Consider the following 103411-nt stretch of genomic DNA (forward strand, 5'->3'; position numbering starts at 1 on the left):
ACGGGCCGCTGTCGGCGCTGACGCCGCGCGAACTGGAGGTGCTCGCGCTGATGGCGGAGGGCCGCGTCAACGGCTCGATCGCGGAGCAGTTGGTGGTGAGCGAGGCCGCCGTCCGCAAACACGTCGGGAATATCTTCGCCAAGCTGCGGTTGGACGAAGGGTTGGACCGGCGCGTTTCCGCAGTGCTGACGTATTTGAGGGGCTAGTCATGGACGAGGCGATTCGTAAGATCCTGGCCGAGTGCGACACGTGGGCCGTGGTGGGGTTGTCGAACAACACCGGCCGGGCGGCGTACGGCGTGGCGCGGTTCCTGCAGAGTCATGGGAAGCGGATCGTGCCGGTGCATCCGGCGGCCGAGACGGTGCACGGGGAGCAGGGGTACGCGACGCTTGCGGACATCCCGTTCCCGGTGGACTGCGTGGACGTGTTCGTGCGGTCCGAGCTGGCCGGGGAGATCGCGGACCAGGCGGTGGGAATCAAGGCGAAAGCGGTGTGGTTCCAGCTCGACGTAGTGGATCAGGACGCCTACGCACGGACGACGGCCGCGGGTCTCACGATGGTGATGGACCACTGCCCGGCGATCGAGTGGGGACGTCTCGGACCGATCTCTTCCGAAGGGCTCTGATGTTCACGATCGACACGTCCACCGGCTTCGGCAAGCGGATCGCACGGCAGCTCGCCGACGAGCGGGTGGTTTGGCTGACCACGGTCGCCCCGTCGGGCACGCCGGCGCCGACGCCGGTGTGGTTCCTCTGGCACGACGACGAGATCCTGATCAGCAGCGAGCCGAACAAGGCCAAGCTGCGCAACATCGCCGGCCATCCGCAGGTCACGGTCAACTTCAACGCCACCCACACCGGGGGAGACGTCGGCGTCGTCTCCGGTACGGCGGTGATCGACCCGGACCCGATCAGCGGCGACGCGCTGGCGGCGTACAACACGAAGTACGCCGCCGACATCGCCGGCCTCGGGATGACGCCGGACCAGTTCCACGCTGCTTACTCGGTCCTGATCCGGATCACCCCCAGGAAACTGCGCGGTTTCTAGTCCGGATATCTAGTTGAGGTAGCCCTCGACGGTGTCGCCGGAGCGGGCGGCGGCGTCGTCGGGGTTCTCGCCGAACTCGCGCTTGGCGCGGCGCTGGCGGAGCAGGTCCCAGCACTGGTCCAGCTCGACCTCGAGCGCCCGGAGCCGGGCATGCTCGTCGGTGTCGTTCACCTGTCCCGCCGCGTGCTTGGTCCGCAGCTCATGCTCCTCGGCCACCAGTTCGTCGATCCGGCTGAAGATGCTCTTGTCGTCGCTCATGAGGAAACGGTACGCCCGTCGGGAAGCGTCGAGCGTGACAGGAGCTCCGTCACCACCAGGATCGCGATCGCCTCGGCCGCGACCAGGCCGATCAGTACGACGAGTTGGAGCGCGGCTGCCTGGGTCGGTGAGGCCCCGCCGAGGACCATGCCGACGAACGCGCCGGGGAGCGTGACGAGGCCGACGGTGCGGGTCTGGTCCAGGGCCGGCAGCAGGGCATCACCCGCGACCGGGCCGACCACGAGCTTGAACGCGTCCGGTTGCAGCAGCCCGATCGACAGTCCCGCCTCGAACTCGCCGTACCGGTTGCCGTATTCGCTCAGCACCCGGCGCCCGGCGAGGGTGGTCGCGGTCATCGCGCCGCCGACGATGATGCCGCCCATCGGCAGGATGCTGGCCGGGTTCCGCGGTACGACGCCCGGCAGGATCAGGAGCATCAGTACGGCGAACGCTCCGCTCCCGATCGCTGCCGCGCAGTACATCCACTGCCGCGGGACGACGACGGTGTGCTGGAGCCGTCGCGTGCTCGTCACCGTCGCGACCACGAACATCAGCAGCACGAACGCGATCGCGCCGAGCGTGTGCTGCAGCGCGATCCCGACCACCGCTCCGACCGCGGCGAGCTGCACGACCGCACGCAGCGCAGCGGTGACGATGCCCTTGTCGTGGCGGAGCCCGGCGTACCGCGAGGCTCCCACCCCGATGGCGATCAGCAACGGCAGGACGACAACGGCGGCCCAGCCGAGCCCGGTGTGGAACGACATCGCTTACTTGAAGTCCGCCTCGTCGTACGTCTGCCCGCCGGTCCCGCTCTCGACCTTCGCGGCCTCGTCCGCGCGGAGTTCGACTCTCCGGATCTTCCCGGAGATCGTCTTCGGCAGCTCGGCGAACTCGATCCGCCGGATCCGCTTGTACGGCGCCAGGTGCTCGCGGCAGAACGCGAGGATCTCCCCGGCGAGCTCACGCGACGGTTCGTGGCCCGCGGCGAGAACGACGTACGCCTTCGGTACGGCGAGCCGCACCGGATCCGGCGACGGTACGACGGCCGCCTCGGCGACGGCCGGGTGCTCGATCAGCACCGACTCCAGCTCGAACGGCGAGATGCGGTAGTCGCTGGCCTTGAACACGTCGTCCGAGCGTCCGACGTACGTGATGTAGCCGTCCTCGTCCCGGCTCGCGACGTCGCCGGTGTGGTAGTACCCGTTCCGCATCACCTCTTCGGTGAGCTCCTGCGCGTCCCGGTACCCGCGCATCAGCGGGACCGGCGCGGGCGCCAGCTCGATGCAGATCTCGCCGTCGTCGCCGATCTCGTCGGTGGCCGGGTCGATCAGCGCGATGCTGTACCCGGGCAGCGGGCGACCCATCGACCCGAGCTTGACCGGCTGACCGGGCGGGTTGCCGATCTGGGCGGTCGTCTCGGTCTGGCCGTAGCCGTCCCGGATCGTGATGCCCCACGCGGTGCGGACCTGCTCGATCACCTCGGGGTTCAACGGCTCACCGGCCGAGATGCACTCGCGGATCCGGACCTCGACCGCGGACAGGTCCGCCTGGATCAGCATCCGCCACACCGTCGGCGGCGCGCAGAACGTGGTCACGCCGTACTCCTGCAGCACCTGCAGCATCTTCTCGGCGTTGAACCGCGTGTAGTTGTAGAGGAAGACGGTCGCGCCGGCGTTCCACGGCGCGAACACGTTGCTCCACGAGTGCTTCGCCCAGCCGGGCGAGGAGACGTTGAGGTGTACGTCGCCGGGCTGCAGGCCGATCCAGTACATCGTGGACAGGTGGCCGACCGGGTAGCTCACCTGTGTGTGCTCGACCAGCTTCGGCTGGCTTGTCGTACCGGAGGTGAAATAGAGCAGCAGCGAGTCGTCGGCCGCCGTATCGACGTCAGGCACGGGGCCTTCGTAGATTTCGGAGTCGGCGTAGGCGAGCCAGCCTTCCGTCGGCTCGCCGACGGCGACGCGGATGCAGTGGTCGGCGATCCCGGCGTACCGGCCGGCGTCTGCGCCGCTGGTGACGACGGCGCGGACGTTGCCGCGGGAGATCCGGTCCGCGAGGTCGGCGTCGGTGAGCAGGGTGGTGGCGGGAATCATCACCGCGCCGGCGCGGATGCAGCCGAGCATCGTCTCCCACAGCTCGACCTGGTTGCCGAGGACGATGAGCACGCGATCGCCCGGCTTCAGCCCGGCCTCGGTCAGCCAGCCGGCCACCTGGCGGGATCGCTCGCCCATCTCGGCGTACGTCCGCGAGGTGACCTTGCCGTCCTCCTCGACGATCGTCAGCGCCGCCACCTCGGGCTGCTCGACGGCGAGCGCGTCGAACCAGTCACGCGCCCAGTTGAACCGCTCGAACGCCGGCCAGTTGAAGTCCCGGTACGCCGTCTCGTAGTCGTCCCGATGCGCAACCAGGAAGTCGCGCGCCGTCCGGAACTCCCGGGTGACCTCCGAAGTGCTCTGCTCCGTCGCCATGCAGCGCACATTACCCATTCAGCGCGAGTACGGCTCCGGTCACGACGAGTGGCGTGAGAATCAGTCCGCGCCACAGGAAGGACCACCAGGAGATGTCCACGCGGGCGGCGTCACAGCGCGCCCGCCAGAGCAGCGTGGCCAGCGAGCCCCACAGGGTGAGCAGGCAACCGCAGTTGACGCCGATGAGCAGTGCGAGCATGCGGTGCGGGCTGTCCGCGGCGACCGGCTCCATGGCGAGGTACGCCGGGAGGTTGTCGAACAGGTTCGCTCCGAGTGCAGCGGTCGCGCTCAAGCGCAGCTCCGAGGTAGTGCCGGCGACCCGCCGAAGGAGGTCCTCGAGGCCGTGGGAGCTCAGGAGCCCGACCACGGTGAACAGCACCACGACGGTGCCGACCAGCTTGAACGGGATCAGCGACCACCTGAGCACGCTGCGCCGCCGTACGGCGAACAGGACGACCAGCGCGACCGCACCGATGCTCGCGGGCCAAGCCACCTCGATACCTGAGACGAACGCCGGGCCGAGCAGCAGGCAGACAGCCGCGGAGCCCCAGAACAGGACCTTGTCCTCGACCGCAGGTGTCGGCGGGACGATGTACCGGCGTGGCAGGTCGCGGTGGAAGAGCGCCGCGAGCACGACGACGGTGATGACGATCGCGGCGATCGCAGGGCGCCAGCTCACGGACAGATAGCTGACATCCAGCTTGCGGAACGGGTGCAGGGCGAGCAGGTTCGTGAGGTTGGACACCGGCAGCAGGAGGGACGCCGTACCGGCCAGCCAGACGGTGGTGAACGCGAACAGCTTCGGCGGGATGTCCAGTTGGCGGGCCATCGACAGCACCACAGGCGTCAGCAGGACCGCGCAGGTGTCCAGGGACAGCACGATGGTGAGGACCGTGGCCAGCGCGACGACCAGTAGCCAGAGACGCCAGACCCGGCCGCGGGCGAGGTGCGCGGCCTCCCGCGCCGCGACGTCGAACACCTTGGCCTGGTCGGCCAGCTCGGCGATGACGGTCACTGCGACGAGGAACACCAGCACCGGCGCGATCCGCGCGACCAAATTGGGTCCTCTCCAGTGGCTGTTTGAGTACGCTGTCTGGGTGCCGGACCAGTATGACCACGAGCCTCCGGACGGCTATCCGGCGGAGTACGAGGCCGATGTCGTCCTGCGGGACGGCGCGACCGCGCATCTGCGGCCGATCACGCCGGACGATGCCGCGCTGCTGGTGGCGTTCTACGCGCGGGTGTCCGAGCAGTCGAAGTATTACCGCTTCTTCGCCCCGTACCCGGAGCTGTCCGAGCGTGATGTGGCGAGGTTCACGCAGGTCGACTACCACCAGCGGCTGGCGCTGATCGTCACGGTCGGTGACGAGATGATCGGCGTCGGACGCTACGAGGGCACGGGCCGGCGTACGGCGGAAGTCGCGTTCCTGATCGAGGACGCGCACCAAGGACGCGGGCTCGGGCAGCTCCTGCTGGAGCATCTGGCGCAGGCGGCGCGGGAGAACGGCATCCACCGGTTTATCGCCGAGGTGCTGCCGGACAACCGCAAGATGATCACGGTCTTCACCGAGGCCGGGTACAAGGTCGCCCGGGAGTTCGAGGACGGCGTCATCATGGTCGAGTTCGACATCGCGCCGACCGACACGTCGTTCGGTGTGATGCAGGCCCGCGAGCAGCGCTCCGAGGCGCTGTCGATCGCGCGGTTGCTGACCCCGTCCTCGGTCGCCGTCATCGGCGCGAGCCGCCGCGAGGGCACGATCGGCAACGCGCTGCTGCGCAATCTCCGCGACGGCGGTTTCCCCGGTCGGCTGTACGCCGTGAACACCGATACGAAAGCGTCCGAGATCGAGGGCGTCCCGGCGTACCCGACGATCCGGGAGGTCGAGGACACCGTCGACCTCGCGGTGGTCGCGGTCAAGGCGGACATGGTCGCGGACGTCGTCCTGGACTGCGCGGCGAAGGGTGTGCGCGGGCTGGTCGTGGTCTCGAGCGGGTTCGCGGAGATCGGGGACGAGGGGCGCAAGCGGCAGCGGTACCTGGTGGGTCTCGCGCGGTCCTACGGCATGCGGGTGATCGGGCCGAACGCGCTCGGCCTGATCAACACCGCGAGCGGTGTCTCGCTGAACGCGACCCTGTCACCGCTGATGCCGAGCAAGGGCCGGGTCGCGTTCTTCTGCCAGTCGGGCGCGCTCGGTGTGCCGATCCTCGCCGACATGGTCGGGCGTGGTCTGGGACTGTCGAGCTTCGTCTCGGCCGGCAACCGGGCGGATGTCTCGGGCAACGACCTGATGCAGTACTGGTACTCCGACGAGGCCACCGAGGTCGTCCTGCTGTACCTGGAGTCGCTCGGCAACCCGCGCAAGTTCAGCCGGGTGTCACGCCGGCTCGCGGGGCGGAAACCGGTGATCGCGCTCAAGTCCGGGCGAGCCACCCAGGGCGTGCCGGTCGGACAGCTCGTCCGGCGCAGCCACTTGCCGCCGGAGAGCATCGAGTCGATGTTCCGGCAGAGCGGCCTGATCGGTGTGGACACCACCGGCGAACTGTTCGACGTCGCGCAGTTGCTCGCCCACCAGCCGTTGCCGAAAGGCCGCCGGGTCGCGATCGTCTCGAACTCGGACGCGCTGACGCTGCTCGCGCTCGACACCATGGCGAGCTGCGGCCTCGACGTCGCGGGGGAGCCGCGGAACCTGAGCGCCGACGCGACTCCGTCCGACTTCGGTCTTGCCCTGTCCGAGGTGTTCGCCGACGACAAGGTGCACTCGGTCGTGGTGATCTACACACCGCCGGTGCAGTCGAACGGCGGCGAGGTGGCGCAGGTGCTCGCCGCGGCCGCCGCGGGCTCGGACAAGCCGGTGGTGTCGACCTTCCTCGCGTCCCGGAGCGTGCCCGCCGAGCTGCAGGTGCCGGACGAGGACGGCGGTGCCGCGCGCGGCTCGATCCCCTCGTTCCTCAATCCGCAGTACGCCGTCGGCGCGCTGGCGAAGGCGACGCAGTACGCCGAGTGGCGGCGCCGGTCGGACAGCCGGATCCCGGACCTGCCGGACATCGACACCGCCGGGGGAGAAGACTTCGTCGAGCAGTTCCTGCAGCGGCACCCGACCGGCGCGGACCTCGACGAGACCGACCGGCAGCGGCTGCTGGCCTTCTACGGGATCTCGGTGCTGCCGGCGTTCCCGGTGCTGTCCGCGGACGAGGCCGTCGACCGGGCCGCGGACCTGGGGTTCGAGGTGATCCTGAAGGCGACCGCGGAGCAGTGGCGGATGCGGCCGGACCTCGCCGACATCTGGCGGCACATCCACGACGAGGACGACATGCGCGCGGCCTGGGCGGAGATGACCCACACGTTCGGGGTCGCGTCGGATCCGGGGCGGGCGCAGTTCGTCGTACAGAAGATGGCGCCGCCCGGCGTACCGGTGGTGATCTCGACGATCGAGGACGTGTCGTTCGGGCCGGTGGTGACGTTCGGGCTGTCCGGCGTCGCGACGGATCTGCTCGGCGACCGCTCGTACCGGATGCCGCCGCTCACCACCCGCGACGCGGCGGAGATGGTGCGCGAGGTGAAAGCCGCGCCCCTGCTGTACGGCTACCGCGGCTCGGATCCCGTGGACATCCCGGCGATCGAGGACCTCCTGCACCGGGTGTCCCGCCTGACCCTCGACCTCGAGGAGGTCGTCCGCCTGGACCTCCGCTCAGTCCTCGTCGCCGCCCAGGGCGCCACCGTCCTCGACACCAGAATCCGCATCGCCCCGAACGAGAAGCCCCGGCAAGACACCCCCGCCCGCCGCCTCACGTAAGCCCCGCAACGCCTCTCCCCGAACTGGTTTGGGGAGGGTTACCCACCCGGATCGAGCAGTAGGGCTCCCCGGTCCCGGTTGAGGGCCTCCCCGAACTGGTTTGGGGAGGGTTGTGCCGGGGTTGGCAGTGAGGGCCGGGGTTGTGGGGGACGTGCTGGCGGCGGGAGCTAGGGGCGGGTGTAGATGCTGTTGTCGCGGTTGAGGAGTCTCCCGTCGACCAGGCCTCGGCGGAGGGCGGCGTGGTCGGGGTGCCAGCGGTTGAGGATCTCGTTGACCTCGGACTCGGGGTACGAGCGACCTACCTCGAACGACTGGACGAGGTACTCGAGGACGATCCGGTACTTGTCCGGGAACGTCGGGAAGTGGGTCAGCCGCCCGTCACGGATGAACGACTTCAGCACGTTGTCCCGAGCCGGATCGGGATCCAGCGGAACCCGCTCCGGACGGCTCTCCCGTACGGCGTCCTTGAACGCGGCCTCGTCCGCCGTGAACCCGTCCCGGCTCGCCGCGATCAGTCCGCCCTTGGTCAGCCGCTGCAACGCCTTCACCACGACAGGTGCGGGGAGTCCGGTGCTCCCGGCAACCTGCTCGGGAGTGGAGGCGCCGAGGACGATCGCGGAGTACGTCCGCAACCTCGACGGTTCGGCCAGCAGACCACAGAGCTGATCGGTGTTCATCCCTTCACGCTAACGCTCACCGCAACCGGATTAGGATCTTCGGCATGCAGCCCGGCCCGCAGAACGCGATTACCGATGTGCCTGGAATCTCGGTCGGACAGGTCGAGCGCCTGGACCCGCCGTACTTGACCGGTACGACGGTCGTGCACGTGCCGGGAACGGCTGTCGCCGGGGTCGATGTCCGCGGTGGCGCGCCCGGCACCCGCGAGACGGACCTGCTCGCGCCGGTGAACTCGAACGGCGGCGTGAACGCGATCGTCCTGACCGGCGGCAGCGCGTTCGGGCTCGACACGGCCGGCAGCGTGATGCGCTGGCTGGAGGAGCGCGGCGAGGGTGTCCGCGTCGGTCAGGGCGAGTACGACGTGGTGCCGATCGTCCCGACCGCGGTGATCTTCGACCTCGCCCGCGGCGGCGACTTCAAGGCACGGCCGGAGCCGTCCTGGGGAGCTGACGCGATCGCCGCCGCCACCGACGGTCCGGTTGCCCTGGGCAACCACGGTGCCGGGGCCGGTGCCCGGGCCCGTTCATTGAAGGGCGGCGTCGGCTCGGCGAGCGTCCGGCTGGACGACGGTACGACGGTCGGCGCGCTGGTGATCGTGAACGCGGCCGGCTCCGCGGTCGATGCCGACGGCAACCTGTACGGCGCCCGCCTCGGACTCGGCGACGAGTTCACGCACCTGCGAACGCCGGTCGAGCCGCCGCCACCCGCGGCGCCCGGCCGCAACCTGATCCCGGGCCCGGCAGCGACAACCGGGATGACAACTGGGATGACAACCGGGATGAACACCGTGATCGCGGTCGTCGCCACCGACGTACCGCTGGACAAGGCCGCGACGCAGCGGATGGCGATGGTCGCGCACGACGGGCTGGCGCGGGCGATCGACCCGATCCACACGCTCGTCGACGGCGACAGCATCTTCGCGCTGTCGACCCGGTCGACGGACGAGCCGCGGCTGAGCGTGACCGATCCGCTCGCGCTCGGCCAGTTGGAGACCGTGTACACCGCGGGCGCGCGGACGCTGTCGCGGGCGATCGTGCACGCGATGCTGAACGCGGAGTCGGTGGAGACCCCGGGTGGGACGATCCCGAGCTACCGCGACGCATATCCGTCAGCGTTCCGCACCGACTGACGTACGACTTGGGTCGTACGTCGTACCGGTCTAAAGACGACGACAGGACCGATCCGCGGGCCGACGATCGCGGGCGGTGATCGCGAAAGGCTCTGGGCATGAACTTTCAGAGTCCCCAGTCGCAGGTTGTGTTGAGTGGGCACGGCCTGGTCAAGCACTACGGCAGCGTGGTCGGCCTGGCCGGCGTGGACGTTGCCGTCCGGTCCGGCGAAGCGCTCGCGGTCATGGGCCCGAGTGGCAACGGCAAGACCACCCTGCTGCACGTGCTCGCCGGCATCCTCACGCCGGACCAGGGCGAGGTCTGGCTGGGCGGTGAACGTGTCGACCAGCTGAACGACGCCGCTCGGACCGTACTGCGCCGTCGCCGTCTCGGTTTCGTGTTCCAGGACAACCAGTTGCTCGCCGAGCTTCCCGCCGACGAGAACGTCGCCCTGCCGCTGATGGTCGACGGTCTGAGCCGGCGCGAGGCGATCGGACGCGCGCGGACGATCCTCGCCCAGGTCGGGCTGGCCGCTGAGGTTGGTCGTCGACCGGGTGAGTTGTCCGGCGGTCAGGCGCAGCGGGTAGCTATCGCGCGGGCACTGGTCGGCGAGCCGCAGGTGGTCTTCGCCGACGAACCAACCGGCGCACTGGACGCGGCCACCGGCTCACAGGTCATCGACCTGCTCGTAGGCGCCGCGACCTACCGCGGTGCCGCAGTAGTAGTCGTCACCCATGACAATGCTGTAGCCGCCCGCTGCCACCGGGCCCTCCACATCGTTGACGGCCGAGTCAGCGACGCCATGGGAGCCGTGCGATGAACCCGATGACTGAACTCGGCCTGCGGTTCGTACGACGTCCCGGGCCCGGCGGACGTGCCGCCAACCTGGCCGCCTTCGGTGCGACTGCAGTGGTCGCGCTGCTGGTCACGTTTCTGATTGCCGGTTCGCTCGGGTTGTCGCACCGGTCGGAGCGGATCGGGTGGCGGAGTGCGGACAAGGCTGATCCGACAACCGCGATCGGCTCGCTGAACCTGGACGACGACCAGCGGGCCGACGGTCACCGCCTGAGCGTTCTCGACCTCGCGGTCCTGCGCCCCAACGAGCTCGCACCACCACCGGGCCTCGATCACACCCCCAAGCCCGGTGAGGTCTTCGTCTCGCCGGAGGTCGCGAAACGCTGGTCCAGCCTCAGCAAGCAGTACGGCGCAGATAAGCCGACCGGGGTGATCAGTGACAAGGGTCTGTCGTCGCCAGAAGAGTTCATCATCATCCGCGGCGTCCGGACGATCCCTTCCGACCAGCACCCGCAGTACGTCAGCAGCTGGAACGAGAAGGTGTGGGACAGCCGTATGGCCGGACTGCTCATCGCAGTGGCGTTCGGCATCATCCTGGTGCTGTTCCCGATCCTGAGCCTCGTCGGACAGGCCGCTGGTGTCGCAGCCAAGCGCCGCGAGCACCGACTGGCCGCACTGCGTCTTGCTGGTGCAACCCGGACCCAGGTGCTCTGGCTGAGCGCAGTAGAACAAGCCGTGCTCGCTGCGGCCGGTGCAGTCGTCGGCCTGATCGGCTACACCGCTCTGAGTCCGCTGATCGCGCAGATCCCGCTCGGCGGCGGACGCTGGTACGTCGGTGACATCACGGTCCAGTGGTGGACGGTCCTCGTCGTACTGGTCGCCGTACCCATCCTGTCCGTCATCAGTGCACTCATCGGCCTCGGACGAGTCAGCATCACCCCACTGGGCGTCGTACGCGGCCAAACCCGCAAGGGCTTGAGCGTGCTGCGTATCGGGTTGCTGGTCATCGGTCCGGTGATGCTGGCGTACTACGGGATGCGGGCGGCTGTGCTGCCGTTGCTGATCGCTGTCGGCTTCGCGGCGCTCGCCGTACGCGTGGTCGGACCGTGGGCGGTGCAGCTGGTGGGCAAGGCGATGGCGAAGGCGGCAAACGGACCTGTGACGTTGCTGGCCGGTCGGCGCCTGGTAGACGACCCAAAGGGTGCTTTCCGGCCTGTGGCCGCTCTAGTACTGTCCGGTTTCGTCACTGGGTTCATCTCGGTGTTCATGCCCACTGGCGAAGACGATCCGTCCTTCAACGACCTGCGGATCGGTGTCGCGTTGCTGCTCTCACTGGTCTTCCTGACCGTGGCTGCGTCGACGGCTGCGGGAGCAGTGGGTACGGCGCTGGACCAGGCAGCTCCTGCACGGGCGCTACGGCGGTCCGGCGTTCCGCTGTCGGTGATCGAGCGAGCAGCTCGCGTCGCGGCCGTCCTACCGGTCGTCGGAGTCGGGTTGCCCGTCGTCGGGTTCGGCGCGCTGTGCGGACTGGCGTTGAGTGGCGGAAAGGTGATGACCGAGGGGAGTTCCGGCGTACTGCTGCTGCTCGGGCAGGTCGTCGCAGGGCTCGTTCTGGTCACCGTCGCGGGCGCTGCCGGAGCACCGGTGCTGCGGAAGGCAAGCGCGAACTGATCGCGGTTGTCCACAAGGGTGAAAACGCTCCCGGGCACGATCGTGCGAGGATGAGTGCATGCGTGACCTGAATACACCGGAGCTCGCGGATGCGTCGGCGGACCTGCGCGACGCCATCGATCGGTGCGGCTACTACCCCGATGTGGTGACCGACTCGCTCGAGGTGGCGATCGCCGGCGAACCGATCCGAGCCTACGTGCTCCAGCACGAGCCGACGTTCGACCGCGACGAGGTCCGGCGGCACATCACGATCCTGGCGCTCACCCCGACCCGGCTGATCGTCGGGCACACCGACGAGCACGCCGCGGACGAACTGATCCGCGCGCCGTACGCGTCCACGTCGACCGAGGCGATCCCGCTGCACCGGGTGAACGCCGTCGTCGTGAACCGCGTCGTACCGAACCCGGCGGGCTACGCCACCGGCAAGGCCGACCCGGCGGTCGCGGGCAGCGGTGAGGTGGTGCTGACCATCGGCTGGGGCATGGTGAACCGGATCGACCTGGAGCCGGCCGTCTGCGCGGATCCGAACTGCGAGGCCGACCACGGCTACACCGGTTCGGTCGCGGCCGACGACATCTCGCTGCGGATCAGCGCCGCGGCCGACGGTCCGGCCGGGATCCAGCAGGTGCTCGAGTTCGCGAAGGCACTCTCGTTCGCGACCACCAGCAGGTAACGCCGTGATCCAGCCGATGTCGCCGCAGTACGGCGGCGGCGCGCTCGCCGACGTTCTGCCGTCGGTGGCCGGCGCGCTGTCGGTGCCGGGGGAGACCAACCTCCTCGGCCTGCCGCCCGCCTCCCGGTACGCCGTCCTCCTGCTCGACGGACTCGGCTGGAATCTCCTTCAGCGGTACGGCGACGCCGCGCCGTACCTGTCGTCGCTGACTCCCAGGAGTCTTACCGCTGGCGTGCCCTCGACGACCGCTGTCAGCCTCACGAGCCTCGGCACGGGTCTGCCGCCAGGCGCGCACGGCATCGTCGGCTACACGTCGATCGTCCCGGAGACCGGCGCATTGCTGAACGCGCTGTCCTGGGACGCGCCGGTCGACCCACGACGGTGGCAGCCGCACGGGACCGTGTTCGATCGGGTAGCTGCAGCAGGTGTTGCCACGCGCAACGTGAGCAAGGCGCGCTTCGACACGTCAGGGCTCACGGCGGCCGCGTTCCGGGGGAGTGCACACCGCGGCGCCGACACTGTCGAGGACCGTCTGGACGCGACCCGTTTCGCGAGTCGTGAAGGGCAGTCGTCGCTGGTGTACGTGTACGACTCGCAGCTCGACTACATCGGCCACCAACAGGGCTGCGACTCGTGGCAGTGGCAGAAGGAACTCGCGGCGGCCGACACGTTCGCTCAACAGGTCCGGTCGGCGCTGCCGCGCGACGCCGTACTGCTCGTCGTCGCCGACCACGGCATGATCGACGTCGCCCCTGAGCACCGCGTGGATCTGGACGCCGAGCCTGCACTGACCGAGGCAGTGACCCTCATCGGTGGGGAGTCGCGTTTCCGTCACCTGTACTGCGTTCCCGGCGCGGAGGCCGACGTACTCGCCGTCTACAGGGAACGGCTGGGTGAGAAGGCGCTCGTACTGTCACGCTCTGAGGCGATCGCGCGTGGCTGGTTCGGTCCGGTCGTCGAGGACCGGGTATCACCGCGGCTGGGAGACGTCATCGTCGCAGCCCTCGGACCGGTCGCTCTGGTGGCCAGCCGCCGTCACGCGCACGAGGCCGATCTGATCGGCCTCCACGGTTCGCTGACTCCGGACGAGATGGAGATCCCGCTGCTTGTCGACGCGGGGTACTAGAAGCTCCAGACGTCCCAGAAGAAGCTGGTGGTGGCGGTCTTGGCTTCGCCGTCGCGGGCGGTGACAGTCACCTTGTACCGACCGGCGCCGGGCGTCAGCACGCCGGTGATCCAGCCGCGCTCGGCGTCGATGGTGAGGCCGGGCGGGAGACCGCTCGCCGAGTAGCTGATGTCACCGGTGCCGCCGGTGCCCTTCAGCAGCAACGGGACCGCCGGGATGCCGCCGACGCCGAGCTGCTCGGGCGGCTGGGTGACCGAGATCGCGCCCTGCGGCTGCGCAGCCGCCGCACCGACCGCCTCGGCCGCGTCGACCAGCCCCTCGCCGTAGTACGAGTTGTTCCCGGCGGACCCGGAGCACTCACCGGAGGCCGCGGGCGGGCACGCGAGGTCGTTGGCCTGCTGGGCGAGCCGGGCGCGGACCTGGGACGGGTTCAGCTTCGGATCGACGCTGCGGAGGAGGGCCGCGACACCGGCGACGTGCGGCGACGCCATCGACGTACCCTCGAGAATCTTGTAGCCGCCGCCCGGCACCGTCGAGTACACCGCCTGGCCCGGGGCGGCGAGGTTGATCTTGTTCTCGCCGAAGTTCGAGAACGGCGACTTCGCGCTGGTCGGGTCGACCGCCGCGACCACGACCACGTTCGGCAGCTCGTGCGGAAGGCTGAGGCAATCGTTCGTGACGGGGCGCACGGTCGCGGTCGAGTCGTCGGGGCTGGACTCGTCGGCGGTCTTGTTCGCGAGGTCGTAGTCCTCGTTGCCGGCTGCGGCGACGTTCACGACGCCCTTGCTGTCCGAGTACGCGACGGAGCGGCGTACGGCTTCGAGGATCGCGTCCTGGTCCTTGTCGCTCGGGCAGTTGAACAGCCACGGGTCGACGTAGTAGCTGTTGTTCGTCACCGAGACGCCCTTGTCGGCCGCGAACATGAACGCGCAGACCGTGTTCTCCGGGAAGAACAACTGGCTCCCGGCCTCGGCCACCCGGATCGACGACACCTTCACGCCCGGTGCGACCCCGACCATCCCGATGCCGTTCTTCGCGCCGGCGATCGTGCCCGCGACATGCGTGCCGTGCTCGCCGACCGGCCGCCACGCGCCGGGCCGGGTGTCGAGCTTGCCGTACGCGCAGGACGCCGACTTGGCCGCGTCGAAGTTCGCCTTGAGATCTGGGTGCTGGTCGTCCACACCCGTGTCGAGCACGCCGACGGTGACGCTCTTCGAGCCCGGGTTCTTCGCCCAGGCGCGGTCCGCACCGATCAGGGTCATGTCCGCGCGGTCGGTCTCCGGCTGCGCCGTCGGGGTCTCCGCGACCGCAGGCGGGACCGCTGGGTTGCTGACGTCCGGTGGGAGGTCGGAGGTGCGAGTGGCGCCGGCCTTCTGCACGCCCTCGACGCCGCGCAGCTTGTCCGCGAAGTCGGTCGCCGTCGAGTGCGCCACGATCACCCCGATCGCGTCGTACGTCGCATAGACCGTGCCGCCGTTCTGCGTGATCGCGCCGGTCACCTTGCCGGTTTGGTTCGGCGCGGTGATCACGAAGTACGCCCGGAGTCCCGCCTCGGACCGGGTCGGCGCCGCACCGGCCGGAAGGGTGGCGGTGGCGACCACAAGACAGGCCGCGAGGACGAGGAACAGGGCTTTGCGCACAATCCATTCAAGCTGAACGAAGGCTCAAAACCCAACCCACCCCTCCGACACACCCCGGCGTGCACCCCGACGTGCGGAGGGGACCTTTGACTTGGCAGGATGTTCGCCCGTGGCGGAGCTCCTGTATTTCACCGGGACCATGGACTGCGGCAAGTCGACGCTGGCGCTGCAGATGGATCACAACCACAAGGCACGCGGGAGGGTCGGGAGGATCTTCACCAGCCACGACCGGGCGGGGGAGTCGGTGCTGTCGTCGCGGCTCGGGCTGTCCGCGGACGCGGTCGAGGTACGCACGGACTTCGACTTCTGGGACTACGTCGTGAACGAGCTGACGGCCGGCGGCCGGATCGACTACGTGGTGTGCGACGAGGCGCAGTTCTACAGCCCGCTGCAGATCGAGCAGCTCGCACGGCTGACCGACGAGCTGCAGATCGACGTGTTCTGCTTCGGCATCCTGACCGACTTCCGGGCCACGCTGTTCCCGGGGTCGGCGCGGCTGGTGGAGCTCGCGGACCGGATGGAACTGCTCCAGGTCGAGGCCTTGTGCTGGTGCGGTGAACGGGCCACGCACAACGCCCGTACGATCGGTGGGGAGATGGTGACCGAGGGCGAGCAGCTGGTGGTGGGCGACATCGTGTCGCTGGACCACGAGGTCGCGTACGAGGTGCTCTGCCGCCGGCACCACCGCCGCCGCCTCACCCAGGCCCGCGCCCGCGCCACGTTGTCACCCGAAGTCCTGCCGTTCGGAGGAGCTGCGTCATGAGTCCGTTGATCACCGTTGAGGAGCTGCGCGCGCTGGGCACTGCTCCGGTGCTGGTCGACGTCACCTGGAACCTGGCCGGCCCGCCCGGCAAGGAGGCGTACGACGCCGGCCACCTGCCCAGGGCGTACTTCGTCGACCTCGACACCGAACTCGCCGCCGCCCCCGGCCCCGGCCGCCACCCGTTGCCCACCGCAACGACTGTCACGGAGACCTTCCGCCGGATCGGCATCAGGTCCGCCGACACTCCGGTCGTGGTGTACGACGCCGCGAACTCGATGTCCGCGGCCCGTGCCTGGTGGGTGTTCAGGTACTTCGGGCTGACCGGCGTACGCGTTCTCGACGGTGGGCTGGCCGCGTGGAAGGCCGCCGGGGGAGAGGTCACCGCGGACGCACCGGCTGATGGCGCCGGTACCTTCACCGCGACACCCGGCCACCTGCCCGTGCTCGACGCCGACGGCGCGGCCTCGGTGGCCGCGAAGGGCATCCTGCTGGACGCACGCGCACCGGAGCGGTTCGCGGGCGAGGTAGAGCCGATGGATCCAGTGGCCGGCCACATCCCGGGGGCCGTCAACGCCCCGACGACCGCGAACGTCGACGAGACCGGACGCTTCCTCCCACCCGCCGACCTCCGGGCCCGCTTCACCGCACTCGGCGTCACCCCGTCGACCGAGACCGCGGTCTACTGCGGCTCCGGAGTAACCGCCGCCCACGAAGCCCTCGCCCTGGAATCCGCCGGCCTCCCCGCGACGGTCTACATCGGCAGCTGGTCCGAATGGATCACCGACCCCACCCGGCCAGTGGCCACAGGCAAGGACTGACCGCTCACCAATCCACGGGCCCGAGGCGGTCCTCGAACGTACCGGTGGGGCCGTCCGGGCCGAGCGTGGCCATTCGGACGATCACGTCGGTGCCTTCGGTGACGGTCAGCTGACCCTTGTGGTTGTTCATGTCGGTGGCGGCGAACGTGTGCTTCGCGGTCTCACCGGGCGTGATGGCGTTGAACTTGATGGTCGGCAGCGCCTGCGCGTACCTGACCGTGAGCATGTTCAGCGCCGCCTTGGACGAGCTGTACGCGAGTTCGTGCATCTTGGAGACCGGCTGCTCCGGGTCCTGCACCACGCTGAACGCCCCGCCGCCGCTGGAGACCATCACCACACGTGGGTTGCCCGCCGCTTGCAGCAGCGGCAGGAACGCATGCGTGACCCGCACCGGCCCGTACACGTTGGCGTCGTACACGGCATGCAGCTCGTGAGCTGTCGCCTCGCGCGGGTGGACGGCGTGCCCCGGCGCGCCCGCGTTGTTGATCAGTACGTCGAGCCGTTCGGTGTGGCTGGAGACGACCTGCAGGGCGCCGGCGACGGACTCGTCGGAGGTCACGTCCAGCGGAACCAGCACCGCGTCCACACCGTCGGCCGCCAGCTTCTCGACGGCCACCCGCCCGCGCTCCTCGTCACGCGAACCGAGGAACACCTTCCAGCCCATCTCTCCGAGCCGACGGGCTGCTTCGTAGCCGAGACCCTTGTTCGCCCCGGTGATCAGAACGGTGGTCCGCTCCGCGTTCGTCATCATGTACCTCCTGTGGAAACGACTGTTCGATCACGAGACGCCGCCGTGGTCTCGCACGTGACAGCCGGTCTCCGTGAGGTGAGTCACGTGCACGGGGGACGAAAGGGTTGACTTCGCTCTGGTGCCGCGGGATGGTGTGCGAGCAATCGATTTCCCACCTCACACCGCCCCTGGGAGTCAGTCGATGATGAAGCGATCCACGTTCCTCCGCGCGGCCGTCGGGGCCGGGGTGCTGGCCGCTGTACCGGGCCGTGCCGTCGGGAGTAGCCAAGCTGTGCTCACCAACAAAGTGGCCGATCTGACCGGACCTGGTCTGACCGACCGGTTCCGGATGGCCGCGACCGACCTCGGGATCCCGGCGCGGACGCCGGACGGGCGGCTGCTGTTCATGTTCGGCGACACCTTCGAGGAGGCGCGCGTCGGCGGCGGCTGGTGGCGGTCACCGGTCGCGCTGTGGTCGACGACCACCGACCTGAACGGCGGCGTGACATGGTCGGGCGCGGTCGGAGGCGCCGCGGCGCAGCAGCTGTGGGACTACCCGCACGACAATCCGACGTTCTCGACCGTGCTGCCCTCGGACGTGATCACGATCGGCGGGTCGATGTACCTGCACGCGATGGTGAACAAGGGCCTCGGAAACGTCGTGTGGACAGAGATCTGGCGCTCGGACAACTCCGGTGCGAACTGGTATCACACCGGCGCGAAGTTCGCCCCCGACATCGACGGCGGGATGTTCCAGCTGCTGACCTGGGGACTCGGCAACGACGGGTACGTGTACGTCTACTCGACCGGGTTCCAGCGCAACAAGCCGATCATCCTCAAACGCGTCCGCCAGGAGCAGATCGCGAACCCGGCAGCGTACGAACCGTGGGGCTACCGGGACGGGGGCTGGGCGTGGGGCAATCCCGCGACGCCGATCCTGAACGGGAGCTTCGGCGAGATGAGCCTGCGTCCGCTCGGCGGCAAGTGGGTGCTGACGTGGTTCAACGCCGGCGACTACCGCATCGACGGCATGATCATGGACACGCCGACGTCCAACCTCTACACGGCGTACCGGCAGACCCTGATCTACGGCGGCGCGTGGGGCTCGGAGGACGGCAACCATGTCGCTCAGCTGTACGGCGGGTATGTCATCCCGGGCTCCACACTCTCGGACATGCACCTGTCCGTGAGTCAGTGGAACACCGACAACGGCTGGCCGTACCGCGTCATGCAGTTCCGCGTCCGAGGCTTCGGCTAAAGCTCGAGCACCATCGTGTCGGAGGTGCCGACAACGCCGACCTTCCGGAACCCCAACGACTCGTAGAGCTTTCGCGCCGGGTTGTCCGGATCCACGCTGAGCGAGAGCTGCCCGTACGACGCTGCACGCGCCTGCGCGATCACCTCGGTCAGCACGCCCCGCGCGACCCCGCGCCGCCGGAAGGCGGGGGAGACGCCCAAAGTCAGCTCGGGTACGTCGTCCGCGACGTACCCGTACCCGGGCCGCTCCGCGGTAAGACACCGCGCCCACGCCGCACCGGCGGGGGAGCCGTCGACCTCCGCAACCACCCCGAAGTCACTCGCGCGCGGCCACCCGTGGAGGTATCGCCACGCGTGATCGTCGCCCCGCGCCTTTGCCTCGTCGTACCAGGGAGTCCCGTCCCAGTTGCAGGCCTCGAGCAACATCTCGATCAGGAACGGAAGGTCGGCAGCGGCCGCCGCGCGAAGATGCATGCCTCCATCCTTCCGCACACCGATCACCCGCTCCATCGGTTTACCTCGGCCCTGCGACCCCGATCAGGTTGCCCTCAGGGTCGGTGAACTGACCGACGACGAGCTTCCCCGGTACGCCGTCAGGCCCGAAGACCCGCTGCCCACCGAGTTCCTCGGCCTGCGTGAGAGCGGCCCCGACGTCCTCCACTCCGACGTAGAACAACACCTTCGGCCGGAGCGACGCGCCACCCCCGACGCCTCCGTTGAGCCCCGCAATCTCGGCCCCGACGAACCCGTACTCGCCCGTCTCCGACACGTGCTCGGAGACGGTGTCACCAAGCTCGAACGTCCACCCGAACAGGTCGCCGTAGTACGCGCGCAGCTTGCCGGGATCGGCCCCGATGATCTCGAAGTGCACCAGCTGGTTGGCTGATTCGGCCATGTGTGCCTCCTTCATCTTCTTCTTGTTTTACCGGTACGTCGGAGCGCCCGGCAGCACCTCGACCTGTTGCTCAAGCGTTATCGCACAAGTGCCCGGTGAGCTCTTGAGTTAGTAACACGCTTGGTTTAACTTACTCGGGACCTGGCCGGTGTGTGGCTCAGAGCACATCGGCGGCATCCGGAAACCTGAGGAGTTCCGATGACGAGAGTGAGCAGGTGGAGCCGTTGCGGGGCGGCCCTCGGCGTGATTGGGCTGGTGCTCGCGGCGGGGTGCGCGAAGGGTACGACGCCCTCGTCGTCCACCGGCGCCGCCGGCGAGATCGACGAGAAGGCGCCGGTTACCATCACGATCGGGGACCGCCCGACCCCCGACAAGCCGAACGACATCAAGGCGTTCGAGCAGAAGATCAAGGACTTCACGGCGAAGTACCCGAACATCACGGTGAAATCGACCGAGACCAAGTGGGAGGCGCAGACCTTCCAGGCCCAGGTGGCCGGCGGGACGCTGCCGACGGTGATGAACATCAGCTTCACCGAGCCGGCCAACATGATCCCGAACAAGCAGCTCCCGGACATCACCGACGAGCTGAAGCTGGTCGACCTGACCAAGGACCTGAACCCGAACGTCCTGAAGATCGTCCAGGACGCGAACGGGCGGATCTACGGCGTACCCATCGATGTCTTCTCGGTCGGCCTCGCCTACAACCGTGCTCTGTTCAAGCAGGCCGGCCTGGACCCGGACAAGCCGCCGACGACGTGGGACGAGGTCCGCCAGTACGCCAAGCAGATCGCCGACAAGACCGGCAAGGCCGGGTACGCACAGCTGACCACGAACAACACCGGCGGCTGGATGCTGACCACGATGACGTACAGCATGGGCGGCACGGTCGAGAGCCCGGACGGCAAGAAGAGCACGTTCAACGACGCGCCGACCAAGAAGGCGCTGCAGCTGCTCAAGGACATGCGCTGGACCGACAACTCGATGGGCAGCAGGTTCCTGTACAACCAGGAGGAGGTCCGCCAGGACTTCGCGGCCGGCAAGATCGGCATGGTCCTGCAGGCGCCCGACGCCTACGACATGAGCGTGAAGAACTTCGGCATGAAGCCCGCCGACTACGGTCACGGCGGTCTGCCGCAGGACGGCGGCCCGCACGGCACACTGACCGGTGGCTCGCTGAAGATGATCAGCCCGAAGGCGACCAAGAACGAGGTCGTCGCCGCGCTGAAGTGGATCAAGTTCGACCAGTTCGACAAGTACACGACCGAGTCGGTCGCGGTCCAGGACGCCAAGACCACGATCGCTGACAAGGGCTTCGTCGGCCGGCCGGGGATCACGCCGCTGAGCCAGGAGACCTACGACCAGTTCAACAAGTGGCGTGAGCCGTACGTGAACGTCCCGGTGAAGCAGTTCCAGGGGTACATCGACTCGACGAAGACGCTGAAGCTGCTGCCCGAGCCGTCGAACAAGGGCCAGGAGGTCTACTCGCTGCTCGACCCAGTGGTCCAGCAGGTGCTCACGAAGAAGGACGCGGACATCGACAAGTTACTGAGCGACACGGCCTCGAAGATCGACGCGCGTCTGGCTCGGTAGCCCAATGTTCCAGCAACGAACGGACAAGCCCGGCCGGAACGGTGCTCAATCTTGGGCCACCTGGTACCGCTCCGGCGGGCTGAGCGCGGTCTTCTTCGCCCTGCCCCTGGTGCTGATCTTCCTGTACTTCTCCTGGGGCCCGATCGTCCGCGGCCTGGTGCTCAGCTTCCAGAAGAACAACCTGGTCGCCCCGCCCGAGTGGGTCGGGATGTCGAACTTCAGTTACGTGCTGACCGATCCGCAGCTCCCGCAGGCAGCGCTCAACACGCTGTACTTCTGCCTGCTGGCCCTGATCTTCGGCTTTCCGGTGCCGTTGTTCCTGGCCGTCTTCATCAGCGAGCTGCGCAAGACCGGTTGGCTCTACAACGTGCTCTCCTACCTGCCGGCCGTCGTACCTCCGGTGGCCGCGATCCTGTTGTGGACGTTCTTCTACGACCCGAGCGGGGCGGGCGTGTTCAACTCGATCCTCGGCTGGTTCGGGCTCGGGCCGTTCGCGTGGCTGAACTCGCAGACCCTGGCGATGCCCGCGATCGTGCTCGAGGCGACGTGGGCCGGCGCGGGCGCCACGTCGATCATCTACCTGGCAGCGCTGACCGGCGTACGGACGGAGTTGTACGAGGCAGCCGAGCTGGACGGGGCGGGGATCTGGAGCCGGGTCTGGCACGTGACGCTGCCGCAGATCCGCGGAATCATCCTGATCATGATGCTGCTGCAACTGATCGGGACGTTCCAGGTGTTCACCGAACCGTTCCTGTTCACCGGCGGCGGCCCGAACAACGCCACCACGACGATCCTGCTGCTGATCTACCGGTACGCGTTCATCAACGGCGACTTCGGCGCCGCGACCGCGCTGAGCGTGCTGCTCGCGGGGGTGCTGTGCGTGCTGTCGGTCGTCTACCACTTCGTCACCCGCCGCTGGAGCACTACATGAGTCACGAGCGCGGAATCATCTCGACAGCCGACCGGCAGCGCGGCCTGATCCGCTACGGCCTGCCGACGATCCAGGTGCTGATCTTCATCGCTGTCCTGATCGCCGGCGTCGGGCCGCTGCTGTGGCTGCTCAAGTCGGGGGTCTCCACGAGCCAGGACATCCTGCGCGGCCCCATGCAGCTGTGGCCGTCGGGCATCCAGCTGAAGAACATCCCGGACGCCTGGAACCGCGTGCAGATCGGCGCGTACCTGGGCAACACCGCGTTCATCGCGATCGGTTCGATGATCTCGACCCTGTTCGTGTGTACGACGGGAGCCTTCGTGCTGAGCATCCTGCGGCCGAAATGGGGACCGGTCGTCACCGGCGCCGTCCTCGCCACACTCTTCCTGCCCGGTGTCATCTCGCTCGTCCCGCTGTACATGACGGTGCTGAAGATGCCGGTGCTCGGGATCAGCCTGCAGAACACGTTCTGGGCGGTCTGGCTGCCGCAGGCGGCCGGGGCGTTCAACGTGCTGGTGATGAAGCGGTACTTCGACTCGATCCCGCGTGAACTGATCGAGGCCGCCCGGATCGACGGCGCGAGCAACCTGAGGCTGTTCACGTCGCTGATCCTGCCGCTGTCGAAACCGATCGTCGGAGTCGTCGCGCTCCTGACCGTCATCGGTTCGTGGAAGGACTACCTCTGGCCGCTGCTCGTGCTGCCGGACCCACGGCTGCAGCCGATCTCCGTCGCCCTGCCGCGGGTGGCCAAGACCACAGAGATCTCCCTGCAGATGAGCGCGCTGTTCCTCGCGGTTCTGATACCTGTCGTGCTGTTCTTGTTGTTCCAGAAACAGTTCCTGCGCGGCGTGGGAATGGCCGGAGGTATCAAAGAGTGAATGAACTGAACGGTCGGCGGGTGCTGGTGACGGGGGCCGCCGGCCGGATCGGGCTGGTCACGGTCGAGCATCTGAACGAGTTGGGCGCCAAGGTGACCACGCTGTCGAACGTCGAGCACCCGGATCTGAAGGCGGACCGGGTGCTGATCGGCGATACGCGGTCCGAGACGGACGTGGCGCATGCCCTGGAGGGCGCGGAGTACGTCGTCCACCTGGCAGCGCTGCCGCACCCCTCGGCCGGTACGCCGTACGAGGTGTACTCGATCAACGTGGTGTCGACGTTCAACGTGCTGGCCCAGGCCGGTGCGCTCGGCATCGACCGGGCCGTGATCGCGAGCAGCATCAACGCGACCGGCGTACCGTTCAACCCGCACGAGATCCGGCCGCCGTACTTCCCGTGGGACGAGCAGGCGCCGAGCGATATCGCCGACGCGTACTCGCTGTCGAAGCAGAACGACGAGAACACCGCGCGGATGGCATGGCGGCGATGGGGGATCGACGTGGTCGCGTTCCGATTCCCCCACGTGAACTCGCCGGAGGTGCTGCAGGAGATGTCCGACCACGTCCGGGAGCATCCCGGAAGCGGCTTGCGGGAGGCCTGGAGCTACTTGGACACCCGCGACGCGGCGTACGCCGTCGAGCTCGGACTGACCGCGCCGTTGTCGGGCGCCCACACCTTCTTCGTGACCGCGAGCACCACCAACGCGCCGTACCCGACCGAGGATCTGCTGGACGCGTTCGCGCCGGACGTGCCGCGGTCGCGACGGTTCGCCGGTCGCGAGGTGCCGATCGACCTGACCGCCGTACGGACCGTGCTCGGCTTCGAGGCCCGGCATGAACTCGACCTACCCACCCTCTCCCTGGAGCACTGAATGCCCTCGAACTTCGACCAGCCGTGGCCCGTGCGGGACGACCTCCGGATCCGCGAGGTGAAGGCGATCGTCACGGCACCGCAAGGCATCCCGCTGGTGGTCGTGAAGATCGACACCACCGAACCGGGCCTGTACGGGCTCGGGTGCGCCACGTTCACGCAACGCTGGAAGGCGGTCCAGACGTTCGTCGACGAGCACCTGTCACGGCTGCTCGTCGGCCGCTACCCGGGTGACATCGGCGATCTCACCCGGCTGGCGTCGTACTCCGGGTACTGGCGCGGCGGACCGGTCACCAACAACGCGATCTCCGGTATCGACCAGGCGCTGTGGGACATCGCCGGCAAGCGCGCCGGCATGCCGGTGTACGAGCTGCTCGGCGGCAAGGTCCGTGCCGCCGCCGACACCTACATCCACGCCAGTGGCAAGACGATCGAAGACACGATCGACCACGCGCAGAAGCTGATCACGCAGGGCTGGCGGCACATCCGGCTGCAGATCTCGACACCGGGCGGTGGCGGGTACGGCGCTCCGCAGGTGCCGACGCTCTACCCGGACGCGCCGTACCGCAACGGCTGGTCGGCGCGTGACTACCTGCGGACCACGCCGGAGCTGTTCGCCGAGGCGCGGCACGCGCTGCCCGACAACATCGAACTGCTCCACGACGTGCACTCGCGGCTGACGCCGAAGGAAGCGGTGCTGCTGGCGCGTTCGCTCGAGCCACACCGGTTGTTCTTCCTCGAGGATGTGCTCGCGCCGGAGTTGTGGGACCGGCTGCCCGAGGTCCGGGCAGCCTCGCCGGTTCCGCTGGCCGTGGGCGAGCTCACGACGTCGTTCGGCGACGCGGTCCGGCTGATCCGGGACGGCGGCGTCGACTTCATCCGGTCGCATGTTTCTGATATCGGCGGCCTCACCCCGGCCCGCAAGCTGGCCGATCTCGCCGAGATCTCCGGCGTCCGGACAGCCTGGCACGGTCCCGGCGACACGTCGCCGATCGGCGCCGCGGCGAACGTCGCGCTGGACGTGACATCGGTTGCCTTCGGCATCCAAGAGGGGCACATCTACAACGAGGCGACGTACGAGGTGTTCCCCGGGACGCTGCGGATCGAGGACGGCTGGCTGCGGCCGAACGACGCGCCCGGCTGGGGAATCGACGTGGACCTGGACGCGGCGGCTCGTTATCCGGCGGAACTGTCCGGTCACGACGAGTGGGCGGCCGGCGTACGGCGCATCGACGGAGCGCTCGAAGCGCCGTGACATCGGGCGCCGGGCAGTACGATCACGGCCAGTAGGGACGAGACGGGAGGTGGAGATGAGCGATTCGGTCGAGGGACTCGCCGACTTGCGGCGCGCGGGCGCGAACCAGTACGACCTGGGCTCGTTCAACGAGGCCGTGATCATCGAGACGATCCGGCTGGCCGGCATCATCAGCCGGACCGAGATCTCCCGCCGTACCGGCCTGACCCAGCAGTCGGTGTCGCGGATCCTGCGTCTCCTTCTCCAGCAGGGGTTGCTGGTGGAGGAGGCGCAGGAGCGCGCTGAGCGGCTCGGCAAGCCGCGGACTCCGGTGCGGTTGCGGTCGAAGGCCGCCCATGCGGTCGGCATCCATATCGATCCCGAACTGCTCACCGTTGCCGTGGTCGACCTGGACGGCACGATCGTGCGGCGCGAAACGGTCGACCTCGCCGACGACCTCCCGGCGGACCAGTTGATCGACCTGACCGCGGCCACGGTGAACGCCGCACTCAGCATCAGCCAGGTCGACCTCGCGTCGATGCTCGGTGTCGGCGTCGCCGTACCGGGCCCGATCGACGCGGACGGGACCCTGCTCGCGCTGCCGTTGCAGCCGGCCTGGCGCGGGTTGAAGATCCGGCAGCTGCTGCAGCAGAAGCTGAACCATCCGGTGCTGGTGGAGAAGGACGGTACGGCGGCCGCGATCGGCGAGCGGTGGATCGGACGGTCGGCGCGGGCGCGGGACTTCGCCTACCTCTATCTCGGCACCGGCGTCGGCAGCGGCCTGATCCTGAACGGCTCGATCTACCGCGGCGGCACGGCGAACGCCGGTGAGTTCGGGCAGATCGCGGCGCTGCGGATGGGGGAGTGGGACCCGGACAACGGGCCGCGGATGGTGCCGGAGTGCAATCCGACGGCCTCGCTGCCGGTGATCGCGGGCGAGTTCGGGTACGTCGAGACCGATCCGGCCGCGACCGACGAGGCCAAGCGGTACCGGGCCGTGTGCAAGGCGGCGGCCGATGGGAATGCCGCGGCGGTGAAGGCGGTCACGCAGGTCGCCCGGGTGATCGGGCAGGGCGCGGTCGGCCTGGTGGATCTCCTCGACATCGACCTCGTGGTCCTCGGCGGGCCGGCGTACGGCAAGGAGATCTCGGAGATCCTGCTGACCGAGATCGGGCGCGCGGTGAACGCGCATCCGGTGGCCCGGGAGACCCGGCCGGTCGCGGTCGAGGAGTCGATGCTGCAGACCGACGCGGCCGCGGTCGGGGCGGCGTCGACGATCTTCCACGACGCGTTCACCCCTCGGGTCTCGGGATCGAGTCAGGCACGTAGGCTGCCCAAGTGATCGAACAGTGATCGAACCCCGCCCGCTGACGCCGGACGTCGAGCTCCGGATCGCGACCCTCGACGACGCCCCTGCCCTCGCCGACGCACAGATCCGGAGCCGCGAACATCTGCGGCCCTGGGAGCCGGTCCGGGACGAGAAGTGGTTCACCCCCGCCGGGCAGGCGGAGCGGATGACGTACCAGCTCGAGCGCTACAAGAACGGGCTGGTCGTGCCGTGGGTGCTGGCCTCGGACGATCGGATCGTCGGCCAGATCACGTTGAGCGACCTGGTCCCCGGCCCGTTCCGCAGCGCCGCCCTCGGCTACTGGCTGGCCGTCGACGTACTCGGCCGCGGCCTCGCCACCCGCGCCGTCGAGGCCGTCGCCGAGATCGCCGACACCCAGCTGAAGCTGCACCGGATCGAGGCCAGCACGCTCACCGGCAACGTCGCCTCCCAACGAGTCCTGCAGCGCACCGGCTTCACCCAGATCGGCATGGCCCCCACGTACCTCCACATCGACGGCCGCTGGCAGGACTGCAATTTGTACCAGCGCATCCTGAACTCTCGCGAGCCCGGCGCGTAGGTGGATCTCCAGGCCATCACAATCGCCGTCGGCGAGCGTGCCCACGCTGAGCCGAGTCCTGCTCGGCACATTGTGATGGCCTGGAGATCCAGTCACCTCGGTGGGAGGCCGACGCCGCGCGACACATCCACGTCGTCGTAGCGGCCTTCGAGTACGTCGAGGAACTTCACCGGGCGTTGGAGGGTGGAGGCGATGTAGACGGCTCGCACTGTGGCGAGCGCGTCGATCGCGTCCTGGACCGTGATGGCGGGCGGGGTGCCGTCGGCGATCGCCTTGAGGATGTCGTCGTACTGCGCCTTGTGGCCGCCAGGGCCGCCGACGTCGACGGGCTGGTCGTCGGTGGAGCCGTCCACGTTCAGCCGGCGGAGGCGATCGTCCTCCACCTCGGCGCCGCCTTCGGTGCCGTGGACGGAGACCCGGGTACGGCCGCCGGGGAACGCCGCTGTGGTGGCGTGCAATGTGCCGACGGCGCCGCTCTCGAAGGTGATCGTGGCGACGACCGTGTCCTCGACCTCGATCGCGTGGTGGGCGGCCCGCAGCGCCTGGGCCTGGATGCTCACCGGGCGGCCCATGAACCACAGCATCAGGTCGACGGTGTGGACCCCCTGGTTCATCAGCGCGCCGCCGCCGTCCTGCGTCCACGTCCCGCGCCAGCCCGCGGACGCGTAGTACTCGTCGCTGCGCCACCAGGCCACCGTCGCGACGGACGACGTCAGCTGCCCGAACCGCCCGGCGTCGATCGCCTGCTTGACCACGGCGCTGCCGGCGTCGAAGCGGTGCTGGCTGATCACCGACGACAGCACGCCGTGGCTCCCGGCCCGGGTCGCTGCGGCACCAAGGCGCCGCGCCCGGACCAGGTCGACGTCGAGCGGCTTCTCGATCACGACGTGCTTCTTCTCGTTCAGTGCCTGCTCGGCCAGCGCCGCGTGCGTGCCACTGGGGGTGCAGATCGCGACGAGGGAGACGTCCGACCCACCCAGCGCCGCGGTCAGGTCGGCGTGCACCTTCGGCTCCGGCTGCCCGAGTTCGACCAGTTGTGCCTTGAGTGCCTCCGCGGCCGCGGCGTCACCGTCCACCAGGGCGGTGACGATCGCGTCCGGCCGTTCCGCGATGGTCTTGGCGTGGGTGCGGCCGATGATGCCGCACCCGACGATCGCGACCTGCTGTTGTGTGTCAGCCATCTCGCTCCTACTTCATTGTGAAGTTGGCTATCAGTTTCTGGTCCGCGGAGACGGTGAAGGTGTACGACGGCGCTGTCGACACCACGGTCCCGGCCACGATCCAATCCCGGAAAACGCTATCCGATCCTGGCGCTGCCGTCACGGTGACCTGCGCGCCGACTTCGTACGTTCCCGGCTCGGACTCGTTCCCGGTGATCTTCACGGTGCCGTTCCCGTTCGCCTGGACGGCGATGCTGCGCTGGACGACATTGATGACCATCACGTTGTGCAACGTGGCCGGTCCGCTGAGCGTGGCGCCGTTGTAGCGGGCGAGGTTCGTGGCCTCGACGTCTCCACTCACGACCTGCACGGTGTGCCCGTCGCCGCCGAGGTTGTCGGTGCCCAGGTTGAACGCGTCCACCTGCCCGGAGTTCACCACGAGGCCGTCGTGGAACCCGTACGCGAACACGTTGAGCAGCGTCAGCCCGCTCGCCCCCTCGACGGTGACGATCTTGGCGATCTTCCGCATGTACTTGTCGATGACGAGCTCGAAGATGCGACCCTCGTTCATCCAGTACGGCTGCTGGTACCCGACCCTGGTGACCGCGTTCCCGTTCGAGAGCACCCCCTCGACGCGGCCGCCGCGCCCCGGGCCGATCGCGATAGCGTGGTCGAAGAACGCGCCCGCGACCTTGCGGACCACGACGCCGTCGCCGCTGAGGTCGATGCCGTTCCAGGCGTTCGGGAAGCCGGCGTTGATGACATAGTTCCCGCCTGCGTGGCCCCGGACGGCGTACGGATAAGAGACGACGCTCTCGGCCGGGTTGTTCTGCGGGTAGAAGACCCGCAGCCCGCGGACGCCGGCGCCCTTCCCGGAGAGCGTCAAGAGAGCGGTTGCCGACGCTCCCGCGCCGCGTCCCTCGAACGCCTGCAAGACCGTCCCGCCGCTCGCCCCGCCCTGGTCCCGGTTCGGTACGGCGGAAGCACCGCGGAGCTCGACCTTCGCCGGAACGCTCAGATGCGCACCGATCCGGTACCAGCCGGCGGGCAGGTAGACGATCCCGCCACCCTCACGCCCGGCGCGATCGAGTACCTTCTGCACCGCACGCGTCGCGTCGGCGGCCGGCAGGTACCCGACCCCGTGCGGCGCCTCCACGACGTACAACTTCTGCACCGGCTTGGGGAGCGGCTTCTGCATGTACGTCGGGGCGCTGCCGGACATGCGGTGGATGATCCCGGATTGTGCGCCGACGACCTCCGTGCCGGTGATCTTCACGTAACCCCGCGAGTTGTTCGTGATGCCACCTTCGATGCGACCACCGGCGAGCGTCATACCCCAGCGGTCGTCCATCACGTCGACGAGCAGCCCGGTCCCGACCCGGCGTACGTCGGGTTCCAGGAAGCTGCCGGTGAACTGGGCGCGCTGGCCCGCGACGACGTGGATGCCGACGGCGTAGTCGGACAGCGCGATCCGGTAGAACTGGTCCCACTCGAGGTCGCCGAGCACCAGGCCGGTGCCGTGCGCCCGGGTCCACGCGTCGAGGGCGGCCCGGGACGGCGGGTGGAACGCGGCCGGCGCGGACGACCAGTACGAGTTGCTGAAGGCAACGTTCTCCCAGGTGCCGACGTCGGCGCCGTTGTAGGCGCGGGCGCCCTCGAACAGCGCCGTACCGCGAACGTTGCGGATCGTCGTCGACTCGTGGACCTGACCCGAGCTGGGGGCGTTGCCGTGGTCGTTCGGCATCGTGCTGACGCCGACGCCGCGGTACGAGTTCAGCATGGTGACGTCGGACACCGTCGCCATCATGTAGTTCTCGTTGCCGATCCACGCTCCGCCCGGGATCTCGAACGTGTAGTTGTACGGGACGGGAGTGCTCGCGCTCTGGTGCGGGTAGTACGTCGTCACGCCGAGAACGCCCGCACTGCCGCCGATCCGGAACAGGCTCGGCCCGTCGTCACCCGACGGCAGGTCGGCGACGATCACCGTGCCCGTGCCGAGCTTCTGACCGTGGTCACCACGCAGACTGCAGAACGCGTGCACCTCGATCGTGTCGGTCACCCTGTACTGCCCGGCCGGCAGCCACACCGTGCCACCGCCCGCATCCTGGCAGGCGTAGATCGCCTGCTGGATCGCCTTGGTGGAGTCCCGCCTGCCGCTACGGTCGGCGCCGAACTGCGTGGCGTCGAAGTCCGCGACAACGCCGTCCTCGGTCGGACTGCTTGTCGAAACGAGCCGCGGCGTCGGCGCCACGACCGGCGCCAGCCGCAGTTGCAACTCCTTGACGGCAAAGGAATCGGCCCCGGTCATCGCGACCCGGACGTACCGCGCACTGACCGTCGCGAACCGCGTCCTGCTGAACTGGTTGCCGCCCGGCGATCCGGTCCGGCCGACGCTCACGAACGTCTGACCGTCGTTCGACACCTGCACGGAGTAGTCCGGGGAGTACGCCTCGGCCCACTCGACCCGCACATCGTTCACGGGACGCGGCGCCCCGAGATCGATCTGCAGCCATGAGTCCGCACCACCGGTCCAGACAGTCTCGTGGTCGTTGTCGTTGACCTGAGCAGCCCCGGTCCCACCGCTCGCAGTCGCCGTACCGTCGTCCGCGAAGTTGGTGTCCACAACCGAGGCGGTGAAAGCGTCCAGCTTGGCCTGCAACGTGGTGAGCGCTTCCTTGACCTGTACGTCGGTGACGCCCGGAGTGGACGCGATCGCCTGAGCGTTGTCGATCGCGTCCTGCAAGATGGCGCGGCTGCCGACCGGGTACTGCCCGTCGCGCGTCCCTTCGCGGGCGGCCTTCTCGGTGCGGGTGACCTGACCGATCAGGTCGACGAGGCCCTCGGTGACGTCGAGCGTGGTCGCGACCTTGGCCACGCGTACGGCGGCGACCTTGAGATCGACCGCGCCGTCGCCGTTGTGGATCCGGAAGTCGCCGCCGTTCGAGCGGTTCGTCATCACGGCATCCGGCAGCGCGAATGTGTACGTCTTCCACGTCCTGGTGTCGTCGTACCGAACGACCTCGGAGTTCTTGAACTTGTCCGGGATCGTCTCGCCGGGGGAGTCGTAGTGCAGACCGAACTGTCCGCTGCCCTCGTCGAAGTAGTCGACGCTGACCAGCACGAGACCGCGGTTCTCGTACAGGTAGGTGTCGGCAACGTTCAGGTAGAAGAAGTTGGTGCCCGGCGCCGGCGCGGTGTGGTCGGTCTGCCAGTACGGGCGACCGTCCTGGACGCCGGTGATCAGGTGCGAGGCGTCGTCACCGGCGCGCGGGCTGATCCCGTTCTGGACCGGCGTTGCACCGAGCTGCACCGACGCTCCCGCCGTACTGATCCGCAGGCCGGCGATCGTGATGTCGGCGCTGCCGAACACGCGGACGTCGGCATCCCCGAGGCGGTTGGTGAACGCGATGCCGGTCAACGAGAAGACGCCGGTCTTCCACTGGCCGGTGTTCGTGAGCAGGACGTCGGTGGTGTCCTGCTGCGGGTCGGCCTTGGCGTCGTACTGGAGTTGGAGCGTGCCCGAGCCGCTGTCGAGATAGGTCACCGTCACCAGGACGTCGTCGGTGCCGATCTCGTCGACGTAGTCACCGTCGACGTCGAACTCCAGGTACCCGGTGCCGGCGGCCTGGTTGGTCTGCCAGTACGTGCGGCCTTGTTCGGTGCCGGTCCGGAGACCGGCGGGGTCGTCTCCGGCGGCGGGCTGCACGCCGAGCGTGGTCGGGGCCGGCCCGAGATCGGCACCGACCCCACTGGGATACATGGTGGCAGCGTGCGCCGAAGGTACGGCGAGAACGCTGGTGAGAAGCACGGCGGGAAGTATCCGCGCGAGAAAGCGTCCGGACATGCTGAAACCTCCAGGTGGCGGACCGGAAGATCAACTGCGCGGATAAGTTAAACCAAGCGTGTTACTTATTCAAGAGCCCGGCGTCGGGGCAAGAAGAACGCTGGTACGGCGGCCAGCACGGTGAACCCGATCGCCCACCCGAAGCTGTGCGCGTAGGCCGTCGACGCGTGGTGTCGGGTGAGCTGGCTCTGCAGTACGACGGCGAGCGTCGCGGCACCGAAGGCGCCGCCTAACTGCTGCATGATCCGCGTTGTGCTGCTGGCGTGCGGGATCTGCTCCGGCTCGAGGTCACGGAAGGCGCCCACCATCACCGCGAGATTGACCGCGCTCAACCCCGCGCCGCGAAGCACGAGCGCGGTCCCGAGTAGCCAGTACGACGCCTCCGCGATCGCGAACGGGATGGTTCCGAGTGCAGTCAGAACGATGCCGGCAAGGACGACCGGGCGCGGGCCGAGGCGATCCGTGAGACCCCCGGCGGTCCGCGCGAGCAGGCTCCCGATTCCTTGCGGTACAAGGAGCAGGCCGGCGGCAGTCACCGTCTCGCCGCGGGCCTGCTGATAGAAGAGCGGGAGAAGCAGCATCGCGCCGTACAGACCGAAGCCGGTGAGGAACATGAGCCCCGTCGACGCGGCGAACGATCTCGTGCGGAAGAGTGCCAGGTCGATGAGTGGCTCGGCGGCGCGACGCAGCACGAACGCTGTCAGCAGCAGCACGCCAGCGGCGAGCGGAAGGAGTGCGGCGGAGTGGCCGAAGCCGTGGTCGCCGACCTGGCTGAGACCGTAGATGATCGCGGCGAGCGCGGGGGAGACCAGGAGCAGTCCGAGTACGTCGAGCCGTGCCGCGATCGCCGGAGGGTCGGGCTTGAGTACACCTACGGCGAGGGCGATCGCGGCGATGCAGATCGGCACGTTCACGTAGAAGATCCAGCGCCAATTCAGGTGGCCGACCAGGACGCCGCCGATCACCGGGCCGAGAATCGGTCCGACCAACGCGGGCAGCGTGACGACCGCCATCAGCCGGCCGATCCTCCTCCGGCCGGCGGCGCGCAGCAGCAACGTCTGCAGGATCGGCAGCATCAGGCCGCCGCCCACGCCCTGGACGACGCGGAACGCGATCAGCGAGCCGATGTTCCACGCCGCACCGCACAGCATCGATCCCGCGAGGAACAGTCCGAGTGCGACGATCCACATCCGTTTGGCGCCGAAACGGTTCGCCGACCAGCCGGTGATCGGGACCGCCATCGCCAGCGCCAGCAGGTACGCCGTACTGACCCATTGGACCGTGGCGACCGAGGCGCGCAGGTCGGCACCCAGGGTATGGATCGCGACCGTGACGATCGTGCTGTCGAGCAGCGGGGCGAGCGCGCCGAGCACGAGGACGGCGGCGAGTTTCAGGACCGACCGGTCGAGGCGGTCCGTCTGAGTGGTCATCCGAGAGTCTCCTTAGAGACGTGACGTCTCTTACGCGTTCAGGGTAGGCTCGGATTATTAAGAGACGCAAGGTCTCTTCTGGAGGTTTCATGGAACGCCGCCGCGGTGCCGAACTCGAGGCCGTGCTGCTGGACGCCGCCTGGGCCGAGTTGATGGAGTCCGGCTACGCGCAGTTGACGATGGAGTCGGTCGCGGCGCGGGCGCAGACCGGCAAGCAGGTGCTGTACCGGCGCTGGCGGAACCGGGCCGAGCTGGTGATCGCGTCCATGCGGCACCACGCCGGCTCGATCGTCGAGAACGTACCGGACACCGGGTCGCTGCGCGGCGACGTACTCGGAGTGCTGCAGCAGATGGCCGACCGGTTCACCCAGCTCGGACCGGACACCATCCACGGGCTGATGGCCGAGGCGCCGGACCTCGATCCGGAGGTGTACAGCCGGATGACCGGCGTCATGGCGGCGATCGTGAAGCGGGCCGCGGAGCGCGGTGAGATCGCGACGGCCGACGTACCCGTCGTAGTCCTGACCGCACCCACGAACCTGATGAGGCACGAGATCTTCTTCAGCCACTCGCCAGTGCCGTCGTCGACCGTCACAGCACTGGTCGACGACGTGTTCCTGCCACTCGTGGGGTTCAGCCGGGAGACTTGAGGTGCCGCGGGACGGCGGTCATGATCCGGCCGAGGTCGTCGGTGAGCGCAGCGACCCGTTCGGCGCGGCCGTCGTCGTCGATGTAGACCATCACGGTGCGGACATCCGCGTGTCCCGACAGCTCCTGGAGGTCCTCGGCGCTGTGGCCGCGACGTTTCTGGTCGGTGATCGCGGTGGCGCGCAGTGAGTGCGGGCCGATCGTTTCCGGGCGGGGGATACCGGCTGCTCGGGCGAGGCGGCGGAGCAGCCGGGTGACGTCGTGGCGGTCGAGCCGGCCACCGGCGGCATCTGCGATGAGCGGGATCGGTCCTACACCGTTCCAGGCCGGTCGCGTCGCGCGGTACAGGTCGAGCAGTTCGGCCACTGTCGTCTCCAGTGGCACTCTGACCGCCTTGCCGCCCTTGCGGGTCACGACGAGCCACGTTCGCCGGCCCTCGTCCTGACGGTCGGTGTCATTCGCACCGCAGAGCTCGGAGACTCGCAAGGCGCCGGTATAGAGGAGACCGACGACCAGCGCGTCGCGGACATCACTCGCCGCCGCGAGCAACGCGGCGACCTGATCAGCGTCCAGGACACGCGCCGACGTGGCGCGGCGTCCGCGGTGGAACTTCGGCCGGTGGTCGTCGTCGGAGATGGGGGACACCACGGGCAGGCCCCAGCCGGCGGCGTACCGGTACAGGCTGGACAGCGTCGACAGGCGGCGCGAGACCGAGGACGCGGCCGCCCCCGCGTCCTGCTGACAGGTCAGCCACATCGTCACCTCGCCGCGGTGCAGGTCGAGGCCGAACCGCTCCCGGCCGAGCTCGCGGCGGGCCCAGTCGGCCCACAGCAGCAGGTCGTCGGCATACCCGATCCGCGTGTCGCGACTTGCCCGTCTGGTGCCGCCGAGCCACAGCACGACCAGTGCGGTCAGCTCGGGGCTCAGCACTTCGGCGAGCAGGTCGAGGCGGTCGACGGGAGCCGCTTTCCGATCGTGGAGTGGTCGTCGGCGACCGAGGACGCGGCGCACGGCAGCTTCCGTCGTCGCATCGGGCCTCGGAAGTTCGACGGCAGTCTCCGTCGGGCGGAACACGAGCGGCGCCGGCAGATCGTCCACAGGAGAGAAGCTAGCGCATAACGGGGATTATGCGCTACTTCAGTTCGGTTTCGTTCAGTCAAAAGTAGTAGACAGTAACCATACTCAAACCGGAACTTTATCGACGAAATCCATTAGAGTGGCGTCATGACGACGACGGAGGCGGAGCCCCTCGCGCGGACCCGGCCGGGACTGTGCGAATTCCCTGGGGTCAGTTGCGAGAACCCGAAGCAGGTTGATCCCGGCACGCCGGGGCGGCCGCCGAAGTACTGCGGCCGCGAAGGCGCAGGCGTCGACGGCAAGCCGGTCGTTCACAACAAGGCGAACGCGTGGGCCGCGAAGAATCGCCTGGCCAGGCAACCGGTGCGCCGTGATGCCGCAGCTGCCGGCTCCGAACCGGTGCCGGGCCGCGTGACGGCGGCCCGGATGACCCTCGAGCAGTTGATGAAGAGCAACCTGCCACGCTTGGTGGACGAGCTGGAGGGATACCTCGCGCAGCTGGCGGACGCAGTCCGCACGTACGGCGACGCGGAAGCGGTCGCGGCCGAGGTGGAGCAGTTGCAGGCGGAATCGCGTGCGGAGCTGGCCGACCTCGAGCGGCGGCGTGGGGAGGAAGAGCACCGGCGTCGAAAGGCGGAGCAGCAGGCCGCCGAAGCTGAGGACGCACGGGAGGAGGCCGACGAGGCTGCCCGGGAGGCCGTCGCGGCGCTGGACGAGGCTCGCGTCGATGTCGCGGTCGCCGAGGAAGCGGCAGAACGGTCTCGGCGAGAAGCAGCCGCCTTGCGTGAGAGCGCCGCCGCTGAGGTGGAGCAGCTGCGGCAGGAGATGGCGTCCGCCCGTGAAGCAGCAGCTGCGGAGGTCGAGCAGGTACGCGCCGAGACCGAGCAGCGGATCCGCGACCTTCAGGCCACGGCCGAGGAACAGGTCCGCCAGGCCCGTAGCGAACTCGAGGCCGCACGAATCGCCCAGGCCGCAGCCGAGGCCGAGCGCCACACCGCACAGGCGACCGCGGACCAACTCCGCACCGAGCTCCGCCAAGAGCGCGAGCAACACCGGGCAGAGCTGGACGCCCTCCGCACCGAACACCGCACCGACCGCGAACAGCTGCGAGCCGACCACCAGGCCCAACTGGCCGATGCCAGACGATCAGCCGAAGATCGCGTGGCCGCCCTGGCCGCCGCTCAACGAGCTGCCGAACAATTCGCCGAATCCCTCCGCGACCAGCTCGCCACCCGATCCGCCCCGCCGCCTGACTCCGAAGAGGTGACGGGCAGGTCCACGGCCACCGGCACGGAACAGGCAACCCGCGGGCACGACAAACCAGCCACACCCGCGGAGTAACCGCTGTGCCGCCGCCCCAGGAGCCTGTGCCGTCACCGCAGGAGCCTGTGCCGCCGCGGCAGGCGACTGTGCTGCCGGTGCGGCATCAGGTTGTGCTGCGCGCGGGGCATCAGGCTGTGTTGTGGGTCAGCGGAAGGCTTCGAGGTTGCGGGTGACCCAGTCGGTGAAGGTGTGGGGCGGGCGGCCCAGGACCTTCTCGACGTCGGGGCTGACCGCTTGCTCGGCCGGCGTGGGTGTACCGAGCACATCGAGCGTGGCCTCGACGACGGGCGCCGGCATGAACGTGAGCATGCCGGCCCGAGCCTCGTCCCGGCTCAGCTCCGTGAAGCTGATCGGCGTACCGATCACGTCCTGGATCACCGCCGCCTGCTGGCGCGGTGAGATGGCCGCGGGCCCGGTCAGCGTGTAGAGGGCGTTCGCGTGGCCGGCGTCGCGGAGTGCCGCCGCGGCGACCGCGGCGATGTCCTGCGGGTCGACGGCCGGTAGCGCGACGTCGGCGAACGGCGCGGCCATCGCGCGCCGGGTCCGGATCGACTCCGCCCACGCGAAGGCATTGCTCGCGAAGTTGCCAGGACGCAGGATCGTCCAGTCGAGATCCGATCCGGTCACGGCGTCCTCGTGCACCGAAGGGTGGCGCCCGGTGGTGACGCCTTGGGACGAGAGCAGGACGACGCGCGGTACGCCGGCGTTGCGGATCACGTCGACGACGGGCCGGAGGTTGCCGTCGGCAAGGAAATCGGCGGAGGTGAGTAGGAAGACGGCTTTCGCTCCGTCGAGGGCCGGTGCGAGGGTTTCGGGACGGGTGAGGTCGGCCTGGTGGCCGTCGCCGTGCCGCGAGACGGGGACGACGTCCTCGCCGGCGGCGGTCAGGATCTGGACGAGTGGGCGGCCTACGTTGCCGGTTGCTCCGGTGATCACGATCATGGTGATGACGCTACTGGCCTCGGGATAGTAGGTACCTAGAGGATAGTATTGGGTTTGTGAGCGAGAGCACAGCAGCTGATGTGGCAGTCGATCCCGTGCAGGCCTGCCCGATCGCGCCGGTCGTCGACCTGGTCTTCAGCCGGTGGACGACGCCGATCCTGTGGACGCTGAACGAGTACGGCCGGCAACGGTTCGTCGAGCTGGAGCGACGGATCGGCGTGATCACACCGAAGGTCCTGACGCAGCGCCTCCGTCAACTGGAACGCGACGGCCTGGTCACCCGCACCTACCACGCCGAGGTCCCGCCGCGCGTCGAATACGAGATCAGCCCCCTGGGCCGCAGCCTCGCGCCGCTCTTCCACTCCCTCGCCGAATGGTCCCCGAACCTCGCCAAGGTAGAGGCGGCCCGCGAAGCGTTCGACACCCACGAACCCGCCCACCGCCGCCCCTGACCCCGCCAGCCCGTTCCGCACGCGACGGGTTTTCCCCCGCGTGGTGGGTTCTCTGCTGATACACGAAGGGAGAACCCTGCACGCGACGGGATATCCGGCGTTGTGGTCAGGCGACGCCGACCAGGTCTCGGGTGCGGAGGGTTTCGAGGAGAGTCAGGAAGTGATGGGCAGCTTCGGGTAGGCGGAGGAGGCCGGCTTCGTGGTGGCGCCAGCCGTACTCGAGTTCGCCGTCGATGGTGCGCTCGTCCAGCGGTACGGCGTACCGGCTGAGCGTCACGCGGGCCGGTCCGGTCTGCGGGTGATGGTCGCCGCAGCCGCACTCGGCCGGGATGGTGATCGTAGTGAGGGCGTCGGGGGAGTAGCTGCGCAGGCGGAGCGTTGTGCCGCGGGCGGTGAACTGGACGATCGTGGCGTCAGGCAGCTGGACGAGCAGCTCGACCGGTACGGCGTACGAACCGGGAAGGAGCCGGAGACCACGGGACGCGAGCAGATCGGCGAGAGCCGGGAGATTCATGCGGATTCCTGTGAGTGCTGTGTGTCGGCGGGCGGGCCACGGAAAGGTCAGGGCCTCGTGCGCCGGGAGCCGGCGCGCGTCAGCGACAACAGCAACAACACAGCATCTGCATGCCGAAGATCATGACAGCACCCGGGGTCCACCACCAAACACCATCCGCGATGTGGGACAACTGTCCGTGATGTGTCAGCGAGGGGGCTCGACCCTCCCGCTGCCGGAGGGTCCATCATGCGGGGGTGCGAACAGATATCGAGACCCGAGGCGGCGAGCACTGCGAGACGACAACCCTGGGTGTGCTGCTCCGCGACGAAGGAGTGGAGCTGTCCGAGGCCATGCTCTTCGGACTCGGCTCCGGTCTGTCCTTCATCTATTGGGACAGCAAGAGCATGGGCTTTCCCTTCCTCGGAGGACGGGTGAAGCCGTTCGAGCTCACCAGGAACCTGGCCAGGACACTCGAGCTGGAGCTTCTGGTCCAGGAGACCACCTCGCCGAGGAGGGCCTGGGAGAGCGTCGCGGCCTCGATCGACGCCGGCCGCCCGGTCGGACTGCAGCTGGACAGCTACTACCTGGACTACTTCAGCTCGAAGGTGCACTTCGGCGGTCATGTGGTTGCGATGTACGGCTACGACGACCACGACGCGTACCTGGTCGACACCGACCAGCAAGGCGGAGCGGTGTCAACCACCCTGACCAGCCTCGCCGAGGCGAGGGCGGCGCGAGGCCCGATGACAGCCAAGCACCGGTCCTTCACCGTCACCGCTCCCCAACAGCTGCCTTCACTGGCGGCGCAGGTCGTTCCCGCCATCAGCACATGCGCCGACGCGTTCCTCCACCCGCCCATCGCCAACCTCGGTCACCGAGGCATCGCGAAGGCCGGCAAGCAGGTACGCCGGTGGCTCGAGCGGACCGACAATCCGCAACGGGATCTGCCACAGGCCGCGCTCCTGATGGAGAAGGCCGGCACTGGTGGCGCGCTGTTCCGCAACCTCTACAGCGACTTCCTCGGCGAATGCACGCAACTGCTCGACAGCACTGAGCTGCGCACCGGGCACCGGCTGTACGGCGAAGCGGCCGCCTTGTGGACCGAGGTCGCGGCACTGATCGCGACAGCGGGCAGGTCAGGAGATGCGCAGTACCTGGTCAAGGCAAGCGCGGGCCTCGGCGAGCTCGCCCGGATCGAGTACGACGCCATGCAGGCACTCAGCCGCCTGAGTGCCTGAGCAGTCGAGGTCGGTGGGCGCGGTCCGCGAAGCTACTGGACTGCAGGTTCAGTCGGCTTTCTTGCCGAACATGATCTCGTCCCAGCTGGGGACGCTGGCGCGCTTGCCTCGACGGGCGGGCTTCTTCTTGGGCTCGGCCGTGGTGTCGTCGGTTGCGGGCTGGGTGGTCTCGTTGCTGTCGGGCAGGTCCGGCTGCGCGGTGGCTGCCGGGGTCTGCTCGGGAGTGGTCGGCGGCTCGGGGGATGCCGGCTCGCGGACAGGGTCCGGGCGGCGGGCTTCCGACGTACGGGCTGCTGGTCGGGGTGCTGGTTCCGGGCGCTCCGGGCGAGCAGCCTCGGGGTGGTCGTCCGGGGTGGCGGGGGAGGCGAAGGCGGGTGGATCGGCTGGGCGCTCGACGGCGCGTACGGCGGGGCGCGGGGCCGGGGGCTGGTCGACCGGTACGTCGATCAGCGTCGGCTCCTCGTCCGGGTTCGGCACCGAGTGCACCCGCCGCGGACCCCGATCCGCGTCCCGCGAACCCTCCCGCGCAACCTCACGCGGATAGTCACGCCCACCATCACGAGCATCACGTCCGCTGTCGCGGGACTGCAGGCCGAACTCGCGGCCGTCGCCGGCTGCGTCACTCCCGCTGCCGCGGGGGGCAGGGTGGTTTCGGCGACGGAGGCCGACGGTGTCCTCGAAGCCTGCCTCGTAGCTGTCCGCGCCGTGGTCGGGGGCGATCAGCGGGTCGATGTCCGCGACCGCGGTCAGCCGTCGCTCACCGGGCTGCGGCTGCACGGGCGTCGTGGTCGTCACCTGCGCCTGCTCGCCGACGAGCCATCGCGCCTCGTCGTCGTCGGGCACCGCGTACCGCCCGGGGGCGTCGTACGCGAACATCGCGATCTTCTCGTCCTTCGGCTCCGCCCCAGAATCGGCACTGTCCTCGGACTCGACGAAGTACGACACCCGGACCGCCCAGCGGCCGTCCTCGCGCCGCCACGCGTCCCACTCGGCCGAGGCCGGGTCGACCTGCCGCGTCCGCAGCCGGTCGGTGACCCAGGCGCCGAGGTTCCGCGTGGGTGCGTCACCGCCACCGCGACGACGGACGGAGGCCCGCTGCGCAAGGCTGGCGATGTGGTCCCGCTCGGCCAGAACGGGGCCGGCGAACGCCATGACGCGTTCCATCGGCATCTGGGCGATCGCAGCAACCGCCTCGGGACTTTCGCCGGCGCGGATACGAGCCTGGATGTCTCGTGGGCGCAGCGCGCTCTCCATTTGAATCTCCAGCTGGCCGAGTCGGGCACGGTCGCCGCGGAGGGCCGCACGCAACCGGTCGTCGACCGGTACGGCGAACTCCTCACCCGTCTCTGCCATCGCCAGGATGAGCTGTTTCCCATCCTCGCTCAGACCGACGAGCCTCGCCTCGCGCATTGACCTTGTTCTCCTGTGCGGTTCTAGACAGTCTCTCCCGGACGCTGGGCCTGACCAAGACCGGCGCGCCGTGCCGCGCGGTCATTGTGGAGGTTACGTCACGAATCCACATCTTGCCTGGTCACCAAGGTCCTCCTGATCACACCAGTCACATTAGTCACAACACGGTGTGACTGCTAACCACTCGTCGGCTCTGCAGCCCACTCAGAAGGCGGATCGCACCGCAAGTGCACGCTTCAGGTCGTCCGCGCTGTCGCCGACGGATCGCCGGATGCCGGCCGCGACGGACTCGTCCGCGATCAGGTCGGCGGCCCGGTCGACGACCCGCGGCTCGACCGCGTACCTGGGGAACGCGAGCTTCGCGCTGGTTGCCACGACCCAGCCGGAACGGAGCTTCTCGGTGCCGGGAATCTCCGCGAAGTACCGGTCGACGTACGGCGCGGTGAGCTCGGCCTGCGTCGGGTGCCAGAACCCTTCGCACGCGGCGTACAGCTCGTAGTTCGCGATGTCGGCGTCGGTGGTGATCTGCGCCCACGCCCGCTCCTTCGCGGCCGCCGTCGGCAGCGCAGCGCGGCAGCGGGTGGCGTGGACGATGCCCTCGGATGACGAGTCCCGTGCGAGCTCGGCGGCGATCTCGGCCTCGCCGATCGCGCCGAGGCGAGCCAGCTGCAGCGTCACGATCCATCGCAGGTCGGCGTCCATCGTGACGCCCTCAGGTACAGGAAAAGCAGAGTCGCCGGCGAGCCAGCCCCGCAACCGGTCGACGTCGTCGGTGAACCGCGCGAATCCGCGGGCGACCGACAGTTGCACGCTGCTTCCGGCTTCGACAGTGTCCAGGCGCGCACGCAGTACGTCGGCCAGCTGCCCGCGGTACGGCTCGTACGGCAGGTAGACGCCGAGCAGGTGGGTGTTCGACCAGTTGAGCAGCGTCCCGACCGCGATGTCGCTGGTCTCGGTCGGCAGCATCCCGAGGACGACGTCGAACCCGATCCTCGGGTCCAGCTCGCCGTCGGCGACGGCGTCCCGCACGCTGTTCAGGATGACGGCGCGCGTCACACCGTCGTCGATCTTCGGCAGCAGCGCCGCGAGGTTGTCCAGGCTCACGGAGTCCAGCCGGATCTTCGCCCAGCTGTCGTCACCGGCGTCCGGGATCACGACCGCGAGGGACGGGTCCAGGTCGACGTCCACCTCGTCGGCGTCGATCAGTACGTCGACCGTCGTACGGCGGCCCTCCGCGTCGTACCCGCCGACGGTCAGCTTGTGCGGCCGCGTCGCCGGGTAGGCCACGGGTGCCTTGCGGTGCAGCTTGATACCGGTGGCGGTCCGGGCGACGCTGATCGTGTCGACGCCCGGCGTCCGCAGCCAGGCCTGCGCCCAGCCGTCCAGACCGACCGCGCCGGCCTCGGTCCACTTCGCGACCAGGTCGGCGAACGTCGCGTTGCCGAACTCGTTGGCGACGATGTGCGCGTTGACGCCGGCCAGGAACACGTCGTCACCGAGGTACGCCGCCAGCTGCTTGAGGACCGCCGCGCCCTTCGCGTAGGAGATGCCGTCGAAGTCGTCGAGCGACGCGAGTGCGTCCTTGACCGCGTCGGCCGCGACCGGGTGGGTCGAGGACCGCTGGTCGGCCTGCAGCCCCCACCACTTGCGCATGTAGGCGAAGTCGATCCAGTTGTCGGTGTACCGGGTCGCCTCGGTCGACACCCGGTGCGCCATGTACTCCGCGAACGACTCGTTCAGCCAGAGGTCGTTCCACCACTTCATCGTCACGGTGTCGCCGAACCACTGGTGCGCCATCTCGTGCACGATGGTCCGGGCCCGCTGACTGCGCTCGCCCTCGGTGACCGCCGAGCGGAACACCATCTGGTCCCGGAACGTCACGCAGCCCGGGTTCTCCATCGCGCCGGCGTTGAACTCCGGGACGAACGCCTGGTGGTAGTCGCCGAACGGGTACCGGTACCCGAACATCCGGTGGTACGTGTCGAAGGACTGCTTGGTGACGTCGAAGATGTCCGCGGCCTCCCGCTCGAGCGCGTCCTTCAGCGACTGCCGCGAGACGACGCTGAGCGCGATGCCGTCGTGCGAGTCGGTGATCTGGTGGTACGGCCCGGCGACCACGGTGACGAAGTACGTCGACAGCGGCTTGGTCTCGGCCAGCTCCCAGCGACCGGGGGAGACCTGTGTCGCCGCGCCGTTGCCGAGCACCAGCCACTCTTCCGGAGCCGTCACCTTGAATCGGTACGGCGCCTTGAGGTCGGGCTGGTCGAAGCACGCGAAGATCCGCGGGCCGGCGTCGAGGAACGACATCGCGTACGTGTAGGCGAGACCGTCGGCGGCGTCGACCGCACGGTGCAGGCCTTCACCGTCGTGCGAGTACAGCATCGAGGCGACCACGACGAGTTCGTTCTCCGGCTGCAGGCCGGTCAGCTCGAGCCGCCCGTCGCTCAGTCCGGCCACGTCGACCGCCGTACCGTTGAGGGTCACGGAGATCAGCTCGTCGGGTTTCACGTCCACCCAACTCGACGACTCCGAGGCGGTGAACCTGATCGTCGTGGTGGACCCGAACGTCCGCTCGCCCTGGGTGAGGTCGAGGTCGACGTCGTACGACTGGACGGAAAGCGCGGCGGCCCGAGTGCGGGCGCCGTCGACGGTGAGACTCGGCATGAGGGCCACTGTATGCCGAGACTAGGCTGAGCTATGAAGGAGCGAAGCGAGTTCATCATTCAACACAGCGCGGCAAGCACTCAGCCGCGCCCGGAGCGAAGCGTAGGGTGTGGATGAGTGATATGGAGTACCGGCAGCTGGGCGACTCTGGTCTCACTGTCAGCGTTGTCGGACTGGGGTGCAACAACTTCGGGCGGCGGCTCGATGCGGGCCGGACGGACGCGGTGGTGAACGCCGCGGTCGACGCGGGGATCACGTTGTTCGACACCGCGGACATCTATCGCGGCGAGCACGGGTTCAGCGAGGAACTGCTCGGCAAGGCGCTCGGTGCGCGCCGCGACGAGGTCGTGATCGCGACCAAGTTCGGTGGTGACCTGGGCGGGGTGAACGGGCCTGACTGGGGCGTGCGCGGCTCCCGCCGGTACATCCGCAAGGCGGTCGAGTCGAGCCTGCAGCGGCTCGGCACCGACTGGATCGATCTCTACCAGCTGCACTTCCCGGACCCGGTGACGCCGATCGAGGAGACCCTGGCGGCGCTGTCCGAACTGGTTGCCGAGGGCAAGGTCAGGTACATCGGCAGCTCGCAGTTCGCGGCCTGGCAGGTGGTCGACGCGGACTGGACCGCCCGGTCGAACGGCCTGGAGCACTTCATCAGCGCGCAGAACCAGTACTCGCTGCTCGAGCGCGACGTCGAGGACGAACTGGTCCCGGCCTGTGAGCATCTCGGGCTCGGCATCCTGCCGTTCTTCCCGCTCGCCTCCGGTCTGCTCTCCGGCAAGTACCAGCGTGGTGCGGCGGCGCCCGACGGCTCCCGGCTCGCGACGCAGCCCGACCGGCTGGCGCAGGCGGACTTCGACAAGCTCGAGGCGCTCGAGACGTTCGCGGCCGAACGCGACCTGACGATGATCGACGTCGCGATCGGCGGCCTCGCGGCGCAGCCCGCGGTCGCCTCGGTGATCGCCGGCGCCACCACACCCGAGCAGGTCACCCAGAACGTCGCAGCCGGCCGCTGGGACCCGACCCCCGCCGACCTGGCAGCGTTGGACGATCTGACGTGACCCTAATACTTCTGCCGCCGTCCGAAGGAAAAACCGGGCGGTCGCGTGGTCGTGCTGTCGACTTCGGCACGTTGTCGTTCCCGGAGCTGAACCCGGTGCGCGAGCAGGTGCTCGAGACGCTGGCGAAGGTCTCCGCCTCGGCCGACGCACACGACGTACTGGAGGTCGGCGCCTCGCTGCGTGACGAGGTCGAGCGGAACACCCGGTGGCGCGCCGAACCGTCCGTGCCGGTCTCCGAGCTGTACTCAGGCGTCCTGTACGACGCCCTCAGCTACTCCACGCTCTCCGCGGGCACGAAGCGCCGCGCCGCGAATCGCCTGCTCGTCATCTCGGCGGCCTGGGGCGCGCTGCGGCCCGCCGACCGGGTCCCGCCGTACCGGCTGTCGATGGGTACGACGCTGCCGGGCCACGGACCGCTGGCGTCGGTATGGCGCGACCCGCTGAACGCCGCGCTGGCCGGCGTCGACGGTGTGATCGTGGACTGCCGGTCCTCGACGTACGTCGCGGCGTGGCGGCCGTCCGGCGACCAGGCGGACAAGTGGGTGTCGGTGAATGTGGTGCGGGAACGCGATGGTGTGCGGTCGGTCGTCTCGCACAACGCGAAGCACACCCGCGGCCTGGTCGCGCGGTACCTGCTCGAGTCCGGCAAGGATCCGGGAACGCCGAAGTCGCTCCACAAGCTGATCAGTGAGCGGTGGAACGCCGAGCTGGACCGCGCCTCGACCGGCTGGACGCTGACCGTCGTCGAACACGACTGATCCTTGCCTTCGGCATCTCCTTCGCTCCTGCGCTTGACACGGTCCGGATCGCGGCGGACGCTCCGAAGAGGACCAGGTCCGGGGCCGCTCGCCGTGGGTGACGGCGGCACTCCACAGGGGGAATCATGCGGATCAATCGTGTCGGCGCTGACATCAGCGTGCTCAGTGACCAACTGCCGGTGCCGGGCATCGGCTTCCTGCCCGTCAACGCGTTCGTGCTGCTCGCGGCCGAACCGCTGGTGGTCGACACCGGGTTGAGCCTGCCCGGCCGTGGCTTCATGGACGCGCTCGGCTCGGTGGTCGATCCGGGCGATGTGCGGTGGATCTGGCTGACCCATCCGGACCGCGATCACACCGGCTCGTTGTTCGACCTGCTGGAAGCGGCACCGCAGGCACGCCTGATCACGACGTTCGTCGGCGCCGGCATCATGTCGACCGAGCGGCCGCTGCCCATGGACCGGCTGTACCTGCTGAACCCCGGCCAGTCGCTGTCGCTGGGCGACCGCACCGTGACCGCCTTCCGGCCGCCGCTGTACGACAGCCCGGCGACCGTAGGCTTCTACGACGACCGCTCGCGGGCCTGCTTCAGCTCCGATTGCTTCGGAGCGCCGATGCCGACCTCGGAGCTCGCCGACTGCGGCGATGTCAGCGATGCCCCGCGGGACGCGCTGCGTGGCGGGCAGTTGCTGTGGGCGACGCTCGACAGCCCGTGGGTGCACAACGTCGACCAGGAAGCGTTCCGGCGTACTGTCCAGCCGTTGCGGGAGATGAACCCGGACGTCATTCTGAGCAGCCACCTGCCGCCGGCTCCGGGGCACACCACGAACTTCCTGGATCTGCTCGAGACGGCGCCGCAGGCCGATGCGTTCGTCGGACCGGACCAGCACGCCTTGGAGGAGATGCTCGCCGGCTTCGAGCCGGTCCAAGCCGCGACCTGAGCGGGACACGAACCGTCGCATGGGCAGCGTCCTACGTTCACGCGACTGTAACTGGTGAGTGGTTTCCTACGGTGCGTGATCGGGGAAGGCTGAAGGGCAGCAACGTCAGGGGGGATCCGCCCTAACCCTCGGAGGCCTGACCGATGCGACGTACGACCGCATTAGCGACAACAGTGGCGGCGGCCGCGACCGCGTGGACGCTGAGCGCCGGACCGGCGCCGGCGTACCCGCCGACCCCGCCGTCGGCGAGCACCGCCGCGACCCAGCTGGCGAGCCTGACCGTGAAGACGGAGGGTTCCAGCGACGGCTACAGCCGGGACAAGTTCCCGCACTGGATCATCCAGTCCGGCACGTGCGACACCCGCGAACAGGTGCTGAAGCGCGACGGCTCCGGAGTGACCGTGGACAGCAGCTGCCAGCCGACCGCCGGCCGCTGGTACAGCGTGTACGACTCGACCTGGGTGAACGACTCCTCGGACGTCGACATCGACCACATCGTGCCGTTGTCCGAGGCATGGAAGTCCGGCGCGAGCGCGTGGACCCAGGCCAAACGTCAGGAATTCGCGAACAACCTGACCATCTCGCAGCTGATCGCGGTGACCGCGTCGAGCAACCGCTCGAAGGGTGACAAGGACCCGTCGGAGTGGAAGCCGCCGAACACCTCGGTGCACTGCATCTACGCCCGCGAGTGGATCTGGGTGAAGTACACCTACAAGCTGTCGCTACAGTCCGCCGAGAAGACTGCCCTCACACAGATGCTCGGCACCTGCTGAAATCCTGGCTAGTCCTCGAGTAGGTGGCGGCGCTGGGCCTGGATGCCGGCCTGGAACCGGGTCCGCGCACCCAGCGTCTCCATCAGCTCGGCCACCCGGCGGCCGACGGTCCGGCTGCTCAGCGCGAGCTGCCGCGCGATCGCGTCGTCCTTGAACCCGGCCGCCAGCAACGTCATCAGCCGCGCGTCGGTCGGGTCGGCCTTGGCGGCCGGGACGACGGGTACGGCCTGGTCCCACAGCAGCCAGAACATCTCGATCAACGCGTCCAGCAACGCGCAGGGATGTACGACGAGTGCGCTGTCGACCAACTGGTCCACCGACAGCGGCAGGAGCGCGATCTTCCGGTCGAACACGGCCAGCTTCATCGGCACCTGCGGATGCACCCGCGACGTCTCGCCGGCATCGGCCGCGCTGTACGCCTCGTCGACGCCGCCCGGGATGTCGAGCGAGTCGGGGGAGTAGATGCCGTGGACGACGACCCCGTCGCCGAGCAGCCCGCGTACGGTGCTGTCCGATTCGGAGGCCCGCGCGGCGTACGGCGGCCGGTCGAGGACGAGCAGCTGGTGATCGGTCCCGTTGAGCAGCTGCGCGAACCGGGCGGCGATCGCCTCCTGGCCGACGATCACCTCGACCAGGTTCTCCGGCCGGTACTGCTCCTGCGTGCTCAGCTCGGACAGCAGCACCCGGGCCTCGGCGCGCACCCGATCGAGCTCGGCCCGGCGTACGGCGACCAACGCGTCGACCGCGACGTCCGGACGGGTCGGGAGCAGGCGGACCGGGTCGTCGGAGGTGCTGGTCAGCAGGCCGAGCTTCTCGAGCCGGCCGATCGTCGCGACGACCTCCTGCTCGTCGCGGCCGAGCCGGTCGGCGAGCTCGCGGACGCCGCAGCCCGGGGCCGACAGCAACGCCCGGTACGCCTCCTCATCGGACGGCTCCACCCCCACCGACTCCAGCATCCGATCAGGCTATCTCGTCCCGTGGACGGACTCGACCGGTTTGGCTACTTCGCGCCATGTCCGGGATACGTCAGCACACTCGCAGGTGCGGGGACCCCTCAGGTGGGGTATGTCTGACGGTGCCGGGCGCGCGCGGATCGGACAGGGGACGTCTGGTCAAGCCTCAACGCGCGCGCCCGTCCTTCGCTTCACCTTCAGGTAGCTGCGCCAGATCAGTCGCTGCAGCATCAAGGTGACGACGCCGGCGGCGGTCATTCCGGCGAGGTTGATGCCGAGCTGGGCCGCGGACCCGCCGATCTGGTGCGGTGCCCACAGGGCGACCGACAGCGCGAGGTCGCCCGCGGCGGGGACCGTCGTGACGGAGATGAACACACCGACCAGCGCGTTGCCACGGCCGGCGGTCTGCGACAACACGCCGGCGCACCCAGCGAGTACGGCGACCACCGCGGACCACCTGTCAGGTCGCCAGATGAAGCCGGTGAGCGGCCGCGCCGCCGTGACGTCACTGACGTCGACCCAGCCGACCGCGCGGGCCAGCAACGCCGTGAGTGCTGTCAGTGCGATCGCGAGCACGAAACCCTTCACCAGCAGCGACAACGACCGCTGGGTCAGACCGCCCTTGCGCAGGAAGATGCCGACGGCCAGAGCAGCGACGACGCCGAACTCCGGACCGACCACCATGGCGCCGACGACGAGGATCGCGGAGTCGGTGATCACGGCGACCGAGGCGATCATGGTCGCCAGCGTGAGGAACGCGTAGTACACCCAGGACCCGCCGGCCTCGTTGTACGCCTGGTCCACGACGGCGTCCCAGATGACCGCGTCGTCAGGCGCGCCCGGCGCCGCCTTCTCCGCGGCCTGGGCGTTCCGCGACGGCGCCGCGTCCACGGAGGCCAGCGCCACGGAGCCCTCGTCGTACAGGCCCTGTGCCTTGAGCCAGGTGAGGATGTCGGAGGTGGCTTCGCGGGTCACGTCGCACTCGACGACGTCGCCTTCGGGGCGGCGGGCGGCGCCGGGAAGCCGGACGATGCTGGTGACTCGTGGGTCGGCGACGAGCGTGTTCAGGACGCGCTCGCTGCGGTCCGATGGGACGATGAGTCGAAGGTGCATCACGGGCCACATGCTGTCAGATCGACTCCGGGGAGCCTTCATGAGTGATTCCGCCGCAGTAGTGCAATCTGGTGAGCGTCCTGAGCTGAAGCGGGTCATGGGCCCCGGACTGCTCCTGCTGTTCGTCGTCGGGGACATCCTCGGGACCGGTGTGTACGCGCTGACCGGCAAGGTCGCCGGTGAGGTCGGCGGCGCGGTCTGGCTGCCGTTCCTGTGCGCGTTCGTGGTCGCGCTGCTGACGGCGACCAGCTATCTCGAGCTCGTCACGAAGTACCCGAAGGCCGGTGGCGCGGCGGTCTACACGCACAAGGCGTTCGGGATCCATTTCCTCACGTTCCTGCTCACGTTCGCGGTGATGTGCTCCGGCCTGACCTCGGCGTCGAGCGCGTCGAAGGCGTTCGCGGCCAACTTCTTCTCCGCCGCACACATCGACGCCGACCGCGGCGCGCTGCTGATGATCACCGCGCTCGGCTTCATGACGCTGATCGCGCTGGTGAACCTGCGCGGGGTCGGCGAGAGTGTCAAGGCGAACGTCGTGCTCACCTGTGTCGAGCTGAGCGGTCTGCTGATCGTGATCGGGATCGGCGCCTGGGCGCTGATCGGCGGCGACGGCGACACCTCCCGGCTGACCGACTTCAAGGTCCCCGAGGGCGAGTCGCCGTTCAGCGCGGTGACGGCCGCGACCGCGCTGGCGTTCTTCGCGATGGTCGGGTTCGAGGACTCGGTGAACATGGCGGAGGAGACCAAGGACCCGGTGCGGATCTTCCCGAAGATCATGCTGATCGGGCTGTGCATCACCGGCGTCATCTACGTGCTGGTCGCGATCTCCGCGGTCGCGCTGGTCTCGCCGGACGAGCTGAACAAGGGCGCGACGCCGCTGCTCAAGGTCGTCCAGGCCGGAGCACCCGGGTTCCCGCTCGAACTGTTCGCGTGGATCACGATGTTCGCGGTGGCGAACTCGGCGCTGATCAACATGCTGATGGCCAGCCGGCTGCTGTACGGCATGTCGCACGAGCAGGTCCTGCCCGGTCCGCTCGGCCGGGTGCTCCGCCGGCGCCGTACGCCGTACATCGCGATCCTGTTCACCACGCTGCTCGCGTTCGTCCTGATCGGGTACGCCGATCTCGCGGCGCTCGGTGGTACGACGGCGTTCCTGCTGCTGTGCGTGTTCGCGATCGTGAACGTCGCGGTGCTGATCCTGCGGCGGGACCGGGTCGAGCACAAACACTTCCGCGCGCCGACCGCGTTGCCGGTGCTGGGCGTCGTCCTGTGCGTGTACCTGGCGAGCCCGTTGTCCGGACGGGCGTCGGCGGACTACAAGATCGCCGGCTGGTTGATGCTCGTGGGGGTCGGGCTGTGGATCATCACCTGGTTGCTGAACAAGTACGTGTTCAACCGGCACGCCGACTTCGACCCGTCGCACCTCGACCCGCAAGGTCCGGTGAACTGACGGGCAGGAATGCCGCGACCAGGACAGTGCCCAGGGCCACGAGCCCGATGACCACCGCGATCCAGCCGAGCGCGGGGTAACCCGCGCCGGCGTCGATCGCGAGACCGCCGAGCCACGGACCGGCCGTGATGCCGACGTTGAACGCGGAGAAGTTCGTCGCGGTCGCGAGCGTCGGCGCGTCACCGGCCAGGCTGAACACGCGGGCGTTGAGCGCCGGGTTCGCCGCGAACCCGAAGCCGCCGAGCAGCGCGATCACAGCGATCGCGACAGCTGGGACGGACGCGGTGACTGCCAGTACGCCGGACAGGACGAGCAGCCCGGTGATGCTGATGAACAACGTGTGGAACGGGAGTGCGTCGGCGAACCGGCCGCCGAGAGTGATCCCGATGAACGAGCCGAGACCGTAGAGAGCGAGTACGCCGGGAACGGCGCCGGGCGGAAGCCCTGTCGTCTGGATCAGCAGCGGAGCGAGGTAGCTGAAGACGACGAGGATCGTGGCAGTCGCCAACGCCGTCGTACCGAACGCGAGCCAGAGCCGTGCGTTGCGGAGCACCCGAAGCTCGTCGGCGAGCCGGGGTGCGCTCGCGAGGTCAGGCCGACCGGCCGGCAGGGTCGCGAGCACGCCGGCCATTGCGAGGACGCACAGGCCGGCCACGGTCCAGAACGCCGACTGCCAGCCGAGGTGCTGGCCCAGGAGGGTTCCGAGCGGGAGACCGACGATGGTCGCGATCGTGAGGCCGCCGGTGACAATGCTCATCGCCCGTGCGCGGGCGTTCGCCGGTACGAGCGCGACTACGGTCACCGCGGCCACCGACCAGAACCCGGCGTACACGAAGGCTCCGACGATCCGGGTGGCGAGCAGTACGGCGTAGCTCGAGGTCAGGGCGCCCGCGATGTGGGTGAGCGCGAAGATCGTGAGGAAGACGAGCAACGCCGTACGGCGGGACCAGGTGAGCGTGACGACCGCGAGGACCGGGGCTCCGACGAGCATGCCGATGGCGAACGCGGAGATCAGCAGCCCTGCCTGGGGGATCGAGACATGCAGATCGGTGGCGAGTTCCGGAAGCAGTCCGGCGAGCATCAGTTCGGACGTGCCCTGCGCGAAGATGCTCAGCCCGAGGACATAGACAGCTACCGGCATCGTTCCCCCTCACCTCGACGAATGCCACTCGTAGTATCTCAGGGATCACTGTCCGCTGTCGCCGCGCCTGTCACGGGTTGAGATTTGAGCCGATGCGGCATCGTTGAGGTATGAGCTATCAGACTCCGGCGAAGCGGAGCGGGCGGGCTGTGGACACCGCCCGGATCGGGAGTGGGCTGAAGCTGCTCGTTGCTCTGGTGGGGCTGATGTGGCTCAGCGAGGTCGTCGACACCGCGACGCAAGGCGCGCTCGACCAGTACGGGATCATCTCCCGCGAGCCCCGCGGCCTGGTCGGGATCCTGACCGCGCCGTTCCTGCATCTCGGGTTCGGTCACCTGATCTCGAACACGCTGCCGCTGGTCACGCTCGGCGCGCTGATCGCGGTCAGCGGCGCGGCCCGGCTGTTCGCGGTGACCGCGATCGTGACGGTGATCGGCGGGTTCGGGACCTGGCTGATCTCACCGCCGAACACGATCACGATCGGCGCCAGCGGACTGGTCTTCGGGTATGCGTCGTACCTGATCCTCCGCGGCCTGTTCAACCGCCGGCTCGGGCAGGTGCTGCTCGGCATCATCGTCGTGATGGTCTGGGGCAGCGCGCTGCTCGGCGGGCTGCTGCCGCAGGACGGGATCTCCTGGCAGGGTCACCTGTTCGGTGGCATCGCCGGTGTGCTCGCGGCCTGGGTCCTGGCCGACGACAAGCAGCAACGCGTCAAATGAGCGTGGCAGGGTCGGTGTTCGCTCCGCAGACCACAACGACCACGCGCTCACCGGCAGCCGGGCGGTAGGCCCCCGACAGCAGCGCGGCGTACGCCGTTGCACCACCGTGCTCGGTTGCCAGGTGGTACTGCCGCCACAGCTCCTTGCGGGCAGCAACGATCGCCTCGTCGTCGACGAGCACCGGCCGGACGCCGTACGTCTGGGCAGCCTCGAAGGCCAGTGAACCGATGCGGCGCGCACCGAGCGAGTCCGCGGCCACTCCGCCGACGGCTCCGTCGGTCGGCTCGCCGGCTTCGAGCGCCCGTTGCAGGGTCGGGGCGAGCGCCGGTTCCACGCTGATCACCTGCGCGTTGTCGCCGATGGCGGTTGCGATGCCGGCGATCAGTCCGCCGCCACCGACCGCGACGAGGACCGTGTCGAACAGGCCGGCCTGGTCGAGCAGTTCGAGGCCGACCGTGCCTTGCCCGGCGACGACCTCGGGCTGGTCGTAGGCGTGCACCAGCAGCGCATCCGTCTCGTCCCGCGCCGCGAGCGCCGCCTGGTACGCCTCGGCGTACTCCGATCCGACCTGCACGATGTCCGCGTCGAGGGTCCGCAGCTTGCCGAGCTTCGCGGCCGGTGTCGTCTCGGGGACGAAGATCCGGGCCGGTACGCCGAGTTCGCGGGCGGCGTAGGCCGCCGCCAGCCCGTGGTTGCCGCCGGACGCGGCGACAATGCCCTGACCGGTCAGGGCGCCGCTGTCCTTCGCGGTGAGTAGCCGATTGAACGCGCCGCGCGGCTTGAACGAACCGGTGTGCTGGAGCAGTTCCAGCTTGAACGTGAGTCCCGGCGCCACCTCGATCACCGGCGTACGTCGTACCCGCCCGGCAATGCGCTCCGCGGCCTGCTTCACGTCGTCGAGGCTTACCGTCATGCCTCAACCCTGCCACGATGGTGAACAGCCGACGGACGGGAGGCCATGGGATGGGCGCGTACGAGGAGACTTACCGGCGCAGTCTTGACGACCCGCACGGGTTCTGGCTCGAGGCGGCCGAGGCGATCACCTGGACGAAGGCACCGACCCGGGCGCTCGACGCGACACATGCCCCGATCTACCACTGGTTCCCGGACGGGACGCTGAACACGTCGTACAACGCGCTCGACCGGCATGTCGAAGCCGGCAACGGGCAGCGAACCGCCCTGATCTACGACTCACCCGTGACGGGAACCGGCCGCACCTACACCTACGCGCAACTGCGGGACGAGGTGGCGATGTTCGCGGGCGCGCTCGCGTCGCTGGGTGTCGGCAAGGGCGACCGGGTGATCGTCTACATGCCGATGATCCCGGAGGCGGTCGTCGCGATGCTGGCCTGCGCGCGACTCGGGGCGATCCACTCGGTGGTGTTCGGCGGCTTCGCGCCGCGTGAGCTCGCCGCCCGGATCGAGGACGCCGGGCCGCGCGTGATCGTCGCAGCTTCGTGCGGCATCGAGCCGACCCGGATCGTCGAGTACAAGCCGATCATCGACGAGGCGCTGAAGATCTCGTCGCACCAGCCCGAGCACACCGTCGTCTTCCAGCGCGAACAAGCCCCCGCTGAACTGGGCGAACGCGATCTCGACTGGGCCACGCTGACCGCGAAGACCCAGCCGGCAGGCCCGGCGCAGGTCGGAGCGACCGACCCGCTCTACATCCTCTACACGTCGGGTACGACGGGACGTCCGAAGGGCGTCGTCCGTGACAACGGCGGTCACGCGGTCGCACTCGCCTGGACGATGCGCAACGTGTACGACATCGGGCCGGGTGACGTGTGGTGGACCGCGTCCGACGTCGGCTGGGTCGTCGGCCACTCGTACATCGTCTACGCGCCACTCCTGGTCGGAGCGACCACGGTCCTGTACGAAGGCAAACCGGTCGGGACGCCGGACGCGGGCGCGTTCTGGCGGGTGATCTCCGAGCACGGCGTGAAGGCGTTGTTCACGGCGCCGACCGCGATCCGCGCGATCAAGAAGGTCGATCCCGAGGCGGCCGAGCTGGCGAAGTACCCGCTGGACAGGTTCCGGACGTTGTTCCTGGCGGGGGAGCGGCTAGACCCGGAGACGTATCACTGGGCGCACGAGCATCTCGGCGTACCGGTCGTCGACCACTGGTGGCAGACCGAGACCGGCTGGCCGATCGCGGCCAACCCGCGCGGACTCGAGCCGCTGCCGACCAAGCCGGGCTCGGCGACCGTGCCGATGCCGGGCTGGAACGTGCAGATCCTCGACCCGTACGGCAAGGAGTTGCTCGCACACGAGGAGGGCGCGATCGCGATCAAGCTGCCGCTGCCGCCGGGCGCCCTGCCGACGCTGTGGGGCGACGACCAGCGCTACATCGACAGCTACCTCAAGGAGTACGACGGCTACTACCTGACCGGGGACGGCGGGTTCATCGACGACGACGGCTACATCTTCGTGATGGGCCGCACCGACGACGTCATCAACGTGGCCGGCCACCGCTTGTCGACGGGCTCGATCGAGGCGGTCGTCGCGGCCAACCCGGCGGTCGCGGAGTGTGCGGTGATCGGTGTGCACGACGCGCTGAAGGGGCAGTTGCCACGGGCACTCGTCGTACTCAAGGCAGGCGCGACGGTCTCGGACGACGTACTGCGGGACGAGCTGGTGGCCGCCGTACGCCGGGAGATCGGGCCGGTCGCCGCGTTCCGGGACGTGTCGGTGGTCGATGCGCTGCCGAAGACCCGGTCGGGCAAGATCCTGCGCCGAACGATGCGCGGAATCGCCGACGGCCGCGACGAACCGGTCCCGTCGACAATCGAGGACCCGACCGTCCTGGACGCGCTACGACCCGTCCTGCGCGGCGGTCAGGAAGGCTAGGACCGCCGGACTCGCAACCGACCGGAACTCGTGGAAATAGGCGTGCCGGGCACCCGTGATGAGTTCGGCCCGAGCCCCCGGGATCCGGTCGGCGAGCAGTTGCGCGTTCGCGGCCGGACTGAAGATGTCGTCGGTGCCGTGCAGGATCAGGGTCGGCGCGGTGATGGACGGTAGGCCGTCCCACGCGTCGTGCCTGTTGCTGGCAACCAGATGCCTGCGCTTGGCGTACGGCGGCATCGTCGGGTCACCGAGCACGTAGTAGGGACCTGGATCGTGTGCGAGCCAGGCCGGGGTGTACATGAGCTCGAGCAGCACGCGATCGGTTCGCTCCGGATCGGCCAGCGCCTTGCGGATCTCCTGGCTGCGCTCGTACCCGTGTGCCGCGCCGGGCGAGGTACAGCCCAGGACGAGTGCGTCGACACGCTGGGGATGGTTGATCGCGAGCCACTGCGCGACCCGCCCGCCCATGGATGTCCCGTAGACGTGCGCGCTGTCCAACCCGAGGTCATCGAGCACGGCGACCACGTCGTCCGCGAACCCGACCGTGCTGTAGACCTCGTCCGGCTTGTCGCTCTCGCCGGTTCCTCGCCAGTCCAGGGTGATCGTCCGGTACTGCGCTTCGAAGTCCGCCCGGACCGGATTCCACCAGGTGTGGTTGTTGGACTGCCCGGCGAGCAGAAGAAGTGGTTGCCCGACGCCCCGAACCTGGTAGGCGATCCTCGTCCCGTCAATGGCTGCTGCGTTGGGCACAGAGATAGTCTGCAGGTATGCGAGTCGTGATTGCGGGTGGACACGGGCAGATCGCGTTGCGGCTGACGCGGTTGCTGAGCGCTGACGGGCACCAGGTGGTCGGGGTGGTGCGGAACCCGGACCACGAGGCCGACATCGCGGCAGCCGGCGGTGAGGCCGCCGTACTGGATCTCGAGCAGGCCGACGTCGGCGCGGTCGCCAAGGTGCTCGCGGGCGCGGACGTTGCGATCTTCGCGGCGGGCGCCGGGCCGGGCAGCGGGAACGCGCGCAAGGACACCGTCGACCGCGGTGCGGCCGCCCTGTTCGCGGACGCTGCCGAGCAGGCCGGCGTACGGCGGCACATCCAGGTCGGCTCGATGGGCGCGGACCTCGCCCCGTCGCTGACCGACGACGAGACGTTCACGGTCTACCTCCGGGCCAAGTGGGCCGCCGAGGAGGATCTGCGGGCCAGGGACCTGGACTGGACGGTGCTGCGGCCCGGCAGCCTGACCGACGATCCCGGGACCGGCACGGTGAATCTCGCCGACAAGACCGGTCGCGGCCGGGTCACCCGCGACGACGTCGCGCTGGTGCTGGCCGGCCTCTGTGACGCTCCGGCCTCGATCGGCCGGACGCTCGAGCTCATCGGCGGGGACACACCCGTCGCTGAGGCCCTCGAGAATCTCTGACCCTTATGACGTTGCCACAAGCAACAGAATGTGACGGGACATGGCAGACACACTGCGGCAGGTGACCTTCGAGCGCCTGACGAACAGCAGCTACGAGGTGCGGAACGCCCGCGGCGGGACCATCCGGATCGGCTCGGGCGGCGAGGACACCGACTTCACGCCGGTCGAGCTGCTGCTCGCGGCGATCGGGACCTGCTCGGCGATCGACGTCGATGTCGTGGTGAGCCGCCGGGCCGAGCCGACCGAGTTCAGCGCGGTCGTCCATGGCGACAAGATCCGGGACGCCGAGGAAGGCAACCGGATGGAGAACCTCGCGGTCGAGTTCACCGTGCGCTTCCCCGAAGGCGAGGACGGCGACAAGGCACGCGAGGCGCTGCCGCGCGCCGTGAAGATGTCCCACGACCGCCTCTGCACGGTCAGCCGCACCGTCGAACTCGGCACCCCGGTCACCACCACGGTCAACGCCGACTGAGCAGGAACTCGCTCGCCGGCCGAAGCCGGGTCTGCAACACATCCTGGGTACCGCGGCTGTCGAGCCGAATGTTCGACGGTGTACCTGGCGCGGACGGCAGCGCCTGCGGGTCGAGACCGTCGCGAAGGGCGATCAGCCGCCCGAGTTCGAATCGGCTGATCGCCTCAGGGCCGGCCAGGTGGGTGACGCCGATGACATCGGAGACGAGCAACTCGAGCAGCGCCGACGCGAGGTCGGAGACGTGCACCGGGCAGCGAATGTTGCCGGTGTAGAAGACACCAGGTTCACCGGCCGCCAACCGTCGTACGCGCTGTTCCTCCCCGGAGCGACCGTCCGATCCGACGATAATCGACGTCCGCGCGATGACCGCGCCCGGCCTGATCGCCAAGATCGCCGTCTCGGCTGCCGCCTTGGCCGCGCCGTACGGCGTGATCGGGCAAGGCAACTCGTGCTCGGTGTACGCCGCTTCCCGGGGACCGAAGACGGCATCGGTGGACACGAACACGAGACGCGCGCCGTCCGCCTCCAGCGCGACGTTGACCGCGCCATCGGCGGTCGCGGCCCAGTCGTCCTGCTTGTAGGCGGTGTGGATGATCCCGTCCGGCCGGACACTGCGGATCACCTCGCGCACCACGTCACGGCGCCGTACGTCGAATTGCACGCCACCCGGCACGATCTGCGAGTGATGCGCAGGCACAACCTCGTGGTCGGCCGTGCGCAGGAGTTCACGGCCGAGCAGACCAGCGGCTCCGGTGACGAGCAACCTCACCCGACCAGCCTATGACGCTCGAGCCGCCAGCCGGCGGTCCGCGTGGCGCGCTTCACCTCGGCGAGCGTCCGCACCTTCCGCGGCGACATCCACGACTGCGACGGCTTGTGCAACATCCACCCGTCCCCGATGGTCAGCGCCGCATGCTGAACCAGCCGCGCAGTGTCACGCCAGACGAACACCGTGCCCGGTACGTCGTCCTTACCGCCGCGCTCGGTGTGCTGCGCGAGCCATTCCTCGAACGGCTCGCGCAGCATCCAGACTGTCTCAGCACCTTCGGTGCCGCAGGCCGCCATCACGGTGCCGAAGCAGTTCGGCCCGCTGCCGTCCGCGAATGTGCCTGCCAACTCGCGCACGCGCGGCAACTCGGCGGGCCAGGTCCGGACCTCTGTGTGCCGGCTCGGCCCGAGATCCTCGCTGACGACGTCGGGCAGCACGCGCGCCGGCTCCCGGAGCAGCGACTTCCACCAGACGAACCGATGCCCGTCCGCCTGCTGCCGAACCTCCGGGCCGACGATCCGCGCCCATCTCCTCACCGTCGGAACTGCCGCACGGTCGTAGTCCACCTGCGCCCGGACCAGCTTCGCCCGCGTCGCCTTCGGCAATTCGCCGTACGCCGCCTCGCTCAGCCACGCAGTCCGAGCAGCCTTCCGGTCGATCGCGTACGTGCGGTACGTGTCCCGGTCTTCGCGGCTCGGCTCCCGATCATCCGTCGCCAACTTCCAGGCAGTCGCCTGGCTTTTCGTCACGAAGAACGGCTGCTCGTCCGGCGCTAGCCAATCAACCCATCGCTCCAGCAGGTCAGGCGAGACGTCGACACCCAGCACGGTCAGCACCCGGCCAACGGTTTCACCCTCAGCCCTGATCGGCCACCGGTTTCTGCGGGCCGCGGTAGCGCTGGGTCTGTGAGTAGACGAGGTTGGTGGTCGTGCTGCCGAAGTCGGTGAGCTCGTTGACGAGTTCCTCCAGGTGCGGCATCGACGCGGCCGCGACCTTCAGCGTGTAGCAGTCGTCGCCGGTGGTTCGCAGGCATTCAAGGATCTCGCGCCGCTCGGCCAGCAGGCGGTGCAGGGGCTCGTGCTTGTTACCGGGGTACTTCAGCCGTACGACGGCCAGCACCGGGTAGCCGACCTTCGTCAGGTCGATCTCCGCGCGGTAGCCGGTGATCACGCCGATCGACTCCAGCCGGCGTACTCGCTCGGTGGTGGCCGAGGCGCTGAGGTTGACCCGCTTGCCAAGCTGCGTCAGCGACAGCCGGGCATCCTCCTGCAGTTCGTTGAGGATCGCCCAGTCGGTCGGATCGAGACTCTCGGTCATATGCACAATCTACCGGTGATTTCGCGGCTTGATGCGGCGTACGCCGGGAAGAATGTCTTCAGAACCAGGTCGTCGCCTGGATAGCCTGAGGGCGTGGAACTTGGAGTGAACGTGCCGAACTTCGGCCCGGGGACGAATCCGGCGCGGCTGAGGGACTGGGCGCGCGTCGTCGAGGGACTCGGGTACGACCTGCTGATGGTGTCCGACCATGTGGTGATCACGCCGGACGTCGCGGAGCAGTACCCCGCGCCGTTCTACGAGCCGTTCACCACACTGAGTTGGCTGGCCGGGATGACCGAGCGGGTCCGGCTCGGCACGACGGTGCTGATCGCGCCGTACCGGCATCCGTTGCTGGTGGCAAGGATGGCGGCGAACCTCAACGCGTTGAGCGGCGGGCGGTTCGTGCTCGGTGTCGGGGTCGGCTGGGCGCGGCAGGAGTTCGAGGCCCTCGGCGCGGAGCATGCGCACCGAGGTCGGCGTACGGACGAGGTGCTCGCCGAGCTGCGGCGCGCGTGGGCCGATACCGCCGACTACGGAGAAGGGGCGATCCCGATCTGGGTCGGCGGTTCGAGTACGGCGGGCTTGCGGCGGACCGTCCGGTACGGCGACGCGTGGCATCCGCTGCGGCAAACGATGGCGGAGCTGCGGTCCGGGCTGGACCGCCTGCGGACGGTCGCGGCGTCCGAGGACCGGCCGGCGCCGGGATTCGCGCCGCGGATCCTGCTCCGGCTCACGGACGAGCCGCTCGGCGACGATGATCGGGTGGCGGGGGAGGGCACGATCGAGCAGGTGATGGAGGATCTCGCCGTACTGCGGGAGCTCGGTGCGCACAGCGTCGTACTCGATCCGTTCGTCGGCGACCCCGACGAGACCGAACGGCCCGAGGTGGCTTGGCAGGCGCTGGCGACGATCGCCGCGCGACGAAGTGGACTGGAGACGACGTGACACCTGAGGCAGAAGGATTCCTGCGCCGTGCGATCGAACTCGCAGCGGAGGCACGGAAGAACGGGAACCCGCCGTTCGGCTCGCTGCTGGTCGGCCCCGACGGCAGCGTGCTGGCCGAGGAGCGGAACACGACGATCACCGAAGGGAACATCAGCTTCCACCCGGAGCTGAAGCTCGCGGTGTGGGCGGCTCAGCAACTGTCGCCCGAGGTCGCAGCCGGCACGACCATGTACACGAGCTGCCAGCCGTGCGGGATGTGCTCGGGAGCGCTCGCGAGGTCCGGCCTCGGCAAGGTCGTGTTCGCGCTGTCCGGTGAGCAGCTCGACGGACTCAAGTCGACGGGCGGCTTCCCCGCCGTACCGCTGGAAGGGCCGGCGCTGTACGACGAGGCGCGCGTGCCGGTGGACGGGTACTACAGCTGAGGCTTGGGGGTCCCGTTGCCGGGACCCCCGCACTCGCTACTTCACCGGGGTCAGGCAGAGCGTGTACTTCGTCGAACCCTTTTGGTAGACGTACGACGCCTCCGCGCTCTCGCCGCACTGGCTGTCATCGGTCGAGTCGTCGATCTTGTCGACGATCTTGTACTCGGCCTCCGAGGAGGTGCAGTCGACGACCTTCACGTCCGGTTTGACCGACGTGCCCTGGTTGACGACACAGGCGCCGATCTTGGCCTTCGACTCGGTCGAGTTCAGGTTCGCGAACACGATCGCCGCGATCAGCGCGACCGGCAGCAGCAGACCGAGGATCGCCGGGCGCTGGAACAGCGGTTTGCCCGGGTCCATCGGCCGGCCCTGGCCCGGCGTCGGCTCCGGAAGGCCCTTGAACTTCTGCATGGGGCCGATGTTCATCAGCATCGTGATCGGGTTGATGATCGACGACCCGATGCCCCACCAGCCCTGCCAGAGGCTCTTCGCGGTCATGTCGCGCACCGACGCGATCCCGCAGGTCCGGCAGAACGGACCCTGCAGCTTCAGGAACCGCATGATGATGATCAGGCCCTGGTGGCCGCGCACGGTGGCCTCGACCGCCGGGTAGCCGCCGCAGAAGCGGCACGCCATCTGGCCCTGCGGCGCCTGGCCCTGCTGGGGGTACGACTGGCCCTGCTGGTACTGCTGCTGGCCCTGGTACTGCGGGCCCGGGTACTGGCCCTGCGGCGGGTACTGCTGGCCGCCGTCCTGCGGGTACGTCTGGCCCGGCTGCTGGTAGTGCTGGCCGCCGTACTGCTGGTCCGCGTACTGCTGCTGACCGGGCTGACCTGGCTGCTGACCCGGCTGCTGAGGCTTGCCGGGCTGGTCGCTGTACTGCGGGAACTGCTGCGGTGGCGGACCGTAGCCGGCCGGCTCACCTGAGTACGGGTTCTGCGGCGGCTGGGGAGGGGATGTGGTCACGGATGGTTCCTGAGGCTGATCGAGGGGCGGTCGCGGGACACGTTGACCCACGGCACCTTACTCATCCAGGTGGTCCACCGCGGCATAGCGCCGCGTCAATTCCCGGCCAAGTCGCGCCAGCTCCGCCTGCACCGACGGCGGATCCACGACCTCGATCGACCCGCCCCAACCGGCGAGGTGCTGCGCGATCATCAACGGAGTGGGCGCGGTGACCTTGAGCCGGACCCGGTCTCCGTCGGTCCCGTCGACCTCACAGTTGCGGCCGAGCCGGTCCTGCATCACCCACACGAACCGCTCGTCCATCAGGACAGTTGCCGTCAGCCCCGATCGGCGTTCCTCCATCCGCTCGACGATCTCGGCCCACGCCGTCGACAGCTCGAACCCGTCCGGCCGCTCGAAGGTTTCGCCGGTCGCGTCGGCGCCGGCCACCCGATCGATGCGGAACGTCCGCTGGCCCTTCTCGGTCCACGCGATCAGGTACCAGACGTCGTCCTTGTCCACGAGACCGAGCGGATCCACCACCCGCTCCGACGTGGCCCGGCCGCGTCCCGAGTAGAGCAGTCGGACACGTTCCCGGCGTACGACGGCGTCCTGCAGGCGACGTACCAGCTCTGGCCGTTCCTTCACGTGCTCGCCCCAGCGGGCGGGGTCGATCACCACCGCCTCGGCCGCCGCCTGGGCGTGCTCGCGGAAGGTATCCGGCAGCGCCCGCACAAGCTTGCGGAGGGCGGCTTTCGCGTCGGGAGCGATGGACGCCGCAGGTCCGACGAGCAGGAACAACGCCTGCGCCTCGGTCGCCGTCAGCCCGCTCAGATCGGTCCGGGCACCGCCGACCAGCTGCCAGCCGCCGTTGCGCCCCGGCTGTGGATAGACCGGGATGCCGGCCGTCGACAGCGCCTCCAGGTCCCGGCGCGCGGTCGCCACCGAGATCTCCAGCTCCGCCGCGACGTCGGCCGCGGTCACCCGGCCCCGGGCCTGCATCAGCAACAGCACCGCCACCAACCGATCCGCCCGCATGACCCCGATCGTCGCAGACAAACCGCTCATCGTCTGAGCAGTTAAATCGGGTTACCCTCAGTTCCGGACGGCCTTCTTCCGGAATGGTGACTGATGGCGTACGACGTGAGCCCGACGGCGCGGACCCTGATGGTCCTGGAGCTGATCCAGAACAGTCCCGGCATCACCGCGGAGCAGTTGGGAGACAAGCTCGGGGTCTCCGAGCGTGCGGCCCGCCGGTACGTCGCGATCCTGCGCGAGGCCGACATCCCGATCGAGTCGGTCCGCGGACCCTACGGCGGCTACCGGGTCGGGCGGGGCCTGCGGCTGCCGCCGTTGATGTTCAGCCCGACCGAGGCGCTCGGCCTGGTGATGGCGGTCCTCGAAGGACCGCGCGGCGCCGCGGATCCGGTCGAGGACGCGCTCGGGAAGATCGTCCGGGTGCTGCCCGAGGCCGTTGCCCGGTCGACCGACGCGATCCGCCGGGTCTCCGCGCGCGGACCCGATCCCGGGGCCCGGACCCCTGATCCCGAGATCACCGCCGCCCTCGTCTCGCACAGCGCGGACTCGCGGCGCGTGACGATCCACTACCGCCGCCACGAGGACGAGTGGCCGATGGACGTCGACCCGTGGGCGGTCGTCGTACGCCGTGGCCGCTGGTACCTGCTGTGCTGGTCGCACGCCAAGGACGCCCGGCGCGTGCTCCGCGTCGACAAGATCACCAAGGTCGAGGCGCAGCCAGGGTCGTTCGTCGCACCCGCCGATCTCGACCCGCTGGCCGCCGTCGAGGAACACCTCGCGATGGGCTGGCGGTATCCGATCGAGGTCGAGATCGAGGCGCCGCTCGCCGACGCCGCCTGCTGGATCCCGCGCAGCATGGGCCGCCTGGAGCCCATCGACGAGAACCGCACCCGCCTCCTCGCCAGCACCGACGAACCCGACTGGTACGCCGGCAAACTCTCCGAGATCCGCGCCCCCTTCCGAATCATCGGCGGCCCCGAACTCCAATCCGCCTGCCAACTCGTAGCCCACCGCCTCCTCACCGCAAGCACCCCCGATTGATGCGCGCCTGGGGATCCGGCGACCGCGTGGCACTCCTCGTCCACGGCATGCTCGGCGCGGCCTCGCAGTACCACGAGGTCGGCCCCGCCCTTGCAGCCCGCGGGTACCGGGCGGTCGCGGTCGATCTGCCCGGTCACGGCGATGCGCCGCGGGATCCTGCGGCGACGATGGATCTCTTCGTCGACGCTGTCGTCTCTGTTGTCGATACGCCACCTGCGCTCGCCATCGGTCACTCGCTCGGGGCAATCGTGCTGTCCCACGCGCTGCCTCGGCTGCGGCCCGGTCGCGCGGTGTATGTCGACGTACCCCTCGCTGGCCCGTCCACGGACCCGCGGATGTCGGCTGCGGAGCTTCGCGAGCGCTTCACGGCCTCACGCGCCGCACGCACTGTGGAGCGGCTGGGTACCCGGCCAGATTGGTCTGCTGAAGATTGTCGAGTCGAGGCGGAGGCGGCGGTTCGGTTCGACGTCGACACCGCAGTTGCGCTCGAGCGCTCGTACGTCGGGCACGCGGTCGAGCGGCCTGCGGTGCCGTCGCTGGTAGTGCGGGCCGACCCGAGCCGTTACGTGTCGCCGGAGCGGGCCAGGGAGCTGGAGGAGATGGGATTCTGGGTCCGGTCGGTGCCGGGTGCGGGGCATTCGGTGTGGTACGGACACCTCGACGAGTTCATGGGAGTGCTGGACGAGTGGCTGGGGGCGGGATGAACGAGGTCGAGTTCTCGGGGGAGATCTGGTATTGGCGGGGGCCGGCGCCCTGGTACTTCATTACGGTCCCGGACGAGGAGAGTGCGTACTTCGAGGCGGAGTCGAACTTCGTCACGTACGGGTGGGGGATGATCCCGGTGACCGCGGAGATCGGCGCGAGCGTCTGGGACACGTCGATGTTCCCGAAGGACGGGCGGTACATCCTGCCGGTGAAGGCGTCCGTACGGCGGGCCGAGGACCTCGACGACGGCGACGTACCGACCGTCCGGCTGCGATTGCGGAGCTGGACGAAGGCATGACGAAAACTGTCGGCGGACGGGTCTAGCGTTCGCCGTACACGTTTGAGAGGGAGGTGCCGGGATGTGCACGCTGTCCGACCGGCCGCACACGGCCGTGCTCGTGGTCGACGTCCAGAACGGTGTTGTCGGGGAGGCGTACGAGCGCGATCGCGTCGTCGCCAACATCAGCACGCTCGTCGGCAAGGCCCGGGCCGGGGGAGTCCCGGTCGTCTGGGTCCAGCACTCCAGCGAGGAACTCGTCAAGGACAGCGACCAGTGGCAACTGGTGCCCGAGCTGTCCCGCGACGGCTCGGAGCCGCTCGTCCACAAGACGTACGCCGACAGCTTCGAGGCCACCGACCTCGAGGACGTCCTCGCCCGCGCCGGCATCGGCCACCTGATCGTCAGCGGCGCGCAGACCGACGAGTGCATCCGCTCGACGATCCACGGCGCGATGGTCCGCGGGTACGACGTGACGCTGGTCGCCGACGCCCACACCACCGAGGACCTGAGCGAGTACGGCGCCCCCACCCCCGACAAGGTGATCGCCCACACCAACCTCTACTGGCAGTACCACCGCGCCCCGGGCCGAACCGCCGCCGTCCAGAAGACCGACGAACTCACCTTCTGACGACGTCCAGGACCTGAGTCAGCACCCGCACCCGCGGTACGTCGGCGCCCCTGTGCGCATCGTTCCGGTCAACCAGCACGGCCTGGATCCCGACTGCTCGTGCGCCGCGGATGTCGTTCTCCAGCGAGTCGCCGACCATCACGACGTCGTCGGCGGTGGATTCGAGGCGATCCAGCGCGTGGACGAACGCCCGCGGATCGGGCTTGCCCATCGGCAAGGTGTCGCCGGTGATCAGTTCGTCGATCTCGCCCGTCAGGCCCAGCCGGTCGAGCTTGAACCGCTGGTGATCGCCGTTCCCGTTCGTCAGCACCACGACGCCGAGCCCCGCGTCGCGCACGGCCCGCAGTCCCGGCACCGCGTCGTCGAAGACGGTCCAGCCGTCCTCGTACCGCCGTACATAGCCCTCGAACATGCTGTCCGCCTCGGCATCGCTCGCCTCGACCTCGAGGAACTCCCGCACTCGGCGTCGCCGCTGCTCGGCGAAAGTCAGCTCCCTGCGCTGGTAGCGCCGGTAGTGCTTCTCCGACACGACGGCCCACCGTGCGGCCACCTCCGGTCCGGTCACGCCGTACTCGGCAGCCCACCCGACCACTGCCGCGGCGGCCGCCGACTGCTGGTCGACCAGCGTGCCGTCGAGGTCGAACAGCACGCTCTTCAGCATCCGCGCCACGTCTCCAAGGACGGAAGGATCACGCGGAGGTCGGGGCCGGTGTGCCGCATTGCACTGATCCTCTCGTTCGGACTGCGCGATCGTATGTCAGTGCGCGGCTGACTGCTGCAGGGCGTTGACGAGTGCGGCGACGGGCGGTGGATCGGGCGGTTCGCCGTACGTCGCGGCGTACACGTGACGTCGTGAGCCCGGCAGCTCGCTGGCGGTGATGCCGGCGACGTGGTGGGTGCGCAGCGCGAGGCCCGGCATCGTCGTCACACCGAGTCCGGCCGCCACCAGCGCTTGCATGACGACCATATCGTCCGACGTGTAACCGATCCTGGGCTCGTAGCCCTCCGCGGCACACAGCGCGATCAGGTGGCTTCGGCAACGATCGCATCCGGCGATCCAGGTCGCGTCGCGCAGGTCGGCCACCGTGGCCGGTCCGTCTGACAGCACATACAGCGGATCGTCGACCAGGTGATGCAGTCGTACGCCGTGTGGCTCGGGCTCGGTCTCGTCGTACCGGAACACGATCGCGACGTCGACCTTCCCCGTGCGGAGCAGCTCGAACGCCTCTGGCGGATGGGTGTCGACGAGGCTGACCTCGAGCCCGGGATGCTTCTCGGCCAGCGCAGTCATGGCCGCCGGAACGAGCGCGCCGATCGCCGACGAGAAGCCCGCCAGCCGGATCCGGCCCGCGCTCAGGCCGATGTGCGCCGCCAGCTCGGCGTCCACGGCGTCGATCCGGCCGATGATCTCCGCCGCCCGGGCCGCGAGCAGCCGCCCGGCCTCGGTCAACCGGATCCCGCGGCCGACCCGTTGCAGCAGTTGCGCGCCGGTCTCGGCTTCCAGGCGCCCGAGGTGGTGCGTCACGGACGGCTGGGAGTAGTGCAGCTCGCGCGCGGCAGCAGTCACCGAGCCGTGGCGTGCTACCGCGTCGATCACCCGCAACCTCGTGACATCGAGCATGTATCAACTCTATCTATCAATGAGGACAAAACTTGGCATTAGACGTTATGGGTTGACCCGGCGCACTCTCAAGACATGACCACTACAGCAGCCGAAACCAGCGAACTCACCGCCCTGATCAGCAGCGTCCGGGACGCCATCGGCCGGCACTCCGACTGGAACCAGACCGCTCAACACGTCGGCGCCGGGCTGCGCAGCAACTTTCCGAGCCCCGACGTACTGACCGCCGAGCAGCGCCTCGGATCGCCCGACAGCTACCAGAGTCACACACTGCACGTCGAGCCGGACGGTTCGTTCTCGATCATCGCCGTGGTGTGGCGGCCCGGGCAGCTGACGCGGATCCACGACCATGTGACGTGGTGCGTGGTCGGCGTACTCCAGGGCGTCGAGCACGAAGAGTTGTTCGACGCCGACCTGCGGCTGATCGGTGAGAGCGACAACCACGTCGGCGAGGTGAGCGCGTTCGCGCCGCCCGGCGACATCCACCGGGTCCACAACACCTTCGACGAGACCGCGATCTCGCTGCACATCTACGGCACCGACGTGACCCGGATCGGTTCAAGCGTCCGTCGGTACTACGACTGACGCCGGGCCGGCACGGCCTTCACGACCGCGCCGGCCGAGGCTGGAATCAGTCGACGAGCGAGTCGAGTACGGCGAGGTCCTCGGGGGAGAGGGTGAGGTCGGCGGCTCGGAGGTTCTCCTCCAGGTGTTGCGGGCTCGAGGTGCCCGGGATCGCGAGCACGTGATCGCCACGGCTCAGCGTCCACGCCAACCGCACCTGCGCAACCGTCGCCCCGTGGCGATCCGCAATCTCCTGAACCGGCCCAGAATCAGGCACCCCGCCGGCCTCCCGCGACTCCGCGGTGAGCGTGAAGAACGGGATGAACGCGATCCCCAGTTCACCGCACAACTGCAGGATCTCGTCGTTCACTCGCCCGAATCCCACGCTGTACCGGTTCTGGACCGCAACCACCGGCGCGATCTTCCGTGCCTCGTGGAGGTGCGAGACGCGCACGTTCGAGATACCCAGGTGCCGGATCATGCCCTTCTCCTGCAGCTCGGCCAGTACGCCGAAGTGCTCCGCAATCGACTCCAGCCCCATCTGCCGCAGGTAAACGAGGTCCAGCGAATCCACCCCGAGAACCCGGAGATCGCTCTCCACGAGTTCCCGCAACTGCTCCGGCCGCGCCAGCCCGTGTTCGGTCGGCCCGATCTTCGTCGCGAGCACGAATTCTTTCGGGTACGGCGCGAGCGCGCGACGGATCACCTCGTTCGCCCATCCCAGGCTCTCGAACCGTGTCTCGCCGGCCTGCCCGTGACTCGGGTAGAACGCCGCGGTGTCGACGTGATTCACCCCGAGCTCCACGACTCGCCGCAGCAGTGCGATCGCCCGGTCCTGGACGTCGGCGCCGCCGCCGTCGCCACCCGCGAGCCGCTTCGCGCCGAATCCGATCCGCCGGACCGCCACGTCTCCGAGCGTCCAGAATTCGCCGGACTTGCTTTCCGCAATTTGCGGTGATAGGTTAATCAGTAGGGACGCATTCTCCTGTGAATTCTGCATTCGGCCAGGATAAATCTTTCCAAGTAATTCGTCCACCTTTTCCCGGATATTTCTTGCGCTACTCTCGTGCGCGTGGGACTCACCGACCGACAGCAACAGCTCCTCGACATGTGGCTACCGTCGGCGGCGATCGTGCGCGACCACAGCTGGGGCCTCATCGGCACGCTCGTCCTGGAGCTCGAGCACCACGCCGAGCGCTACATCGCGAAGGCCGGTGACCACACCGACCATCACCTCGCCCGCGAGATCCGTGCCCACCGCAACTGGTTGCAGCCGTGGACCACGCGGGGCAGAGCGGCCGAGCTGATCAACGCGGACGAGGACGCCAAGCTCCTCGTGACCCGTTTCCTGCCCGGTCAGCTCGTCGAAGGCACGCCGTACGAATGGGCTTCGAACACTTATCACCAGGCGGGCGAACTGCTCGCGGCATTTCACCGGCAATCCGCCGTACCGGACGACAGCTATGAGTCGCGCGAGAACGAGCGCACGCTCGCAGGACTCGACAAACCGCACCGGATCGCACCGGACCTCGCCGACCTTCTCCGGGCAACGATCAAGGGCTGGCCGACACCGCCCGCGACGCTCGTGCCGACACACGGCGACTGGCAGCCTCGCAACTGGCTCATCGACAACGGCACGGTTCGCATCATCGACTTCGGGCGGGCGGCTCTGCGCCCGGCGTACACCGACCTCGTCCGACTGGCCGCGCAGCAGTTCCGCTCCGAGCCGAGCCTGGAGCCGGCGTTCATCACCGGCTACGGTTCGGACCCGCGCGAACCGGCGGCCTGGCAGCGCGCCCGGCTCCGGGAGGCGATCAGTACGGCGGTGTGGGCGCACCAGGTCGGCGACGAATCCTTCGAGCAGCAAGGACATCGAATGATCGCCGAGGCCGTCGCCGAAATTGGGTTGTGAGCTCACGGAGCACGCTGCCATCGTCACGCCATGTCCAGCGAACTCCTGCGCGAAGCGCTCACCCTTGACCGTTATCCACGATCGAACACCTACGACCAGCAATGGGTCGTCGACAATCTGATGGGCCCGCATCCGCTGTGGAGCGCCGAAAGTCTGCTGCAGGCGATGCCGCTGCAGCCTGGCATGCGAGTCCTCGACCTCGGCTGCGGTACGGCGCTGACGTCGATCTTCCTGGCCCGCGAATGCAATGTCGAGGTGTGGGCGACGGACCTTTGGGTCGACCCCAGCGAGAACTGGCAGCGTGTTCAGGACGCCGGCGTGGCGGGCCGGGTGCATCCGATCCGGTCCGACGCCCGCAAACTCCCGTTCGCGCACGGGTTCTTCGACGCGGTCGTCAGCATCGGCGCGTACAACTACTTCGGCACCGGCGTCGACTACCTCCCGTACCTCTCCGACTTCGTCCGCCCGAACGGGATGCTCGGCATCATCGCCCCAGGCATCCGGACCGCTCCCGACTTCACCCCGCCCCCGTACGTCGCGGATCGCTGGGGTCCGGACCTCTGCACCTGGCTGCCGCCCGACTGGTGGCGGCTCCTCTGGGAACGCACCGGCCTGGTCACCGTCGAGACCGCCGATTTCGTACCGAACGGCTGGGCCGACTGGCTCCTCTGGTTGCAGACGTGCGCACAGGTAGGCCGCGGATACGAACCCGACGAACACCTATTAGAAGCCGACCAAGGAAACCTGCTCGGCCTAACCCGCGTCGTCGCCCACCTGAAGTAGACGCGTCAATCGCTGCTGTAGTTCAGCCGGGTAAATCCCGAATTCTTCCAGGTCCGCCGCGTCGGCCCATCGCAGTTCGAAATGATTCGTCGCAGAATGCTCGACCGCTTCATCACCTGACAGTTCTGGTACGCCGTTCACGTCGCTGACCAGGAAGTAGTACGCCGGCCGCCCGTTGTGCGTGCCGGTCCACAGCAACCGTTCCACGGTGCCGGTGAGTGTCGTCTCCTCCTCGAGCTCCCGAAGCGCAGCACCCGCCGCCGACTCACCCACCTCCACATGCCCGCCGGGCAGAACGGCGTACCGATGCCCCGCGCACCGAGGCCCCGGCACGTCGCCGTACTCGCACATCACACACTCGGCCGACGCCCCCTGCCGCAGATACCGCTTCACAACCAGAACTCTGCCCGCCTCAACCACAACCGCCGCCCCACGCGGAATCCTCGCACTCATACCACCGAGTCTCCCCGCCCTCACCGACAAACCCGCGCCGCCGCCAACCGCATCGCCGCCCATCCGGGATCCTGGGACAGGTAATGGTGGGTCGGCACCTGGTATTGCCTGTCTCCTGTCCCCAGCGCCTGTTCCCAGTGCCGGTCCGCGGCCACCACCGCGTCGCAAGAGTCGGATATTCGGTCGCCGGAGTGCCCGCTTCGTGGTGGGGTCGGGGGTGTTGTTGTCGATCGTGGAAGGATTTGTTGATGCCCAGTGCGCAGATCGAGGTTCGTCGTGAGTACTCCGAGGCCGATGAGGCAGGTCTGATCGAGGCGGTGCATGGTGCGCTCGTGACGGCGTTCCAGATCCCGCCCCAGGACAAGGACGTGCGCCTGGTCGTCCACGCGCCGCACCGGTTCGCGTGCTCGCCCCGGCTGACCGAGCCCGAGTTCTTCACGCTCGTCACCGTCGACTGTTTCGCCGGCCGCTCGATCGACGCCAAGCGCAAGCTCTACACCGAGATCGTCGGCAACCTGAAGCCGTTCGGCATCCCCGCGGACCACGTGACGATCCTCGTCCGGGACCACCCCACCTCGAACTGGGGCATCCGCGGCGGCCAGGCCGCCTCCGACCTGGACCTCGGCTTCAACGTCAACGTCTGACGTGCCACTCCGCTCGGCCCGGCACCTGACGTCGGTCTTCCTCGTGCGCGAGGGGCGCGTCCTGCTCCTCTACCGTCGCGGATCCCGCGCGATCGCGGACTCCTGGGTCGGGATCGGCGGTCACCTCGAGCCGCACGAGCTGACCGACCCGACAGCGGCCGCCCTCCGGGAACTCGAAGAGGAGATCGGGGTCACGGCCGATCAACTGACCGACCTCGCGCTGCGATATGTCGCCGTACGCGACACCGGCGACGAGGTGCGTACGACGTACTACTTCACCGCAAACCTCCGCCCTACGGCGCCGTTGCCGACGGCATGCACCGAGGGCGATCTGCGGTGGTTCGATCTGACGATGGACCCGACGACGCTCGACATGCCGCCGACCGCGCGTATCGCCTTCGCGCATTGGCTGGCCGGCGGACGTCACGACGAGCAGCTTCGGTTCATCACCGTCGACGCCGACGGCCGTGAGACAGGCCCGTTGTGATGATCACCGTGCAGTTCCATCCCAACTGGCCGCACGGTGCGCGGACGGTGATCGAGTCGCTGGCCGCGGACGGGGTTTACCGCTCGCAGTTCGCAACGGGCATCTCCAACGGCGGACTGACGGCGTTCCGCGGGGGAGACCGGTGGGGGTGGGAGAGCCGGTTGTTCTCCGGGCGGTACGACGACCGACCGGAGCTGGATCGCCCTGTCTACGGGGTGTGGAACCGGCGGCGTGACGTGTACGGCGGAGCGATCCGCTTCGGGTCGTCGTACCTCCGTCTGAAGCCCGGCACGATCGAGCGGGCGACGTTCTGCTTCCCGGACTCCGCGCGCGATCCGGCTGATTTCGGCGACCGCAGCGTCCTGCCCCAGCTGTGTCAGCTGGCCGACGCGGCGCGCTTCGACGACCTGGACGATTACGTCGAAGCACAGGTCCACGGACCGGTCCGCATCAGAACCGACGTCGAAGCGGTGGTCCTGGATCCGTCGTTCATCGGCACACCCGTCGAGGACGCCGCCCGCGAGCTCGGTTGCGCGATCGAGTACCACCCGGGCTTTCGCGCGGCGCCGGCTACCTTCGACCCGGCGTACCGCGGCCCCGAGATCGTCGACCTCGCCCGCAAGCTCGGCCCCGAACTCACCCCCGACCTGCTCGGTAAAGCGGCCGGCGCGCATCCGGCGCAGTCCATCAAGTACGTCTGGCACTACCTCGCGCGCTACGGTCGTCAGCCGGCCAACTGATCGCGTCGGCGGCTCAGGTACGCCACCTCAGCAGTGTTCTCGGCCAGCTCGATCGCTGCGTCGTACGCGGCCCGCGACTCCTGGCTGCGGCCCACCCGTCGCAGCAGGTCAGCGCGCGCGGCGTGATACGCGTGGTACCCGGACAGCTTGTCGCCCAGCCGATCGATCGTCGCCAGCGCAACCTCCGGACCGTCGACCTCGGCGACCGCGATCGCGCGGTTGAGCGCCACGATCGGTGAGCGATCGACCCGGACGAGCTGGTCGTACAGCGCCACGACCTGCGACCAGTCGGTGTCCGCCGCGTCGCGCGCCGACGTGTGTACGGCGTTGATCGCAGCGAGGATCTGGTAGCGGCCCGGAGGCAGCCGCGTCGCGAGACGCTCGCGGACGAGACGATGGCCCTCGGCAACCAATGCCCGGTCCCAGGCGCCACGGTCCTGGTCGCGCAATGAGATCAGTTCGCCGCTCGCCGACACTCGTGCGGTACGGCGGGCCTCGGTGAGGAGCATCAGTGCGAGCAGACCGGCGACCTCGCCGTCCTCGGGCAGCAGCGCCCGGATCAAGCGGGTGAGCCGAATCGCCTCGGCGGTCAGCTCGTGACGGATGGGATCCGTGTCGGGGCCGGTCGCCAGGTAGCCCTCGTTGAAGACGAGAAACAGCACCGAGAGTACGCCGGACACGCGTCCCGGAAGGTCTTCCGCGGACGGGACCCGGTACGGGATCTTGGCGGCTTTGATCTTCGCCTTCGCGCGGGTGATCCGCTGACCCATCGCGGTCTCCTGGACCAGGAACCCACGGGCGATCTCCGGCACGGTCAGGCCGCCGACCATCCGCAGCGTCAGCGCGACCCGGGTCTCCATCGCCAGCGCAGGGTGGCAACAGGTGAAGATCAGCCGGAGCCGCTCGTCGTCGATCACGCCGAGAGGCTCGGGCGGTTCGTCGTACGACATCTGAGCCTCCTTCTGCTTGTCGTCACGTTTGCTCTCGCGCCGGATCCGGTCGATCGCCTTGCGGTTGGCGGCGGTGGTCAGCCAGGCGCCGGGGTTGGGTGGTACGCCGTCCGCGGGCCAGCGCTCGACCGCCGTCGCGAACGCCTCGGCGGCCCCCTCCTCGGCGATGTCGAGGTCACCGAACCGCCTGGTCAGCGAGGCGACCACCCGCGCCCATTCCTCGTGGTGGACCCGGGTGATCGCTTCCTGGACGTCGCTCACAGGAACGGCCGCACCTCGAGCCGGCGGTTGCACGCCTTCGACGCCGCGGCGGCGAGTTTCAGCGCCACGTCGAGGTCCGGTGCCTCGAACACCCAGAAGCCGGCCACGTGCTCCTTCGACTCCAGGTACGGACCGTCGGTGAAGATCGGCTCGCCGTCACCCCGGGCGTCGATCACCGTCGCGTCGCTGGGGGCACTGAGCCCACCCGCGAACACCCAGTGCCCGCCCGCCACCAGCTGCTCGTTGAACGCGTCGATCGCCGCGTCCTCCTCCGGAGTCGACGACCCGGTCCGATTGTCAATCACAGAAATCAGATACTGCATCACACTCTCCAGTCCACTCTGCCGAACCCCGCCTACACCCACCCAACGAACCCAACCCCGCCATTCCTACACACCCCGCCAAGATTTCCTCAGCCTGTCACAGCTGGTGGAGGCGGACGTTTGCGTACGTCGGGGGCGTGCGGGTCAGGTCGAGAGCTTCGCCCGTTGCGGAAATGTACAGATCGGGACGGTGCCGGCGCACGCGGACGGTTCCACCGTGCCAATGGTCGAAGAGGTGTACGCCGTGCTCCTTACGCAGCCGGGCGGTCCCTTGGCGGACGCCGTTCGCCCGGACCGCGTAGTCCCGGTTCCACGGCCCGTCCGGCTTGGTCGGCCGGTCCGGCTTGGTCGGTGCCGCTTCCGGTACGTCGTTGCGATAGCGAACGTGCCCGTCGTCGACCGACTCGAGGTACGCCGGGCGTCCCGCGTCGTCGAGATCGCGGAACCGGAACCGCTTGTCATGCCCGATCATGAACTCGAGCGGACCGACGAATCGAACCGGATGCCGGGTATCGGCCTGGATCAGGACGCCCCGGTCTCCTTCCACCGCGAACGTCACCTGATCGGTACCGCTCCCGCTGTAGTTTCCCGCCAGACCTGCCAACGATCCGTTCGACACCTCCGGGGGAGCGGCAAGCTCTTGCGGAGGCCTGTGCGGGACAACCTCGCCGAAGATTTCGGCAGCGAGTTCCCATTGGAACGGGTGCGCAGTCGAGTTGGTCAGTACGACGACGCCGATCCCCGCCTCCGGCGCCCAGTACATGTCCGACAGGAACCCGAATCCGCCACCACCGTGCCCGCGCACAGGGATCCCGTTCGCGCGAGTGATAGCGAGACCGAGCCCGTACGCCCGCTCGCGGCCAGCCGATTCGTGCATCTCGGCAAGGACCGCACTGCCGGCCAACTGGAACTGCAGGAAACGGCACGCGTCGTTGACACTCGTGTACAGCCCGCCCGCGGCAACCATCGGGACCCGGACCGGAATCCGCGTGTAGCCCGTGGCATGCCCGATCGCCCGGTCCTGTTCTCGCTGGATCTCCGCCGCGTTGAACGTCGTACGCGTCAATCCCAGTGGCTCGAACACTGTCCGGCGTACGAAGCGGTCGAACGGCAGTCCGCTGCGCCGCTGCAGGATGTATCCGGCCAGATCGATCCCGAGATTCGAATACTGGAAGTGGTGACCGACGGGAAACCGCAACCACGTGTCACAGATGCTGCGGCAATGCGCCTCGAACGACTCACGGCCGACCAGATAGTTCGAACCGACCGGCGCCTCATGCGTGAATCCGGCGGTGTGATCGAGGAGATGCCGTAGCGTGATCAGGCGCTCAGGGCGAGCTTCGAAGGAACTGTTGAGACGAATCTCCGGCAGATACTCGACGATCGGAACGTCAAGGCCGACCAGACCGTCTTGAACTGCGAGGAGGACCGCCGTCGCGGTGTACATCTTCGAGCACGACTGGACGCCGAACATCGTCTCCGGAGTAACCGGCTCACCACCACCGGCCCGCGTACGCCCGAACCCGGCCGACCACAGCATCGAATTCCGGTCACAGATCCCCACCGCGATCCCCGGAACCCGATGCTGCTCCAACAACCCGGCCACACGCCGCTGCAGCACACGCTTGTTCAGCACGTCACGTTTCTACAGCCCACCAGGCCCACAGGACTATGGGTTCTGGGTTTCTCCGTGCCAGGTTTGCCAGAGGCGGCCGTAGACGTGGCCTGCGGTGACGAGTTCGTCGTGGGTGCCGAGTTCGACGAGTTCGCCGGCTTCCATGACCGCGATTCTGTCGGCGTCGTGGGCTGTCTGCAGGCGGTGGGCGATCGCGATCACGGTGCGGCCGTGGAGGACGCCGGCCAGCGATTGCTCGGTTCGCCGTGCCGTCTTCGGGTCGAGGAGGGCGGTCGCTTCGTCCAGGATCAGGGTGTGCGGATCGGCGAGGACGACCCGTGCCAGCGACAGTTGCTGGGCGCCGGCGTCGTCCAGTTCGGTGTCGTCGCCTACCTCGGTGTCCAGCCCGTGGGGCAGGTCCTCCCACCACGTGACTCCGACCGCGGCGAGCGCCGCGCGCAGCTCGTCGTCCGTCGCGTCCGGTTTGGCGATCAGCAGGTTGTCGCGCACGGTGTCGTGGAAGACGTGATGATCTTGGGTGATCAGTACGACGTGTTCACGAAGCTGATCGGGTGGCAGATCCGCAACCGGCGTACCGCCAATCGTCACCGACCCGGTGTGCGGGCGGTCGAGACCGGCGAGCAGACGCGCGAGGGTCGATTTTCCAGCTCCGGACGTGCCGACGATGGCCAGTCGCTCCCCGGGCTGCACCACGAGGTCGATTCCCTGAAGTACGTCGCGAGCGCCCGTGTAGCTGTAGTGGGCGTTGTCCACCCGGATCCGGTCGCCGTCAGCGTTTTGGACCGCGGGCGGCTCGGACTCCGTCGTACGGACATCCGCCAGGCCCTCGACCCGTGCGTACGAGGCACCGGCACCTTGTAGTTGCTCGATCCAGAGCATCAGCGTGTCGAGCGGGCCGACGAGCTGGCGAAGGTACACCGTGGCCGTCACCACGACTCCGAGACTGACCAGATCATTCGCGTACAGCGCGCCGCCGATCAGCAGGACACCGACTACGGGGAGCGCCAGCGACACCTCAGCCCACGGAAACAGGACCGTCCGCAGCCACAGTGCGCTCAGACGCGCGGAGCGGGCTCGGGTGACGGCGGCCTCCGTGGCCTCCGCCCGGCGGCGTTCCAATCCGAGAAGTTCGACCGTACGGGCGCCTTTGGCGGTGCTTGCGACGACATCGGCCATATCCGCACCAGTCGCCGCAACCGCCAGGTAAGCGGGCCGCGCGCGTCGTACGTACCAGCGCACTGCCGCTCCGACGCCGAGCAGGGACACCAGTCCGCACAGCCCGAGCCGCAGGTCCAGGACGAGCACCGCCACGATGAGGAACAGAGCGTGGACGAGCGCCACAAGAACCTCAGGCACGGCAGACCGCAAACTGAATGCCACCACCGAGGCATCAGTGCTGCCACGAGAGATCAGATCGCCGGCCGGAAGATGGTCCGCCACGCGTGGAGGCAACGCCAGTGTCCGCCGCAAGAACCGTTCCCGAACCCGCGCCGCCGTACGTTCGCCGAACCGGTAACCGATCTTGAGCGCCCACCACGCCAGCACCGTCCGCACGACCGTGAACACCAGAGCGCCGAAGGCAAGACGGTCGACCGTGGTGAGCACGTCCCCGGAACCCGACTGGATCGTGTCGATGATGCGGCCGAGCAACCACGGACCGATCAAACCTGCCGCGGAGGCGAGCCCGTTGACCACGACGAGGCCGACCACGGTACGCCGTTCCGCGCGGAGGTCACGTCGCGCCGCGGCCCGGACTTCGGCCGGCCCCGCGACCGGCAACTGACTGCTCATCGGTCGTCCTGCCCGCGGGAGACGAGCTCGCGATAGTACGAATCAGTGCGCAGAAGTTCCGCGTGTGTCCCGACCGATGACGTCTTGCCGTCGACCAGTACGACGACCTCGTCGGCGCGGTCCAGCACGAGCGGCGACGACGTCGTGATCACCGTTGTCGTGTCCCGCCGCGCCTCGCGGATCCGGTCGATCATGGCCGCCTCGGTGTTCGCGTCGACCGCGGACGTCGGTTCGACGGCGAGCAGGACGTCAGGTGCGGCATAGACAGCCCGGGCGAGCCGGATCCGCTGCCGTTGCCCGCCGGACAGATCACTCCCGCCGGCGGCGATCGTCGCGTCGAGGCCGCCGGGCAGCGCTTCGACGACGTCCTCGGCCACTGCAACTCGAAGAGCCGCGCGGATCCGGCTGTCGTCCGGCTCGAGACGGCCCGCGATCACCTCGCGAACCGTGCCTGCGAAGATCTCGGCATCGTTGTCGGCGACAACCAACCGGCGCCGGAGCTCTGCACGGGCGACGTCGTCGATCGGCACACCCGCCCACGTCGCCCTCGCGTCGTCGGTGCTCAGCCGGCCCAGCCGCTCGATCACCGACCTCGTCTCCGCCGGCCGGGCAGCGACCAAGGCCGTCAACGAGCCGGGACGAACGATCACTCCCGAGGCAGGGTCGGCCAACGGGCCGCAGCCGGTTGGGAGGACCTCGCCCTTTGGCTGGTTGTCGCGGATGGCGGGAAGGTTGAGCAGGTCGATGATGCGTTGCCCGGCCACCCGGGCGCGGGCGATGTCGCCACCACCCTCGATGAACGCGGACACGGGAACGACGAGTACGGCGACGTACCCGTAGACGGCGACAACCTCACCGATCGTGATGGATCCGGTGGCGGCCATCCGCGCCGACAACCACACGACCGCGGCGAGGAACAGCGCCGGCAAACCGGTCGACAACGCGCCGACCCAGCTCGCAGGCCCGGCGACGCGGTAGCCGTGTCCCACCAGCCCCTGGGACTGTTGCTCGTACCGCTCCGCGACGAAAGCCTTCCCGCCAAGGCCGTTGAGCACGCGAAGGCCGGCCAACACATCGACCAGGCGGGTCGTCAACCGTCCCTGGTGCACGCGGTACTCGCCACCGGTCCGTTCGATGCGCTGCAAGAACGGTCCTACTGCGACCGCAAGCAGCGGAACGCCGGCGAGCACGACTGCGGCCAGCAGTGGGGAAGTGGTGAACAGTACGACGGCAACCACGGCGTACGCGACGACCGCGCCGACGCCAGGACCGGCGACGGTCAGCGCCATCGCGACTGTGTACACATCGGCAATGCCGACTGTGACGACCTCTCCGGTGCTGACCCGCCCCGGCAACGAGGCCCCCAGGCGGGAGGTGTGTCCGACTGCGGCGCGGACTGCGCGGAACGATGCGTCCATGCGGACCTTGGTCATCGTCCGGTGCCGAGCGATACCCAGCAACGCATTCAGGACGGTGACGACCAGCAGGACCAATGCCCACCTGATGAGGGCGCGGGTATCGCCGGCCACGAGTCCTTCGTCAACTGCACGGGACAGCACCCAGGGAGGCACCGCGAGGCCAACCATCCAGAGACTGCCGAGCACTCCGCCCCACGCGATCCGTCGGGACTGCGACCGCGCGAGCCAGAAGAGGAAGCGGAACGGCCCGGCCAGATCGTTGGCGGTTGCCGGGTTCCCCGTCTCGCTCGTCCGGTCCAGCCACTCGCGGATGCGCGCCGTACGCCGCCGTGCACCGTCGCGCGTCATCGCATCACCATACCGTGGTTTGTGATCGCCTTCACAAGGGGGAGTGGCTATCCTCGGGTGGTGCGATCAGTCCAGCAGTACCGTGGCGACGACTTCTACTGCGATGTCGCGATTCCTGACCCGGGCAGCCTCGACGTGGTGCACGAGGACGAGTTGGTGCTGGCGTTCCATCACACGCGGCCGTTCTGGACGAACCACATCGTCATCGTGCCGAAACGGCACATTGCGTCGTTGACCACCGTGAGTGCGGCTGACGAGCACGTCGTACGGCGCTTGCTCGAGGTCGTGCAATCGATCGCCGCCGACACCGAGCGAACCACCGGCGCAGCCGCGGTCCTGACCAATCTAGGGGAATACCAAGATTCCAAGCACCTGCACGTCCACGTACACAGCGGCCCCCACCGCTGATCCCATTCAGGGGCGGGAAGCAACGATGTGCAGAAACAACGGAATCCGGTACCACTTGTCCCCGGGATCATCGGAGGCCTTTGCGGCAGCCTATACACCGCAAAAGCACGTGCGTGATGGCTCTGGGATGCGCTTGGATCGGATCGTGTTGATGAACCGAGTCACTGCGCCATGAAGTCTTACCCTCCCCTCGACGTACGGGTGAGCACGCCGACGCTGGAGCTACGCGGCGCCACGGACGAGCTGCTGGACCAACTCGCGGACGACGTACGCGCTGGCAAGACGCACGCCGACCCGCTGCCGTACGACGACCCGATGTCGCTCTACGAGCCCGATCCCGACCAACGGGTGGCCCAGTGGCTGCGTTCGATCTGGCGAGGCCGGGGGAGGGTCGAGCCCGACGCCTGGCGGCTGTACTTCGTGGTTGTCGTCGACGGCCGGCCCGTCGGCATGCAGGACCTGTGCGGGGTGAAGTTTTCTACCTTCGGGACCTTCACGACGTTCTCCTGGCTGTCTGCCGATCACCGCGGCCGCGGGCTCGGACGCGAGATGCGGTCAGCAATCCTGCACCTCGGATTCGACGGACTCGGAGCGAAGGAAGCGAGCAGCGACGCCTTCGTGGACAACCACAGCTCGAACGCGATCTCGAAGGCTCTCGGCTACGAGCCCAACGGTTCGGACTGGGACACCAGGCAAGGCGAACCAGCCCTCATCAACCGCTGGCGCCTGACCAGACAAGACTGGGAACCGCACCGCAGAACCGACATCCAACTCCACAACCTCGAAGCCTGCCGAACATTCTTGCCTTTGTCAGACGGTCACCGTTGTGTCTGAGCCGCCAGTTTCCGAGGTTGTCAGGCAGAACAGCGAGTACTGGGAACGGCTGGCACCACATCGTCACGGTGAGCCGGTCGAGTTCTTCTTGGGCGGTGGCAGTGCGCTGACGGACGACGAACTGGCCGCTGTCGGCGATGTGCGCGGTCGCCGGGTACTGCAGCTGGCATGTTCAGTTGGCGACGAGGCGTTGACGTTCGCACAGCTCGGCGCAGACGTCACCGCCGTGGATATCGCACCGTCACACCTGGCCACCGGCCGAGCGAAGGCCGAGGCGCTCGGGCTGGAGGTCACGTTCGTCCTGCAGGACATGATGACGGTGGATTCGGAGATCACCGGATTCGACGTCATCTACATTTCGTGGGGCGGCCTGTGCTGGGTTCCCACGCTCACCGAATGGACGCGATCGGTCGCCGGTCGACTCAATCCCGGCGGTGTCCTGGTGATCAGCGAACACCATCCGTTGTGGGAGATCCTGACGGTACGCGGAGCCAACGCATTGTCCGTCAACGGCGACTATTTCGGCGCCGACCGTGACGGCTACGCAGATCCGCTGAAAGCCCCGGAAATCACCCGGACGCTGGGTACGCCAGATGTTCCGCACCGAAGTTTCGTCTGGAGCATCAGCAGCATCGTCACCGCAGTTCTGACCGCTGGTCTGACCGTTCGTTCTCTGCAGGAGTTTCCGGTTCAGGAGATGTACCCAGGCCTGGGGGAGCAGGCCATGAGCATCCCGGCCACCTACCTACTGACCGCGAGTGGCGGAGGTCGTCATGCATAAGTTGGTCGTCCTGTATTCCGAGCCCGCCGACCCTGATCACTTCCGCGAGTACTACGTGACCACCCACCTTCCACTGGTCATGAAGATGCCCGGCCTGCTTGCGTGGCGCTACAGCTTCGACGTGGCGGCGACCAACGGAGAAACGCCGTATTTCGCGATCTTCGAAGGCGACTTCGCTGACGCCGCCGCCATGGCCGCGGCGCGGTCGTCGCCGCAGGGCCAGCGGGTGGCCGCCGATGTCGCCAACTACGCCACCGGCGGTGCGGTCGTCATCCACTATCCGGTGCAGGACGGCACCGGCTGACCCGCACCCATGACTGGCCCGCTACCCGCCTTGCGTCCAAGGGGTGGTGTAGCGGGCAATCACGTCCAAGCAGCGTCGGGCCTGTGCCGGTGAGGCAGGATTCTTCCAGCCGAGCTTTTCGAGTGCCCAGTCGATGGCGAAGGGCGGTGTCCACCCCGCCTCGGCCGACTCGGGATCGGCGATCCGCGCGTACCCGCGCCGTATCAGGTCCAATCGGTCCTGCAGTACGTCCCCGGCATCCACCTCCCATTGGGCGAAGTCGTACGCCGGCGCCGTACGGCCGGCGAACTCCCAATCGATGATGCCGACGACCGCCCCGTCGTGGATCAGGAGGTTCTTCGGGCAGAAGTCGCCATGAACGAGCGACACCGGGGGAGCAGCACGGGTCGTCACCTGTCGGCGCAGGAACTCGGCACCGCGCTCGACGACCGCAGCCTCCGCCGAGCCGAAGGCCTCCCTGACGATGCCTGCGACCCGGGTGATCTCATGCTCTTCGGGCAATCGCAGTACGTGCCGGACGCCTCGGTCCTCCAGGCCAACGCTGTGCACGCGCGCCAAAATCTCACCGGCGTCCAGAACCAACCGCTCGAGCTCAGCGGCAGACAGTTCACCGACGAGCTCGTCGAGCGAACGACCCGGCAGGAACTGCTGGACCGAGAAGGACAGCAGCCGGCCGTCGTGATCCAGGTGCTCAAGACCGAGCACCTCGGCCGTCGGCACGCCCACGGCCCGCGCCTCCGTCATGAGGTACGCCTCGTCGACGAACCACGGCACCTCCTGACGCGCAATCCGCACGACCACCGCGTCATCACCGGCAAGCTCAACGCGGTACGTCTCGTTCATCCCGCCACCGGCCAGTGGAACAAGCCGCTCGACCTCACGGCCACAAACCGACCGCACCACCGAGTCGATGAGCGAGCGAGGCGTTGTCACCATCACCCAAGTCTCACCCAACGATCCGCCACTGGGCATCTGCATTTTCGAACACCGACAGGCGGGGGAGTCGGGCGGATCACACGAGCAGCGTCTCGAGATCCGGGAGCCGGGCGAACATGTCGGGGAGGCCGCGTACGCCGTTGCCCGCCGACTCCTGCGACAGCGCGAGGTCAGGGCCGGTGCTCGCCTCGGTACCGGCGAGGCATCGGAGAATGTTCCATCTCGTGTGTCCCAGCCAGCCGCCGATCAGGAACACGAACCAGCTCGGACCCGGCGGCGGCAACGTTCCGCCACCTGCGACGTACCCGTCAAGAACCGCACGGAAGACGGCGGGCTCGATGTGGTCGAAGCCAGGACCCTTCGCGAGGCTCAGCGCGGTCGAGCCGAGCTCGCTGGACAGGTCGAGCATCCCCGAGAGTTCCCAGTCGAGCACCACCGGTCGACCGTTTCGAGCGAGCAGGTTCCACGGCTGGATGTCCTTGTGGGTCAGCACGACGGGACCTGGCCGTTCGCAGGTCTCCACGAAGTGGGCAATCGCGAGGAACGTCTCGACCTGGGAGGCCAGTTCGTCGGCCCACGGCTGTCCGGTCGCCACCGCCCGCTCGGCGAGCTCGGGCCAGTCCCGTGACGTGGGCTCCTCGATCGACGCGTGGGGCCATTCGACGTCGAGAGCGTGGATGCGCGCGAGGATCTCGCCGATCTCGAACGCGTAGGCCTCCGACACCGGTGCCTCGGGCAACTTCTGTCCGTCGACCCACCGGTGGACGATCGTGGTGACGCCGGCCGAGATCGGCTCCGGCATCGGGATCCCGGCGGCGAAGGCGGCCCGCTCGAACCTGAACACGTCCTCGACGTGATAGGTCCAACGACGGTCGACGAGATTGAGCTCTTTCACCGCGAACGACCCCTGGTCGGTGTCGAGCCGGTACATCCGGTTGGCGAACCCGCCGTGAACGCGAACCATCGGCCCGACCGGCACACCGAGATGCGAGAGATCCACGCCCGCAATCTAGGCCGCACAGCCCAACGGCGCACCGGAATTACCGGAGCTGCATGCTCCCGGCGCCACGATTCGTCGTACTACGGTTGGGCGCGTGACCATGCGCTTCTCGATGGATGAGCTCGCGGGCGGCCGCACGACGAGCGGTCTCGAGCACCGCGGTTCCGACCTGCTCCGCCCGGTCGGCCCGTGGACCCCGGCTGTGCACGAGTACCTGAAGCACCTCGAGTCCGTTGGCTTCCACGGAGCCCCCCGGGTCGTCGGCATCGAAGGGGACCAGGAAGTGCTGACGTTCCTCGAAGGCGACGTACTCGCGGATCCGGAGTGGGAGCCGGGGCGCGGCAACCCGCTGCCGGCGTACGCCCGGAGCGACGATGCACTGGCCGCCGTCGCGCATCTGCTGCGCGACCTGCACGAGGCGTCCCGCAGCTTCCAGCCGGAGCACACCGGCTACCGCTTCCATCCGCACGCGCCCAATCCCGGCGAGATTGTGTCGCACGGCGATCTGGGTCCGTGGAACACCGTCTATCGAGGTGGTGTGCCGGTCGCCTTCATCGACTGGGATGCGGCCGGGCCGATCGACGCGCTGCTCGATCTCGCGTCCGCCGCCTGGGCGTTCCTGCCTCTGGAGTCGGACCGTCAGCTCGCCGAGACCGGCTTCGATCCGCTGCCCGACCTGCCCCACCGGTTGCGGGTGTTCGTCGACGCCTATGGACTCACCGACCGGCCGACGATCATCCCCGCGCTGCAGCAGGCGAAATTGAAGGTGGTCGAGCAAGTGCAGCACTGGCCGATCGACGCGGCAGGAGCTGCCGGCTCGCTGGAGTTCCTCGCCGGCGAGCTGCGGCTGCTGGACTCCATCACTCCCGCTCTACGCCGAGCGCTGTAGACCCGCACGACTCCGCGATCCCCTCAAGAGACTCCAGTACGCCGGGGGAGCGTCACGGGGGAGCGATGAGTTGGGGACGACTAAGGTCTGTCCCGTGGCGATGTCAGACGACTCACCGGCGGCGACGAGTTCTCACACGGACAGACCTGGGGATCCGAGCCAGGCATGGCTAGAACTCGCTCCGGACTACGAGCGGGCCAGAACCAGGGAGGACTCGCTGGATCGGCTTGTCGAGTGGCCCGCGCAGCGAGACCTTCTGGGTGACGTCATCGGACGGTCGGTGCTCGATCTCGGTTGCGGTAACGGCGGCAAACTTAATGAGCTGGTTCGAGACGGTGCGACCGCCTCCGTAGGTGTCGATGTCAGTGGCAACTTCCTCAGCGACCCACCGCCTGGCTGGGAGTTCATCCGAGGCGATCTGTCTGAGCTGGAGTCTGTGCCTGGGCTCGCCGGTCGGAGGTTCGACGGATCTTGTTCCTGCAGTCTTTCGGCTACGCGAAGGATCCGGTCCGCACCCTGCAGGCAGCGCGCGCGATGCTGGCCGACGACGGATTCATCCTGCTGACCAGGACGCAACCGATCCGGTACGCCGTTGAACGGGCCGAACAGAACGGGACGTCATTGGGGGAAGAGTATTTCTCCACGGCCACGTTCTCGTACGTCAGCGGCTGGAACGACCAGATCACCCTCACCAAACGTCCGTACACCATCTCTGACCTGATCAACGTGTTCAGTGCGGCAGGGCTGTGGATCGAGACCGCGCTTGAGCCTCAACTGTCCGAGGATGCCCGACGTCGCTACCCGCACAAGCAGGAGTGGATGAACAAGCACCTCGGCATCCTGATCTTCAAGCTCCGGCCCCATCTGACGCCGTAGACGGGCACTACTGGACACGCTGCGTACCAAGTTCGGACGTATTGACAGTTCCGAAGCGCCGAACACAGCGAATGACCGAGTGGATCAGCTCGCGCTATCCGCGGGCATGCGCGGACGGGTTGTCCTTGCGAAAACCATTGGTGCCCGGCTTGCTCCGCTGATGGACTGACGTCCCGCCGGGAGTCTGCCGTGTGACGGAGGTAGTGGTTGTGACGGATTATGACGTGCTTGCCGAGGTGTACGAATGGCTCATCTCGGATGCAAAGTTGCCTCCAGCCGAGTTCGCTGCGTCGTTCGATGAGGTCCTCGGTCTCCTGCCGTCGAACGCTCACGTCCTCGACTGTTCGTGCGGAACCGGACAGTTGGCGGTTGGCCTCGCCGGTCGTGGCATACAGGTTGTCGCAACTGACGCCAGCGAAGCGATGGTTCGTCGGACGGCAGAGTTGTCTGAGGAGTTCGGGGCATCCGTCCGGGCCGTGCGGGCGAACTGGGAAGAGTTGCCCGACCATTTCGAGGACGGCACGTTCGACATGGTGTTCTGCGTTGGCAACTCGCTTCACCATGCCGCGGGCGCTACAGGCAGGGGTGCTGCTCTGGAGTCGATGTCACGGCTTCTGCGCGTTGGCGGGCGCCTGGTGCTCACATCCCGCACTTGGGAACTCGTGAGGGCCAGAGGTTCCCGGCTGGACATCAGTGACCGCCTCGTGCGCCGGAACGGTCGCGATGCCGTCGTGGTCTACCGCTGGGAGATTGCGCCGCATTGGGAGGAGGAGCACCACATCGAGATTGCGATCGCGCAAGTTGATGCGACTGGTTTGGTTCGTGTCCGCTCAGAACTGCTGTCCTGCTGGCCCTACCGGTACGAGGAACTCGAAGTCGACCTGCACCGGCTCGGACTCCGGACGGACGTGAGCACGTTCGATCTCGAGGCCGAGAACTACATGGTGGTCGCGAGCAAGGTATAGACACCGGGCTCTCACTTTTTCGAGGTCGCCGGGGTAGTGGCACGCAGTCGTATCTGATGCAACACGCAGACTAGTAGTTGACATAATGTCCGTTATCGGCGCTATGGGAGCGCAGTTTCATCCGGTGCTGGAACTCGCATCTGGACGATATGACCGGGCCTCTCAGCCAAGTTTGCAGAGACGTTCTGGAGGTGGGTTTCGAGCTGGTGTGTGTCGGGCTCGGCTCAGCTGTTGCGGGATGGTTCATCGCGGCTGCTGCGGCCGGGCGAACAGGTGTTCGAGGCGTTGTTGGCGGCTGGCAGGAGCAGCCTGACACGGGCCAAGTAGACTTCCGCGGCGGAGGGATCGACACATGGTGATGGGGAATCAGGACATCGGCGCCTGGGACGCGGAGTTGCACCGTTCCGGCCGAGTGGTCTTCGCGGTCCGGCGCGCGCTGGCCTTTGGCGGACTGGTCGTCGTGCTGATCCTGGCCGGCATCCCGATCGTCTCTGTCGTCCGGGACCTCGACACCCGCGGCACCTGGTTCACGATCCGGGTGGCGCTCCTCGCCGTACTCCTCGCTGTCTGTATCGCGCTCGCCGTCCTGTTCCTTCTCGGCCATCCGAGAGTGACCGTGAACGCCGCTGGCATCCGCTTCGCTTGGTGGCGGCAGATCCCGTGGTCCGAGTTCGGGGGCACCACCCTCGTCACACCCACCAGCGGCCTCGCCGCCCCGTACCTGACCATCATCTCCACCCGCGGCACCAAGCTCCACATCCCCCAAACGAACGTCGAAGACCTCGGCGCCTTCGCCGCCTGGCTCACGAAGCTTCACACCCAACACCGCCTGAAGACCAACAGCTGAGCGACTGAGTCTCCGGTCCCCGGCCGGCTCCAGTAGCTGACCGCGCACTGGGCTCCAACCGGCGGTACCAGTTAAGGCGCGCAAGTTGCAGTCGGCTGTCGGCGTGTGGTTCTAACATCACCGCAGGACCAACACCGGGCCGTCGGCGACGGTGATTCGAAGTTCTTTGGGCGGGGTTGTCGGATTCTGGGTGGCTGGGTCGTGGATAAGGCAAGCGGACCGGACAAGGTCCCGGACTCGAGGAGAAACACGATGAACGACCAGGCCAGGCGAGTGACCAGACCATTCCGGTTCGGGGTCGTTGCGCCGATCCGTTCTGACCTGCCGACGTGGCGAGACCGCGTGCGCCGCATCGCCGAGAGCGGCTACTCAACGTTGCTGATGCCCGATGTTCCTACCTGGCAACCAACACTTGGCCCAACGCTGGCAACCGCGGCGGCGCTCACTGACCTGCGGATCGGCTCGTGGGTCTATGCCGCGGCGCTGCGCGAACCATGGAGCACAGCATGGGAGGCCCACTCACTCTCAGTGCTGACGGAAGGCCGCTTCGAAATGGGCATTGGCGCCGGCCGGCCCGGGATCGAAGTCGAGCTGGGATTGCCTGCCGTCTCCCCCGCTGACCGTCGCGCCAGGATGCGCGAGACCGTGGCCACCCTGCGTACGTTCGACGGGCCCGATCTGCACACGCCGGTGGTCATGGCGGTGAGCGGACCGAAGTCGCAGGCGCTGGCGCTCGAAGTTGCTGACGCTGTCACGTTCGTACTCTCGCCGGAAGATGATCGGGCCGAAACCACGAGGCGGGTCACCGAGTTTGCGGACGGCCGGGACATCGAACTCGTCCAGCACGTCTCCGCTGTCGGCGACGGTGTCGCAGCGTTCATGGCACCGCCCACCCTCGACACCGCGGCGCTTCGCGCAGCCGACTCTCTCCTCATACTGCCGAGTGACCCCGCGGCAGCCGCCGAAGAAATCCAACGACGACGCGAGGAGATCGGCTTCTCCTATTTCGTCATCGGCGGCGACTTCGCCGAAACACTCGCGCCGGTCGTGGCCAAGCTGGCCGGACAGTAAGCCGGAGCGCAGACCGCAGGCGACGGGTCGAGTAGGCACCCTGAGTTTGATCGCTCCCCTGCTGCTCGCGGCTCATCAACTCCCAGTTCAGCGTGCGGTGTCGGACGCGGTGGCTAGTGTGCCTGCATGGTCGCCCGGATTCGGATCTCAGTTGCTGTCCTTGTGCGCGACGGTCTCGTGCTCCTTGTGCATCGCCATCCATCGCGGCGGTGGTATCCCGACTCCTGGAGCTTCTCCGCCGGCGGACATGTCGAGCCGGGCGAGTTGCCTCATCAGGCCGTACGCCGGGAATGCCTCGAAGAACTCGGTGTCCACATCCACGACCCCGCACCCGTCCCGATGACGGTCAACGACCCGACCCTCGACGTACACGCGTTCCTCGTCACGCGCTGGGACGGAGAACCTGCCAACGCCGCACCCGAGGAACACGACGATCTTCGCTGGTTCCGGCCCAGCGATCTCGCGGACGTGAAAATGGCCCACCCGGAGAGCCTGCCGAGCCTCCTGAGCGCCGTCCGGCTCGCAACCATTTAGGCAACGAGGCGCGCACCCGCGGCGAGGCACTACCGGGTGGTCCGTCGACGAAGAGTGGCTTCAGCACGCCTCGAGGACGAAGAAGATGAAGCTGATGAACCGTGCCGGGTGCTTCATGTTCTGCGGACGCAGTTCGGGCGGCGTGTCCGGGGAGATCGGCGGCTCGCTGATGACCGAGATCCGGAAACCTGCCGCCGTGAAGGCGTCGGACATCGCCTGAAGCGGCCGGTGCCAGATCGAGTACACGACCGTACGGCCGGCATGCTCGGCGTCGAAGGTGAACTCGGCGACATCGAAGTACTCGCCGTCGGGATTCAAAGCCGTGTAGACGAACGGGTGGTTCAGCGACAGGATCAGGCGTCCGCCCGGCTTCAGCACCCGGCGCAGCTCTGCGAGCGGCTCCGTCCAGTCCTCCAGATAGTGCAGGACGAGGGAGGCAACGACGTCATCGAAGGCGGCATCGTCGTACGGCAGCGGCTTGGCCAGGTCGGCGACGGTCAGGTCGGCGTCCTCCCCCAGCCTTCGGCGGGCCAGTTCGATCATCGCCGTGCTCAGGTCGAAGCCGGACACGATCGCGCCCTTGTCACGGAGCGCCGCGGACAACGGACCGGAGCCGCAGCCGACGTCGAGGATGCGACGGCCGTCCACGTCACCAGCGAGGCTCACCATCGCCGGCCGTTCGTAGTGGCCGTTGAGCAGATTGGTCTCGTTGTCCGCGGAGTACGCCTCAGCGAACTCGTCGTAATCAGTCTTCGGCACCCAACGCTCCTTTGTCAGCGGAATTCACCCCGGCTGACTTGGGACGTCGCTGTGGCCGAGAAAGTTGTGGCCGAGAAAGTTGTGGCCGAGAAAGTTGTCAGGTGCGTTGCGGGCGGTAGATCTGTACGACGATGCCGCTGGGGAACGGCGTGGCCTCGATCAGGTCCAGGTGTCGCGACTCCGGCAGTTGGTCGAAGAGGGCCTGCCCTTGCCCAATGACCATCGGCTGGACCAGGAGGCGGTACTCGTCGATCAGGTCTGCCGCGGCCAGCGCCCCGGCGAGGCCGGCTCCGCCCCAGACGATGACGTCAGGGCCCGGTTCGGCCTTGATGCCGGCGATCTCGGTTGCGAGGTCTCCGCGCGCGACGCGGGTGGTCGGCCACGTGGCCTCGGCGTCGTTGAGTGTTTTGGAGAACACGACCTTGGGGATGTCGTTCATCGGCGCGGCGTACGGGTCGTCGGACTGCGGCCAGAACGACGACATCTGCTGGTACGTGACGCGACCCATCAGGTGAGCGCCGGCCTTCCTGATGCGCTCTAGCTTCCACTCCTTCACCTCGGGGTCCTCGACCGCGGCGCCGGGGTGCTCGCGGTCGCCGGCCACGATCCCGTCCAGCGACATGGACATGTACAGGATGACGTTGCGCATGGCTACCTCTCATTCCTGGGGTGTGCTGGGTCAGGAAGGTTGGTGAGCAGCCTCCCGAATCCATCGATGGTGATTGCTGCTCCCGCGCTGTCAAGGACGGATCTCAGCAGGACCTGGTTCGCCTCCAGGACGAGACATCCGATCCTGCTCTCCAGCGCGTGGATCGCCCGGGCCGCCCGGAAGCCGTTCCCGCCGATGACCACAGCTTCGGCACGTGGGCTGAGATGGTCAGAGATCCAGTCGACGATCGAGGCCGGTTCGATCCGGTCCGGGTCGTTCGGAAGCTCCGCTATCAGGGCCTCGACGACCTCGAAGCCCTGGCTGCGGAAGTATCCGGCGCCGAGATCGTTGAGCGAGGACCCGAACCACGGAGGGTGAATGAGACTGACCCGCTGGATGTCGCGTGCCCTCAATGCCGACACCGCCGACATCCCGGTGGCGCACGCGGGCAAGCCCCACCGCTCGGAGAGCCGCTGCACCAGTGCCGATTCTTCGCGGTGTCCCACGGCGTAGCCCAAGCTCGTCGATGCCAGGGCCAGTGCATCCAGTGCGGCAAATGGCAACGTCGATACCGCCTCATCGAGCGCGGCCGGCGTGGTCCCCGCGAGCAGGTCGGCTACAGAGGTCGGCGGTTCAGATCCGGGCGACGCGGGGTTCTGCGTCCTCGAGACATGGATGCGAACGTGCGTCGCAGCCATGCACCGCCACTCGGCGCGCTGACCCTCAGCGGCGTGAGGTGTGAGCACGCCTACCGTGACGAGGTTCCCGGACTTCATGGCTCCGAGCCTCGCAGGGCAAGGCCACCGCATCAACGACGATCTGTTCCACGCAGCATGTAGCGTCGGTACATGATTCCGGAGGTCGAGCTGCGAGAAGTGCGCCTGTTTCTGGTGCTCGCTGAGGAGCTGCATTTCGGCCGCGCCGCCGAACGGCTCGGTCTGACGACCTCGCGCGTCTCCCAGACCCTGCGGGTCCTCGAGCGGAAGCTCGGCGGTCACTTGCTCTTCCACCGCACCAGTCGCGTCGTCAGTCTCACCGTGGCCGGACGCGAGTTGTACGCCGAGCTGGATCCAGCAGTCGCGGGTCTGGACCGGGTACTACGTAGGGCCCAAGCGAGAGGTCGAGGGCCTGGTGTGGTGCGTGTGGGCCTGCTCAACTTCGCTTCCGGAGTGGATGTCTTGAGCCGAGCGATCGAACGGTACGAGGCGGTCTACGCAGGCGCCAAGGTGCAGCTGACCACCACGCCGTTCGATGACCGGCTCGGTCCTCTGCGCCGACGCGAGATCGACCTGGTCATGACGCGGCTGCCCCTCGACCAACCCGACATCGCCGTCGGTCCGGTGTTGAGTACCGACAAGCGCGTTGTCATGGTCGGCAGAACCCACCCGCTCGCCGGCCGCACCGACGTGACCACGGAGGACCTCGTAGGTCACGACGTCCGGCGACCCCACGGCGTCCCCACCGAGCTGGCCGAGGCGACCTGTCCGGCCAGAACACCATCGGGCCGACTCATCCGGTTCGTCGACGCACCCGTCGACGACAACGCCGAGCTCCTCTACCTCCTGGCGCGTGGTCAACTCGTCCATCCCACCGTCGTACCGTTCGCGCAGCATTTCCAGCACCCTGACGTGGTCGCTGTTCCGCTCCGTGACCTGCCGCCTTCCACGTGCGCATTGGCAGGGCTGAAAGACGACGACGGCCCAGCCCGCGACGCGTTCAGCATGATCGTCGAACAGGTGCTCAAGACGACCTGACGAACGCGTCGTACTCGAGGCCAAGCGTCAGCTGAGCCACGGTCTCGCACCGGCACCTGGGCGGGCTCGGCTCGGTGCGCGCTCAGGTGCCGTCGTGTGTCTCGAGTTCGGTGTGTGCGAGGAGGTCCACGAGTTGGCCGACCGTTCGCTGGTTGAGCAGGGCCTCGGGCAGCGGTTTGTCGACCTGGACTTCGTAGCGGTTGCGGCGGCCGTTCTTGTCTTTGACCACGTAGCCCGCGTCCACCAGATCGGTGACGATGCCGAAGGCGGCGCGCTCCGTGATGCCGAGCGCGATCGCGATCTCCCGCAGCCGCACGCCCGGATCGTGCGCGATGCACAGCAGTGCTTGCGCGTGGTTCGTCAGAAAGCCCCAGGCCATGACACAGATCATACTAGATGCGCAGATCTAGGAACTGCATTGCCAGTATTAGATTACTGGCGTAGCTTCAATGGTGGAACTGGTTCACGGTTTACGCGAGCCGCTCCACCACAGGAAGGCACACCATGCGCTGCACGCGCGTCGCTCTGTACGACATCAAGACCGGCACCTTCGACGAGGTCGTCGGCCAGGCACAGTCCGGGATGGTTCCCTTGTTCAAGGAGAGCCAGGGCTTCGTGTCCTACGGGGTTGCCCAGGTCGAGAAGAACGCCTTCGTCTCCATCAGCACCTGGGAAACCCGGGCGCAGGCCGACACAGCCGCCGCGAGGGCCGCGGAGTGGGTCAAGACCAACAGCCGGGACCGTTTCGCCCTGCGCACCAACTACGTCGGTGACCTTGCGATCGACACCGGCCGCCGCGAGCCGGCGCCGACCACTCGCTAGGTCGTCCAGGGACCAAGCCCCGCCGCACACCGCGGCGGGGCTTCGTCCCGTTCTCGGCGAAGTCACTCGAAGTCAGTCGGTGCGGGCGCGGAAAGTGCGGCGGTAGGCCATCGGTGAGGTTCTGATGTGTTTGGCGAAGTGCTGGCGCATCGCGATCGACGTACCGAAACCGCAGTGTCTGGAGATTTCCTCGACGGACAGGTCGGTGGTTTCCAGCAATTCCTGCGCATGATGAACTCGTTGCCGCAGCAACCATTGCAGTGGCGTCGTTCCGGTCTGTTCGCGGAATCTCCGGTTGAGCGTGCGCGGGCTCGTTCCGGCGTACGACGCAATGTCCGCCAAGGTCACCGCCTCCCCCAGCCGTTCTCGTAGCCACCGCATCGTCGGCTCCAGTGATCCGTGGTCGTCTCCGGGATCGGGGTGTGCGATGTACGGCGCCTGGCCGCCGTCGCGTTGTGGTGGCACGACCATGTGCCTGGCGACATCGGCGGCGACCGCGGATCCGAAGTCCTGACGGATCATGTGCAGGCACATGTCGATGCCACTGGCCGCGCCGGCAGAGGTCATGACGTCGCCGTGGTCGATGTAGAGCGCGTCGGTGTCGACCACCACCTGCGGGTAACGCTCGGCCAGCACGTGTGCCCGCGACCAGTGCGTCGCCAACCGCCGGCCGTCCATCAAGCCGGACGCCGCCATCACCGCGGCGCCACCGGCGCTGATCGAGGCGATCCTGATGCCGCGCCGGTGCGCCTCGCGGAGCAGCTCGAGTGCTTCGGTCAGCGGTTCGCGGCCTGCGGGTACGCCGATGACCACGATGGTGTCGGCGTCGATCGCGGCGGCCAACGGGTACGGCGGCGTGAGCCGGAACATCTCTACTCCGCCGACGCCGGTGACAAGCAGGTCGCGACCGTTACCACAGACCCGCACGTCGTACAGCCGCGGACCGAAGAGCTCCCCCGGCGCCTTCTCCAGCGAATGCGCCGTACTGAACACCTGCAGCGGCATCGACAGGTCGAAGCTGTGGATCCCGTCGACCGCGAGAACAGCGATTCGATGCATGACCAGAATCTATCGGAGAACGGCATTCTTGCCACTGTCTCCGTGTCTCGATCCGCTCGACGATGAATGACATGTTGCTCGCGGTACTCATCACGGCCGGATCCATCGGCCTCCTCGTCGCGATGGGCCGGCTCACCGACACCCTCGTCGGCGGCCAGGCTGAACAGTGGGCGAAAACCCTTGTAAACAAAGACGATGCGGCCGAGCTGGAGCGTCGGCGATGAAGGCTGTTGTGATTGGAGCAGGCGTCCTCGGAGCATGTGCGGGTTGGAACTTGTCACGGCTCGGCGTCGAGGTGATCTTCGTCGACGCCGGCCAGCCGGGCGAAGGTGTCACCAACTGGTCGTTCTCGTGGGTCAACGCCAGCAACAAGACAGCGCGCAAGTCCTACTTCGACCTGAACGTCGCGGGGATTGCGGCGTACCGTGAACTCTCCGGCGCCATTGGGCCGGGGTCATGGTGGCATCCCAGCGGCCACCTGCGTTGGGCCGACGACCCGGCACAGCTGCTGAAGACGGCGGATCTCTTGGCTGCGTGGGACTACCGGGTCGAGGTGCAGACAGGAGCCGAGGTACGCCGCCACCTCGAGCCTGCTCTCGCGATACCTGACGAGGTTCCAGTCGCGTACTACCCGGACGAAGCCTGGGTGCATGGCCGTCAGCTCGTCGGCTGCCTGATCCGCCAGGCCGTTGCCTCTGGCGCCGAGCATCGCTTCGGCACTGCTGTCCGCGAGATCGATGCCGGCGGGGACATCCAGACCGTCGCACTGTCCGACGGGACCCGCCTCGACGTCGACGTCGTTGTGAATGCGGCAGGTCCCAGTGCCTCACACATCGCCGGCCTCGTCTCACGGCACCTGCCGATGCGCCACGAACCCGGCGTCGTCACGCGGCTCGGCTGTGCTCAGGTCCCAGTTCAACGGGCCATGCACGCGCCCCACATCGAGATCCGTCCCGATGGTGACGACTCGGTAGTGCTCCACAGCCGCGAGATCGATGCACTGATCGACACCGGCGAAGGTCATGCCGAGCTCGCCCGGCGGCTGCATGAACAGGCGCAGTACGTCGTACCCGTGCTGAGTAGCTCCCGGATCGCAGAGACACGGGTCGTCGAACGGCCGATCCCGATCGACGGTTTCCCGTCGGTGGGCGCGGTGCCGTCTGTGCCGGGTTACTACGAGGCCGTTTCGCACAGTGGCATCACGCTCGGACCAGTGCTCGGCCGGCTGCTCGCGTCCGAGATCGTCAGCGGGACGCGAGACGAGCTGCTGGCAGACTTTCGTCCGGTACGGTTCGTCTCGTGACAGCCGGAGGGCGAGGCAGGCAGATGGATGTGCCCGGTCAGGGGCGCAGTGGGTAGTGCAGAGTGGCGAGCAGGTTGTCGTGGAGGGCGGCGTTCGAGTACAGGCCGCCGCCTTGATCGCCCGAGTTGCCGCCAGTCGGGTTCGTGAAACGGCCGCCGGCCTCTTCGACGATCAGGATCCACGGTGCGTGGTCCCATTTGTAGTAGCGCTCGACGAGGAAAGCGTCGATCTCGCCGTGGACGAGTTCGATCAGCGGCAGCGGGCTCCACGGTGGGCGAGCCGACGGAAGGCGAGCGCCGGGGTCGTTGTCCAAAGCAACCAGTACGGCGTTTTCCGGCGACGCCGCCGTACTTACCCCGAGACGACGGGTCTCGGCACGCGGCCAGGACGACTCGAAGGCACCGCCTCCTCGCGTCGCCCACCAGCAGCGACCCAACGCGGGAGATGCGACCACCGCGAGCTCGGTGATCCCTCGAACCTCCAGCGCGATCTGGATCCGCCAGTTCGGGTCACGCTCGCTGAAGAACCTGGTGCCGTCGATCGGATCGAGAATCCAGACCCGGTCGGACTCCCCCAACTCCCCCAGTTCCTCCCCCAGAAACGCATCACCGGGCCGGGCCGCCGACAACGTCTCCCGAAGCAGCCGTTCGACGGCCCGATCAGCCTCTGTCACCGGCGTACCGTCAGCCTTCAACGTCGCCGCAACCCCAGCCCCGAAATACCCAACAGCAACCTCAGCCGCCGCCTCGACGGCACCGAACGCGAGTCGAAGATCCCCATCCATCCCGGCCGACATTAACAGTCGTTCCGCACCCACGCGCCCCGCGGCGTCGGCCCCGGACGGAACCCGCAGGCCTCGCCCATCGCGACCGCCTCAGGAAATCCCCGACCGAGTACGGCCGCCTCGTGCGCGTCGCTGCCGAAGGTGACCGCCACTCCCCCTTCGGCGTGACACCAGCCGTGCAGCGCGTCCCACGACCACTGGCTGTGTACGGGACTGTCGACGGGCAGCATTGGACGACGTTACCCGAGAGCCTTTTGGCCTTGTTCCTCGCGGCTGCGGTAGGTGAGGAGGCCTTCTACTCCGCGGAGGAAGGTTTCGCAGACAGGCTTGGGGTCGGACAGGCAGCCGGCGGCCATCGCGCCGTCTCGGAGCATGACGAAATGGCGGGCCGCGGGTTCGGGGTCGATCTTGCCGAGGCCGGTGAAGAGTTCGGCCATCGTCCACAGGAACCATTGCCGGTGCTTGAGGACCGCCTGGTGCACCGCGAAGGCCGGGTCCGGGTACTCGGCGGCGGCGTTGAGGAACGCGCAACCTCGGAAGCCGGGCCGCTGGATGTCGTCGGCGATCGATCGGCTGACAGCGCGGATGATGTCGGCCGGGCTCGCGTCCTGGGCCCGCGCTGTGTTCAGCTGCGCCCGGATCGCCTCGTCGGCCTGCGTCAGATAGGCGACGATCAGGTCGTCCTTGCTCGCGAAATGCCGGTACAGCGTGGCGCGCGTGACCTGCGCCTCGGCGATGACGCGGTCGACTCCCACGGCGCGAATGCCTTCGGCGTAGAAGAGCCCAGTGGCCGTGCTGAGCAGTCGCGACCGTGCTTCCGACATACCGCTTCCCTTCCGGATCTCTTCGGGGTACTCCGAGATTAGCAGATAGAACGATCGGTCTTGACAACGGGAGACAGCTTGCTGCAGGCTCCAGGTTTACCGATCGTTCTATCTACATGAGATGAGAGGCAACTGGTGTCCAGTTCCTATGCAGCCACTGCCGGCCCGACGGCCGGCGCCGCCGACAGCACGAAGGCGCTGCGCACGCTGTACTACGTTCGCTTCGGCTTCGCCATCGTCTGGGCGGTCCTGATGATGGCGATCGCCAAGAAGATCAACCCGGGAGCAACCGCTCTCTTGGTGATCTACCCACTGTTCGACGTCGCGGCGGCGGTGATCGACTTCCGGACCTCGGGTACGACGCGACCGAAGGCGCCTCTCTACGTCAACATGGCGTTGAGCCTGCTCACCGCGATCGGGCTGGCCGTCGCGGCCGGGTCCGGGATCCCGAGCGTGCTGCGGGTGTGGGGTGCGTGGGCGATCACCGCCGGCATCGTCCAGTTGGTCGTCGCGATCCTGCGCTACCGGCTCGGTGGTCAGTGGGCGATGATTCTCAGCGGCGGTATCTCGGTGCTCGCCGGCGGCAGCTTTATCGTGATGGCCGGTGGCGCGAAGGCGTCGCTCACCAGCGTTGCCGGGTACGCGATCCTGGGCGGCATCTTCTTCCTGATCTCCGCGATCCGTCTGCAGCGCGTCGCTGCGAAGGTGAGCTGACATGACGGAGAAGTTCTTCGACGTCGTGATCATCGGTGGCGGACCGGTCGGAGAGAACGTCGCCGACCGAGTAGTGCAGGGCGGCCTGACGGCGGCGATCGTCGAACACGAGCTCGTCGGCGGCGAGTGCTCGTACTGGGCCTGCATGCCGACCAAGGCCCTGCTCCGCGACGCCGCGGCCCTTCGCGCCGCTCGCGCACTGCCGGCTGCCGGCCAAACCGTCAGCGGCAATCTGGACCCAGCCGCGGTGCTCGCCCGGCGCGACCGATTCGCCTCCAACTGGAGCGACTCCGGCCAGGTCGAGTGGCTGAACCACGCCGGCATCAACCTGGTCCGCGGCCACGGACGCATCACTGGGACGCGTACTGTCACCGTCACTCAGACGGACGGTACGACGACCACCGTGAAGGCACGCCACGCGGTCGTGATCGCCACCGGCAGCAGCGCTCACATTCCACCCATCCGCGGGCTGGCGGACGTGGCACCGTGGACGAGTCGCGAGGCGGCCGCCGTACAGAACGTCCCGGCGAGGTTGGCCATCATCGGTGGCGGGGTCGTCGGCTCCGAGATGGCCACCGCCTTCAGTGCGCTCGGCTCGCAGGTGACGCTCATTTCTCAGAGCCGGCTGCTGCCCGGGGTGGAGCCGTTCGCCAGTGAACATGTGGCGGCCGCTCTCCGTACTGCGGGTGTGTCGCTTCACCTGGACGTCGAGGTCGCTGAGGCTCGTCGGACTGCAGACGGCGTACATCTGGCGCTCTCCGACGGCGCGACGGTCGACGCTGACGAGGTTCTCGTCGCGACCGGGCGCACGCCCAACACGAAGGACCTCGGCTTGGATCACGTCGGTCTCACGCCGGGTGACTGGCTGCATGTCGATGGAACGCTCGCTGTTGTCGACGACGCCGGTGATCGTGTCGGCGAGGGTTGGTTGTACGCCGCGGGCGACGTGAACAAGCGTGTTCTCCTCACCCATCACGGCAAGTACCAAGGACGCGCGCTGGGCGACGCGATCGCCGTACGAGCTCGTGGCGAGGAGCCCGACCTGAATCCGTGGGGACGGCACGCGGTCACAGCCGACGAACGTGCCGCGACACAGGTGATCTTCACCGATCCCGAGGTCGCCGCCGTCGGTCTGTCCGCCGAAGCTGCGGCGGCCGCCGGTGTGCACATTCGGATTGTCGACTACGACCTCGGAGCAGTCGCCGGAGCGGCCCTGCACGCCGACGACTACCGAGGTCAGGCGCGGATGATTGTCGATGCCGACCGCAACATCCTGATCGGGTTCACTGCGGTCGGCCCCGATGTCGCCGAACTGCTGCACGCGGCGACCATCGCCATCACCGGTGAGGTGCCGCTGGATCGTCTTTGGCACGCCGTCCCGGCGTACCCGACGATCAGCGAGATCTGGCTCCGGCTGCTCGAAACGGACCGCCCGCACTGGGATCCCGTTCCGTGAAAGACTTCAGGTCGTGCGGATCAGTCAGGCTGATGCAGATGATGTTGCGGGGCTCGCGCGGTTGTTGTGGTTGAACAGCAGTGAGGACGAGCAGGAGGAGCGAGCGGTCGACGAGTTCGCAGTGGAGTTCGGGCAGTGGTGGGCAGCCCGTGACGACTCGCACGTGGCGTACGTCGCGCGGCTCGATCAGCCGGACCTCGTCGGCATGGCGTGGGTTGCGCTCGTTCCACGCGTTCCGAGACCTGGGGCGATGAGCCGGATGTCCGCGGACATCCAGAGCGTCTTCGTCATCCCTGACGCCCGGGGCCGCGGAATCGGATCGGCGCTTGTGAAGGCTGCTTCGGAGCATGCGCTGGGAGCCGGTGCTCTGCGTGTGACGGTCCACTCAGGCCGCAAGGCAGTCCCGGTGTACGAGCGCCTCGGTTTCGAGTCGTCCCGCCAACTCCTCCAGCGACACCGCGACTAGCTACGCGTCGCCTTCCACACCTCCACGCTGGGCCAGACGGAGGCCCACTCCGGCGTGACGTACTCGTAGTCGGACCGAGCATCGGCCGGTACGACTACTTCGGTCAGTTCATCGACCACGAACCCGGAGTCGCGGAGGACCTTGATCATCTGTCCGGTCGGGAGCTGGAAATGCGTGCCTCCGTCGGTACGGGCGATGCGTGCGACGTCGGCGTACGGACGGCTGAGGCGGTCGGTCGCGGTGCCGGCGCCCGGGGCAGTGCAGAGTTCCAGGAGCGTGGAGTTGCGTAGGAAGATGAGTTGACCGCCGGCGCGGAGCAGTCGGGCGGCCTCCGGGATCCACACCGCGGGGTCGCACCAACTGCTCGCGCCGTACTCGCTGATCGCGACGTCGAAAGTGGCGTCCGGCAACGGAACGTCCTCGGCATTGCCGTGGATGAGGGGGAACACCAGCCCGAACTCCTGCTGCAGCGCGGCAGCGGTCGCGAGCTGCTCAGCCGAGTTGTCGATGCCGACGGGCCGACCCCCGGCTCGCAGCACCCACGCGCCGATGTACGCCGTACCGCATCCCAGGTCGATGACGTCCTTGTCAGCCAGGTCTGGCAGCACGTTCAGTTCGGACTCGGGCGTCGCCCAGATCCCCCAGTGTGGTTCAGCCGCCCATTGCTCAGCGGCGCGTCCTCCGAACCACCCGCTGTACCGTTCGTCCCACACCACACGGTTCTTCGCAGCATGCTCGTCCTCGGACATGACAGGCAGTCAACGACGAGCCGCACCTGGCTGCAAGCGAAATCTATTGCTGGAGACCCTCCGCCATCAGGGACTGGAGGCGGTTGGCGCTGGTGGGGTCTGTGGGGAGGAAGGTTTCTATGGCCAGGTTGGCGGCTGTTACTTCCAAGGGGGCGCCGATGGTGGCTATCAGGGTGAAGAGGCGGACGGGGCCAAGGCGGGTTTGGAGGTCGAGGGTGACCATGGGCTGTTGGGACGGGCCGGTGACCGGCTTGTCGGGGAGGTAGGGCTCGAGTTCTTCGAGGAGGTCCGCGAGCGGTTTGTCGGCGGTGTCGCGGCTCTTGCGTTTGAGCTGGTGGATGAGCGGGACGCTGCACGCCGCGGTCATGGACGAGATGCTGGGCAGGCCGCCGGGGTGGAGGGCCAGGCGCAGCATGTTCATCGGCGGCTTCAGGAGCTCGGGGTCGACGCCGTCCCAGAGCAGTGACGCGGCGTCGTTCGCGTCGATCAGGTTCCAGAGGCCGTCGACGATGAGGGCCGGGTTCGGCAGGTGGGCGTCGAGGAGTTGGCGCAGTGGTTCGCGCAGCGGGAGCATCGCGTTGGAGTGGTACGGCTCGTCGAGGTACCGCGGCGCGAATCCACCCGCCAGCAGCAATCGGTTCTGTTCGGCCAGCGGCAGATCGAGATGGTTCGAGAGATGCACCAGCAGTTGCCGGCTCGGCTGCGCGCGGCCCGTCTCCACGAAACTCAGATGCTTGGTCGACACCTCCGCATCGAGCGCCAACTCGAGCTGACTCAGCTTCCGGTGCATCCGCCAGAAGCGAAGCATCTCCCCCACGGTCTGCGGCTCTTCCAGCACGGTCACAAAATCAGCGTACGGCGGACACACGCCGCGCCTCCATTAACAAAGAGGTAATTGAGCCGCTCCCCCGTCGCCCCGGATCGTTGTTCGCATGAATCCCACCACGATGAACCCCACCTACACAGCCGTCGCGACCTCGTCCGGGCGCGACGCCCGCGCCGTCACCGCCGACGGGCTGCTCGACGTCCAACTCGCCCTGCCGAAGGAGCTCGGCGGCACCGGCGACGGTCTCAACCCCGAACAGTTGCTCGCCGCAGGCTGGGCCGCCTGCTTCTCGACCGTCCTGGACCGCATCGGCCAGACCCAGAACCTCGACGCCAAAGACGTCGCGGTGACCGCGGAGATCAGCCTCGTCCCGGTCGGTCAGAGGTTCACTCTGGCCGCCGTACTGCGGATCGAACTCCCCGACCACCTCCAGGGCGAACCCGGCCGCAAACTGATCGAAGCAGCCCACAACATCTGCCCCTACTCCCGCGCCACCGACGGCAACATCCCGGTCGAGATCGTCGTCGAGTGACCTAAGCAGCAGAGATGCCGTGGCGTGTGAAGACGGTGTGGAGGGCGGCGTGGCCTTGGGTGAAGTCCCATTGTTCGGCGTGGAGGCCGGCGGTGCGGGCGCCGATGATGTTCTTGGCGGTGTCGTCGATGAACAGGATCGAGTCCGCGTCGGCGCCGATGCGTTCCGCGGCGCGGGTGAAGAAGGACGGGTCGGGTTTCGCGACGCCGAGGTCGTACGAGTAGCAGCTGACGTCGAACAGGTCGTCGTACCCGAGGACCTCTCGCATGTGCGCGCCGCGGTAGCACTCCTGGTTGGTGCCGAGGTGTACGCCGTACCCGTTCCGCTTCAGGGTCCGCACGATGTCGAGTGACTCCTCGATCAGCACGATGTTCTTCCACACCGCGTCGTACAACTCGGCCGCCGGTGTGCTCACGCCGTACTTCTCCAGCGACGCCGCGAGCACCGGCAGGTAGTCACCACGCCCGGCGAGCATCGGCAGCTCGTCGGACCAGGTCTCGTGGAGGAAGTCCCGGGCCCGGTCGCCGAGATACGGCTCCATGGCCGCGTACCAACCGCCAGGAAGATCCTGCAGTACGCCGTCAGCGTCGAACAGCACGTGCCGGATCGGGTCGCCCATGGACCAGATCATGCCCCAGCTGCTCGTCCACGCACACGGGATTTTCCTCGAAGCCGGCGGCCTCCTCCGGCCGGCGGCGTACGCCGAACAGCGCCGCGCGGTACTCCTCCGGGACGTGGCACATGATCAGGACGGGTCCTGGAGAATGCCGAGAACGTTGCCGTCGGGATCGGTGAGGGTGGCGACGAGCCGCCCCGCGCCGACGTCCTTCGGGGCGTCCTTGAGGGCGCCGCCGGCCTCGGTGATCTCCTTGATCTTGGCCTCGATGTCGGTCACGTGCCAGTAGGCGATCGGCGAGGTCATGTCGCTGTTCGGGACCAGCCCGATCTGCTGGCCTTCGGCCTCGAACCCGACGTAGTACGGCGAGTCGGCCATCGGCTCGACGCCGAGCAGAGCGGCGTACACCGGCTTGGCGTTCTCGAGGTCGGTCACGGGGTGCAGGATCGTGTTGACGCCTTGCGTGCCAGTCATTTCGTCTCCAATTTCGGGGGGCGTTTGCCCCTGACGTTCAGTGACTCTCACGCTAATCGGGTCCGAACACCGGTGCTTCTCGATTCCTGACCGGTTGCCGTGGGCCTGCGAGCGAACCGAACGGTTCCGGTCAGTGCTTGCCGAATTGGTGGTGGTTGGTGACGGTCGCCTGGCTCAGAACGGCGGTGTAGATGGCGACCTCGTCGATCATGCCGTCGAAGTACGCCGTCGAGTTGGGGTCCAAGGTGTTCAAGGCCGCGCCGATGGAGAAGCCGTACGGGTCCATCACCGTCGCACGGACCGCAGCCTGCGGTGCGAGTGCGACGCCGTCGACGTAGATCCGGATCGAGGTGCCGTCATAGGTCGTCACAAGGTGGTGCCACAGCCCGTCGTTGACGGCGAACGCCGGCGTGAACGTCTTGTCCGAGCCCGCACCGCCGGCCCAGGCCGTCATCGACGCGCCACCGGCGTCGATGCTCAGAGAGAACTTCTGGTTCGTCGCCCGCGTGCCGTAGTCGAACAACATCTGCTTCGACGAGCTCGTCGTCGTGAACCACAGCTCCACGGACCGGGCCGAGGCGCCGACCGGCAGGCCGGTTGTCTCGGCCGCCTGCGCGTAGTCGTTGAGGCCGTCGAACCGGGCGGCGGTGTCGGTCCTCCCGGTCAATGCTCCGGTGGTGCCGAGGCTCACGCCGTTC

113 protein-coding genes (1 of these 113 running past the window's edge) are annotated in these 103411 nt (G+C 68.1%); 62 read left to right on the forward strand and 51 right to left on the reverse strand.

Annotated features, from left to right (window positions below; all coding sequences use genetic code 11):
* The 3 genes in view from EV647_RS33455 to EV647_RS33465 are tightly spaced (at most 2 nt apart) and all read left to right on the forward strand, a layout consistent with a single transcriptional unit that may run on beyond the window.
* Positions 1-206: the final stretch of a response regulator transcription factor gene (locus tag EV647_RS33455; RefSeq protein ID WP_134010100.1), read on the forward strand. The gene continues 448 nt to the left of window position 1, outside the view; the window shows 206 of its 654 coding nt (coding positions 449-654); its start codon lies beyond the left edge, outside the window; the stop codon is at positions 204-206.
* Positions 207-208: 2 nt separating this feature from the next.
* The gene (locus EV647_RS33460; RefSeq protein ID WP_134010102.1) at positions 209-625 is read left to right on the forward strand and encodes a CoA-binding protein; all 417 of its coding nucleotides are present in this window, start codon (positions 209-211) and stop codon (positions 623-625) included.
* A complete protein-coding gene (locus EV647_RS33465; RefSeq protein WP_134010104.1) occupies positions 625-1047 on the forward strand; it encodes a TIGR03667 family PPOX class F420-dependent oxidoreductase in 423 nt (140 codons plus the stop codon). Before EV647_RS33460 ends, EV647_RS33465 begins: the two co-directional genes overlap by 1 nt.
* A 9-nt stretch (positions 1048-1056) precedes the next feature.
* Here EV647_RS33465 and EV647_RS33470 read toward each other — a convergent pair whose 3' ends face one another.
* Genes EV647_RS33470 through EV647_RS33485 form a run of 4 tightly spaced genes read right to left on the reverse strand, consistent with a single transcriptional unit; the run spans position 1057 to position 4830 of the window.
* Positions 1057-1305 carry a DUF2630 family protein gene (locus EV647_RS33470; RefSeq protein ID WP_133789323.1) on the reverse strand — a complete coding sequence of 83 codons (249 nt, stop codon included), beginning with the start codon at positions 1303-1305 and terminating at the stop codon, positions 1057-1059.
* Positions 1302-2069 (reverse strand): ABC transporter permease, encoded by a 768-nt coding sequence (locus tag EV647_RS33475; protein ID WP_134010106.1) that lies wholly within the window; start codon positions 2067-2069, stop codon positions 1302-1304. Before EV647_RS33475 ends, EV647_RS33470 begins: the two co-directional genes overlap by 4 nt.
* Before the next feature lie 3 nt (positions 2070-2072).
* Positions 2073-3773: an AMP-binding protein gene (locus EV647_RS33480; protein ID WP_134010108.1), complete on the reverse strand. Its 1701-nt coding sequence runs from the start codon at positions 3771-3773 to the stop codon at positions 2073-2075.
* Between the two features lie 10 nt (positions 3774-3783).
* Positions 3784-4830: an SLC13 family permease gene (locus EV647_RS33485; RefSeq protein ID WP_134010110.1), complete on the reverse strand. Its 1047-nt coding sequence runs from the start codon at positions 4828-4830 to the stop codon at positions 3784-3786.
* Between the two features lie 40 nt (positions 4831-4870).
* Here EV647_RS33485 and EV647_RS33490 point away from each other — a divergent pair, with 40 nt between their 5' ends.
* Positions 4871-7567 (forward strand): bifunctional GNAT family N-acetyltransferase/acetate--CoA ligase family protein, encoded by a 2697-nt coding sequence (locus EV647_RS33490; protein WP_166680485.1) that lies wholly within the window; start codon positions 4871-4873, stop codon positions 7565-7567.
* Between the two features lie 167 nt (positions 7568-7734).
* Here the strand turns inward: EV647_RS33490 and EV647_RS33495 are convergent, their stop codons facing one another.
* Complete coding sequence (locus EV647_RS33495; protein ID WP_134010112.1) at positions 7735-8244, reverse strand: DUF2087 domain-containing protein; 510 nt, start codon at positions 8242-8244, stop codon at positions 7735-7737.
* Between the two features lie 44 nt (positions 8245-8288).
* On the opposite strand from EV647_RS33495, the gene EV647_RS33500 reads away from it, so the two are divergent.
* From EV647_RS33500 to EV647_RS33520, 5 genes are all read left to right on the forward strand, one after another.
* Positions 8289-9374, forward strand: a complete 1086-nt coding sequence (locus EV647_RS33500) for a P1 family peptidase (RefSeq protein WP_134010114.1) — start codon at positions 8289-8291, stop codon at positions 9372-9374.
* Positions 9375-9472: 98 nt separating this feature from the next.
* Entirely contained in the window at positions 9473-10174 is a 702-nt protein-coding gene (locus EV647_RS33505) for an ABC transporter ATP-binding protein (protein ID WP_134010117.1), read from the forward strand.
* The gene (locus tag EV647_RS33510) at positions 10171-11820 is read left to right on the forward strand and encodes an FtsX-like permease family protein (RefSeq protein ID WP_134010119.1); all 1650 of its coding nucleotides are present in this window, start codon (positions 10171-10173) and stop codon (positions 11818-11820) included. Before EV647_RS33505 ends, EV647_RS33510 begins: the two co-directional genes overlap by 4 nt.
* 58 nt (positions 11821-11878) lie before the next feature.
* Positions 11879-12493 carry a DUF5998 family protein gene (locus EV647_RS33515; protein ID WP_133789331.1) on the forward strand — a complete coding sequence of 205 codons (615 nt, stop codon included), beginning with the start codon at positions 11879-11881 and terminating at the stop codon, positions 12491-12493.
* Between the two features lie 4 nt (positions 12494-12497).
* Positions 12498-13619: an alkaline phosphatase family protein gene (locus tag EV647_RS33520; RefSeq protein WP_238175050.1), complete on the forward strand. Its 1122-nt coding sequence runs from the start codon at positions 12498-12500 to the stop codon at positions 13617-13619.
* Here EV647_RS33520 and EV647_RS33525 read toward each other — a convergent pair.
* Positions 13616-15259: a S8 family serine peptidase gene (locus EV647_RS33525; RefSeq protein WP_238177518.1), complete on the reverse strand. Its 1644-nt coding sequence runs from the start codon at positions 15257-15259 to the stop codon at positions 13616-13618. The genes EV647_RS33520 and EV647_RS33525 overlap by 4 nt on opposite strands.
* A gap of 109 nt (positions 15260-15368) precedes the next feature.
* On the opposite strand from EV647_RS33525, the gene EV647_RS33530 reads away from it, so the two are divergent.
* Positions 15369-16022 (forward strand): thymidine kinase, encoded by a 654-nt coding sequence (locus EV647_RS33530; protein ID WP_133789333.1) that lies wholly within the window; start codon positions 15369-15371, stop codon positions 16020-16022.
* Positions 16019-16840 carry a sulfurtransferase gene (locus EV647_RS33535; RefSeq protein ID WP_134010124.1) on the forward strand — a complete coding sequence of 274 codons (822 nt, stop codon included), beginning with the start codon at positions 16019-16021 and terminating at the stop codon, positions 16838-16840. Before EV647_RS33530 ends, EV647_RS33535 begins: the two co-directional genes overlap by 4 nt.
* A gap of 4 nt (positions 16841-16844) precedes the next feature.
* Here the strand turns inward: EV647_RS33535 and EV647_RS33540 are convergent, their stop codons facing one another.
* Positions 16845-17591 carry an SDR family NAD(P)-dependent oxidoreductase gene (locus tag EV647_RS33540; protein ID WP_238177519.1) on the reverse strand — a complete coding sequence of 249 codons (747 nt, stop codon included), beginning with the start codon at positions 17589-17591 and terminating at the stop codon, positions 16845-16847.
* A 181-nt stretch (positions 17592-17772) separates the two neighbouring features.
* On the opposite strand from EV647_RS33540, the gene EV647_RS33545 reads away from it, so the two are divergent.
* Complete coding sequence (locus EV647_RS33545) at positions 17773-18828, forward strand: DUF4185 domain-containing protein (RefSeq protein ID WP_202876387.1); 1056 nt, start codon at positions 17773-17775, stop codon at positions 18826-18828.
* Here the strand turns inward: EV647_RS33545 and EV647_RS33550 are convergent.
* The gene (locus EV647_RS33550) at positions 18825-19301 is read right to left on the reverse strand and encodes a GNAT family N-acetyltransferase (RefSeq protein WP_134010126.1); all 477 of its coding nucleotides are present in this window, start codon (positions 19299-19301) and stop codon (positions 18825-18827) included. The two genes, EV647_RS33545 and EV647_RS33550, sit on opposite strands and share 4 nt — an antisense overlap.
* Before the next feature lie 40 nt (positions 19302-19341).
* Positions 19342-19722: a VOC family protein gene (locus tag EV647_RS33555; protein WP_134010128.1), complete on the reverse strand. Its 381-nt coding sequence runs from the start codon at positions 19720-19722 to the stop codon at positions 19342-19344.
* A gap of 198 nt (positions 19723-19920) precedes the next feature.
* On the opposite strand from EV647_RS33555, the gene EV647_RS33560 reads away from it, so the two are divergent.
* Genes EV647_RS33560 through EV647_RS33590 form a run of 7 tightly spaced genes read left to right on the forward strand, consistent with a single transcriptional unit; the run spans position 19921 to position 27133 of the window.
* A complete protein-coding gene (locus tag EV647_RS33560; RefSeq protein WP_134010130.1) occupies positions 19921-21312 on the forward strand; it encodes an ABC transporter substrate-binding protein in 1392 nt (463 codons plus the stop codon).
* Positions 21313-21316: 4 nt separating this feature from the next.
* Positions 21317-22243, forward strand: coding sequence for a carbohydrate ABC transporter permease (locus EV647_RS33565; RefSeq protein WP_134010132.1), 927 nt, complete (start codon positions 21317-21319; stop codon positions 22241-22243).
* Complete coding sequence (locus EV647_RS33570; RefSeq protein ID WP_134010134.1) at positions 22240-23121, forward strand: carbohydrate ABC transporter permease; 882 nt, start codon at positions 22240-22242, stop codon at positions 23119-23121. The genes EV647_RS33565 and EV647_RS33570 overlap by 4 nt, the downstream gene beginning before the upstream one ends.
* A complete protein-coding gene (locus EV647_RS33575; protein ID WP_238177520.1) occupies positions 23118-23993 on the forward strand; it encodes an NAD(P)-dependent oxidoreductase in 876 nt (291 codons plus the stop codon). The genes EV647_RS33570 and EV647_RS33575 overlap by 4 nt, the downstream gene beginning before the upstream one ends.
* Complete coding sequence (locus EV647_RS33580) at positions 23994-25247, forward strand: enolase C-terminal domain-like protein (RefSeq protein WP_134010136.1); 1254 nt, start codon at positions 23994-23996, stop codon at positions 25245-25247.
* Between the two features lie 55 nt (positions 25248-25302).
* Complete coding sequence (locus EV647_RS33585) at positions 25303-26568, forward strand: ROK family protein (protein WP_134010138.1); 1266 nt, start codon at positions 25303-25305, stop codon at positions 26566-26568.
* Positions 26569-26575: 7 nt separating this feature from the next.
* Positions 26576-27133 carry a GNAT family N-acetyltransferase gene (locus EV647_RS33590; protein WP_134010140.1) on the forward strand — a complete coding sequence of 186 codons (558 nt, stop codon included), beginning with the start codon at positions 26576-26578 and terminating at the stop codon, positions 27131-27133.
* A 92-nt stretch (positions 27134-27225) separates the two neighbouring features.
* Here the strand turns inward: EV647_RS33590 and EV647_RS33595 are convergent, their stop codons facing one another.
* From EV647_RS33595 to EV647_RS33605, 3 genes are all read right to left on the reverse strand, one after another.
* Positions 27226-28314 (reverse strand): Gfo/Idh/MocA family protein, encoded by a 1089-nt coding sequence (locus EV647_RS33595; RefSeq protein WP_134010142.1) that lies wholly within the window; start codon positions 28312-28314, stop codon positions 27226-27228.
* Between the two features lie 7 nt (positions 28315-28321).
* Positions 28322-32137, reverse strand: coding sequence for a glycosyl hydrolase family 28-related protein (locus tag EV647_RS33600; protein WP_134010144.1), 3816 nt, complete (start codon positions 32135-32137; stop codon positions 28322-28324).
* A gap of 65 nt (positions 32138-32202) precedes the next feature.
* Positions 32203-33567 carry an MDR family MFS transporter gene (locus EV647_RS33605; RefSeq protein WP_134010146.1) on the reverse strand — a complete coding sequence of 455 codons (1365 nt, stop codon included), beginning with the start codon at positions 33565-33567 and terminating at the stop codon, positions 32203-32205.
* An 89-nt stretch (positions 33568-33656) separates the two neighbouring features.
* Between EV647_RS33605 and EV647_RS33610 the strand changes: the two genes are divergently transcribed.
* Positions 33657-34217 (forward strand): TetR/AcrR family transcriptional regulator, encoded by a 561-nt coding sequence (locus tag EV647_RS33610; protein ID WP_134010148.1) that lies wholly within the window; start codon positions 33657-33659, stop codon positions 34215-34217.
* Here EV647_RS33610 and EV647_RS33615 read toward each other — a convergent pair.
* Positions 34201-35313: a tyrosine-type recombinase/integrase gene (locus tag EV647_RS33615; protein ID WP_134010150.1), complete on the reverse strand. Its 1113-nt coding sequence runs from the start codon at positions 35311-35313 to the stop codon at positions 34201-34203. The genes EV647_RS33610 and EV647_RS33615 overlap by 17 nt on opposite strands.
* A gap of 126 nt (positions 35314-35439) precedes the next feature.
* Here EV647_RS33615 and EV647_RS33620 point away from each other — a divergent pair, with 126 nt between their 5' ends.
* A complete protein-coding gene (locus tag EV647_RS33620; protein WP_134010152.1) occupies positions 35440-36633 on the forward strand; it encodes a hypothetical protein in 1194 nt (397 codons plus the stop codon).
* A gap of 126 nt (positions 36634-36759) precedes the next feature.
* Here the strand turns inward: EV647_RS33620 and EV647_RS33630 are convergent, their stop codons facing one another.
* Positions 36760-37557, reverse strand: coding sequence for an NAD(P)H-binding protein (locus EV647_RS33630; protein WP_134010154.1), 798 nt, complete (start codon positions 37555-37557; stop codon positions 36760-36762).
* Positions 37558-37613: 56 nt separating this feature from the next.
* Between EV647_RS33630 and EV647_RS33635 the strand changes: the two genes are divergently transcribed.
* Complete coding sequence (locus EV647_RS33635) at positions 37614-38009, forward strand: helix-turn-helix domain-containing protein (protein WP_202876388.1); 396 nt, start codon at positions 37614-37616, stop codon at positions 38007-38009.
* Positions 38010-38115: 106 nt separating this feature from the next.
* Here the strand turns inward: EV647_RS33635 and EV647_RS33640 are convergent, their stop codons facing one another.
* Complete coding sequence (locus tag EV647_RS33640; protein WP_134010156.1) at positions 38116-38523, reverse strand: hypothetical protein; 408 nt, start codon at positions 38521-38523, stop codon at positions 38116-38118.
* Between the two features lie 236 nt (positions 38524-38759).
* Between EV647_RS33640 and EV647_RS33645 the strand changes: the two genes are divergently transcribed.
* Positions 38760-39743 (forward strand): BtrH N-terminal domain-containing protein, encoded by a 984-nt coding sequence (locus EV647_RS33645; protein WP_238177521.1) that lies wholly within the window; start codon positions 38760-38762, stop codon positions 39741-39743.
* Between the two features lie 48 nt (positions 39744-39791).
* Here the strand turns inward: EV647_RS33645 and sepH are convergent, their stop codons facing one another.
* Both sepH and pepN read right to left on the reverse strand, forming a co-directional pair.
* Positions 39792-41153, reverse strand: a complete 1362-nt coding sequence (gene sepH, locus EV647_RS33650; protein ID WP_134010158.1) for a septation protein SepH — start codon at positions 41151-41153, stop codon at positions 39792-39794.
* 204 nt (positions 41154-41357) lie between these two features.
* Positions 41358-43817, reverse strand: a complete 2460-nt coding sequence (gene pepN / locus EV647_RS33655) for an aminopeptidase N (protein WP_134010160.1) — start codon at positions 43815-43817, stop codon at positions 41358-41360.
* Positions 43818-43930: 113 nt separating this feature from the next.
* On the opposite strand from pepN, the gene EV647_RS33660 reads away from it, so the two are divergent.
* The 4 genes from EV647_RS33660 to EV647_RS33675 all read left to right on the forward strand — a co-directional run bounded on the left by EV647_RS33660 (position 43931) and on the right by EV647_RS33675 (position 47344).
* Positions 43931-44875, forward strand: coding sequence for an aldo/keto reductase (locus EV647_RS33660; RefSeq protein WP_202876389.1), 945 nt, complete (start codon positions 43931-43933; stop codon positions 44873-44875).
* Positions 44872-45633 carry a YaaA family protein gene (locus EV647_RS33665; RefSeq protein WP_134010162.1) on the forward strand — a complete coding sequence of 254 codons (762 nt, stop codon included), beginning with the start codon at positions 44872-44874 and terminating at the stop codon, positions 45631-45633. Before EV647_RS33660 ends, EV647_RS33665 begins: the two co-directional genes overlap by 4 nt.
* 125 nt (positions 45634-45758) lie before the next feature.
* Positions 45759-46571, forward strand: coding sequence for an MBL fold metallo-hydrolase (locus EV647_RS33670; protein ID WP_134010164.1), 813 nt, complete (start codon positions 45759-45761; stop codon positions 46569-46571).
* A 143-nt stretch (positions 46572-46714) separates the two neighbouring features.
* The gene (locus EV647_RS33675) at positions 46715-47344 is read left to right on the forward strand and encodes an HNH endonuclease family protein (protein ID WP_134010167.1); all 630 of its coding nucleotides are present in this window, start codon (positions 46715-46717) and stop codon (positions 47342-47344) included.
* 8 nt (positions 47345-47352) lie between these two features.
* Here EV647_RS33675 and EV647_RS33680 read toward each other — a convergent pair whose 3' ends face one another.
* A complete protein-coding gene (locus EV647_RS33680; protein WP_134010169.1) occupies positions 47353-48300 on the reverse strand; it encodes a MarR family transcriptional regulator in 948 nt (315 codons plus the stop codon).
* A 156-nt stretch (positions 48301-48456) separates the two neighbouring features.
* A complete protein-coding gene (locus EV647_RS33685; protein WP_134010434.1) occupies positions 48457-49410 on the reverse strand; it encodes a DUF389 domain-containing protein in 954 nt (317 codons plus the stop codon).
* Positions 49411-49450: 40 nt separating this feature from the next.
* Between EV647_RS33685 and EV647_RS33690 the strand changes: the two genes are divergently transcribed.
* Positions 49451-50860 (forward strand): APC family permease, encoded by a 1410-nt coding sequence (locus EV647_RS33690; RefSeq protein WP_134010171.1) that lies wholly within the window; start codon positions 49451-49453, stop codon positions 50858-50860.
* Here the strand turns inward: EV647_RS33690 and EV647_RS33695 are convergent.
* Positions 50802-52001: a Cmx/CmrA family chloramphenicol efflux MFS transporter gene (locus EV647_RS33695; protein WP_134010174.1), complete on the reverse strand. Its 1200-nt coding sequence runs from the start codon at positions 51999-52001 to the stop codon at positions 50802-50804. The two genes, EV647_RS33690 and EV647_RS33695, sit on opposite strands and share 59 nt — an antisense overlap.
* 110 nt (positions 52002-52111) lie before the next feature.
* On the opposite strand from EV647_RS33695, the gene EV647_RS33700 reads away from it, so the two are divergent.
* On the forward strand, positions 52112-52720 hold the full coding sequence (locus EV647_RS33700) for a rhomboid family intramembrane serine protease (RefSeq protein WP_134010176.1): 609 nt from the start codon (positions 52112-52114) through the stop codon (positions 52718-52720).
* On the opposite strand, the gene EV647_RS33705 is transcribed toward EV647_RS33700, so the two are convergent.
* Positions 52713-53633, reverse strand: coding sequence for a threonine/serine dehydratase (locus EV647_RS33705; RefSeq protein WP_134010178.1), 921 nt, complete (start codon positions 53631-53633; stop codon positions 52713-52715). The genes EV647_RS33700 and EV647_RS33705 overlap by 8 nt on opposite strands.
* 50 nt (positions 53634-53683) lie before the next feature.
* On the opposite strand from EV647_RS33705, the gene EV647_RS33710 reads away from it, so the two are divergent.
* The gene (locus EV647_RS33710) at positions 53684-55570 is read left to right on the forward strand and encodes a propionyl-CoA synthetase (RefSeq protein ID WP_134010180.1); all 1887 of its coding nucleotides are present in this window, start codon (positions 53684-53686) and stop codon (positions 55568-55570) included.
* Here EV647_RS33710 and EV647_RS33715 read toward each other — a convergent pair.
* The gene (locus tag EV647_RS33715) at positions 55535-56320 is read right to left on the reverse strand and encodes an alpha/beta fold hydrolase (RefSeq protein WP_134010182.1); all 786 of its coding nucleotides are present in this window, start codon (positions 56318-56320) and stop codon (positions 55535-55537) included. The genes EV647_RS33710 and EV647_RS33715 overlap by 36 nt on opposite strands.
* Before the next feature lie 17 nt (positions 56321-56337).
* Here EV647_RS33715 and EV647_RS33720 point away from each other — a divergent pair, with 17 nt between their 5' ends.
* Positions 56338-56988 (forward strand): SDR family oxidoreductase, encoded by a 651-nt coding sequence (locus EV647_RS33720; protein WP_134010184.1) that lies wholly within the window; start codon positions 56338-56340, stop codon positions 56986-56988.
* Positions 56989-57028: 40 nt separating this feature from the next.
* Complete coding sequence (locus EV647_RS33725; protein WP_134010186.1) at positions 57029-57460, forward strand: OsmC family protein; 432 nt, start codon at positions 57029-57031, stop codon at positions 57458-57460.
* On the opposite strand, the gene EV647_RS33730 is transcribed toward EV647_RS33725, so the two are convergent.
* The 3 genes from EV647_RS33730 to EV647_RS33740 are packed head-to-tail and all read right to left on the reverse strand — an operon-like array spanning position 57447 to position 59546.
* Positions 57447-58229, reverse strand: a complete 783-nt coding sequence (locus tag EV647_RS33730; RefSeq protein ID WP_134010188.1) for a sugar nucleotide-binding protein — start codon at positions 58227-58229, stop codon at positions 57447-57449. The genes EV647_RS33725 and EV647_RS33730 overlap by 14 nt on opposite strands.
* Positions 58226-59065 (reverse strand): hypothetical protein, encoded by an 840-nt coding sequence (locus EV647_RS33735; RefSeq protein ID WP_238177522.1) that lies wholly within the window; start codon positions 59063-59065, stop codon positions 58226-58228. The genes EV647_RS33730 and EV647_RS33735 overlap by 4 nt, the downstream gene beginning before the upstream one ends.
* 19 nt (positions 59066-59084) lie before the next feature.
* Complete coding sequence (locus EV647_RS33740) at positions 59085-59546, reverse strand: Lrp/AsnC family transcriptional regulator (protein WP_134010191.1); 462 nt, start codon at positions 59544-59546, stop codon at positions 59085-59087.
* A 93-nt stretch (positions 59547-59639) separates the two neighbouring features.
* On the opposite strand from EV647_RS33740, the gene EV647_RS33745 reads away from it, so the two are divergent.
* Together EV647_RS33745 and EV647_RS33750 are read left to right on the forward strand one after the other, a co-directional pair.
* A complete protein-coding gene (locus tag EV647_RS33745; protein WP_134010193.1) occupies positions 59640-60491 on the forward strand; it encodes an LLM class flavin-dependent oxidoreductase in 852 nt (283 codons plus the stop codon).
* Positions 60488-60913 (forward strand): nucleoside deaminase, encoded by a 426-nt coding sequence (locus EV647_RS33750; RefSeq protein ID WP_134010195.1) that lies wholly within the window; start codon positions 60488-60490, stop codon positions 60911-60913. The genes EV647_RS33745 and EV647_RS33750 overlap by 4 nt, the downstream gene beginning before the upstream one ends.
* Positions 60914-60949: 36 nt before the next feature.
* Here EV647_RS33750 and EV647_RS33755 read toward each other — a convergent pair whose 3' ends face one another.
* A complete protein-coding gene (locus tag EV647_RS33755; protein ID WP_134010197.1) occupies positions 60950-61879 on the reverse strand; it encodes a toxin-antitoxin system, toxin component in 930 nt (309 codons plus the stop codon).
* Positions 61880-61936: 57 nt separating this feature from the next.
* Positions 61937-62917, reverse strand: coding sequence for a YafY family protein (locus EV647_RS33760; RefSeq protein ID WP_238177523.1), 981 nt, complete (start codon positions 62915-62917; stop codon positions 61937-61939).
* Between the two features lie 72 nt (positions 62918-62989).
* On the opposite strand from EV647_RS33760, the gene EV647_RS33765 reads away from it, so the two are divergent.
* From EV647_RS33765 to EV647_RS33780, 4 genes are all read left to right on the forward strand, one after another.
* Positions 62990-63937 (forward strand): YafY family protein, encoded by a 948-nt coding sequence (locus EV647_RS33765; RefSeq protein ID WP_134010199.1) that lies wholly within the window; start codon positions 62990-62992, stop codon positions 63935-63937.
* The gene (locus EV647_RS33770) at positions 63937-64641 is read left to right on the forward strand and encodes an alpha/beta fold hydrolase (protein ID WP_134010201.1); all 705 of its coding nucleotides are present in this window, start codon (positions 63937-63939) and stop codon (positions 64639-64641) included. The genes EV647_RS33765 and EV647_RS33770 overlap by 1 nt, the downstream gene beginning before the upstream one ends.
* Positions 64638-64940, forward strand: a complete 303-nt coding sequence (locus EV647_RS33775; protein WP_134010203.1) for a DUF1905 domain-containing protein — start codon at positions 64638-64640, stop codon at positions 64938-64940. The genes EV647_RS33770 and EV647_RS33775 overlap by 4 nt, the downstream gene beginning before the upstream one ends.
* Before the next feature lie 61 nt (positions 64941-65001).
* Positions 65002-65550 (forward strand): isochorismatase family protein, encoded by a 549-nt coding sequence (locus EV647_RS33780; protein WP_134010205.1) that lies wholly within the window; start codon positions 65002-65004, stop codon positions 65548-65550.
* On the opposite strand, the gene EV647_RS33785 is transcribed toward EV647_RS33780, so the two are convergent.
* Positions 65540-66211, reverse strand: coding sequence for an HAD family hydrolase (locus tag EV647_RS33785; RefSeq protein WP_134010208.1), 672 nt, complete (start codon positions 66209-66211; stop codon positions 65540-65542). The two genes, EV647_RS33780 and EV647_RS33785, sit on opposite strands and share 11 nt — an antisense overlap.
* A gap of 96 nt (positions 66212-66307) precedes the next feature.
* Positions 66308-67171: a LysR family transcriptional regulator gene (locus EV647_RS33790; RefSeq protein ID WP_134010210.1), complete on the reverse strand. Its 864-nt coding sequence runs from the start codon at positions 67169-67171 to the stop codon at positions 66308-66310.
* A gap of 75 nt (positions 67172-67246) precedes the next feature.
* Here EV647_RS33790 and EV647_RS33795 point away from each other — a divergent pair, with 75 nt between their 5' ends.
* The gene (locus EV647_RS33795) at positions 67247-67756 is read left to right on the forward strand and encodes a cysteine dioxygenase family protein (protein ID WP_134010212.1); all 510 of its coding nucleotides are present in this window, start codon (positions 67247-67249) and stop codon (positions 67754-67756) included.
* Positions 67757-67802: 46 nt separating this feature from the next.
* On the opposite strand, the gene EV647_RS33800 is transcribed toward EV647_RS33795, so the two are convergent.
* The gene (locus EV647_RS33800; RefSeq protein WP_238177524.1) at positions 67803-68642 is read right to left on the reverse strand and encodes an aldo/keto reductase; all 840 of its coding nucleotides are present in this window, start codon (positions 68640-68642) and stop codon (positions 67803-67805) included.
* A gap of 165 nt (positions 68643-68807) precedes the next feature.
* Between EV647_RS33800 and EV647_RS33805 the strand changes: the two genes are divergently transcribed.
* Positions 68808-69647, forward strand: coding sequence for a phosphotransferase (locus EV647_RS33805; protein ID WP_202876390.1), 840 nt, complete (start codon positions 68808-68810; stop codon positions 69645-69647).
* Positions 69648-69677: 30 nt separating this feature from the next.
* A complete protein-coding gene (locus EV647_RS33810) occupies positions 69678-70430 on the forward strand; it encodes a cyclopropane-fatty-acyl-phospholipid synthase family protein (protein WP_134010216.1) in 753 nt (250 codons plus the stop codon).
* On the opposite strand, the gene EV647_RS33815 is transcribed toward EV647_RS33810, so the two are convergent.
* Positions 70401-70946 carry an NUDIX domain-containing protein gene (locus EV647_RS33815; RefSeq protein WP_202876391.1) on the reverse strand — a complete coding sequence of 182 codons (546 nt, stop codon included), beginning with the start codon at positions 70944-70946 and terminating at the stop codon, positions 70401-70403. The two genes, EV647_RS33810 and EV647_RS33815, sit on opposite strands and share 30 nt — an antisense overlap.
* 185 nt (positions 70947-71131) lie before the next feature.
* Between EV647_RS33815 and EV647_RS33820 the strand changes: the two genes are divergently transcribed.
* From EV647_RS33820 to EV647_RS33830, 3 genes are read left to right on the forward strand one after another with little or no spacing between them, the layout of a single operon-like run.
* On the forward strand, positions 71132-71527 hold the full coding sequence (locus EV647_RS33820; protein WP_133790933.1) for a tautomerase family protein: 396 nt from the start codon (positions 71132-71134) through the stop codon (positions 71525-71527).
* A gap of 1 nt (position 71528) precedes the next feature.
* Positions 71529-72014, forward strand: coding sequence for an NUDIX domain-containing protein (locus EV647_RS33825; RefSeq protein ID WP_134010220.1), 486 nt, complete (start codon positions 71529-71531; stop codon positions 72012-72014).
* Positions 72014-72754, forward strand: coding sequence for a DUF3626 domain-containing protein (locus EV647_RS33830; RefSeq protein WP_238177526.1), 741 nt, complete (start codon positions 72014-72016; stop codon positions 72752-72754). Before EV647_RS33825 ends, EV647_RS33830 begins: the two co-directional genes overlap by 1 nt.
* Here the strand turns inward: EV647_RS33830 and EV647_RS33835 are convergent.
* The 5 genes from EV647_RS33835 to EV647_RS33855 all read right to left on the reverse strand — a co-directional run bounded on the left by EV647_RS33835 (position 72739) and on the right by EV647_RS33855 (position 79481).
* Positions 72739-73965 (reverse strand): RNA polymerase sigma factor, encoded by a 1227-nt coding sequence (locus tag EV647_RS33835; protein ID WP_134010224.1) that lies wholly within the window; start codon positions 73963-73965, stop codon positions 72739-72741. The genes EV647_RS33830 and EV647_RS33835 overlap by 16 nt on opposite strands.
* Positions 73962-74288, reverse strand: a complete 327-nt coding sequence (locus EV647_RS33840) for a YciI family protein (protein WP_134010226.1) — start codon at positions 74286-74288, stop codon at positions 73962-73964. Before EV647_RS33840 ends, EV647_RS33835 begins: the two co-directional genes overlap by 4 nt.
* 97 nt (positions 74289-74385) lie before the next feature.
* Positions 74386-75924 carry a serine hydrolase gene (locus EV647_RS33845; protein WP_134010228.1) on the reverse strand — a complete coding sequence of 513 codons (1539 nt, stop codon included), beginning with the start codon at positions 75922-75924 and terminating at the stop codon, positions 74386-74388.
* Positions 75925-75957: 33 nt separating this feature from the next.
* Positions 75958-77715, reverse strand: coding sequence for an ABC transporter ATP-binding protein (locus EV647_RS33850; protein ID WP_134010230.1), 1758 nt, complete (start codon positions 77713-77715; stop codon positions 75958-75960).
* Positions 77712-79481 (reverse strand): ABC transporter ATP-binding protein, encoded by a 1770-nt coding sequence (locus tag EV647_RS33855; RefSeq protein ID WP_166680486.1) that lies wholly within the window; start codon positions 79479-79481, stop codon positions 77712-77714. The genes EV647_RS33850 and EV647_RS33855 overlap by 4 nt, the downstream gene beginning before the upstream one ends.
* A 60-nt stretch (positions 79482-79541) precedes the next feature.
* Here EV647_RS33855 and EV647_RS33860 point away from each other — a divergent pair, with 60 nt between their 5' ends.
* From EV647_RS33860 to EV647_RS33875, 4 genes are all read left to right on the forward strand, one after another.
* Positions 79542-79889: an HIT domain-containing protein gene (locus EV647_RS33860; protein ID WP_134010232.1), complete on the forward strand. Its 348-nt coding sequence runs from the start codon at positions 79542-79544 to the stop codon at positions 79887-79889.
* A 171-nt stretch (positions 79890-80060) separates the two neighbouring features.
* Complete coding sequence (locus EV647_RS33865) at positions 80061-80723, forward strand: GNAT family N-acetyltransferase (protein ID WP_134010234.1); 663 nt, start codon at positions 80061-80063, stop codon at positions 80721-80723.
* On the forward strand, positions 80716-81504 hold the full coding sequence (locus tag EV647_RS33870; RefSeq protein ID WP_134010236.1) for a class I SAM-dependent methyltransferase: 789 nt from the start codon (positions 80716-80718) through the stop codon (positions 81502-81504). Before EV647_RS33865 ends, EV647_RS33870 begins: the two co-directional genes overlap by 8 nt.
* Complete coding sequence (locus EV647_RS33875; RefSeq protein WP_134010238.1) at positions 81497-81808, forward strand: EthD family reductase; 312 nt, start codon at positions 81497-81499, stop codon at positions 81806-81808. Before EV647_RS33870 ends, EV647_RS33875 begins: the two co-directional genes overlap by 8 nt.
* Positions 81809-81829: 21 nt before the next feature.
* Here EV647_RS33875 and EV647_RS33880 read toward each other — a convergent pair whose 3' ends face one another.
* Positions 81830-82744 (reverse strand): phosphotransferase family protein, encoded by a 915-nt coding sequence (locus EV647_RS33880; protein ID WP_134010240.1) that lies wholly within the window; start codon positions 82742-82744, stop codon positions 81830-81832.
* A 76-nt stretch (positions 82745-82820) separates the two neighbouring features.
* Positions 82821-83744, reverse strand: a complete 924-nt coding sequence (locus tag EV647_RS33885) for a phosphotransferase family protein (protein WP_134010242.1) — start codon at positions 83742-83744, stop codon at positions 82821-82823.
* A 100-nt stretch (positions 83745-83844) separates the two neighbouring features.
* On the opposite strand from EV647_RS33885, the gene EV647_RS33890 reads away from it, so the two are divergent.
* From EV647_RS33890 to EV647_RS33915, 6 genes are all read left to right on the forward strand, one after another.
* The gene (locus EV647_RS33890; RefSeq protein ID WP_238177541.1) at positions 83845-84633 is read left to right on the forward strand and encodes an aminoglycoside phosphotransferase family protein; all 789 of its coding nucleotides are present in this window, start codon (positions 83845-83847) and stop codon (positions 84631-84633) included.
* A 471-nt stretch (positions 84634-85104) separates the two neighbouring features.
* Positions 85105-85509, forward strand: coding sequence for a hypothetical protein (locus tag EV647_RS33895; protein WP_134010246.1), 405 nt, complete (start codon positions 85105-85107; stop codon positions 85507-85509).
* Between the two features lie 191 nt (positions 85510-85700).
* Positions 85701-86474 (forward strand): class I SAM-dependent methyltransferase, encoded by a 774-nt coding sequence (locus EV647_RS33900; protein ID WP_238177527.1) that lies wholly within the window; start codon positions 85701-85703, stop codon positions 86472-86474.
* A gap of 352 nt (positions 86475-86826) precedes the next feature.
* On the forward strand, positions 86827-87321 hold the full coding sequence (locus EV647_RS33905) for a hypothetical protein (protein ID WP_134010248.1): 495 nt from the start codon (positions 86827-86829) through the stop codon (positions 87319-87321).
* A 252-nt stretch (positions 87322-87573) separates the two neighbouring features.
* Positions 87574-88392 (forward strand): LLM class flavin-dependent oxidoreductase, encoded by an 819-nt coding sequence (locus EV647_RS33910; protein ID WP_134010250.1) that lies wholly within the window; start codon positions 87574-87576, stop codon positions 88390-88392.
* 126 nt (positions 88393-88518) lie between these two features.
* Positions 88519-88926 carry an NUDIX domain-containing protein gene (locus tag EV647_RS33915; protein WP_134010252.1) on the forward strand — a complete coding sequence of 136 codons (408 nt, stop codon included), beginning with the start codon at positions 88519-88521 and terminating at the stop codon, positions 88924-88926.
* 60 nt (positions 88927-88986) lie between these two features.
* Here the strand turns inward: EV647_RS33915 and EV647_RS33920 are convergent, their stop codons facing one another.
* The 3 genes from EV647_RS33920 to EV647_RS33930 form a co-directional block, all read right to left on the reverse strand.
* Positions 88987-89685 carry a class I SAM-dependent methyltransferase gene (locus EV647_RS33920; protein ID WP_238177528.1) on the reverse strand — a complete coding sequence of 233 codons (699 nt, stop codon included), beginning with the start codon at positions 89683-89685 and terminating at the stop codon, positions 88987-88989.
* A gap of 97 nt (positions 89686-89782) precedes the next feature.
* Positions 89783-90334, reverse strand: a complete 552-nt coding sequence (locus tag EV647_RS33925) for a dihydrofolate reductase family protein (RefSeq protein ID WP_134010254.1) — start codon at positions 90332-90334, stop codon at positions 89783-89785.
* Positions 90335-90336: 2 nt separating this feature from the next.
* Complete coding sequence (locus tag EV647_RS33930) at positions 90337-91332, reverse strand: hypothetical protein (protein WP_238177529.1); 996 nt, start codon at positions 91330-91332, stop codon at positions 90337-90339.
* Here EV647_RS33930 and EV647_RS43215 point away from each other — a divergent pair.
* Positions 91225-92088, forward strand: coding sequence for a LysR family transcriptional regulator (locus EV647_RS43215; RefSeq protein WP_370344468.1), 864 nt, complete (start codon positions 91225-91227; stop codon positions 92086-92088). The two genes, EV647_RS33930 and EV647_RS43215, sit on opposite strands and share 108 nt — an antisense overlap.
* Before the next feature lie 82 nt (positions 92089-92170).
* Here EV647_RS43215 and EV647_RS33940 read toward each other — a convergent pair whose 3' ends face one another.
* Positions 92171-92467 (reverse strand): helix-turn-helix domain-containing protein, encoded by a 297-nt coding sequence (locus EV647_RS33940; RefSeq protein WP_202876392.1) that lies wholly within the window; start codon positions 92465-92467, stop codon positions 92171-92173.
* A 125-nt stretch (positions 92468-92592) separates the two neighbouring features.
* Here EV647_RS33940 and EV647_RS33945 point away from each other — a divergent pair, with 125 nt between their 5' ends.
* The gene (locus EV647_RS33945; RefSeq protein ID WP_134010262.1) at positions 92593-92910 is read left to right on the forward strand and encodes a hypothetical protein; all 318 of its coding nucleotides are present in this window, start codon (positions 92593-92595) and stop codon (positions 92908-92910) included.
* 72 nt (positions 92911-92982) lie between these two features.
* Here EV647_RS33945 and EV647_RS33950 read toward each other — a convergent pair whose 3' ends face one another.
* Positions 92983-93969: a GlxA family transcriptional regulator gene (locus EV647_RS33950; RefSeq protein ID WP_134010264.1), complete on the reverse strand. Its 987-nt coding sequence runs from the start codon at positions 93967-93969 to the stop codon at positions 92983-92985.
* Between the two features lie 71 nt (positions 93970-94040).
* On the opposite strand from EV647_RS33950, the gene EV647_RS42255 reads away from it, so the two are divergent.
* Together EV647_RS42255 and EV647_RS33955 are read left to right on the forward strand one after the other, a co-directional pair.
* Entirely contained in the window at positions 94041-94193 is a 153-nt protein-coding gene (locus EV647_RS42255; RefSeq protein ID WP_166680487.1) for a hypothetical protein, read from the forward strand.
* Positions 94190-95272: an FAD-binding oxidoreductase gene (locus EV647_RS33955; protein WP_134010266.1), complete on the forward strand. Its 1083-nt coding sequence runs from the start codon at positions 94190-94192 to the stop codon at positions 95270-95272. Before EV647_RS42255 ends, EV647_RS33955 begins: the two co-directional genes overlap by 4 nt.
* Before the next feature lie 37 nt (positions 95273-95309).
* Here EV647_RS33955 and EV647_RS33960 read toward each other — a convergent pair whose 3' ends face one another.
* Genes EV647_RS33960 through EV647_RS33970 form a run of 3 tightly spaced genes read right to left on the reverse strand, consistent with a single transcriptional unit; the run spans position 95310 to position 96880 of the window.
* A complete protein-coding gene (locus EV647_RS33960; protein ID WP_166680488.1) occupies positions 95310-96056 on the reverse strand; it encodes an inositol monophosphatase family protein in 747 nt (248 codons plus the stop codon).
* 11 nt (positions 96057-96067) lie between these two features.
* Positions 96068-96286 (reverse strand): hypothetical protein, encoded by a 219-nt coding sequence (locus EV647_RS33965; RefSeq protein ID WP_134010270.1) that lies wholly within the window; start codon positions 96284-96286, stop codon positions 96068-96070.
* Positions 96287-96295: 9 nt separating this feature from the next.
* Complete coding sequence (locus tag EV647_RS33970) at positions 96296-96880, reverse strand: TetR/AcrR family transcriptional regulator (protein WP_134010272.1); 585 nt, start codon at positions 96878-96880, stop codon at positions 96296-96298.
* 135 nt (positions 96881-97015) lie between these two features.
* Between EV647_RS33970 and EV647_RS33975 the strand changes: the two genes are divergently transcribed.
* The 3 genes from EV647_RS33975 to EV647_RS33985 are packed head-to-tail and all read left to right on the forward strand — an operon-like array spanning position 97016 to position 99516.
* Entirely contained in the window at positions 97016-97594 is a 579-nt protein-coding gene (locus tag EV647_RS33975; RefSeq protein WP_134010274.1) for a hypothetical protein, read from the forward strand.
* A gap of 1 nt (position 97595) precedes the next feature.
* Positions 97596-99050 (forward strand): NAD(P)/FAD-dependent oxidoreductase, encoded by a 1455-nt coding sequence (locus EV647_RS33980; protein ID WP_134010276.1) that lies wholly within the window; start codon positions 97596-97598, stop codon positions 99048-99050.
* Between the two features lie 13 nt (positions 99051-99063).
* Positions 99064-99516, forward strand: a complete 453-nt coding sequence (locus tag EV647_RS33985) for a GNAT family N-acetyltransferase (RefSeq protein WP_166680489.1) — start codon at positions 99064-99066, stop codon at positions 99514-99516.
* On the opposite strand, the gene EV647_RS33990 is transcribed toward EV647_RS33985, so the two are convergent.
* Both EV647_RS33990 and EV647_RS33995 read right to left on the reverse strand, forming a co-directional pair.
* Positions 99513-100265 (reverse strand): class I SAM-dependent methyltransferase, encoded by a 753-nt coding sequence (locus EV647_RS33990; protein WP_134010280.1) that lies wholly within the window; start codon positions 100263-100265, stop codon positions 99513-99515. The two genes, EV647_RS33985 and EV647_RS33990, sit on opposite strands and share 4 nt — an antisense overlap.
* Before the next feature lie 43 nt (positions 100266-100308).
* Positions 100309-101109 carry a helix-turn-helix domain-containing protein gene (locus EV647_RS33995; protein ID WP_134010282.1) on the reverse strand — a complete coding sequence of 267 codons (801 nt, stop codon included), beginning with the start codon at positions 101107-101109 and terminating at the stop codon, positions 100309-100311.
* Positions 101110-101197: 88 nt separating this feature from the next.
* Here EV647_RS33995 and EV647_RS34000 point away from each other — a divergent pair, with 88 nt between their 5' ends.
* On the forward strand, positions 101198-101623 hold the full coding sequence (locus EV647_RS34000) for an Ohr family peroxiredoxin (RefSeq protein WP_238177532.1): 426 nt from the start codon (positions 101198-101200) through the stop codon (positions 101621-101623).
* 1 nt (position 101624) lies between these two features.
* Here EV647_RS34000 and EV647_RS34005 read toward each other — a convergent pair whose 3' ends face one another.
* From EV647_RS34005 to EV647_RS34015, 3 genes are all read right to left on the reverse strand, one after another.
* Positions 101625-102254, reverse strand: coding sequence for an HAD family hydrolase (locus tag EV647_RS34005; RefSeq protein ID WP_238177533.1), 630 nt, complete (start codon positions 102252-102254; stop codon positions 101625-101627).
* A gap of 114 nt (positions 102255-102368) precedes the next feature.
* A complete protein-coding gene (locus EV647_RS34010) occupies positions 102369-102713 on the reverse strand; it encodes a VOC family protein (RefSeq protein WP_134010284.1) in 345 nt (114 codons plus the stop codon).
* A gap of 130 nt (positions 102714-102843) precedes the next feature.
* Positions 102844-103411: LamG domain-containing protein (locus EV647_RS34015; protein WP_134010286.1), on the reverse strand; the 568-nt coding region annotated here is incomplete at its 5' end.

Source organism: Kribbella sp. VKM Ac-2566, assembly GCF_004366005.1.
Lineage (GTDB): Bacteria > Actinomycetota > Actinomycetes > Propionibacteriales > Kribbellaceae > Kribbella > Kribbella pratensis.

What these genes read in the sequence shown, in the direction of transcription:
- EV647_RS33765 (WP_134010199.1), top strand. Translation starts at nt 62,990, where the DNA reads ATGGCGTACGACGTGAGCCCGACGGCGCGGACCCTGATGGTCCTGGAG.
- EV647_RS33550 (WP_134010126.1), bottom strand. Translation starts at nt 19,301, where the DNA reads ATGCATCTTCGCGCGGCGGCCGCTGCCGACCTTCCGTTCCTGATCGAG.
- EV647_RS33950 (WP_134010264.1), bottom strand. Translation starts at nt 93,969, where the DNA reads ATGCATCGAATCGCTGTTCTCGCGGTCGACGGGATCCACAGCTTCGAC.
- EV647_RS33605 (WP_134010146.1), bottom strand. Translation starts at nt 33,567, where the DNA reads ATGACCACTCAGACGGACCGCCTCGACCGGTCGGTCCTGAAACTCGCC.
- EV647_RS34005 (WP_238177533.1), bottom strand. Translation starts at nt 102,254, where the DNA reads ATGATCTGGTCCATGGGCGACCCGATCCGGCACGTGCTGTTCGACGCT.
- EV647_RS33785 (WP_134010208.1), bottom strand. Translation starts at nt 66,211, where the DNA reads ATGCTGAAGAGCGTGCTGTTCGACCTCGACGGCACGCTGGTCGACCAG.
- EV647_RS33855 (WP_166680486.1), bottom strand. Translation starts at nt 79,481, where the DNA reads ATGACGCGCGACGGTGCACGGCGGCGTACGGCGCGCATCCGCGAGTGG.
- EV647_RS33690 (WP_134010171.1), top strand. Translation starts at nt 49,451, where the DNA reads ATGAGTGATTCCGCCGCAGTAGTGCAATCTGGTGAGCGTCCTGAGCTG.
- EV647_RS33960 (WP_166680488.1), bottom strand. Translation starts at nt 96,056, where the DNA reads ATGGATGGGGATCTTCGACTCGCGTTCGGTGCCGTCGAGGCGGCGGCT.
- EV647_RS33795 (WP_134010212.1), top strand. Translation starts at nt 67,247, where the DNA reads ATGACCACTACAGCAGCCGAAACCAGCGAACTCACCGCCCTGATCAGC.
- pepN (WP_134010160.1), bottom strand. Translation starts at nt 43,817, where the DNA reads ATGCCGAGTCTCACCGTCGACGGCGCCCGCACTCGGGCCGCCGCGCTT.
- EV647_RS33620 (WP_134010152.1), top strand. Translation starts at nt 35,440, where the DNA reads ATGACGACGACGGAGGCGGAGCCCCTCGCGCGGACCCGGCCGGGACTG.
- EV647_RS33945 (WP_134010262.1), top strand. Translation starts at nt 92,593, where the DNA reads ATGCGCTGCACGCGCGTCGCTCTGTACGACATCAAGACCGGCACCTTC.
- EV647_RS33595 (WP_134010142.1), bottom strand. Translation starts at nt 28,314, where the DNA reads ATGGCTGACACACAACAGCAGGTCGCGATCGTCGGGTGCGGCATCATC.
- EV647_RS33560 (WP_134010130.1), top strand. Translation starts at nt 19,921, where the DNA reads ATGACGAGAGTGAGCAGGTGGAGCCGTTGCGGGGCGGCCCTCGGCGTG.
- EV647_RS33990 (WP_134010280.1), bottom strand. Translation starts at nt 100,265, where the DNA reads ATGTCCGAGGACGAGCATGCTGCGAAGAACCGTGTGGTGTGGGACGAA.
- EV647_RS42255 (WP_166680487.1), top strand. Translation starts at nt 94,041, where the DNA reads ATGTTGCTCGCGGTACTCATCACGGCCGGATCCATCGGCCTCCTCGTC.
- sepH (WP_134010158.1), bottom strand. Translation starts at nt 41,153, where the DNA reads ATGCGCGAGGCGAGGCTCGTCGGTCTGAGCGAGGATGGGAAACAGCTC.
- EV647_RS33905 (WP_134010248.1), top strand. Translation starts at nt 86,827, where the DNA reads ATGGTGATGGGGAATCAGGACATCGGCGCCTGGGACGCGGAGTTGCAC.
- EV647_RS33695 (WP_134010174.1), bottom strand. Translation starts at nt 52,001, where the DNA reads ATGCCGGTAGCTGTCTATGTCCTCGGGCTGAGCATCTTCGCGCAGGGC.
- EV647_RS33545 (WP_202876387.1), top strand. Translation starts at nt 17,773, where the DNA reads ATGATGAAGCGATCCACGTTCCTCCGCGCGGCCGTCGGGGCCGGGGTG.
- EV647_RS33600 (WP_134010144.1), bottom strand. Translation starts at nt 32,137, where the DNA reads ATGTCCGGACGCTTTCTCGCGCGGATACTTCCCGCCGTGCTTCTCACC.
- EV647_RS33820 (WP_133790933.1), top strand. Translation starts at nt 71,132, where the DNA reads ATGCCCAGTGCGCAGATCGAGGTTCGTCGTGAGTACTCCGAGGCCGAT.
- EV647_RS33465 (WP_134010104.1), top strand. Translation starts at nt 625, where the DNA reads ATGTTCACGATCGACACGTCCACCGGCTTCGGCAAGCGGATCGCACGG.
- EV647_RS33740 (WP_134010191.1), bottom strand. Translation starts at nt 59,546, where the DNA reads ATGACCGAGAGTCTCGATCCGACCGACTGGGCGATCCTCAACGAACTG.
- EV647_RS33880 (WP_134010240.1), bottom strand. Translation starts at nt 82,744, where the DNA reads ATGGTGACAACGCCTCGCTCGCTCATCGACTCGGTGGTGCGGTCGGTT.
- EV647_RS33980 (WP_134010276.1), top strand. Translation starts at nt 97,596, where the DNA reads ATGACGGAGAAGTTCTTCGACGTCGTGATCATCGGTGGCGGACCGGTC.
- EV647_RS34000 (WP_238177532.1), top strand. Translation starts at nt 101,198, where the DNA reads ATGAATCCCACCACGATGAACCCCACCTACACAGCCGTCGCGACCTCG.
- EV647_RS33580 (WP_134010136.1), top strand. Translation starts at nt 23,994, where the DNA reads ATGCCCTCGAACTTCGACCAGCCGTGGCCCGTGCGGGACGACCTCCGG.
- EV647_RS33710 (WP_134010180.1), top strand. Translation starts at nt 53,684, where the DNA reads ATGGGCGCGTACGAGGAGACTTACCGGCGCAGTCTTGACGACCCGCAC.
- EV647_RS33505 (WP_134010117.1), top strand. Translation starts at nt 9,473, where the DNA reads ATGAACTTTCAGAGTCCCCAGTCGCAGGTTGTGTTGAGTGGGCACGGC.
- EV647_RS33680 (WP_134010169.1), bottom strand. Translation starts at nt 48,300, where the DNA reads ATGCTGGAGTCGGTGGGGGTGGAGCCGTCCGATGAGGAGGCGTACCGG.
- EV647_RS33660 (WP_202876389.1), top strand. Translation starts at nt 43,931, where the DNA reads ATGAGTGATATGGAGTACCGGCAGCTGGGCGACTCTGGTCTCACTGTC.
- EV647_RS33460 (WP_134010102.1), top strand. Translation starts at nt 209, where the DNA reads ATGGACGAGGCGATTCGTAAGATCCTGGCCGAGTGCGACACGTGGGCC.
- EV647_RS33725 (WP_134010186.1), top strand. Translation starts at nt 57,029, where the DNA reads ATGGCAGACACACTGCGGCAGGTGACCTTCGAGCGCCTGACGAACAGC.
- EV647_RS33565 (WP_134010132.1), top strand. Translation starts at nt 21,317, where the DNA reads ATGTTCCAGCAACGAACGGACAAGCCCGGCCGGAACGGTGCTCAATCT.
- EV647_RS33500 (WP_134010114.1), top strand. Translation starts at nt 8,289, where the DNA reads ATGCAGCCCGGCCCGCAGAACGCGATTACCGATGTGCCTGGAATCTCG.
- EV647_RS33780 (WP_134010205.1), top strand. Translation starts at nt 65,002, where the DNA reads ATGTGCACGCTGTCCGACCGGCCGCACACGGCCGTGCTCGTGGTCGAC.
- EV647_RS33610 (WP_134010148.1), top strand. Translation starts at nt 33,657, where the DNA reads ATGGAACGCCGCCGCGGTGCCGAACTCGAGGCCGTGCTGCTGGACGCC.
- EV647_RS33495 (WP_134010112.1), bottom strand. Translation starts at nt 8,244, where the DNA reads ATGAACACCGATCAGCTCTGTGGTCTGCTGGCCGAACCGTCGAGGTTG.
- EV647_RS33830 (WP_238177526.1), top strand. Translation starts at nt 72,014, where the DNA reads ATGATCACCGTGCAGTTCCATCCCAACTGGCCGCACGGTGCGCGGACG.
- EV647_RS33875 (WP_134010238.1), top strand. Translation starts at nt 81,497, where the DNA reads ATGCATAAGTTGGTCGTCCTGTATTCCGAGCCCGCCGACCCTGATCAC.
- EV647_RS33685 (WP_134010434.1), bottom strand. Translation starts at nt 49,410, where the DNA reads ATGCACCTTCGACTCATCGTCCCATCGGACCGCAGCGAGCGCGTCCTG.
- EV647_RS33775 (WP_134010203.1), top strand. Translation starts at nt 64,638, where the DNA reads ATGAACGAGGTCGAGTTCTCGGGGGAGATCTGGTATTGGCGGGGGCCG.
- EV647_RS33470 (WP_133789323.1), bottom strand. Translation starts at nt 1,305, where the DNA reads ATGAGCGACGACAAGAGCATCTTCAGCCGGATCGACGAACTGGTGGCC.
- EV647_RS33720 (WP_134010184.1), top strand. Translation starts at nt 56,338, where the DNA reads ATGCGAGTCGTGATTGCGGGTGGACACGGGCAGATCGCGTTGCGGCTG.
- EV647_RS33770 (WP_134010201.1), top strand. Translation starts at nt 63,937, where the DNA reads ATGCGCGCCTGGGGATCCGGCGACCGCGTGGCACTCCTCGTCCACGGC.
- EV647_RS33675 (WP_134010167.1), top strand. Translation starts at nt 46,715, where the DNA reads ATGCGACGTACGACCGCATTAGCGACAACAGTGGCGGCGGCCGCGACC.
- EV647_RS33510 (WP_134010119.1), top strand. Translation starts at nt 10,171, where the DNA reads ATGAACCCGATGACTGAACTCGGCCTGCGGTTCGTACGACGTCCCGGG.
- EV647_RS33790 (WP_134010210.1), bottom strand. Translation starts at nt 67,171, where the DNA reads ATGCTCGATGTCACGAGGTTGCGGGTGATCGACGCGGTAGCACGCCAC.
- EV647_RS33910 (WP_134010250.1), top strand. Translation starts at nt 87,574, where the DNA reads ATGAACGACCAGGCCAGGCGAGTGACCAGACCATTCCGGTTCGGGGTC.
- EV647_RS33865 (WP_134010234.1), top strand. Translation starts at nt 80,061, where the DNA reads ATGAAGTCTTACCCTCCCCTCGACGTACGGGTGAGCACGCCGACGCTG.
- EV647_RS33640 (WP_134010156.1), bottom strand. Translation starts at nt 38,523, where the DNA reads ATGAATCTCCCGGCTCTCGCCGATCTGCTCGCGTCCCGTGGTCTCCGG.
- EV647_RS33540 (WP_238177519.1), bottom strand. Translation starts at nt 17,591, where the DNA reads ATGATGACGAACGCGGAGCGGACCACCGTTCTGATCACCGGGGCGAAC.
- EV647_RS33890 (WP_238177541.1), top strand. Translation starts at nt 83,845, where the DNA reads ATGCGCTTCTCGATGGATGAGCTCGCGGGCGGCCGCACGACGAGCGGT.
- EV647_RS33915 (WP_134010252.1), top strand. Translation starts at nt 88,519, where the DNA reads ATGGTCGCCCGGATTCGGATCTCAGTTGCTGTCCTTGTGCGCGACGGT.
- EV647_RS33515 (WP_133789331.1), top strand. Translation starts at nt 11,879, where the DNA reads ATGCGTGACCTGAATACACCGGAGCTCGCGGATGCGTCGGCGGACCTG.
- EV647_RS33810 (WP_134010216.1), top strand. Translation starts at nt 69,678, where the DNA reads ATGTCCAGCGAACTCCTGCGCGAAGCGCTCACCCTTGACCGTTATCCA.
- EV647_RS33815 (WP_202876391.1), bottom strand. Translation starts at nt 70,946, where the DNA reads ATGGGCGGCGATGCGGTTGGCGGCGGCGCGGGTTTGTCGGTGAGGGCG.
- EV647_RS33705 (WP_134010178.1), bottom strand. Translation starts at nt 53,633, where the DNA reads ATGACGGTAAGCCTCGACGACGTGAAGCAGGCCGCGGAGCGCATTGCC.
- EV647_RS33970 (WP_134010272.1), bottom strand. Translation starts at nt 96,880, where the DNA reads ATGTCGGAAGCACGGTCGCGACTGCTCAGCACGGCCACTGGGCTCTTC.
- EV647_RS33940 (WP_202876392.1), bottom strand. Translation starts at nt 92,467, where the DNA reads ATGGCCTGGGGCTTTCTGACGAACCACGCGCAAGCACTGCTGTGCATC.
- EV647_RS33475 (WP_134010106.1), bottom strand. Translation starts at nt 2,069, where the DNA reads ATGTCGTTCCACACCGGGCTCGGCTGGGCCGCCGTTGTCGTCCTGCCG.
- EV647_RS33965 (WP_134010270.1), bottom strand. Translation starts at nt 96,286, where the DNA reads ATGCTGCCCGTCGACAGTCCCGTACACAGCCAGTGGTCGTGGGACGCG.
- EV647_RS33555 (WP_134010128.1), bottom strand. Translation starts at nt 19,722, where the DNA reads ATGGCCGAATCAGCCAACCAGCTGGTGCACTTCGAGATCATCGGGGCC.
- EV647_RS33670 (WP_134010164.1), top strand. Translation starts at nt 45,759, where the DNA reads ATGCGGATCAATCGTGTCGGCGCTGACATCAGCGTGCTCAGTGACCAA.
- EV647_RS33700 (WP_134010176.1), top strand. Translation starts at nt 52,112, where the DNA reads ATGAGCTATCAGACTCCGGCGAAGCGGAGCGGGCGGGCTGTGGACACC.
- EV647_RS33480 (WP_134010108.1), bottom strand. Translation starts at nt 3,773, where the DNA reads ATGGCGACGGAGCAGAGCACTTCGGAGGTCACCCGGGAGTTCCGGACG.
- EV647_RS33570 (WP_134010134.1), top strand. Translation starts at nt 22,240, where the DNA reads ATGAGTCACGAGCGCGGAATCATCTCGACAGCCGACCGGCAGCGCGGC.
- EV647_RS33925 (WP_134010254.1), bottom strand. Translation starts at nt 90,334, where the DNA reads ATGCGCAACGTCATCCTGTACATGTCCATGTCGCTGGACGGGATCGTG.
- EV647_RS33630 (WP_134010154.1), bottom strand. Translation starts at nt 37,557, where the DNA reads ATGATCGTGATCACCGGAGCAACCGGCAACGTAGGCCGCCCACTCGTC.
- EV647_RS33585 (WP_134010138.1), top strand. Translation starts at nt 25,303, where the DNA reads ATGAGCGATTCGGTCGAGGGACTCGCCGACTTGCGGCGCGCGGGCGCG.
- EV647_RS34010 (WP_134010284.1), bottom strand. Translation starts at nt 102,713, where the DNA reads ATGACTGGCACGCAAGGCGTCAACACGATCCTGCACCCCGTGACCGAC.
- EV647_RS33955 (WP_134010266.1), top strand. Translation starts at nt 94,190, where the DNA reads ATGAAGGCTGTTGTGATTGGAGCAGGCGTCCTCGGAGCATGTGCGGGT.
- EV647_RS33850 (WP_134010230.1), bottom strand. Translation starts at nt 77,715, where the DNA reads ATGAGCAGTCAGTTGCCGGTCGCGGGGCCGGCCGAAGTCCGGGCCGCG.
- EV647_RS33535 (WP_134010124.1), top strand. Translation starts at nt 16,019, where the DNA reads ATGAGTCCGTTGATCACCGTTGAGGAGCTGCGCGCGCTGGGCACTGCT.
- EV647_RS33840 (WP_134010226.1), bottom strand. Translation starts at nt 74,288, where the DNA reads ATGCAGTATCTGATTTCTGTGATTGACAATCGGACCGGGTCGTCGACT.